Here is a 115343-nt window from a genome sequence, read left to right on the forward strand (position 1 = left end):
TTAGGTTCAGGAACTACCGCTACAGTTACAGTAGCCGAAGCATCCGGACAAGGAGCTGTTCCGGTTACGGTATACGTATAAGTTCCAGGCGCATCCACATTAGGATCAAAAAGGCCAGTTCCAGAAGCTAGGGCAGGACTCCAAGTTCCACCTGTATCAGGCGAACCGCCAAGGACATCAAAAAGATCTTGAGTAGCATCATTATTACAGATATTAATAGAGCCATTTGTACCAGCATTAGGTTCAGGAACTACCGCTACAGTTACAGTAGCCGAAGCATCCGGACAAGGAGCTGTTCCGGTTACGGTATACGTATAAGTTCCAGGCGCATCCACATTAGGATCAAAAAGGCCAGTTCCAGAAGCTAGGGCAGGACTCCAAGTTCCACCTGTATCAGGCGAACCGCCAAGGACATCAAAAAGATCTTGAGTAGCATCATTATTACAGATATCAATAGAGCCATTTGTACCAGCGTTAGGTTCAGGAACTACCGCTACAGTTACAGTAGCCGAAGCATCCGGACAAGGAGCTGTTCCGGTTACGGTATACGTATAAGTTCCAGGCGCATCCACATTAGGATCAAAAAGGCCAGTTCCAGAAGCTAGGGCAGGACTCCAAGTTCCACCTGTATCAGGCGAACCGCCAAGGACATCAAAAAGATCTTGAGTAGCATCATTATTACAGATATCAATAGAACCATTTGTACCAGCGTTAGGTTCAGGTGAGATAGTTATAGTTACTGTTGAACTTGTTGGTGAACAACTATTTCCAGGATCAACAGTGTAAGTAAACGTATAGGGACTACCTGACACAGTCATAGAGGTAATATCTAAAGTTCCAGTACTACCATTTGTAGTTGGTAATGGACCGCTCCATGAACCATTTGTGTCTGGTGTTCCTGACAGTTCGTCAAATAAATCAATTGAAATGATAGTTGAAATTTCTGATTCGCAAATATCTAGTGAACCGCTAGTTCCAGGGTCTGCAGGGTCATCAATAATTACTGTTACCTCAAATCTATCATTACTCTCACAAGGCGGATCAACCGAGGTGGCAAAGTAGTTTTCTCCATCAATGAGTAACGTTGAAGGATCTAAAGGGATTACTGAAGTGTTTGTAGCATACCAACTATCTGCATTTGTTGCTGTTAAATCGCCAACCGTTGGTGGTGTTTCTGAACAAAAAATTTGAACTGGGTTTCCGGTTGGGACAGGAACGACGCCTATAACGACTAAAACGGATAGTCTAGAGGTTCTGCAGCCTGTATCAGGGTTTTCCTGATCAGCATAATAAATAGTGTTGTCGTTTAAAACCGTGGAAGACAAAAGCGGTATTCCACCTGAAGCAACATTATACCATTGAACATTATTTCCAATAGCTGTTAAATCAGCAATGGTAGCATCATTTGGGTCATCAACACATACTCCCTGAAAATTTAATCCAAAAGGTGCTCCATAAATAGTAACATCAACGCGTTCTCTCACACCACAACTTCCAGAATTGTCATCGGCATAGTAATCTTCTCCATCAAGTAGCCCAATTGTACTAGAAATTGGCGTTGTTGAACTTGGTGTATCATACCACTGAATACCATTTCCACTATCGGTTGCAATCAAATCTGCAATTGTAGGGTCGTCTAAATCACAAAATGATTGATTAGTATTAGAGATAGTTGGACATTGCGCCGCAATATTAGCTGGAATAATTAGAACTATCAGCATAAAGAATGTTGATAGGTATATATAAAAGTCTTTATTTTTTGCTGTCATAAAGAGTAATGTTCTCAATAATGTTTAATCAGTTTGTATTGTAATGTTATCGTTGTTAAATTCTGTAATTGAAATAATATTATTGACGTATCTGCCAGAAGCATCCTTGGTATAATCAAATTTTAAACATAAATAGGTTGTTATAATACTATCTAAATTATTATTATATCCGCTTTTTTGAGCTATTCTTAAAAGCGTGTCAAAAGTTATATCATAACCATATAGCACATGTTTAGTTGGTGCAATTCCATAAACTAAATAGTAGCTTTCATTGAATTGGGTTATTTTCCTGTCTTCGGAAATACAACTGATACTAGGGTAAAGCAATTTTAAAATTTTAAACCTCTTGGATGAAATATCATCTTCATTTGGAATTAATTCAGAATCTAAAACAGCTAATTGAATATTAAAGCTGGACAGCTCTCTCAATAATGTGTTGGTAGTATTTAAAAACACGCCATTACGATCGCTATCAATAATGACAAAATTCTTCATCGAACTGTCTAAAAGAGACGTGAGTTCTCTAGTTGAAAAGTTACCATTTCTTTTTGTTTCAATAATTGAAATGTCAGGATTATTGTTTACAACAAATTGCCTACTATTTTCTCTTTCATAATCACTAATCATGACGATGTTTCCATTTTGACTTTTAAGATAGTCTAGCATTTTCAATTGTTGCTGTTCGGGTGCTGGATAGGCTTCAATAATATTAGAAAGGTTTTTATTATTTGATGAATTATAAGCACTTACAATTGGGATGTCATTGTTTTTAGCTTGTGAGGCTATCCAATCGATGTTATTTGAATAAGATGGTGAAATAATAGCTTGGTAGTTATCCAAAGAGCTATTCTTTAATTTTGTATTTGATGGTGTAATACTTGTTTCTGTATCGATTTTGATAATATCAGATTTTATTAGTAAACCTAATTTTCTCAAAGAGTCCATAGCCATTTTTGCACCACTATAAAATTCTAAATTACGCTTAATGATAACATCAGACGTATTCTTGAAACCTGCTGATGTGTTTTTGTGTTCATTGAATTCATCATCATTAAAAGGCATTATGAAAAGGACTTCTTTATATGATGTTTTGTCAATAGTTTCAATTAGACTTATGTATTCTTGTTTGTCAACATTAGTTTTTGAAATAGCGGTTGGAGGGTCATTATCAAGTTTAGGCATTTTAATAACAGTGCCTACTTGCACTGATTTTTCTAATTGTGGATTTAGTTTCAAAAAATCCGTAGTACTCATATTCGCTTTTTTAGATAAACCGTAAAGTGTTTCTTTAGGTCTTATGGTATAATTTTCAAATTGATTAGTATTATTATTCACTTCAGGCTCATCCTCAAATGGCGTGCCTTTATCTTCTGTTTGAGCTTCATCTGTAACTTCATTTGTTATTTTAGCAACATCAATTACGTCTTCAGTTTCTGCTTTATTTGGATAGGTTTCTTCACTATATTCAGTCAAATTATCGTTTGAAGGAATGGAAATGGTTGTGCCATATTTTAAAATCCCCATTTGTGGATTGGCAGACTGAATTGCTTGAATGGTCACAGCATATTTTTTAGAAAGGCCATAAAGGGTTTCCCCTTTTTGAACAAAATGAGAGCGGTAAATTATATTTTTATTCGTTTGTACTTGTTGTGAATAGGATTCTGATGTGCGTATAGATAAATAATGGCCTGCTTGTAAACCATTTTTAATATGTGGATTTTGCTGCTCCAAATTGGCTATGGTAACACCATATTTTTTTGATAGACCATATTTGGTTTCACCCCTTAAAACATGATGCGTAATTGTTTGGTTTTGTGTAACTGCGCTATCTTGGTTATTGTTTCTGCTGTTATCACTATTGGAAGGAATGATCAAAACATCGCCAACATATATAACATCTTTAGCATTGGGATTTAACTTAAGAATTTCTTTAGGAGAAACGTTATATACTCTTGATAATTGATAAACGGTTTCTCCCTTCTTTACCTGATGTTTTTTAGTTGGTTGTTGTGCATTCCCAAACTGGAAACAAAAAATAAAAGCCAATAAAAAAGAATAAATAATCCTCATATATGTTCTGTTCTTTGGCATATTGGTTGATTAATAGATAAAATTAGTAAAAAAAGCTTCTCGATATTAGGAATCATAGGTTGTTGTCAACATTTTATTAACAATTTTAAAGCTCACTTTTCTTAAACTTTTGTAGTAGTTTTGTTGTTTGAATAATTATTTAAAAAATGAAAAGTTTTAGGCTTGAAGTCTCCGGATTTGCTACCATTGTCATGTTGCTCTTACTATCTTGTAAGCAGGACACTAGGCAACAGTTTAAAAACACGAAACTATCTGGAGCTGTTTTTGGCACATCGTACTCTATAATTTATGATTCAGATAGTGATTACACCAAACAGTTTGACAGTTTATTTCAGGTTGTTAACCAGTCCTTATCTACATATATTCCGAGTTCAGATATTTCTAAACTCAATAGAAATGGAATGGTTATAGTTGATGAACATTTTATTACTGTATTTCAAGCTTCTAGAGATATTTACAATCAAACGCAAGGTGTTTTCGATCCAACTATTGGCGCAGTAGTTAACGCTTGGGATTTCGGTCCAGAAGGGAAAATAAATAATATAGATAGTTTAAAAATTGATAGTTTAATGCTCGGTGTTGGTCTCAATAAAGTTCGTCTAGAAAATAATCGTGTAATAAAACCAGCAATTACCTTTTTAGACTTTAATGCCATTGCAAAAGGTTATGGCGTAGATGTTATTGCCAACTTTTTAGAAGAAAAAGGCATACATAATTATTTGGTTGAAATAGGAGGCGAGATTCATGCAGGTGGTAAAAATGCTGAAAAGCAAAAACCATGGAAAGTAGGTGTGGAGATGCCACGTTTTGACGGATCGCAATCTATTTTAAAAACCATAAGCATTACAGATGAAGCAATGGCAACATCTGGAACATACAGGAAATTTAAAGTTGACGAAAACGGGAATCGTTATTCACATATTATCGATACTAAAACGGGTTATCCAAGCAAGACAAATTTATTGAGTATTTCTGTTTTAGCTGAAAATTGTATGATTGCAGATGCTTATGCTACTGCTTTCAAATCCATGGGAGTTAATGCTGTGAAAGACTTTTTAAAAACACATCCTGAATTAAAAGCATTTTTAATTTTTGAAAATGAAGAAGGTGAGCTGGAAACATTGGCATTAAATGGATTTCCGGAATCCTAAATGTGACTTTTTAGAATGATAGTGTCATAAATAGGATGCTATTAATCAAAACTAAAAGTTGGATTGAACGAAAGTTTAGTTCAGCTTTTTTTTTTACCTTTAAGCAAACGCTTCTAAATGAAACAGTTATTACTTCTATTTTTTTTATTACCTTTTTTTGCTTTTTCTCAATGCCCTCCTGATGGTACATTTTCGTCACAAGCTGAAATTGATGCTTTTGCAACCGAGTATCCAGATTGTGCTGTTCTAGAAAGTAGCTTGGTTATTTCAGGAGATGATATTACTAGTTTGAATGGATTAGAGCAAATAGGTCAGGTTAGCCGTTTGATTATTCAAGACAATCCGTTATTATTGAATCTTGATGGTTTAAATCAAAACTTAATCATAAATTCTTTTTTTGGAGAGTTAACCATACAAAACAATCCAGTTTTAACGAATATTAATGCTTTAGAATTTGTTACAGATGGAGAGGATATTGTCGAAGGTGAAGTTGATATTTCTGATAATCCCATGCTAAATGATCTATATGGTTTCCCATTAAATCTTGATGCTATCAATCAATTAATTATTGATAACAATGATTCATTAACAAATCTGGAAGGACTTGGCGGTATTTCTGGTATTCAAAGTTTGTTTATTCAAAACAATGATAGTCTTTTAAATCTTATAGGTTTAGAAGAAGGTTTTCATGCTGTAAATTTAATTATCAATAATAATTTGTCTTTACAAAGTTTAGATGGTTTAATTTATCCAACATACATAACTCAAATAGCGATAGAAAATAATCAAAGTTTAACCAATGTGAGTGCATTAAATGCTATTTTGGCTAATTATTCGATTGATCACCATATCAGTATATTGAATAATCCCAATTTAGCTATTTGTGACAATGATTGGATTTGTAGTTTTATTGAATACAACCAATTTGATAAATGGTTACCAGGAAATTTTCATAACAACGCTTCTGGATGTGAAAATGATTATGAAGTAGAATATAATTGTGGATTTGTTACCAATGATGATTGCACGATTTATCAATACCCTGATGTCGATAATAATCTTACTTTGGGAGAAACCATAACAGCGACTAATCAATTGGCAACAACATCGGAACAAGTGCCAAGCTGTAACGAAGTGGCAGATAGACAAGATGTTTGGTTTATTTTTAATTCCGGAGATAGTTCAACAGTTGATATCCTGTTGCAATCAGGGTTTAATTTGCAACTATGGAACGCTAATAGTGGTTGTGGGTATCAAACTCAAGTTTCTGAAGCTTGCGGTAGTGAACAATTGTTGGATATTCCTGTAACCCAAGACACGAACTATTTTATTCAAGTTTGGAGTGATAACAACAAACGTCCAGCAGGCTGGTTTGATTTAACCGTTCAAGATGGTTTGTTGTCAAATACAGAGTATGCTTTTAATGAATTGAGGATATACCCCAATCCTGTAAACACTTCATTAAATATCAAGGCATATAAACCCATAGACGGTATAACCATTCACAATTTATTGGGGCAAGAAGTTATGAAATCACTTCCAAACTCAATCAATGCAAAGCTAAATTTGGAAAGCCTAAATTCGGGCATCTATATCGTTCAAATTACCATTGAAGAACAGCAAAAGACCTATAAAATAATCAAGGAGTAATTACTTTCTAACCAAAGGAATAATTTCGCCTTTGGCTAAACAATAGCGGTCTATTTTTTCAATCGTTAATTTAGAGGTGTAGTCCACTTCTTCAACGTTAAAGCCGTTTTCGCGTAACCGATCAAAGTAATCTCTACCATATACACGAACATGGTCGTACTGACCAAAAATTTTAGCCCGCTCTTTTTTATCGGTAATGCTATTGTCTTCAAACGTTTTATTACGTGTTAAATCTTGTGGAATTTGGAAAATGCCCCAGCCCCCTGGTTTCAAAACACGATATAATTCTTGCATGGCTTTAGTGTCATCTGGGATGTGTTCCAAAACGTGGTTGCATAAAATCACATCAAAACTATTATCATCAAATGGGAGATTGCAAATATCAGCTTTCACATCGGCTAATGGTGAATTAAGATCTGTTGTTGTATAATCTAAATTCTTGAGATTTCTAAACCGTTTATAAAAAGCCTGTTCTGGCGCAAAGTGAAGTACCTTGAAATTCTTTGTAAAGAAGTTTGTTTCGTTTTTTAGGTATAACCATAACAATCTATGACGTTCTAAACTTAATGTAGAAGGCGAAAGCACATTATTACGTTGATTACCATAACCATAAGGTAAAAAGGTTTTAAAACTTTTACCGTCAATAGGGTCAGTATAAGTATTTCCTTTTAAAAAAAAAGCCAAAACAGGTCGTGCCATATAACTCAATCGAATTAAAATGGGTCTTGGAATAGTATTTAAAATGGTTTTAAAAAGCTTTTTCATTTAGAATTAAAGCACTAATGCGTTCTGACGGAATTCATTCTCCTCATCACTTTCAATCCCTAAAGCCTCATAGATATAGGCAAAAGTAGAAAGTAATTCCGGTTTTCCGTCAACAATAGCTACATCATGTTCAAAATGTGCAGATGGTTTATTGTCTAAAGTTGTGATAGTCCAACCATCTCTATGTTGTTTTATGCGATGGGTTCCCATATTTATCATGGGTTCAATAGCAACCACCATACCTTCAATGAACTTTTTACCACGACCACGTTTACCATAATTAGGCATTTCAGGGTCTTCATGCATTTTGCGTCCAATACCATGACCAACCAACTCACGAACCACTCCATAGCCATGAGCTTCGCAATGCTTTTGAATAGCAAAGCCAACATCACCCACACGATTACCTAGTTTAAATTCGCGAATACCCACGTATAATGATTCTTTGGTGACATCCAATAATTTTTGTGTTTCAGAATCAATTTCACCTACTGAAAACGTGTAGGCGTGATCACCATAAAAACCATTTTTTATAGCACCACAATCTATTGAAATAATATCACCTTCCTTTAATGGTTCATTGGTAGGAAAACCATGAACTACTTGCGAGTTAGGACTCATGCAGAGTGTGTTAGGAAAATTATATAATCCCAAAAAACCTGGAATGGCATCTTGCTCTCTTATATATTCTTCGGCCATTTTATCCAGCTGTAATGTTGAAACGCCAGGTTTCACTTCTTTAGCAAGCATGCCCAATGTTTTAGATACCACCAAAGCACTTGTGCGCATCAATTCAATCTCTTCTCTAGTCTTTACAATAATCATGATAAAAAAAATATGGGCAAAGATACTCAAAATTAACAAGGTATTTAAAGAACCAAAAACATGACTTTTGACAGCTTTTGGTTCTTTCTTTTTTGTGACCTTTGTAACCTAAAAAAAATAATATCATGTATCAATCTGTTAGTGCTGAAGAAGCTGTAAAAATTATTAAATCAAATGATAAAGTCTATTTGCAGGCAGCTGCTGCGGCTCCTCAAGTTTTAATACGAGCTCTAACTGCTCGACATGAAGAATTGTGTAATGTTGAAATTTGCCAACTTCATACGGAAGGCGATGCACCCTATGCTAATCCTGAATTACGTGATAGTTTTCATGTAAACTCATTTTTTATTGGTAGAAATGTCAGGCATACATTAAAAGCAGGAAATGGTTCATACACACCTGTATTTTTAAGTGAGTTGCCGTTATTATTTAAACGCAATATTATAGATTTACAAGTAGCCTTAATACATGTTTCTATTCCAGATCATCATGGTTATTGCTCATTAGGTGTATCTGTAGAGGCTACTTTGGCTGCAATTGATAATGCCGATTATGTTATTGCTCAAGTTAATAAGCAAATGCCTAGAACTCATGGCGCAGGTATCATTCATGTGTCAGAAATTAATGCCTTTGTAGAGTGTGATGAACCACTACCTGTTCACAATATGGGCGAACCTTCTGAAATTGAAAATAAAATAGGTGCCCACGTTGCAGGATTGATAGAAGACAGAAGTACTTTGCAAATGGGAATTGGTAACATCCCTAATGCAGTCTTATCAAAGTTGACCAATCACAAAGATATGGGATTACATACCGAAATGTTCTCTGATGGTGTGATAGACCTAATTTTGAGTGATGTTATTAACGGAAATTATAAAGAAATAAATCGCGGACGAGCGCTAACAACTTTTTTAATGGGTTCTAAACGATTGTACGATTATGTTGATGATAACCCGTTTATAGAGATGCGAGCATCTAATTATACAAATGATGTGTCTATCATAAAGCAAAACCCTAGAATGGTTGCAATAAATTCGGCTATAGAAGTAGATGTAACGGGTCAGGTATGCGCAGACTCCATAGGAGCTAATATGTATTCTGGTGTTGGTGGTCAAATGGACTTTATAAGAGGTGCTTCGTTGAGTGAAGGCGGTAAGGCTATTATTGCACTGCCATCAACTACAAAAAAGGGAATTAGCAGAATTGTAGCCACACTAAAACCTGGAGCTGGCGTTGTTACTACAAGATCACATGTGCATTATGTTGTTACGGAGTATGGAATTGCCAATTTATATGGTAAAACTATAAAGGAGCGTGTTAAAGCTTTAGTCAACATTGCGCATCCCGATCATCAGGAAGTTGTTGATAAATCTTATTTCGAATTAACTAAAGGATAAGAGATTATTTAAAGAATGAAAATAACCCTTTCTTTTTAGGCATTTTCAAAGGTTGGTATTTCGGGTTAGTAAGCATTTGATAAACTTCACCCCAACCAATAAAACCTCCTATATTTCTGTCGTCAATAAATAAGTCTGCGTGAATTTTACGACTCTTGCTATAGTCAAACTGTTCTTCAGGGAAACTTCTATTGACCGCATAAAACTCGATGCCATTTTCTTTACAAAAAGTAACAGCTTCATCAAGTCTCAAACCGCTTCGGTAAGTCCATAAAATTAAACGGTGCCCATCTTTTTGCAAACGCTCAAGCGTTTCAAAAGCAAAAAGCATAGGCTTACCAATTTTAGGATAAGCATCCTCAACAATAGTTCCATCAAAATCTACTGCTATGATCAGTTTGTTGTTAAAATTCATATTTTCAAGATTCAATGCAAATTACAAAGAAATATTAAACCAAACTTTGTTGTGTCATACTCGATGGTTTCTCAATGCCCATCAGTTTCAAAATTGTTGGAGCTATGTCTCCTAAAATTCCATCCTTTATGTGTTTTAATTCTTTATCAATTAAAATTATGGGTACAGGATTGGTTGTGTGAGCTGTATTAGGTGAACCATCAGGATTGATCATGGTTTCACAATTACCGTGATCAGCTATTAAAAGCGTTGTGTAATTGTTTTTCAAGGCAGTGCTAATGACGTCTTCCACACAGCTGTCAACAGCTTCGCAAGCTTTTATGGCAGCATCCATGACACCTGTATGTCCAACCATGTCGCCATTTGCGAAATTCAAACAAACAAAATCAACATCGCCTTTTTCAAGCTCGGGAACTAAAGCATCCTTTAATTCATAGGCACTCATCTCTGGTTTTAGATCGTAAGTTGCAACTTTTGGTGAATTTCTCAAAATACGTGTTTCGCCCTCAAAAGGTAATTCCCGACCACCTGAAAAGAAAAACGTAACGTGTGGATATTTTTCTGTTTCGGCAATACGAATCTGTTTTTTATGATGTTTAGCTAAAACCTCACCTAAAGTATCTTGTAAGTTGTCTTTTTTGAAAACGACATTAACGTTTTTATAGGATTCATCATAATTAGTCATCGTTACGTAATATAGATTTAGCTTATGCATGTTTTGCTCATGAAAATCTTTTTGTGATAGTGCCTCGGTGAGTTCTCTACCGCGATCAGTCCTAAAATTGAAAAAGATAACAACATCACCATCTTTTATGGTTGCAGTGGGAAGAGAATTGTCTTTTGAACAAATAATAGGTTTTAGGAATTCATCTGTAATATGTTCATCATAACTACTTTGAATCGCTTTTAATGGATTTGTCGTTCTATCACCATTACCATTGACCATTGCATTATAGGCTAATTTAATTCGTTCCCATCTGTTATCTCTGTCCATAGCATAATACCTACCAGTAATTGTTGCTAATTCTGTGGGCTTGTCTTTAATGTGTTCAAGTAGCTCTGTAATAAAACCATATCCGGATTTAGGATCTACATCACGCCCATCAGTGAATGCATGAATAAATGATTCTTTCACACCATATTCATTAGCTACGTCTATTAATCCTAGAAGATGATTAATATGCGAATGGACACCACCATCACTAACCAAACCGAGAAAATGAATAGGCTTGTTATTGCTTTTAGCATATGTAAAGGCATCAACAAGAACAGTTTCATTTTGAAGTGTTTTGTTTTCTGCTGCTAAATTTATCTTTACCAGATCTTGATAGACTATGCGACCAGCTCCCAAATTCATGTGCCCAACTTCGCTATTTCCCATTTGGCCTTCAGGTAAGCCCACATGCAAGCCATCTGTTCTTAAACTAGCATTGGGATACATTTCATATAGCGAATCAATAAATGGTGTTTTGGCATTTTCAATGGCAGATACTTTAGGGTCAGGGGATTTTCCCCAACCATCTAAAATCATCAAAATGACTTTTTTATTCATGTTTTTGGCTTTAAAAACCAAAGATATAGGTTTCTAATTTTTTATTAAAGATTGACAGTTAAAAACTATGAATAAATAGGGATGTGATAAAATATTGTGTGAAGTTGATTGATTTAATATGAAATTAACAGATTTGCACTCATATAGTTAAATAAATGTTATTTATAATTTTTATGTGTAACAGTTTCAATTTTATATCGTCTCTTTAGTATATCAAAAATTATTTCATTAATCAAAAATCATTCATCATGAAAAAAACAATCGTATTATCAGCAATGGCATTATGCTTTTCAGCAACAGCCATTCATGCAGAAACAAATTTAGAAACAGCTCAAAATAGTATCGCTATTGTTGAGACTAGTCCTTTTCACATGTCAATTGTGAAAGGTGACACTGAAACCGTTCAAAAACTTATTGATTTAGGTGCTGATGTTAACAAAAAATGGAATGGATTAACGCCAGCAATGTATGCGGCTAAATTCAACCGTGCAGAAATTTTAGAGGTGTTAATTGCCAACGGTGCAAATTTAAAATCAAAATGTGATAAAGGACATACAGCTGCTGAATATGCTGAAATGTCTAACGCAGCAGATGCGCAATCCGTTATCAAAGCAGAATTGAAGAAAAAGAAGTAATGTGAATTACTTTTTTATGGTTGGTTAGTAAGGAAAAGTGCTGCATTTGCAGCACTTTTTTTATTGGTTTTTATATTTTTCAATAGACTCTTGAATTTTCTCAATTCGGTTTTCAGGGTCAGGGTGTGTGCTTTGAAATTCAGGAACACGGTTAGGACCAGCCGCCTGTTTTAAAATTTCCATAACCCCTATCATTTCTTCAGGGTTATAACCGGCTTTAATCATAAACTTTACTCCTAAATCATCACTTTCTAATTCATCATCTCTGCCATTTGAGAGTAGAGTAGTTTGACCAATTCCATTTACAAACTCGCCCATATCGGCACCTACAGAAGCTCCCATAGTTACTGTTTTCCAAAAATTAGCCTCACTTATTCTCTCATTCGAATGTTTTCCTAAAACATGACCTATTTCATGGCCCAAAACACCAGCCAATTGATCTTCATTTTCTAATTTAGAAAACAAGGCATACGTAATAAATACTTGACCACCTGGAAGGGCGAATGCATTAATTGTTTTGTCATCAGCTAACAAATGAAAATCGTATTTATATGGTGTTTGATTAGCAATACTATTATTTACTAATTTATTTCCTACTTGATCTACAAAAGCTTGGTAATTATTATTAGGATGTAAACCGCCATGCTGCTGGGCCATTTGTGGTGCACTCTGTAAACCAATAGCAATTTCTTGTTCAGGAGATAATGTTATGGTTTGGGTTCTACCTGTATAAGGGTTTTTTTCTTGTTGACTACATTTTCTTAAATAAGCAAAAGCAACTATAGCAATTCCTAGAAATATTCTGATTTTAAAATTTCTACTTCTCATAGGATTCAATTTAAAAATTCAATTTACAAAAGTTTCACGCAACATTTAAATAATTTTTTTGGTCATAACGTAATGTACGCCAACATTTGCGATTTCAAAAGGTTCACCTGTTTTCTTATAGCCATTTTTTTCGTAGAAGTTGACAGCAATCTTTCTAGCATTAAACCATATACGATGACATTTGTTTGTTAGTAGTCTTTCGGCTTCATCTAAAATGATTTTACCAAGACCTTTATTTTGGAATCTTTGTAATATAGCCATGCCACGCAATTGATATTGTACCTTTTCTGAAAAACATGGATTAGATTTTTTTAAAAAGGTTGCAACTCCAATCAATTTTTCTTTAGAGTATAAACCTAAATGTATAGTAGTTGGGTCTTCATCACCTTCAAACTCACATTCTGAAAGAGGTCTCCCTTCACGTAAAATAGGATGTCTTACAGGATAAGTTTCTTGTGCCGAAATAGTCTTTAAGCTTAGCTCAAGTTGTTTCATTGTTTTACTTTAATTTATTTATACTAGTTTCAGGTTCTAGTTCATAAGGTGCTTTACAATATTCAAAAACACGAGTAAGCTCTTTCCCTTTTAGTATAACCTCGTTACCATTCACCTCAATCCAATTCCCTTCTCTTAAGCCAATCACAGGCTGCGTATTAAAATTGTGAAACTCTTTAATTCGTGTTTCACGAGTTTCACCCATATGTTTATTATTTGGATAGGGATCTAAATAATGAGGATTAATATTAAAAGGAACAACTGATAAAGCCTTGAAGCTTGGTGGATAAACAATGGGCATATCATTAGTAGTATTTATAGTCAGTCCGCAAATATTACTCCCAGCACTTGTGCCTAAATAAGGTGTGCCATTTTCAATGACGTTTCTCAAAGGATCAATTAAATTATTTTTGTAGAGTTGATTGAGTAAAACAAACGTGTTGCCACCTCCAGTAAAAATAGCTTCAGCTTTCTTAATGGCTTCAGCAGGTGAATCATATTCATGCAATCCTATGACTGATTTATTGATTTTTTGAAATACTTGTCTAGCCTTTTCAGTATATTCATTATGTGAAATTCCGCTTGGTCTGGCATAAGGTATAAATGTAATGGTTTTACAGTCTTTAAAAAAACAGGCTAAATGTTCTAAAATATATTCCAAATATCCAGAACCATGAATAGTCGAGGTGCTGGCAATAATTAATTTTTTCATGAATAAACTTTTTCGTAAATTTAAGTAATCATTGGTTTTAACAAAAGTTTATGTTGCTTTTGGAACATTATTAAGAATTGATGTCTTTACTTTAACCTAACAAACTAATCACCTTGAAAAATAAACTCTTTTTAACCGTTTTATTCCTTTCACTCTCAACTGTTTTATTTGCTCAAGAAGTAGAACGGGTTGAGGTTAATGGCAAAATTATAGCCAAAAATGATGTTGAAGGCGTAACAATTTATAATGCATCCGCTAATAAAGGTACAGTAGCTGATGAAAATGGTGATTTTAAATTAGAAGTAGCGTTAAACGATGTTGTTGAGGTTTCAGCACTACAATATGTTTCGGTTGAAGTTAGTGTAACGCAAGATGTTGTGGATTCAAGAATTCTTCGCTTATTTTTGGTTGAAGAACTTAATAGGTTGAGTGAAGTAATTCTGTTGCCATCGCTTTTAACAGGAGAAATACATGTTGATATTGATAACGCAGATTCTCAAAGATATATTGAAATGCATTTTGGTGATTTGAGTGATATGGAATTTGGAGAAGACCAATATTCTGAAGTTCGTAATATTATTACTAGTGAGGGTAAATACTATAATGGCGTTGACTTTGCGCGCATATTTGGGCTTAACAAGTTGTTCAAGCGAAAAGATAAGACACCCACACACAAAGAAATGGATTCTAAATATACTGATGTACTGGCAGCAAAATACTCACAGGCATTCATCAGTGGTAATTTTAATATTCCTAATGACCGCGTTACTGAATTTATAGCTTACGTTAATTCAAAGGACTTTGATCAGAACCTTCTTCAAGATGGAAACGAAATGAAGCTTATAGAATATTTAAATACGCAAAGTAAGCAGTTTCTAAAGTCTAATAATGGGAAAGAATAACCTTCTATTTATTGGATTGTTTTTGTTTGTATGCTTTTATAGTTATACTCAAAATATCGAATTATTAGGAAGAGTTCAAAGTGACTCTGATGTAGAAAATATTCATGTAATTAATAAAAGAGCTCAACGTTTTACCACTACCAACAGTTATGGTGAATTCAGGATTTCAGTTTCTTTAAATGATACCTTGATTTTTAGTTCAGTACAGCATAAGTTACTTACTATTTTAATTGATAAGGAGATTTTTGATGATAAAACTTTAGTGGTTTATTTAGAAGAGCAAATTAATGCGTTAGATCAGGTAGTAGTTGGTAAAGTGCTTACAGGCGATATTCTTTCTGATGTAGGAAATGTTGAAGGAGAGCCCATGACATCAAAAAAAGCAGGAATACCAAGTTATCAAGGTAAGCCTAAAACTCAAAGTGAAAGAAGGTTAAACGAAGCAACAACTGGAGGTGGGATTGTACCATTAAATCCTATTATTAATGCCATAACTGGTAGGACAAAGGAACTGAAAAGGCGTATTTTACTTGAAGAGAAAGAAACCTTAATGTATAACATAAAAGCTCGCTTGTCAGATGATTTATTTACACTTGAACCTTTGGAAGAAGACTATATTATGGAATACTTTTATTTTGTGTCAGAATCCGAAGATTTTTTGGAACGCTGTAAGAACAAAAGCGATATTCTAATACTTGAGTATTTATTACAGAAAATCAGAGTTTACAAAGGAAATAAATTTCAAAGTAGAGATTAATAGTTGTTTGGAATGCTTTTTGGAATAAGTATAAATATTACTTTTATACAAAATTATGTTTTATGAATTTTTTAAAGAAGTTGTTTATTGTTCTGGTTATTCCGTTGTGCGCGTTTACTGCTGGTCATAAGTATTATGTGAGCGTTACACAGATAGAGTATGTAAAAGAAAAAGCATCAGTCCAAATAATTTCTAGGATATTTATTGATGATTTTGAAAAACTGCTGCGCGAACGTTACAATCCGGATATCACCTTGTCAAAAGATGGAGAACCAGCCGAAGTTGATTTTTATGTGGAAAAATATTTAAGAGAAAAAATCAAAATTAAAATAAATGGCAAGGATACAGATGTAGTTTTTATTGGTAAGGAATATGAAGCTGATATTATGTACTGTTATATGGAGATTGAAAATGTGAAGAGCATCTCATCTTTTGAAATTACCAATCAAGTTTTATTTGATTTATATGGTGAACAACAAAATATAGTTCGCACAGAGATTAACAACAAAAACAAAAGTTTTATACTTATAAGAGAAAATGATAAAGGTTTGTTAAACTTTTAAGTTTGTATTAATATACCTCAAAAAATCGTTAATTTTCGCTTCAATTTTTTTGTAATTAAATCAACTCATGAAAACATTTAAGTATCTTATCTTATCTGCTTTGTTTATTTCAGTTGGAGCATTTGCCCAAGAAGATGAACAAAAGCCAGAGCGTAAACCAGGTCATACAAACAACAACAAATTTAAACAGTTGTATGATGAATTTTCAACACCAAATATGTTTAGAACAGCATCAGGAGCTCCTGGACCAGCTTATTATCAGCAACAGGCGGATTATAAAATGGATTTAGAGTTGAACGATGATATTGCCAGAATTACGGGTTATGAAACTATTACATATCACAATAATTCACCAGATGAATTAAAGTATTTATGGGTTCAGTTAGATCAAAACATGCGTGCTCCAGATTCACAAACACCATTAATTCAGAGTGATGGTGTAGCACCAGCTCAAAGAGCTGGGACTTTCGTTAATTCTTATATGAAAGAAAAATTAGAGCGTGGTTTTAATATAGAAGAAGTGACGGATGTGAATGGTAAAGCATTGCCGCATATGATTAACCGTACTATGATGAGAATTGATATGCCAAAGCCATTAAAAACAGGCGAGAAATTTTCGTTTAACATTAGATGGTGGTATAATATTAATGATCATGTTAATGAAGGTGGACGTTCAGGATATGAGTATTTTGAAGAAAACGATAATAGAATTTATGTGATTTCTCAATTTTATCCAAGAATGGCTGTTTATAATGATGTTGAGGGTTGGCAAAATTCACAGTTTTGGGGACGTGACGAGTTCGCATTGCCATTCGGGAATTTTGAAGTAAATATTACAGTACCGGCTGATCATATTTTAGATGGTACTGGAAGACTTATGAATAGAAAAGAGGTCTTTTCAAAAGAGATGATGAATCGTTATGAGCTTGCCAAAAAAACATATGATAAGCCAGTAATGATTGTTACACAGGCTGAAGCAGAAAAAACTGAAAAAACAAAATCAAAAGATAAAAAAACATGGAAGCTTTATGCTGAAAATGTTCGTGATTTTGGTTTTGCAACTTCAAGAAAATTTATTTGGGATATGATGGCCGTTAAGATTGGAGGCAAAGATGTTATGGCAGTTTCCATGTACTCCAAAGAAGGAAATCCTTTGTGGGAACAATGGTCAACATATGCAGTTGCAGCAACTTTAAAGTCCTATTCACGTATGACATTTGATTATCCATACCACAAAGCCATCTCTGTACATGCACCAATGGGAATGGAATATCCAATGATTTGTTACAACTTTGGTCGTCCAGATAAGGATGGTAATTATAGTGATAGAACCAAATTTGGAATGATCAGTGTTATTATTCACGAAGTTGGTCATAACTTTTTCCCTATGATTGTTAATAGTGATGAACGTCAATGGACGTGGATGGATGAAGGTTTAAATACATTTGTGCAATATGTCGCTGAACAGGATTTTGGTGAATGGCATCCAGATGCGTTATCGGAAGGTCAAGATAAGTATCCATCACGTCGTGGTCCTGCAGCCAATATTGTTCCTTATATGGGTGGTGATCAGGATTTCATCGCACCAATAATGACTAAAGGACTCAACACCTATCAATTTGGTAACAATGCCTACGGTAAGCCAGGTACGGCTTTAAATATTTTACGCGAAACAGTAATGGGACGTGAATTGTTTGATTACGCGTTTAAAGAGTATGCAAATCGTTGGATGTTTAAGCACCCAACACCTGAAGATTTCTTTAGAACCATGGAAGATGCTTCTGCATTTGATTTAGATTGGTTCTGGAGAGGTTGGTTCTATACTACAGATTATGTTGATATGGGAGTGAAAGAAGTGAAAAAATTCTATGTTTCTAGTGAGCCTAATGAGTATGTGAAAAACATTGTTAAAGAACGTGGTATGAAGTTAAGTGATTTGCCACCGTTGGTTTACATGGTTGAAGAGGGTAGTGATGAATATAAAGAAAGTATGAAAAATGGTACTCTTTTAGAAAACTCACCAACGCTTAATGAATATGTAATGGATAACTTTACTGAAGAGGAACGTAAAAATATCAAACAGCCAAAATATTTTTACAATGTTACTTTTGAAAAGCCAGGAGGATTAGTAATGCCGATTATTGTTGAATATACTTATGCTGATGGAACATCCAAAACAGAAAAGTATCCAGCGCAAATATGGCGTTTAAATGATAAAGAAGTTAGTAAAGCTGTTGCATCTGATAAAGAGATCGTTAAAATCACTTTAGATCCAAATCTAGAAACAGCCGATATTGATACTTCTAACAACTCTTGGCCAAAAGAGGTTAAGCAAAGCCAGTTTGACCAATTTAAAAATGAGGTAAAAAATTAAAAAAAATAATTTTATATAAGCCGACTTATTTAAGTCGGCTTTTTTTATTCATATCAAACAACTCACTATATTTGTAGCGTGATACAACAAGCAACTTTTTTATTTATAGGTACTACCGAAATTGTATTTATACTATTTATAGTAATCATGCTATTTGGTGCTGATAAGATTCCTGACATAGCCAAAGGTTTAGGGAAAGGTATGCGTATGCTTCGCGATGCATCGAATGATATAAAGACTGAAATCACCAAAAGTGCCGAGAAAAACGGTATTGATACTAGTGTGACCAAAGATGTCCAAGATGAGCTGAACAAAGTAAAAGACGACTTGGAAGATTTTACAGGGTCAGTGAGAAGAAAGCTTTAAAATATTAATCTTTACGGTGTATTTTAACTGATTTTTCTGCTAAAGAAATTCTGTTAACGAAAAAAAATTCATTTTCATCCTGTTTTTTGAATAGATTGGAGTATTTCTTAAATATTGCAATACCCAAATAAACCATAACAGAGATGAAAAGTAACCTACTAATCAGCTTTTTATTTGTTATTTCGCTTTCATTCTCACAAAGTGATCGAGAAGTAATTAATTTTATTGATAGTTTAAATACACAAGCAATAAAGCATTATAATAATAATGAAATCATGCTTGCTTTTAATAATTTTAATGATGCAATTAAACTATCAGACTCCATAAGTGATAACTACGGTAATGCTGTTGCAAACTTTAATTTAGGAAATATTTATGCTTACATGCATGAGTATGTTGATTCTAAAGCATGTTATGAAAGAATGCTGGCTTCTTCGCTAAAAATAGATGATAATTATTTGATAGCAAATTCTTATAAAAGTTTAGCAAAATTATCTGAAATACAACATCCAAATGAAGTTATTCCTAATTTAGAAAAAGCATTAGAATATGCTCAAAAAACTGATGTTAGGGATCTGGACAACATTGACAAACAAAAAAGTGTTTTGTTTGATATTAGAATGTATTTAAGTTCAATCTACTTAAATAAGAATAATTATGATTCTGCATTAATTTATCTATTACGAGCAGAAAACAATTTAAATGACTTGTCATACAACGCCTATAACAGTGCTTTTTTTAATTATTCATATGGACTTTATTTTATTCAAAAAGAGTTATATAACAAGGCTAATGATAAGTTTATTCAAGCCATAGAACACCTTCAGGGAAATACTCATGATTTAAACAGCAACCTGCTTTTTAGTAAAATTTATAAAGATTTATCTTTGTCGTATGCCCAACTTGAAGATACTGACATGGCCTATTATGCATTAAAAGAACATAATAGCTTTAGAGATGAATTTATTAATGAAGAAAAGGTAAGACAGGAAAATATATCAAAATCTAAATTTTATTTAGCAGAATACAAACAAATAGCAGAGAGCGCAAATAATGAGCGGTTGATTCAGGAACAAATCACTCAAAAAGTAAAAAACATCAATATCATTATTATAATAACAAGTATCGTATTAGTTATTTCTTTAATAATGATTTACAGAAATTACAGATCAAAACGTAAATTAAGTCAGATTCTTGAAGCACAAAATAAACAGTTAGAAATAGCAAAAGATCAAGCTGAAAAATCATCCCAACTTAAAACTAAATTTATTTCGAATGTTACACATGAATTAAGAACACCACTTTACGGTGTTGTTGGGCTAACGTCATTACTATTAAAGCGTAATGATTTAAGTGAACGTGATGGGAAATTTTTAAAATCTCTTAAGTATTCTGGCGATTATCTTTTGAATTTAATTAATGATATTTTACAAATTGGTAAAATTGAATCTCAAAAAATGGAATTGAAACCAACTTCTGTTAATATCAGAGAGTTAGTAGATAACATTATAGATTCGTTTGAGTATAAATTACAAGAGACAAACAACAAAATAAAAGTTGAAATAGATGACAAAGTCCCAACATTTTTGAAGTGTGATGGTGTTAGGCTTTCTCAAGTACTTATCAATTTAGTGGGAAACAGTGTTAAATTCACCGAAAATGATACAACTTTTGTAGAAATTAAAGTTCTGAATATAAAGCCAGAAAATGTGTGCCTTCACTTTTCAGTGAAAGACAATGGACCTGGTATTCCAAAAGAAAAACAAGACAGTATTTTCGAAAACTTTTTACAGTTAGATGAGAATAATAATATCAATTATAAGGGTACTGGATTAGGTTTGTCGATAACTAAAAATTTGGTTGAACTATTTGGAAGTACAATTAAATTGGAAAGTGAAGTTGGCCAGGGTTCAACTTTTAGTTTTGATGTTACTTTTGAAATTGACAATGAAACTATGCAGAAAGCCAATAGCAATAAACCAAAAACGCTTAGACTAAATAATAATTATAAGATTTTAGTAGCAGAGGATAATAAAATAAACCAAATAGTTACCAAAAACATACTTGAAAAAGGAAACTTTCATTGTGATATTGCAAAGAATGGATTAGAAGCTGTTAAAGCTATGGAAATTGGTAGTTATGATTTAATATTGATGGATATTAATATGCCATTAATGAATGGTAATGAAGCGACAAAAGCTATTAGGCAAACCAATAATCAAATTCCAATAATAGCCTTAACAGCAGCTGATATAGAAGAAGTTAAGAAAGATTACAAGGCTATTGGTTATAATGATATCATTACAAAACCATTTGACAATTCTCATTTTTATCAAACAATTCTAGCTAACATTCACAAGAGTAAAAATGAGTTGAGTGAAAATCCAGTTTTAGTAAAAGTTTCCTAAAAAAATTATTTCTTTCTACTGATGGTCAAACCATCACGAATGGGTAATATAACAGTTTCAACTCTTGAATCCTGTTTTAAGAGTTTATTGTATTCAATTAATGCAGGAGTAGAGGTGTCTTCCTTTTTGAATTTAGTGTCTAAAACTTTACCACTCCATAAAACGTTATCAGACAGAATGATTCCTCCTGGTACAAGTTTGTCAATAATTAGCTCAAAGTAATTAGCATAATTTTCTTTGTCAGCATCAATAAAAACAATATCAAAATCTTTGTTTATAAGAGGAATAATCTCAATGGCATCACCAACATATTGATGAATTTGTTTACCATAAGCTGATTTATCAAAGTATTGACGCTGAAAGTCTTGTAATTCTTCGTTAATGTCTATCGTATGAAGCTCACCTTCCTTTTGTAGCCCTTCTGCCATACATAATGCTGAATAACCTGTATAAGTACCAACTTCTAAAATGCATTTAGGGTTAACCAATTTAGAAATCATACTCAATATTCTGCCCTGATAATGCCCACTCAACATGCGTGGCTGTAAAATCTTCTGATAGGTTTCACGTGTTAATTGTTGCAATAATTCTGGCTCATTTTCAGAATGGTTTACGATGTAAGTATCTAGGTCTTCGGAAAGGAATTGCATGTTATGTAGTTTGTTTTGTTATTTTTTTATTGATAAACAAGACAATTGAAACTTGTCAGGTCGAGCGCAGTCGAGACCTATTTTATTCATTTGGACTGTAATTTGAATGGGTAGCATTTCTGCATTCCGATAAAATTTGTAACATGTTAAAATCACCATTGGCTAAAGCAAATTTTTTCTTCGCGCTCCAATTTTTTATATTTTTTTCAAAATAGATTGCCTGTTCAATATTATTAAATTCTTGTTGAAATATTAATTTTAGAGGTCTTCTTTTGTAAGTAAAACAATTTTTATTTAATCGTTGTTGATGTTCGTCTAGTCTTCTTGCAATATTATTTGTAACTCCAGTGTAAGTGAAATTGTCTGAACATTTTAATATGTAAACATGATATGATTTCATTTAAAAAACCTCTCGACTGCGCTCGAGGAGACAACTCTTTGTATTTAACCTAATATTCGATTTACTAATTTTTCTTTTGCTGTTTTATCTTCGCCACAAAGCCATTGTATTACATTATCTTCCCACATGGCATCACGCTCATCTTCATTTATAATATTTCGTTCAATAGCTAAATCTAAAATTTTCCCTGGATAAGAAGACTGCTTGGCACTTTCCATTTCACCTAATGGATAAGGGTCATCCAACCCTACCAATACTTGTTTTGATGTTTGATTTTTAATCAATAATTCCAAACCACCAGTATCATGTACCAGTGTGTCAAAGAAGATGTTTTTATGTCCTACGGCCTTTCTTGGGTGACTTTTACCCTCAAACAAATCAGGACGACCGTCAAAGCCTTGAATGCGTCTTCCTAAATTAATTTGCGCTAACTGACCTCCATGTGCAAAGCATGTTCGCATATTAGGATATTTATCCTGATAACCATTAAGGGTTAAAAAGTGATAGGCATCTGCGCATTGCGCTAACATCCAGATAAGATGAAAACGCCAAGATGTATTTTCAAGTTTAATAAACTTTTCTCCATCATATGGATGAATCTCTACTGCCAAATTATATTTGTTGGCTAATTCAAAAATTGGTTCGTTTTCTTCATCAAAAATACAACGCCAAGTACCAATGGTGTCCATATAATGGGTTGGAAGACATAATAATTGTAACCCTAACTCTTCAACACAACGCTCAATTTCCCAACAGGCACCTCTTACAAAGCCAGGGTGTACTACAAAACCACAGGTAAATTTACTTGGGTTTTCGTGTTGAATTTTGGCATTAAAATCATTTTGAAAACGTAAGGCTTGTTTCATTTCCTCAACACGCAAACCATTACCATAAAGTTGCGAGAGGTTCAGAACAACAGCGTGGTCAATATTAAAACGCTGCATCCAAGCCAGTTTTTCGTTTAGGAAAAAGCTGGAATCCGTAATAGGTCTATTCCAATCTTTTTGAAGCATAAATTTCCGATCCTTATCAACCCAAAAAATCCCCTTGTCTTTCATGAATTGCGGGATTTCCTCTGGGTAGGGCAGAAGATGTGAATGACCGTTTATTCTTAATTTGCGTTTTTCCATGTTTACTTCCTACAAAAGAGGGAATCTTTTAATTTATATTCAATCTTAAACTAATAGTTAATCTTCAATTTTTACTTTTTTAGGAGGCTGCATCACGTCGCCACAATTTGGGCAGGTACGTTTCATATCATCACCATAATACGCATCAAATATTTTAGGCATGTCGGTTTCAATATTATCTAAAGTAAAATCTTCTTCGTATAATTTTGTCGTACAATTTTCACAAAACCACAATAAAGCATCTTGAACACCCTCTTCTCTAGGATATTCTATAACTAAACCCACTGTGTTTGCTCCACGTTGTGGCGAATGAGGCACTTTTGGTGGTAGTAGAAAAATCTCACCTTCTCGTATGTGAATGTCTTTTGGTGTTCCTTCATCGATAACTTTTAAGACAATGTCCCCTTCTACTTGATAGAAAAATTCAGGTGTTTCGTTATAGTGATAGTCTTTTCGGCTATTAGGACCTCCAACAACCATGACAATAAAATCACCATCCTTCCAAACAACTTTATTGCCTACAGGTGGTTTTAACAGATGTCTGTTTTCCTCTATCCAAGCTTTAAAATTTATAGGTGGAAATAATTTACTCATGATGCTATGCTTTTTTCATTAATCTATGACCTAAAGTTACAAAGTTTGCAATCAATTTTGGTTATATTGACTAGTGTTTATTTTTTTATTCTTTCCAAATTTGATATCCAGAATGCTGTAAGCGCCATTGGAATAATCTACGGTTATATATATCTGATATCTCGGTTTCAGCTTGTTGCCACTTACTTTATAGATATTGCGTTCATACCAAAATATTTCTCGGTCATCTTTTACTTCAATGTGCTCATTGGAATCCACTTTAGCTCGGGAATATTCTTTTGAAAGATAAGAAGATTCAATTTTCAAATACACCGTATCCACTAATGTCGTTTCTGTAAGAAAAGGATAAATATTTTCTGATTCATCAAACTGTATCCAATCTGCTATTTGTTTAATTGTTGAAATTTGGTCAACAGGCGCATTGGAATAGTTTTTAACTGCAAATTGTGCATTTGCAGTGATGGAAAGTAAAAAGAATATTATTGAAATCTTTGTTTTCATCACTGTTTATAAACTTTTTGTGCGCCCACCATCTACAGGAAGATTAATGCCATTGATATAACTAGCACATTCACTAGCAAGAAAAGTAATGGCATAAGCCAACTCTTCTGGTTTCGCAAATCGTTTTGCAGGTACTGCTTGCTTCATGATATTTGCTGCTTCATCTTCAGAATTACCAGTTTTAGCCGATTTGTTTTTAATAATTTCAGTAAGTCGTTCGGTTCCTGTGGCACCAGGTAAAACATTGTTTACCGTAATACCAAATTGACCCAATTCATTGGCCAGAGTTTTACTCCAATTGGCTACTGCACCTCGAATGGTGTTGCTTACACCTAGTCCATCGAGCGGTTGCTTTACAGACGTTGAAATAACGTTTATTATTCTACCATACCCTTCACTTTTCATAAAAGGAACAATGGTTTGAGCTAAAACGTGATTACATTTTAAATGCTGGGTAAAGGCACTTTCAAATTCAGAAATATCAGCAGAAAAAACGGGTCCACCTTTAGGGCCTCCAGTATTATTGACTAAAATATGAAAGCCGTGATTTTCACGAATATATCTTGAGACTCTTGTTTTTAATTCTTCAGGGTTTGAAAAATCTGCCACGATATAATCATGAGATCTTTGTTGTGGTAACTCTGAAATTGTAGCTTTTAATTTTTCTTCGTTTCTAGCAATTAATGTGACTTGAACACCTTCTTGTGCCAAAGCTATCGCTGTTGCTTTACCAATTCCAGCTGTACTCCCACAAACAAGAGCGTATTTATTGTTTAAGTTTAAGTTCATTTTATTTTTAATATTTTATACAAACATTTTTTGGTTCTGTAAAAAAGCGTAAAGCTTCAAACCCACCTTCACGACCAACACCAGAAGCTTTTACGCCTCCAAAAGGTGTTCTTAAATCGCGCATCATCCATGTGTTTACCCAAACTATTCCTGCTTGCAATTGGTTACTCATGCGCATAGTACGTTTTAAATTGTTTGTCCACAGTGTAGCCGACAAACCATATTTTACTTTGTTAGCCATTTTCAAGACTTCATCTTCAGTATTAAATGGCATAATGGTAACTACAGGGCCAAAAATTTCTTCTTGATTGACCCGGCATTCATCATTTGGAACTTCAATAACGGTTGGTTCTAAATAATAACCGTTTTCATGACCTTCGACAATAACTTTATTGCCACCACAGAGAATTTTGCCGTTTTCACTTTTTGCAATGTTAATATAATCCATCACTTTTTCTAAATGTGGTTGAGATACTAATGCACCTATATTGGTTGATTCTTCTGATGGATGACCAACTTTTAAATTCTTAATTTTATTTACAAAATCGGTTTTAAATTTTTCGTAGATGGATTGCTCAACAAAAATGCGACTACCACAAAGGCAAATCTGACCTTGATTAGCAAATGATGAGCGGACTGTGGTATCTAACATATCATCATAATCACAATCTGCAAAAATGATGTTTGGGTTTTTACCACCTAATTCCAAGGATAATTTTTTAAACATTGGTGCTGCTACTTTTGCTATATGAGCTCCTGTTGCTGTGCCTCCAGTGAACGAAATGGCTTTAATATCTGGATGCTCAATAATAGCTTGACCTGTTGTAGTTCCTAATCCGTGAACAATATTTAAAACGCCTTTTGGGAGTCCAGCTTTATTACATATTTCACCTAACAAATAGGCTGTCATTGGTGTTACTTCACTAGGTTTGGCCACAACACAATTACCTGCTGCTAAAGCTGGTGCAATTTTCCAGGTAAAGAGATAGAGTGGAAGATTCCAAGGTGAGATACAACCTACAACACCAATAGGTTGACGTAAGGTGTAATTAATAGCTTGTTGTCCCGTGCTTTCATGACTTTCGCTAGAAAATTGTGTAATAGCATTTCCGAAGAATCTGAAATTACTAGCTGCTCTTGGAATATCTACAGCTTTTGCCAAACTAACAGGTTTGCCATTATCTTTACTTTCAGCTTCTGCAAAGCGTTGTAAATTGCCTTCTAGTAACTCCGATATTTTTATAAGAATGCGACTGCGTTCTTCCAATGTGGTTTGTGACCAGCTAGGGAAAGCCGATTTAGCTGCTGTATAGGCGTTTTCAACATCTTCTGATGATGAGTTTGGAATTTGCCCATAAACCTCACCATTAGATGGGTTGTAGTTATCTATCCAATTATCTTGTATCGGATTATAAAATGTTCCGTTTATATAGTTTTGTATGTTCATGTCATTCACAAATGAAGAACCAAGAAAATGGAGTCAAGACTAATTTTCTTGTCACTTGGCTCTTGTGTCTTTAATCTTTTTCCTATAAGCCATCACTTTTATCTCCACAACCAAATCAGGATGCGGTAATTGGTGAACGGCAACAGTAGTACGTGTTGGACCATTTTCTTTTTCAAAAAACTCGGCATAGGCTTTATTATAACCTGCAAAATCGTTCATATTTACTAAAAAGGAGGTCACATCAACAACATCTTTTAAAGAGGCTCCAACAGTTTGTAAGTTTTTATCAATGTTTTTTAAAACTTCTCGAGTTTGCACTTCAGCATTCAAGCGTTTGGTTCCCATTTCGTCTATTATATCAACACCAGCAATCGTATTATCCGATCGACGTGAACTGGTACCTGAAACGAATATGAAATCGCCTACTACTTTTACATGTGGATAGGCTCCTCTTGGTGTTACTTTTGTTCCTTCGCTCATAATTATGATTTTAAACCGGCAATTCTATTATCCTCCAGTATGTTTTCGGTTTTGGTTTTTACTTTTTCTAAAATTGTTTTTAAAACTGCTTTATCTGTCAGGTCAAGCGCAGTCGAGACCTCACCATCAGCCAGCATATTTAATATGGCTTTGTCTTGAGCACGACCTCTTAACATAGCTTCACGATATCCTATATCTTCATTAAAAGTCACCAACGAATATTTTGACGAATACTCATCTGGAAACGTTTTCTCAAAAGCCATTTCCAAAGTGCGTTTTTCTCTGAAATTAGGATGGTTTACATGACCTTTCATTTCGTAGAAATTGTCAATTGCCAAATCGGCAATAGCATCGGTATCTTTTTTGCGATTCTTCTCGTAAACCTTAAAAATGGTTTCCCAATCATCAAATCCTTGATCAAGAACCTTGTCAAATTCTACAACATCTTCAAACGACGCATTCATGCCTTGTCCATAAAAAGGCACGATGGCATGTGCTGCATCTCCCATTAATAAGGTGTTGCCTTTGTAATGCCATGGTGAACACTTTACAGTACCTAATGGTGCTGTTGGGTTTTCGAAATAATCATCAACTAGGTTTGGCATTAAATCCAGCGCGTCCTTGAAATATTTAGTAAAGAATTCTAATACACGTTCTTTAGTTGTAAGGTTATTGAAATTGTACTCACCCTCATCAAAACTTAAGAACAAGGTAACCGTAAAACTGCCATCTAAATTAGGAAGTGCAATAAGCATAAAGGCTTCGCGACCCCAAATGTGTAAGGCATTTTTATAGGTTTTAAAACTGCCATTTTCACCCGGAAGAATACTTAATTCTTTATAACCATGTGTCAGGTAATCTTGCGAAAAACTAAACAGGAATTTACGTTCTAAATAATAGCTTTTTCGTAATGCAGAACCTGCACCATCTGTTCCAATAATAATATCGGCATCTTCAATAAACTGTGTTTTGGTATCGTAATCTTTGAATGTGGCAGTGGTTTTTACAAAATCAACTGCTTTACATTTTTTATTAAAGTGAATTTTTACATTGTCGTGTTTTTCAGCTTCATCCAGTAGTAATGCATTTAATCCGCCTCGAGAAATGGAATTGATATACTCATGGTCACGACCACTATAAGGCGCTAAAGTGGTGTTGCCTTCAATATCATGAAGCATTCTACCGTTCATAGGAATACAAAGTGGCATAACTTTATCTTTAATGCCAACTAAATTCATAGCCTTTATTCCACGATCTGAAAATGCCAAATTTATGGATCGTCCTGCTGAAATATCAACTTTACGCAAATCTGGACGCATTTCGTAAACCGTTACATTGTAACCACGTTGACCCATACGCAGAGCAAGGAGTGAACCACAAAGGCCAGCTCCTATTATTAATACGTTTTGTTTATTACTCATTCAAAATATGCTTTAATTTTTCAACCATTTGATAGACATCCTCAAATGAATTATATAATGGAACTGGTGCACAACGAATAACATCAGGTTCACGCCAATCACTTATCACACCAGCTTCTGTTAATTTATTATGCAATATTTTATCAGCATTCTTGACTTGAATTGAAAGCTGACAACCGCGTTCTTCAGGATTTTCCGGAGTAATAATTCGTATAGTATCCTCACCTAATCGTTTCAATAAAAATTCAAAATAAGCGGTTAGTTTTCTAGATTTTTCATTCAATTTATCAATGCCTACTTCATTAAAAATATCTAATGATGCACGAATAGCCGCTAACGATAGAATAGGTGGATTGCTTAATTGCCAGCCTTCAGCTCCTGGTAATTGGTCAAATTCATGACGCATATTAAATCGAGTTTGCTTGTTATGACTCCACCAACCTGTAAATCGGTTTAAATCTTTGTTATGAGCATGACGTTCATGAACAAAAGCACCAGCTAAACTTCCTGGGCCAGAATTTAAATATTTATACGTGCACCAAACGGCAAAATCGGCTCCTGATTCGTGTAAATTGAGTTCTACATTTCCTGCACCATGTGCACAATCAAACCCAACCATGCAACCGTAATTATGACCTAATTTGGTTATGCGTTTTAAATCAAAATATTGTCCTGTGTAATAATTTACACCTCCAATCATGATTAGAGCCACTTCGTTACCGTGAGCTTTCATAATGGCTTCTAAATCTTCATAACGAACCAATTCTTCACCTTCGCGAGCTTTCCAAAGAATTAAACCGTCTTTATCATCAAAACCATGATGGCGTAACTGTGATTCAACAGCATATTTATCTGAAGGGAAGGCATCAGCCTCAATAATAATTTTATAGCGTTCTGTAGTGGGTTTATAAAACGATACCATCATGAAATGCAAGTTAGCAGTAAGCGTATTCATGGTAACCACTTCAATCGGTTTGGCACCGACTACTTTTGCCATGCTTTCTGTTAGAAATTCATGATAGGGTAACCACGGATTTTTGGCTTCAGTATGACCTTCAACACCGAGATTAGCCCAATCTTCAAGTTCCTGATTAATATAAGATTTAGTAGTTTTTGGTTGTAAGCCTAAAGAATTTCCGCAGAGATAAATAAGTTCGTTTCCATCTTCATCTTTTGGAATATGAAACTGTTTTCTGTACTTTGATAAAGTATCTAATTGATCTTGTTGTTTAGCGTATTCTAGACCTAATTTATAAGTGGACAATGTGCGTGATTTTTCGGTTTCCAACAAAAATAAGAATTATAAGTTTAGAAATGAAGATGGGATAGCGAGATAATTTAAAGCTAGCTTTTTTGTATCTTTAAGAAAAGTAAACACAATGGGAAAAACAAAAGAATATAGTAATGGTGAAACCACCATTGTTTGGGAGCCAGAAAAATGTATTCACTCTGGAATATGTGTAAAAGGCTTACCAAACGTTTTTCAGCCTAAAGATAAACCGTGGATTAAAGTTGAGGCAGCAACAACTGATGAGCTAGTGAAACAGGTAAAGCAATGTCCATCTGGTGCTTTAAGCTATTACATGAATGATGATGCCGATAAAAGTTCAGAATCATTGGAAACTAAAGTTGAAGTACTTGAAGATGGTCCACTTTTGGTTTATGGCACGTTGAAAGTAACCCATAAAAACGGTGATCAGGAAACCAAAAATAAGACAACGGCTTTCTGCAGGTGTGGCGCTTCACACAATAAACCGTATTGTGATGGCACTCACGTAAAAAATGAATTTAAAGGTTAAAAAAAACAGGCTTCAATTAAAAAAAATGGAAGCCTGTTTCTGAATATATATAGACGCTTACTGCGGGATATTTATTATATATACGGATGAAAAATAATTTTGGATTATTTCTTATTCAATTTTTACATCAGTAAAATATAATTCCCAATTGTCTGACGTTTTTTTATAACTCATTGGAATAACGATACCATTTAATTCCTTATTGTCCTCCCAAGTTGTCATCATGGTAGGTTCTTGAGCATTAGCCTTTCTGTAAATCCATTCCTCAATCACAAAATCATCATTGAAATAAAAATCATAAGCATCTCCAGGTGTATAGCCGCCCTCGCTGGAATAGGTTAAGGTAATTTTATTCAATTCTTTATTAGCTAATGGAGAATTTTCTTTTGAAGGTTCTGAAATAGTTGTACCAGAATCCCAAACCAAATTAAAAGGTGTTAACAACCAATATTTGTCATTGATAAAAGCTTTGTCTGCATTAATAAATGTACTGTCTATTTTACTTCTGTTATAGCGCAGCGTATCGTTTTTGGATTTTAAAACAACATCATTTGTTTTTGGGTACCATGCCCATGAACGCTCAAAATGACTGCTATCACGATCTACATTAAAAGTAAATTTCACAGTTTCAATAGTTTCCCAATTCTCAATACCGTAACGCTTTGCAATTTTTTCGGCAATGGTAAGCTCCATCACATTGGTTGTTTCAGGTTCTTTTTTATCGGATTTACAAGCCAGAATAGTTATACTGATTGCAATAAGTGTCATTATTTTTTTCATACGAGGTTTTCTGATTTTGTGCGAAGTTATACTATTTTAGTATCAAATTCTAGTTTATTATGAATACCGAAAACAACTATTTCGAAATTAATAAGGCCACATGGAATGAAAAAGTAAAGATACATTCTAAAAGCAAAATGTATGATTTACAAGCGTTTAAAAATGGCAAAAATTCTTTGATGCCTTATGAGTTGAACGCTCTTGGTGATATTAATGGGAAGTCATTATTACACTTGCAATGTCATTTTGGGCAGGATACCTTGAGTTGGAGTCGGTTGGGAGCACAATGTGTAGGTGTAGATTTAAGCGACGAAGGTATAAAACTAGCTCAAACCCTTAATAACGAATTGCAATTAGATGCCGAATTTGTGTGTTGTAATGTTTTAGATACTTCTAAACATGTAAACGAAACATTTGATATAGTGTTTACCAGTTATGGTGTGATTGGTTGGTTGCCCGATTTAAAACCTTGGGGACAAATGATTGCCGAACGCTTAAAGCCAGGTGGCACATTTTATATGGTAGAATTTCATCCCATAGTTTGGATGTTTGATTATTTGGAAGGGAAACCGGTTATGAAATATGGTTACATGCAAGATGAAGCTATTTATGAAGAATATGAAGGCACTTATGCTGACACCAACTCTAAAATGGTAAGTAAAGAATACGGTTGGAACCATGGATTAAGCGAAGTTATCAATGCTTTAACAGAAGCAGGTTTGCAGATTGATTATTTAAATGAGTACGATGAAAGTCCGTATAATGTCTTGCCTGATTTGGTTAAAACCGATTCTGGTATGTTTGTCACTCAAGATAAATTGTATCCCTTAATTTTTGAGGTGAAGGCTAGGAAAAATTAGAGGGTTTTATATTGTTGTACACCGTTATTTTTTATACAGTCTTTCAATCATTGAGTGATTTCCATTCACAAAATGTTCCAAATAAGTCAATGATTTTTCTAAACTAAATCCCCAAACATCATCAACTACCATTTTTTCTTTTTCTCCTAATAACCCAAATAAAACTTTTACTTTTTTTGGTCTATTGTACCAAAGAGAAAATTCAAGATTTTGGTTTTTATCATAATTAGCGGTCAAACAAAAACTTTTTCCGTTTTCAATACAAGTAAAGTCAAGAGAAGGACTGTAATGAATACTTTCAGGTTTTAATGAATCCGAAAATTTCAACTTTTCAATCCAAGGATAATTTTCAGCTATTTTCCGTACTTCATTTCCAGATATAGGTTTATTGAGATATTCAATATTTTCTTTTTCAGGGTGGCATATAGAATATTTATAGGTCATTTTTTCGTTCAGTTTAATTGTGTACAACGATTTGATATGGATAGTTTTAATACTGAAGTAAATTCAGCACAAGTTATTTATATCAACTGTAAACGAAGTTCAGCTTTTAAACTTAAAAAGTCAAGTTATTGTTTGTCATTCCAGCATTTCGACAAGCTCAATGTGACAGCCATGAATGACAGCTAAAATGGATTCCTGCCTTCGCAGGAATGACAGAATGCTCAGGAATTGATTTAATGATTCTCTTTTAATACCTCTGGCATTTTTCGTTTAAAACGATTTAAACGTGGAATAGAAACATTTTGAACGTAAGGATTATCTCGATTATAGCGTTCGTAGTCTTGGTGATAATCCTCTGCTACCCAGAATTTCTGAAACGGATACACTTCTGCAGCAACAGGTTCATCTAATTGTTTTTGGAGAGCGGCTTTCTTTTTTAAGATAATATCTTTTTGCTCTTGGTTTTGATAAAAAATTATGGAGCGATATTGTGAGCCTCTATCTGGACCTTGACCATTAACCTGTGTTGGGTTTTGTGATGCGAAATAAACATCCACCAAGGTTGAGAAACTCACCACATTGGGGTCATAAATAACTTCTACGGCTTCAGCATGTCCAGTGCGTCCTGTATTGCTGGCCTCGTAGGTTGGATTCTTTGTGTGTCCGCCAGCATAACCTGAAATGGCTTCATCAACACCTATTACACTTTCGTAAACAGCTTCAACACACCAAAAACAGCCACTGGCAAAATAGGCTTTGGCTTTTCCGTTTTGCACTGGGACTTCAATAGGATCGGCATTTATGACAGCTAGTTGTTCTGGGTTTGTTTGAGCCGTGTTACTACAACTCCAAAAAAGTGCTAATAAAAAGAATGGAAATATTGATTTCATAAATAAGTTTTTCTTTTAATAGACGAAATAAAGCAGAAAACCTTAATCAAGCAACTGTGAAAGTTTTATTAAATAAAAAACCCCAGACCGTAAAGTCTGGGGTTTTAAGTATTCGTGTGAATGGATTATAGTTTAGCAAACATTTTTTCCATTTTTGTTTTTTCTTCTTCAGCTAAAGCTGCATCTACCAAAATACGGCCACTATGTTCGTCAGTAATTATTTTTTTACGCGAAGCAATTTCCATTTGAACTTGTGGTGGAATTGTAAAGAATGATCCACCAGAAGCACCTCTTTCAATTGGCACAACAGCTAATCCATTTTTTACATTGTTTCTTATGCGAGAATACGCAGCAACTAAACGCTCTTCAATAGAGTTTTTGTAGTCGTCTGATTTCTTAATTAAAGCTTCTTCCTCTTTTTCAGTTTCGGCTAAAATGGCATCTAACTCACTTTTCTTATGCTTAAGATGTGTTTGGCGCTCTTTTAAACGGTCTTTAGTTTCAGCAATAACCTCTTTCTTTTGCTCAATTTGAGCTTTATATTCTTTGATGTTTTTTTCAGCTAATTGAATTTCCAATTCCTGATATTCAATCTCTTTTGAAATAGAGTTAAACTCACGGTTATTACGAACATTTTTTTGTTGCTCGTTATATTTTTTGATTAAGGCTTTAGCCTCTTCAATAAGATTCTTTTTAGAGCTAATATCGTTATTGATGACCTCTAAACTTGCTTCCAGTTTTTCAAATCTGGTGTTTAATCCAGCAACTTCATCTTCTAAATCACGAACTTCTAAAGGAAGTTCTCCACGAACGTTTCTAATTTCATCGATACGAGAATCGATAAGTTGTAAATCGTATAATGCTCTTAAGCGCTCTTCTACAGTTACTTCTTTCTTTTTTGCCATACTTTAAAAATACTTAACAGGATTGGTATTGGTCTTTGATAAAACGACTGCAAAATTAGTAATTTTTTTTGTAAGATACGTCACTAAAAAGTTTTTTGTGAACTGCTCACTTTCATAATGACCAATATCGGCCAATACGATGTTATTTTCAGCTTGAAAAAAGTCGTGATATTTTAAGTCGGCTGTCACAAACATGTCAGCACCAGCACGTTTAGCGGCAGAAATAGCAAAACTGCCTGACCCTCCCAAGACAGCAACTTTACTGATGGGTTTTTCCAATAATTTGGTATGTCTGACGCTTTCAGTATTCATTTTAGCTTTCAACAAGCGCAAAAAATCATTTTCTGATAGCGGTTTTTCTAACTCACCAATCATACCCATACCAATATTTTGATTGGTATTTTCGAGTGTTACAACCTCATAAGCGACTTCTTCATAAGAGTGATTTTCAAATAGGGCCTTTAAAACTTTGGACTCGGCATGTTTTGCAAATGTTACTGAAATTTGCGATTCAGGTTCTTGATGCTGTTCCAGTTTCTTGCCTTTTGTAGGATTGGAATCTTCGTTGCCCTTGTAGGTGCCAGTTCCTTCAACATTGAAACTACACTCGCTGTAGTTGCCAATATTTCCAGCTCCAGCATTAAAAAGTACTTGACGCAATGCTTCAGCTTCTGAAATGGGTGCATAGGTCGTCAACTTCTTAATGGTTTGCAATTGCGGAATTAAGGTTTTACGATTATGTAAACCCAATTGTTCACAAATGATATTATTTACACCTAATTTGGCATTGTCCAAAGCTGTGTGAATGGCATAAATACTTATGTTGTTTTGAATGGCTTTTAAAACAGTGCGTTCAACATATGTTTTCCCAGTCAGTTTTTTTAAACCTTTGAAAATTATAGGGTGAAAACTAACAATTAAGTTGCAGTTGTTTTCTGTAGCTTCATCTACAACAGTTTCTAAAGTGTCTAAAGTTACCAATATACCTGTTAGTTTTGCTTGTGAATTACCAACCAAAAGTCCTGTATTGTCAAAATCTTCGGCATAAGCTTGTGGAGCCAATGTTTCCAAATGATTAATTACATCTTGTATAATCATAAATAGTGTATTTCAAACAAAGATAAAATTTTTACAAGCATGAATCTCATATTTTATAATTGATGAAAAAGGTGTTGTAAAAAAATAATCTTTACTTTGTTTTAAATTATGTGTTATTGTCACAACAATGAGATTTTTAAGAGCCTTACTATTTCCTGTTGTTCCCATTTACTTTATGGTTACCTGGTTGCGGAATAAATTATATGACTTGGGTTTGAAAAAATCAAAAGCCTATAGTTTCCCTGTTATATGTGTTGGTAATTTAAGTACAGGAGGCACTGGTAAAACACCCATGGTTGAATATTTGATACGCTTGCTTAAAGAAGACTTTACGCTAGCGACGTTAAGTAGGGGTTATGGTAGAGCAACCAAGGGTTTTTTAATGGCTACTGAAAATACTACGGCTCAAACATTGGGTGATGAGCCTTATCAATTTTATCATAAGTTTAAAGAAGATGTAGTGGTGGCTGTTGATGAGCAACGGCAACATGGAATATCTCAATTACGAGAATTGCAAAATAAGCCAGATTTAATCATATTGGATGATGCTTTTCAGCACAGAAAAGTGAAAGCAGGCATTAATATTTTATTGACCAGTTATCATAATTTATATACAAATGATATTGTTTTGCCAACTGGTAATTTACGAGAGCCAAGAAAAGGGGCCAAGCGTGCTGATATTATTGTAGTGACTAAATGCCCTTTAGGTGTTTCGGAACATGATAAAGAACGAATCACCAAAGCAATTAATCCTGAAGAATATCAAATGGTTTTTTTTAGTACCATAGACTATTCAGAAGCGGTTTTTAGTGATTCTGAAACCTTAATGATAAATAGTTTAAAACCATTTACATTGGTTACAGGAATTGCAAATCCAAAGCCTTTGCTTGAGCAATTAGATAAAAACGGGACAGAGTATGAGCATTTGAATTATAAAGACCATCATAATTTTTCTAGTGCTGAAATAAAAGTGCTGGAACAAAAAGATGTTATTGTAACCACAGAGAAAGATTACATGCGGTTAAAAACATATAATACTTTGAAAGATAAGTTGTTTTATCTACCTATTACAACTCGAATTGAAGATTCAGACGTATTTGATAGTAAAGTAATGGAGTTAGTAAAGGGTTGTCATTAATCAATTAAGCCGATTCCGTTTTGCCTCCAATAAGTGCTTCGTATAATTTTTTCTCGAAATCTTCTTGCTTGAATGGTTTTGAAATAATATCAGTAAATCCGGCTTCGTCAAACTCATGCATTTTGTCTTCTAGGGTGACAGCAGTAAGTGCGAAAATGGTTATATTCTTATCAAACCCACGAATAAGTTTAGTAGCTTCGAGTCCGCTAATGCCTGGCATATGAATGTCCATTAATATTACATCATAAGTGGTTTCTTTAGCTTTGCTAACAGCATCTTCACCATTATCAACAACCTCACAATTAAGCTTCATTTTATTCAAAATCTTTTTAGTAATCATTTGATTGATTTTGTTGTCTTCAACGACTAATATTTTAATGTTGCTTAATTCCAATTCGTCAATATTATTAAAATATTCAACTTTTTTAGGCTTGGCTACTGCTTCAGCATATTTAACTGGTATCTCAAAAGTAAAAGTTGAGCCTTTGCCAAGTTCACTCTTTAAATAAATTTTACCTTTTAGTATTTCAATAAGTCCTTTAACAATGGATAAACCTAAACCAGTACCACCATATTTTCGGTTAATTTGAATAGAACCTTGGGCGAAGCTTTCAAAAAGCATTTCTTGTTTTTCCTTACTAATACCTATACCATTATCTTCAATTTCAAAACGTACCAGATAATTATCACCATCCTGCTTTAACTTATAAGCTCTAACCCAGATATCGCCATCTTTTGTAAATTTAATAGAATTACCTATTAAATTAATTAATATCTGCGATATTTTAAGCTGATCTGCATTAAAAGTTTCAGGTAAGTCACTATCATACTCAAAATGCATTTGGATGTTGTTGTCCAATGCAGAATTGTTTAGGGCAGCAATAACATTGGTTATTTTTTTCTTCAGGTTGAAGTTTTCAGGTTCAATATCAACTTTGTTGGCTTCTATTTTATTTATCTGTAAAATATCATTGATAAAGGTTAATAAATATTCTCCAGAAAATTTTAATGATTTTAAATGCTGAAGTTGATTAGGTTTTGGATCTTCATCCAATAGCATATTGGTCAAGCCTGTCACAGCGTAAAGTGGTGTGCGTAACTCGTGAGTTACAGTTGAAAGGAAATTGGCTTTTGTTTTAGAGGCTAATTCAGCTTTTTCTTTTGCAATTATAAGCTCGCCATTTTTTTTATGGAGCATATTGTTGGTCTTGAGCCTAATATTGTTGTTCTTATATAAAGAAAGTGTCAAAAGTGATAGAATGGTAATTAAAGCAATACTCAAAATAGTTGTCAGTTTACTCAAGCTATTGGCTTCTTTTTGTTCTTCTAAATCGGCAGCTTGCTGTTTTTGAAATTCCGTTTGGTTATTAAGCAATACCTGAATGCGCTTTTCAGGAGATAAACTTTCTCGCTTCAACTCTAGCAGTGAATCAGAAAGTGTCATGTGTTGTTTTAAGAAAGCATTTGATTCCTTATAGTTGCCAATTATTTGATTGATGTCAGATAATACCAGAAAACCGTTAGATAGAACTGTATTAAACCCATATTCTTTGGCTATTTTTAAGCCATCATTTGCTGTTTGTAAACCAACATCTGTTTGACCCAGTTTTACCAATGCATAACCATTGTAAATCATGGCACTACTTTTAATTTTGTTAAGTTCGTAGCGAGTTGCCAGTGATATGGATTTTTCTAATTGTTTTTTTGCATTATTAAAATCCTCTAACTTGATAAGCGTTTTTCCTTCATAGAGTAGTACTTCGGACACAAAATCATTGAGTCCTTCTTGTTCAAATAAAGATTTTGAAGAGATAAAATAATCTAAAGCTTGGCGGTAATCTTTTTTACTGCTGTAAACATTACCCAAAACCTTGTAAGTTTCGGCTAAATTCACATCGTCTTTGGCTAATCTTTGAATCTCATTAGCTTTAAAAAGGCTTACTAAAGCATCATCAGGCTCTTCAATAATATATTGAAGCTTGCCCATTTTAGAGTAAATAATACCTATACTTTTTTTACTACTAATCTGTTCAGCGAGAACAAGCGCATCTTCAAGCTTTTTTTGAGCCTCAAAATAATCGCTGTTTTCAATGTCTTTTTGTGCCTGATCAATCTTATAATCAATACTAATTTGTATAGTTTCAGGATCCTCACTTATTTCATTTTGTGATGAAATACTGATGCTAAACAAGCATATAATAGCACATATATATTTTGTAATCTGGGACATTTTATTATTACTATATATCGACAAATATAAATATTTATTCGATAAAAGTCACTTTTTTATCGATAAATTGCAAATTAAATCAATAATTCTTTGAGAATAGGCAGTTTCATTATCATACCATCCAATGATTTTTACCATGTTTCCGATAACAGAAGTCATTTGAGAATCAAATATACAAGAATGGGTATTTCCAACAATATCAATGGAAACGATTGGATCTTCGGTGTAGGCAAGAATATTTTTTAAATAGCCTTCAGAAGCTGATTTAAAGGCTTTGTTGATATTTTCAATCGATGTTTCTTCTTTAACGTTAAAAGTAATATCGGTTAGAGAACCATTGGCTACAGGAACACGAATACCGCATCCGCCAATAACATCAGATAGTTCTGGGAATATTTTTGTTAGTGCTTTCGCTGCACCTGTTGTAGTTGGAACAATAGATTGACCGGCTGCCCTTGCACGCCTTAAGTCTTTGTGTGGTTGATCGTGCAGACTTTGATCGGTTGTGTAGGAGTGAACTGTAGTAATGTAGGCTTGCTTAACACCACATAATTTATTTACAACATCAATCATTGGCGCAGCGTTGTTGGTAGTACAGGAGGCATTTGAAATAATTTTTTCAGTACCATCCAGACTATCATCATTTATTCCAAGTACAATCGTTTTTATGTCATCTTCTAACGGTGGAACGCTTAAAATAACCTGTTTGGCTCCATTGGTTAAATGCTTATTGAGGGCTTTAGAAGTTTTAAATTTCCCGGTAGCTTCTATAACGATATCAACTTTATTGGATTTCCAATCTATATCTTTCGGATGTTTGTGATTTGACAGCCGAATTTTTTGGCTATTGACTATAATATGATTTTCGTCGTAAGATAGGTTTTGATTGAAAATACGGTGAATGCTGTCATATTTTAATAAATGACTTAAGGTTTTACTGTCAGTCAGGTCATTAATGGCAACAACCTTAAGTTCCGTATGGTCTTGTAAAAGTCGAAATACTCTTCGGCCAATACGCCCAAAACCATTTATTCCTATGCGAATCATTAATTAATATGTTTTTGAGCTTTGTAGGAAGATCTCACTAGTGCGCTACTTTCTACATGTCTGAAACCCAAGTCTAGACCAATTTTCTTGTATTCTTCAAATTGGTCTGGCATGATAAACCGTTTTACGGGTAAATGTTTTTTACTAGGTTGCAAATATTGCCCAATGGTGACAACATCAACATCATTTGCTTTTAAGTCGTGAAGGGTTTCAATGACTTCTTCTCTGGTTTCTCCTAAACCGAGCATAATACCAGATTTGGTTCGTCTTTGTCCTTGTTCTTTTAAATATTTTAAAACACCTAAACTTCTATCGTATTTTGCTTGAATACGCACTTCACGTGTTAACCTACGAACGGTTTCAATATTATGTGATACAACTTCTGGAGCAACTTCAATAATTCTATCAATATGTCTCTCTATGCCTTGAAAATCAGGAATTAAAGTTTCTAAAGTGGTTTCAGGATTCATCCGCCTGACTGCTTTTACAGTTTCAGCCCACATAATGCTACCCATATCTTTTAGGTCATCACGATCCACACTGGTTAAAACAGCATGTTTTATTTTCATGATTTTTATGGAGCGGGCTACTTTTTCTGGTTCATCCCAATCAACTGTTTCAGGTCTTCCAGTTTTTACACCACAAAAACCACATGATCTGGTACAAATATTTCCCAAAATCATAAAAGTAGCTGTGCCTTCTCCCCAACATTCACCCATGTTTGGACAACTACCCGATGTGCAGATGGTATTAAGATTGTATTTATCTACCAACCCTCTTAATTCGGTGTATTTCTTACCAGTTGGTAATTTTACACGTAACCATTTTGGTTTGGGTTCACGGCCAGGTAATATATTTGATTTTGTTTCAGTCTTCATATACTATTAATTGCGCGGCAAAGATACAAAACTAATATCTTAAATGTTGTTTTTGAGTATTAAGACCTTTGTGTTTAAGAAGTCTTAATCTGACTTTTTTTGAATGATTTCAGCCAATAATTTTTTGGCACGTAGCAGCTTGACCTTTATATTATTCATAGGTTCATCAAGCTGATGAGAGATTTCTTTATAGCTTAATTCCTGAAAGTATCTTAAATTAATAACTTCCTGGTAATGCGGTTTTAATTTTTTTATATCGCGAAGTAATTTTGCTAGATTCTGATCTGTAATGAGTTTGTCCTCGGGTGAAGGTGATTCGTCTAAAACATCATAATACTCCTCATCATGGGTATTTGTAATACTTTGAGAAATGGAGTTTTTTTCTTTTCTGACTAAATCAATGTGTATGTTTTTGGAAATGGTAATAAGCCAAGTTTTAAATTTATAGTCACTATTGTAAGTTTCTATCTTATCAAAGGCTTTAGAAAAAGCCTGAATTGTGATGTCCTCTGCATCATTTTCATTTTGGGTGCGTTTCAATTGAAAACCGTAAACATCATCCCAAAAGGTGTCTAGTAAAAAATTAAAAGCCTTTTGATTGTTCTGTTTGGCTTTTAGGATTGCTTCTTTTATTTCCAATGTCTAGGTTTTGAGATAAGGTTTGATATAAATATAGTCAATTGAAAAGCAACTAAAAAGAAATCGAACAAAGGAAGGAAAAAGATGATGTCCTTTTCATCCAATTTTTTTGATGCTCCAAAAAAAACAATGTATTGAATTAAGATACGTAGTAAGAAAAGTGTTAAGACAATTTCCCATTTAAACAGTAAAATCAACAGTAGAATGCCCAATAGCCAAAACCCTAATTGTGATAAGTAATAAAAAGCAAGAATAAATTTGTGATTGGTTTTATAATGATTTGCTGTAGTGATATGTCTCTTTTTTTGGTTTATCCAGTCTTTAAAAGATGTTTTTGGTGTTGATATAGTGAAACTATCAGGTGAAAGACTAATGGCAGTATTTTCTGAATTAGCGATTTGATTTATAAAAAGGTCGTCATCTCCAGATTTTATATGCATATGAGACATAAAACCACTCGCTTCAAAAAAAGCATTTTTTGTATAAGCTAAATTTCTACCAACACCCATATATGGGATTCCTATTTTTGCCCAAGAAAAATATTGCATTGCAGTGAGCATTGTCTCGAACCTTATAAGTTTATTTAATAAGGAATTTTTAATTTTAGCATAAGCACCATAACCTAAAACAATATTTTTGCCAGATTGGAATTGTGAACTCATTTCTCGAATCCAATTGTTCGATCTAGGTTTACAGTCAGCATCAATAAATAATAAGTAGGGATGTTTTGAAGCTTTAATCCCTAGTGTTAATGCATATTTTTTATTTGCCCAAAAAGCCTCGTTATTTTTAACGTTTACAATTTTTATGTTTTTATACTTATTGGCAAAATCTTCCATAACAAGTAGGCTATCATCATGGGAAGCATCATTAATTAAAACCACTTCAAAGTTGGCGTAGTTTTGTTCCAATATGGATGGTAGGAAATTTTTTAGGTTTTCTTCCTCATTTTTTGCACAAACAATGACTGAAATAGATAACTCTTTTATTGGAGTGCTAAAAGCTTTATGAAAGCTAATTTTGGTAAAAACAATTAAGAAATATAATATTTGAAAGCATACTAATACAATAAATACATAGAAAAGTAAGCTTAAAACCATAAGCGTATAAACTAGGAATGTTGCGGTTCGTTACAACTATCAAATTGATCAGGTGTTTTTCCGCAAAAGCCACAAGCCTCACCTTCTTTATTTAGCATAGGGTTTTGGCTGGCACATGTTCCAGCAAATTCTCCATTTTTTTTTGCCCATAGCTTAATAGCAATTCCTGCTATAGCAATCCCAAGCAAAACTAATGTTATTAAAAGAAGTTTCATTATTTATGATTTTTTGCAAAGATAATATATAAAAAAAAACAAGCCTTGCTTTTCACTGAAAAACAAGGCTTGTTTGATGAAATTATAAAATTACTTTATTTTATTGAGTGGAATTTCAGCTACTGCATTTTCAAGAGTTGCACTAGAGTTACCACCTTTAGGCTCAATAGTTATGCTTAAAGCTAGTGCATCTTCAGCATAAGGAATTTCCCTTAATTGTCTGTCTGTTTCACTTAAAATACCCAAACTAACCATTTTATCTTCAACTTCAGCCCAGATTTGATAACATTGCTCTTCTGGCAATTGTGGTAAAGAAACAACATCAATCATTGAGGTTTTTTCTTTTGGGTTAATGTAGGCAACAGTTTTTAAGTTTTTAGCTCTGTGGTTACCATTTATGATATACTTTTCGGTTTCAGGATTATTGAGTTGTTTAAACTGCTTCATAATCTCATCCAAACGTTTGTTATTTTTTGAAATATCATCTCGTAAATCAAAAATCTCGTCAACAACTACTTGATTTTCGTGTGATAATTTTTGATTCATGTCGTAAAACTTGTAGGCAGTACCTGCAAATATTAATGCCGCAATACTAGCTGCAATACTATATTTATACCATTTTTTTCTTGAACTGGTAATTGCAATTACAGGTTTTTCATCAAGTTCTTCCAAAATATTGTTTAAAAAGCCTTTTGGAGCTTCAATCGCATTACTTTTTGCAACAATTTCTAGATTGTCTTGCAAGTCATTGTAAGCTTTTTGTATTTCGGGATACTTCGAAATGTAAGATTCTACCAATACAGTTTCAGATGTATTGGTTTCACCTAGTAGATATTTTTCTAAAAGGTCAGAATTTAATATTGTAGTTATTTTATCATTCATGACTGTTTTAATTCTGGGTCGTAAATCTTTTTAAGTTCACGAAGCCCAATTTTTAATCTCGATTTTATAGTGCCCAACGGAATTTCTAGTTCATCACTGGCTTCTTGCTGGGTCATGCCCTCAAAAAAGAGAGCATTGATAACAATCTGATATTTTTCATCCAAGGTGTTTAAATGCTTTTTTATGTCAAGCACATCTTGGTTTAAACTATCCGCTGTTAATTTATATACGTTTGAACTTTCTATTTGGATTTCTTTACTTGACTTATTATTGTATGATCGAACTTTATCAATTGCCGTGTTATAAGCAATCCGGTAAAGCCAAGTAAATAGTTTAGCTTTTGAGGCATCATAAGATTTTGCTTTTTTCCATACTTTAATAAAGGTTTCTTGCAAAGCATCCTGTGCCAAATCTTCATCAGTTAAAACCTTGGAAATAACACCATAAAGTGAATCGGCATAGTTTTCATACAGTAATGAAATAGCCCTTTTGTCACTTTTTTCTAGTAAGCTAACTATCTGTTTTTCAATTAGTGTGCTCAAGTATATATAAGGTATAGGTTAGTTTAATTGTTTAATAACGCCAAAGTTATTAATTTCTTATTATTTAAATAATATTAACTTCAGCTTCAATTTCAATACCAAAAATACGTAAAATGGTATTTTGAATTAATTTTGAGAGATTTAAAATGTCATCACCCGTGGCACCTCCATAATTTACTAAAACAAGAGCTTGTTTTTTATGAACACCATAATTGTCAAATCGCTTTCCTTTAAAACCAGCTTTTTCAATTAGCCAACCAGCTGGCACTTTTATTTCATTTTCTGAAACAATGTAAATTGGAATATCTTCAAATTTTTCAGCTAATTTTTGAAATGTCAATTTATCAATTACAGGATTTTTAAAAAAACTACCGCTGTTACCAATATCTTTTGGATCAGGTAGTTTGCTTTTTCTGATAGCTACAACGGCTTTTGAAATATCCTGAATAGTGGGATTTGTTATTTCCATATGGTCCAATTCGTTTTGAATTGTACCATATGATGTGTGCAATACATGTGCTCTTTTTGTGAGTTTAAAAGTGACACTGCAAATAATATAGGTTCCTTTTAGTTCTTGTTTAAATATTGAATTTCTGTAATCAAAATGGCATTCTGATTTAGTAAATGTTTTTATTTCTCTTGAAAATACGTTGAGTGCTTCGCAGGAAACAAAGTGGTCTTTGAGTTCAACACCATAGGCACCGATATTTTGTATTGGTGCAGTTCCTGCATTACCTGGAATGAGCGATAAGTTCTCTAAACCACCAAAATCATGCTCAAGGCACCAACAAACAAAATCGTGCCAATTCTCACCAGCTTTTACATTGATTATTACGTGATCTTCATCGTCAGAGACAATGGATATCCCTTTGAGATTAACGTGAACGACCAGCGCATTAATGTCTTGTGTAAGCAACATATTGCTGCCGCCACCTAGAATAAATATATCTGAATTCTCTTCAAGTTTTAAAACCTCCAATAATTCATTGATACTCGTTACAGATATAAAATGCTTGGCTTTTACATCTATGCCAAATGTGTTATAAGATTTTAAAGATATGTCGTGTTGTATTTTCACTAATCCTTATAAACTTTTAGAGCTTCTTTTAAAATATTAACGGCTTTAATTAAACTATCTTTTTGCAATACATAAGCTATACGAATTTGATTTAGCCCTACATTAGGAGATGAATAGAAGCCTGCAGCTGGAGCAACCATAACCGTTTCACCATCAACATCAAAACTTTCTAAAAGCCATTGCGCAAAATTATCTGAATTTTTTACCGGTAATTCAACAATACAATAAAAAGCACCTTTAGGTTTGGCAACTTTGACACCTTCAATTTTTTCCAATTCAGAAATTAATATATTTCTTCTTTCAACATATTCTGAAATGACATTATCAAAATAGCTTTGAGGTGTTTGCAATGCTGCTTCACTAGCAATTTGAGCCAATGTTGGCGGACTTAATCGCGCTTGGGCAAATTTCAACGCGGTAGAAATTACAGTCTTATTTTTGGAAACCAAACAACCAATTCTAGCACCACACATACTATAACGTTTTGATACAGAGTCAATCATGATAGCATGTTCATCCAAACCTTCCTCTTGCATAATAGAGTAGTGGAATACGCCATCATAAGCAAACTCTCTATAGACTTCATCAGCAATTAAAAATAAGTCATGCTTTTTTACAATTTGAGCTAATTTTTTGATTTCTTCTTTTGAATATAAATATCCTGTCGGGTTTCCTGGATTACAGATTAAAATAGCCTTTGTTTTTGGTGTGATAAGTTTTTCAAACTCTTCAATAGGAGGTAAAGCAAAATTATCTTCAATTTTTGATATAACAGGCACTATGTTAACGCCTGAGGCAGTTGAAAAACCATTGTAATTGGCATAGAATGGTTCAGGTATAATAATTTCATCATCTGTGTCCATAACACTACCAAAGGCAAATAGTAGCGCTTCGCTACCACCTGTAGTAACTATTATATCTTCTTTGTTAACCTGAATTTGATGCTTATTGTAATAATCAGCAATTTTTTGACGATACTCATCTGAACCTTCAGATCTCGTGTAAGCTAAAATATCAAGAGAATTTATTTTAACAGCATCCAAAGCTACTTCTGGAGTTTTAATATCTGGTTGTCCAATATTTAAATGGTAAACAGTTTTTCCTTGTTTATATGCCATTTCAGCATAAGGTACTAACTTTCTGATTGGAGATTGCGGCATGGATTCTCCTTTTCTTGATATTCTAGGCATGTCTTTTAATTTGGCGGTAAAGTTCTTAAAAATAATCTTAATTTAATTGTTAAAACAGCCCTATTTGGCAATTGTATCAACTTTTTTTCGTATTTTAATTAATCGTTAGCTTCTAAAAGAATGAACCGTTGGGTATCTATATTGTTTTTTTTATTAATGATTACAGGTCATTTTACCTATTCTCAAGGTAACCGTTTTGCTTTACCGAGCAATATGGATTCTGATAAAATACCGTTTCAACTAATCAATAATTTAATTATTATTCCTGTTGAAGTCAATAATGTTGAACTATCTTTTATTCTTGATAGCGGTGTTAATAAGCCGATTTTATTTAATATTCTTGATGGTTTTGATATTATAGATGAGCAGACTAAGGAAACTATTTATTTAAAAGGATTGGGAGAAGGTGAAGTTGTTGAAGCTGTAAAGTCTAAAAACAATATCTTTAAAATTGGTGATGCTGTAAAGTTCAATCAAACTATTTATGCCGTTTATAATACAGGTTTGGATTATGCACCTAAATTGGGTATGCCCATTCACGGAATAATAGGATACGACTTGTTCAAGGATTTTGTTGTTGAAATTAATTATGCCAAGAAACATTTAAAAATCATCAAGCATGCTGATTATAAAGAAAGGCTTTGCAATAAATGTGAAAAACATTCTTTGCGATTTTTTAACAACAAACCTTATTTAAAAGCTGAAGTTACTCTTGAAGATAAGAATATTCCAATAAATGTATTGATTGATACTGGCGCAAGTGATGCCTTATGGCTGTTTGAGGATGAGTCTAAAGACATTGTTTCTACCGATAATTACTTTGAAGATTTTTTGGGTTATGGATTGAGCGGAAGTCTTTATGGTAAACGATCAAAAGTTGAAAGTTTGTCTATAGGCGCATTTCAATTCAATGAATCATTGGTTGCTTTTCCAGAAGGTTCATCGATTGAGACCTTAAGACGAATAAAGGATAGAAATGGAACTGTAGGAGCTGAAATACTAAAACGATTCAATATCACTTTTAATTATAAAGAAGAAAGTGTCATTTTAAAGAAAAATAACTTTTTTAGAAAGGAATTTAAGTACAATAAAAGTGGAATAGATTTAGAACACAATGGCTTTAGGGTAGTTAAAGATTATTACTATACTTTAGACAATGGTAGATTACATTTTAATATCGATGTTTCTGAATATATAACTAATATTCCTTCGTCCGAAAACTATAGGTTGGATGTAAAACCAGCATTTCAAGTTGTAAAGTTGAGAGAGAATAGCCCAGCAAAAAATATTGGAATAGAGCTAGGTGATATTATATTGGAGGTTAATGGTAAAGATGTTAAGGATTATACACTCCAACATGTGATTGATATTTTGAGTGGAAAAGATGGCAAGAAAATAAGGCTATTAATTGAAAGGCAAAATAAGATTTTTGAATATAAATTTCAGCTTAAAGATATGCTCAAATAAAAAACCCTTGAATTTTCAAGGGTTTTTTATTTTATATTAGGAGCTAGAATTATTTGCTCATCACGCTCTTATCTTTTTTCTCAAGAACACTCGTTTTGCTTGGGTCAATTACTTCACCCTTAATCTTTAGAGCAATCGTTGGTGTATCTGCATTAGACATTACAGTGATAGTTTTTCTAATTGGCATAACACGATTTGTGTCATATTTCACTTGAATTTCACCTGTTTCACCTGGTGCAATTGGGCCATCTGGTTTTTTAGGAACTGTACAACCACAGCTAGATTTCACATTAGAAATAATTAGTGGTGCATTCCCAGTATTTGTAAATTCAAAAACTCTTACGCCATCAGCTCCTTTTTCAATGGTACCGTAATCAATAGTGGTGTCCTTAAATTCAATCTTTGCAACTTTTTCTTGCGCATTTACTGAAAAGCCTATCAATCCGATAAACAATATGGTAATTAAATGTTTCATAATATATTAATTTAATTCAGTGGTAAACATAGTCACTTTTTATACATTCTACAAAATTTTTAGACGTAATGCACACCCATAAATATATTTTACTTAAACAAATGTACATATAACATTCATATAATTTTATATAAAAAAGAAATATAAGTACTTTTGCCTGTTGTATTTCAAAAACTATTCCAAAGTATGCAAATTCCATCAAAATATGATGCCAATCAAGTAGAAGGTAAGTGGTATGATTACTGGATGAAACATAATTATTTTCATTCAAAACCTGATAACAGAGAACCTTACACAATTGTTATTCCGCCTCCTAATGTCACAGGAGTCTTGCATATGGGACATATGTTGAATAATACTATTCAAGATGTTTTAATTCGTCGTGCACGCCTACAAGGCAAAAATGCTTGTTGGGTTCCAGGTACCGATCATGCATCTATTGCTACAGAAGCTAAAGTAGTTGCTAAATTAAAAGAGCAAGGAATTGATAAAAACGACTTATCACGTGAAGAGTTTTTAAAACATGCTTGGGATTGGACACATGAATATGGAGGAGTTATATTAGAACAACTTAAAAAACTAGGTTGTTCGTGTGATTGGGATAGAACCAAATTTACAATGGATGACGATATGTCAGAAGCAGTCATTCAGGTTTTTGTTGACTTATACAATAAAGGTATGATTTATCGTGGTTATCGTATGGTGAATTGGGATCCTGAAGCCAAAACAACACTTTCTGACGAAGAAGTTGAATATATTGAGAAGCAAGGTAAACTTTACTACATAAATTATCAAGTTGAAGGAAGTGATCAATCATTAACAATAGCTACAACAAGACCTGAAACCATTTTGGGTGATACAGCAATTTGTATTAATCCTAATGATGAAAGACATTTCAGTTTAAAAGGTAAAAGGGCGATTGTGCCCATTAATGGTCGAATTATTCCAATTATTGAAGATGAATATGTAGATGTTGAATTCGGAACAGGATGCTTAAAAGTGACTCCAGCTCACGATGAAAACGATAAAGTTCTTGGCGATAAGCACAATTTAGAAGTCATAGACATCTTTAATGAAGATGCAACACTAAATAGTTATGGCTTGCATTACGAAGGAAAAGACCGTTTTGTAGTGCGTAAGGAAATTGTAAAGGAGTTAGAAGAAAACGGTCATATTCTTAAAATTGAAGATTATACTAATCGCGTTGGTATTTCAGAACGTACCAAAGCCATAATAGAACCGAGACTATCTGATCAATGGTTCTTAAAAATGGAAGAATTGGTGAAACCAGCCATTGAAGCTGTTTTAGGTGATGATCCGGATATTAAATTATTTCCTAAAAAATTTGAAAACACGTATAGACATTGGATGGAAAATATCCGTGATTGGAATATTTCCCGTCAATTACTTTGGGGCCAACAAATTCCAGCATACTACTATGGTGATGGTAAGGAAGATTTTGTAGTAGCAGAAACTAAAGAAGAAGCATTAAAATTAGCACAAGAAAAAGTAAATGTCACCTCGAGCGGAGTCGAGAGGTCTTTGACACAAGATGATTTAAAACAAGATTCAGATGCTCTTGACACGTGGTTTTCGTCATGGTTATGGCCAATGAGTGTGTTTGATGGTATTCGTAATCCTGAAAACGAAGAAATAAAATACTACTATCCAACAAACGATTTAGTAACTGGTCCAGATATCTTATTCTTTTGGGTTGCCAGAATGATAATAGCTGGATATGAATATAAAGGTGAAAAACCTTTTGAAAATGTTTATTTAACAGGATTGGTTCGTGATAAGCAACGTCGTAAAATGAGTAAGTCATTAGGGAATTCTCCTGATGCCTTAAAACTTATTGAAGATTACGGCGCAGATGGTGTTCGTGTTGGATTGTTATTAAGCTCTGCTGCCGGAAATGACCTTATGTTCGATGAAGCACTTTGTAATCAAGGAAAAGGTTTTGCTAATAAAATTTGGAATGCATTCCGTTTAGTGAAAGGTTGGGAGGTAAGTGAAAACATAAAACAGCCTGAATCCAGTAAAGTAGCTTTAGAATGGTTTGACGCTAAATTTCAAGAGACTTTAGCAGAAATTGAGGACCATTATAGTAAATATCGGCTGTCAGATGCTTTAATGGCAACTTACAAATTAATTTGGGATGATTTTGCATCGTGGTTATTGGAAATAGTCAAGCCAGAATACCAAAAACCAATAGATGCTAAAACATTACAAGGTGTTATCAATCACTTTGAGAATATCTTAAAAATATTGCACCCGTTTATGCCTTTCTTAACCGAAGAAATTTGGCAATTTATGGAAGAAAGGCAGCCAGAAGAAGCGCTTATAGTTGCTACTTGGCCAAAGAAAAAATCTGTAAATAAGGAGTTGATTTCTGGATTTAGTTTCACACAAGAAGTGGTTTCGGGTATTCGAAATATTAGAAAGGAAAAGAACATTTCGTTTAAGGATAGCATCGATTTTTCAGTTATAAACAATGAAAATAAATCATCAGATTTCGATGAGGTCATTAAGAAACTTGGAAACATAAAAGTTTTAGAATATGTTTCTGAAACCGTAGATGGCGCATTGACTTTCAGAGTGAAGTCCAATGAGTATTTTATTCCTATCTCTGGAGCTATAAATCTTGAAGAAGAAATCAAAAAGCTTACGGAAGAATTAAATTATACCGAAGGATTCCTGAAATCAGTTCAGAAAAAATTATCAAATGAACGTTTTGTTTCTGGGGCACCAGAGCAAGTTGTAGCAAGTGAGAAGAAAAAAGAAGCCGATGCTTTAGCTAAAATTGAAACGTTAAAAGCGAGTTTGGCTAGCCTGCAATAATGAGTAAGCGGACTATATATTCTATCGTAGCTATTGTTTTAGTAATTGGTATATATAGTTTCGAGTATTTTCTAGATAAAAACGAAAAAGATACTATTGTAGAGCAAGGCAAATTGCCAAAGAATCCTACAATTACATTTTTTCTACCAACAAGTACTACAGGTCAAATAGTGCATCATAAAGGGTATTCGTTGAGTTATAGCGAACCTCATGAACAAGCAGAGTGGGTCGCTTATGAATTAAAAAAAGAACACCTTTCCAATTCGAATTTTAAGAGACCTTATTTTGAAATAGATAAAGCAGTAAAAACGGGTGCAGCTAGTTGGCGAAACTACAAGAATTCAGGTTTTGATAGAGGTCATTTGTGTCCTGCAGGCGACAGAAAATATAGTAAACAAGCTCATGATGAAACGTTTTTAACTAGTAATATTAGCCCTCAAAAACATGAATTCAATTCAGGGGTTTGGAATACTTTAGAACAAAAAGTACGCTATTGGGCTAATCGATATGATGGTGTTTTTGTGGTTACAGGTGGTGTTTTAAAAGGAAATTTGAAAACAATTGGTAATGAAGATGTATCTGTGCCCAATCAGTTTTATAAAGTTGTACTGGATTATAATTCAGGCAATCCAAAGGTGTTAGCCTTTATAATGCCGCATAAAAATTCAGATAAGCCCTTATATGAATTTGTAGTTTCGGTTGATGAGGTTGAAGCGCTTACAGAAATTGATTTTTTTCCAGAAATGGATGATGAAATAGAAAATATAGTTGAATCTACAATAAATTATAAGAATTGGGTTTTCTAGTTTAATAAAAACAAATTTGTCAAAATGTTAGCTAGCTAACATTTTGACAATGTTTTCAAGTTTAATTTAGCTTTTCAATAATAAAAATCTACAAAAATGAAAAGTAAATTACAAAACCGAAACCCCAAATTTCATGTAATCTTAACCTCATTATTAACATTTGTATTTGCTATTTTTATAAGTCAATCTAATGTTTTAGCTCAAAATCAGAATAGTAACGTAGATGGTGGTGTTATTTCGACAAATGACAGCACTTCAATTTGTATTGATTCTGAAGCAGATCCCATTAATGTTACTGTTGAAGGTGATTCAGGTCGCTTGAGACAATGGATTATTACCGATGATAATAATAACATTTTGGCGTTGCCTGACGCACCACCTTTTGATTTAAATGGTGCTGGTCCAGGAGTTTGTAGAATATGGCATTTAGCGTACAATGGAATTCCACCATTTAGGAGAATAAGCAATTTAGATGATTTAAGAGGACGTTTTGATTTATCAAATTATATTGAAGTCACACGAACCATGTTACCTGAAGGTGGTCAATTAGCCATAGCTGGAAGTGGCGATACGGAAATTGAAATCTGTGCTGGCGATGGAGAGAGTGATGCTTTTGATGTGACGTTGGATGGTGCCATGGGAGATAATTCATTATGGGTTATTACGGATGCTAACTTGAATATATTAGGAACACCACCAAGTCCACCATTTGATTTAGAAGGCGCAGGCGAAGGTGTTTGCTTAATCTGGCATTTAAGCTATGCAGATAGTGTTGATTTAACTGGGGTTACAAATGCGGCAGATCTTATGGGATGTTATGATTTATCTAACCCAATTACGGTATCCAGAAATGGCGTTAATGGTGGCGAATTAGCCATAGCTGGAAGTGGCGATACGGAAATTGAAATCTGTGCTGGCGATGGAGAGAGTGATGCTTTTGATGTCACGTTGGAAGACGCCATGGGAGATAATTCATTATGGGTTATTACGGATGCTAACTTGAATATATTAGGAACACCACCAAGTCCACCATTTGATTTAGAAGGCGCAGGCGAAGGTGTTTGCATAATCTGGCATTTAAGCTATGCAGATAGTGTTGATTTAAATGGGGTTACAAATGCGGCAGATCTCATGGGATGTTATGATTTATCTAACCCAATTACGGTAACCAGAAATGGCGTTAATGGTGGCGAATTAGCCATAGCTGGAAGTGGCGATACGGAAATTGAAATCTGTGCTGGCGACGGAGAGAGTGATGCTTTTGATGTGACGTTGGAAGACGCCATGGGAGATAATTCACTATGGGTAATTACAGATGCTGATTTAAATATTTTAGGAACACCACCAAGCCCACCGTTTGATTTAGAAGGCGCAGGTGAAGGTGTTTGCTTGATTTGGCATTTAAGTTATGCAGATAGTGTTGATTTAACTGGAGTTACAAATGCAGGAGATTTAATGGGATGTTATGATTTATCCAATCCAATTACGGTAACAAGAAATGGCGTTAATGGTGGTGAATTAGCCATAGCTGGAAGTGGTGATACAGAAATAGAGATTTTAGCAGGTGATGGACAAAGCGATGCTTTTGATGTGACGTTGGATGGTGCCATGGGAGATAACTCGTTGTGGGTAATAACAGATACCGATTTAAATATCCTAGGAACACCGCCAAGTCCACCATTTGATTTAGAAGGCGCAGGTGAAGGTGTTTGCTTAATCTGGCATTTAAGTTATGCAGATAGTGTTGATTTAACTGGAATAACAAATGCAGGTGACCTTATGGGTTGTTACGCATTGTCTAATCCAATAACAGTAACTCGAACTGAAGCTTTAAATAGATTTAATCTATTCCCAAATCCTGCAACATCAAATACAACCTTACAATTACCTGAAAGGGGTTTAAACACCTATGATATTTTAGTTTATGATTTATACAACACAGAAGTCATTAAAAAAAGAATTAAAACAAGTGTTACAAAAACCACTGTTGAATTGAACCTAAATAGTTTGAATGTTGGCCCATATATTGTTGTAATTGTTAATCAATCAACCGGCGAAAGAACTGTGAAAAAGCTATTGAAAAAGAATTAAATACTTTTTATCATTGTAGCTTAAAAGAGTGGTGTTTACATCACTCTTTTTTTTATGCCTTGCCATCTTGTTTTACGAATAAATTGCCCTTGTTCTTCAGTAACCAGAAATGATTGATTTTCTTTTTTTGCTTTTAAATAGCCTTGCATATAGTCTTTTAAAAGTATAAAACTCCGTTTTTTAAAGGCTAATTTCAACGCTGAAATTAGCGTAATAATAAAACCATATCGTAATTTATACATGGCTTCTCCCTGAAGGTGCTTGGCTGATTTATTATAACTTTTCCCTGTTGGTTTTAAGTGTTTTACATGAAGCGAGTCATCTGTCAATATTTTCCAATTGTAAAATTTCGCTAATAATTCATCAACCGTGTCCCAACCCATTGAGGGTTTTAATTTGCCTATTTGTAAAAAGCAATCTTTTCTATAAGCTTTCAACGCACCGCGAATGTGATCTTTGCGTGTAAGATTTTCAAGAATCCAATTTTTGTTTTTTTCTATGTAACAAAATCCTGAAACCATCCCCAATCGAGAATCACGCTTAAAATGTGCGGCTAGGACTTCTAAATAATTTTTCGGAAAAATAAGGTCAGCATCAAACTTGCATATCACGTCATAGTTCTCATCCAAAGTTTCAAATCCTTTATAAAATGCAGTTACTATTTTCGTGCCAGGTAAGTGTTGGTCAGTCGATTCAATATCAAGAAGTGATATCCAATCATATTTATCAACATAAGATTGAACTATTTCAGCAGTTTTGTCTTTAGAGTGATCATTTACTACAACCAGTTTTTTTGGAAGTAAGGTTTGATTTACCAAAGACTCTAATGTTGAGCCTATATAGGCTTCTTCATTATGGGCTGGTATGACAATGTAAAAATTCAATATTTTAAATCTTTTCTGCGTAGACTATATAATATCTAGGTGTAAACCATCTCAAAATTGGCCTGATTCCAATTTTTTTAGTTGGATTGGTCCATTTGTCTCTTGCTATAATTTTCCAGCCTGCTTTTTCCAATAACCAATCAAACTGCCAATCTTCAAATTCATGATAATGTCTATCTCGCATATCTATTTTGCTCCTATATGCCGTGGAAAACCATAATCGCAAAGGCACGCTAGCAACTAATTTATCCGATTTAATAGCTTGTAAAACAGTAAAAGGAGAAAGAAGATGTTCAAATATTTCAAAAGCCGTAACAACATCAGCATTAGAATTTTCAATGGTAGCTTTGTCTAAATCTAAATCTTCACCAAAGGTATTTTCAACTGAATATCCCATGTCCTTCATAATATCAGAAAATGGATTTGAAACCCCTAAATCTAAAATTTTAGAATCTTTAGATATATGTTTTTGCAAAAAATTAGCAGTGTGCTTAAAACGTTTGTTAGGGAATGTTTTTTCGTACATGTTTATTTTCCGCAAAAGCGGTAAACTTATTATTTATTGCTGATATACAACGGCATTAATATTCATGCCTGCGCCAACACTAGCAAATATAATAATATCTCCTTTACTAATCCTTTGATTTTCTAGTTTGCCATTTAAAATCATATCGTACAATGTGGGAACTGTGGCTACGCTTGAGTTGCCTAACATGTTTATGGTCATGGGCATAATGCCATCTGGCATTGGCATGTCATATAATTCATAAAAACGTTTTACGATAGCCTCATCCATTTTTTCATTAGCTTGATGAATGAGTATTTTTTTGACATCTTTTATGTCAATTCCACTATTATCCAAACAGGTTTTTAAAGCCTTTGGCACATTGGTTATAGCAAATTCATAAATTTTACGACCATACATTTTAATGTAACGTCTTTGGTCAGTAATTTCGGGATGATTCGTTTCACCAAAATAAATGAAATGGGCTTCATCATAAGTGAATGTAGCGGTTTCATGGGCAATGATACCACCCACTTCTTCTGTTCGCTCAACAATAACAGCACCAGCACCATCACTATAAATCATAGAATCGCGATCGTGTTTGTCAACAACTCGCGATAAGGTTTCGGTGCCAATCACCAGACAACGCTTCGCAATACCCGAAGCAATAAAAGCTTTTGCCTGAATAACACCTTCTAGCCATCCAGGGCAACCAAAAAGTATATCGTACCCAACACACTTGGGATTTCTAATCTTTAACAAATGCTTTATTCTTGAGGCAATACTAGGAACTGTATCGCTTTGTTGACTTTCATGCTTTACATCACCATAATTATGAGCAACAATGATATAGTCAATAGTTTCTTTATCAATATTAGCATTTTCAATGGCTTTTTCTGCTGCAAAAAAACCAATGTCAGAATTTAAGAGATCTTCCTTAATGTAACGTCTTTCTTGAATGCCAGTTATGGCTTTAAATTTTTCAACAATGACTTCATTTGTACTGTTAATTGAAGAGCCATCTGCATTCAAAAATTCATGATTATAAAAATTTTCGTTTTTTTCAACGGTACTGGGAATATAGCTTCCAGTTCCTGTGATTTTTATGGCCATAATTAATGCTATTAATAATCCTTATTACGAAACTAGTCATAAAATTATGAAGTTAAGCATGATTTTGTATTTATGCATTTATTTTTGTTGTTTTAATAAAAAAGACTGTTTTAATTTAAATATTATTCAACAAAAAAGCCTTCAAATTTTGAAGGCTTGAAGATAGTTCTTTTTAGCTTTTAGGCTTCCATGTACTCTTCAATTGGAGCACAAGTACATATCAGGTTTCTATCACCATAGGCATCATCTACACGCCTTACAGATGGCCAAAACTTATTTTCTCTTACATACTCTAATGGGAAAGCGGCTTGTTCTCGGGTGTAAGGCATTAACCATTCATCAGCCGTTATCATATCTAAAGTATGTGGAGCATTCCTTAATATATTATTATCTTCATCTTTTGATGTTGCGTCAATTTCCTTTTTAATGGCAATCATGGCATCACAAAAACGATCCATTTCGGCTTTACTTTCGCTTTCAGTAGGTTCAATCATGAGTGTTCCTGCTACAGGGAATGATACCGTTGGAGCATGAAAACCATAATCCATCAAACGTTTTGCAATATCAGTAACTTCAATACCATTGGCTTTAAACGCTCTACAGTCCACAATCATTTCGTGGGCTGCTCTGCCGCGTTCTCCAGAGTACAAGGTATCAAACTGTCCTTCTAAACGTTTTTTGATATAGTTGGCGTTTAAAATAGCAATTTTTGTAGATTGAGCTAAACCTTTAACTCCCAGCATCTTAATGTAAGCGTAAGAAATTAGGCATACTAAAGAGGAACCAAAAGGCGCTGCAGAAATTGCAGAGATTGCTTGATCTCCTCCAGTTTTAATTATTGGATTACTCGGTAAAAAAGGTGCTAACTGTTTTGCAACACAAATTGGTCCAACACCTGGTCCACCACCACCATGGGGAATAGCAAAGGTTTTGTGTAAATTTAAATGACATACATCAGCACCAATATTTCCTGGATTGGTTAAGCCAACTTGGGCATTCATGTTGGCACCATCCATATAAACCTGACCACCATTATCATGTATAATTTGTGTAATTTCTTTTATAGCAGATTCGTATACGCCGTGCGTTGATGGATATGTCACCATCAAGCATGATAAATTATCTTTGTGTAATTCTGCTTTCTCTCTTAAATCCTCAACATCAATATTTCCTTTGTCAGTAGATTTGGTAACAACTACTTTCATTCCAGCCATTACAGCACTCGCAGGATTTGTGCCATGAGCTGAAGAAGGAATCAAACAAATATTTCTATGATGGTCACCTCGTGATTCATGATATGCTTTTATAACCATTAATCCAGCAAACTCACCTTGCGCACCAGAATTAGGTTGCAAAGAAGTCGCAGCAAAGCCTGTGATTTCAGTTAGTTGCTCTTCTAATTCTTTTAGAATTATTTGGTAGCCTTGTGCTTGCTCAACGGGTACAAAAGGATGTATTGTTCCCCAGTTTGGAGAACTTAATGGCAACATTTCTGCAGCAGCATTCAATTTCATGGTACACGAACCCAACGAAATCATCGAATGGTTTAAAGACAAATCCTTACGCTCCAATTTCTTGATGTATCGCATTAATTCCGTTTCCGAATGATGCGAATTAAAAACGTCAAGTGTTAAGAAATCAGATTTACGTTGTAATGCGCCAGCAATATTGTTTTTATTAGATAATGACTGAATTTGATTAACGTCTTTTTGAGTAGCTTTGGCAAAAACAGCAACTATTGCGTTGGCGTCTATCAAGTTAGTAGTTTCGTTAATAGCGATAACTACAGAGCCCGAATCTGGATAGTAAAAGTTTATACCGTTTTCCTCCGCAATGGTTTTGATCTTAGTTGCATCTGCTTTAAAATGTAATGTGTCAAAATAGGACGTATTCAGTTGCTCGAAACCCAATTGCTTAAGAGAATCAGAAATTGAAGTAGCTGTATTATGAACTCTATTGGCTATAAACTCTAAACCTTTTGGTCCATGATAAACAGCATACATACCTGCCATAACGGCCAATAATACTTGCGCAGTACAAATATTTGAAGTTGCTCTGTCTCGTTTTATATGCTGTTCTCTCGTTTGTAGTGCCATGCGCAATGCACGATTACCATTCATATCTTTTGTAACACCAATAATACGACCTGGGATATCTCGTTTATAAGCTTCTTTGGTTGCAAAGTAGGCAGCATGTGGCCCACCATAACCCATAGGTATTCCAAAACGTTGTGTAGTACCAACAACAACATCTGCACCAAATTTTCCAGGTGCTTCAAGCATGACTAAACTTAAAATATCAGCTGCAACGGCAACTTTTATATTATTTTCATTTGCTTTTGAAATAAATGATTTTATATCAGTTATCTGACCGTGTTTTCCAGGATATTGAAGAATGGCTCCAAAATATTCTGTAGAAAAGTCAAAATCATTTTCACTGCCAACAACCAGTTCAATTCCGATAGGGTTTGAGCGTGTTTCTAAAAGTGATAAGGTTTGTGGTAGTATGTTTTCAGAAACAAAAAATTTGTTTACACCAGCTTTCTTTTGGTCTCTATCACGAACAGCGAACAATAAACTCATGGCTTCAGCAGCCGCTGTACTTTCATCTAATAATGATGCATTTGCCAATTCCATACCAGTTAAATCGGTAATCATGGTTTGGAAATTCAATAAAGCTTCTAAACGACCTTGAGCAATTTCAGCTTGATAAGGTGTGTAAGCTGTGTACCAACCTGGGTTTTCAAGAATGTTTCGCTGAATAACTGCAGGTAAAATAGTCGGGTGATACCCTAAACCAATATAAGTTTTATAAGTTTTGTTAAGTTTAGATAATTCATGAATATGCGTAAGGTATTCTTGCTCACTCATGGCAGAATCTAAATTAAGCTCATTTTTCAAGCGAATATCATCTGGAATGGTTTCGTAAATGAGTTGCTCTAATGAGTCTATACCAATTGTTTTTAACATTTGGTCTTGGTCCTCTTTTCTAGGTCCAATATGACGTTGTGCAAAAGCAGTTGTATTCATTAAAATGTTGTGTTGAATTTAAGGCGCAAAATTACGGAATAATTCACGTTATTATGTTAATGAAAATGAAAGTTTTTAACCAATTAAATGGTTTATTAACACTTTCCGTATTTTTGTGTTATGGGACTCTTTAAGAACGTTTTTGATTTTTATCTTAATAGCAGTATTCATGTGGCACTATCTGTTTATGCATTGACATGGATTACCTTGACAGTGTTTCAAATAAATTACGATGAAAACATCTTATATTTTAATTTTTTTGCCACAATTACGGGTTATAATTTTGTGAAGTTTTTTGGTCTCGCCAAGTTTCATCACAGAAGTTTAGCCAACTGGCTAAAAGTAATACAAGTTTTTTCACTTATTTGTTTTGTAGCACTTTGCTATTATGCGTTGAGATTAGAAACCAAAACTCTTTTATGGATTGGTGGATTTGCAGCCGTAACTTTTTTGTATGCTATTCCATTTTTACCAAGACATATTTTTGTAGATCAACAGCAAAATTTAAGAAGTGTTAGTGGTTTGAAAATTTATGTTATTGCATTAGTTTGGTCTGGTGTTACTGTGTTTTTACCACTAATGAATAATGACTTTACTATTAATTTTGACGTTGTAATAACAGCGGTTCAGCGGTTTTTGTTTGTTATTGTCTTGATGTTGCCTTTTGAAATTAGAGATATGAGATATGATAGTATAAAACTGGCTACAATTCCTCAAAAAATAGGTATTAAGAAAACAAAAATCATGGGAGCTATATTTTTGTTAGCATTTTTTTTAATGGAATATTTAAAAGATGAATTAAATTTTGAAAGTACAATAATACTCTTTGTAATAAGCTTATTGACTTTTTTGTTTGTCTTCTTTTCAAAGGAGAATCAAGGAAAATACTATAGTGCCTTTTGGGTAGAAGGGATACCTATATTTTGGCTAATTATATTAAAGTTGTTTAGTTAGCTCTTTTTCGAATTCATTTTTTAATACCTCACGTTCATTATTCTGAAGACAATCTATTCTTGATTTTTGAATTACTGTAGTTAATTGTTTGTTCTTCTTAACGTAAGCGCGCGTAAATCTGCACCATGTGTATCTAATATTTAATTCAATTTTTTCCCAAAGTGAAGCTTCGTGGTATTGTGCTTTATCACAAATATGTTTTGCCTGCTCACAAGAAATAAATAAAAACCCTTTTTTCATGCTCTAATTAAACCAGTTTTTTTCCATACACTCGGCCATTGCTGTCCGAGCTCTATGAATTATTACCCACAAGTTAGACGCAGTGATGTTTAATTCATTACAAATTGTTTCTGTTTCTAACCCTTGAATGGTTTTCATTTTAAAAACTTGGGCTTGTTTGTTTGGTAATTTGTCCAAACAAGCATAAATAGCATCACCCAATTCATCATTAACTAGTGTGTCTTCTGCAGTTTTATCAAACGGATCTGCTACACGTTCTTCAAGCCAGCTACCTTCCTCTTCATCACTATTATAGTCCATTCGAACTTCGGCTTTTCCTTTTTTGGAATTAATTTTCCGATAATAATCGATAATTTTTCTTTTTAAAATGGAAATAAGCCATGTGCGCTCACTAGCTTCACCTTTAAAGTTTTTCATAGACTTTAAACTGGCTACAAACGTATCTTGAACCAAGTCTTTAGCCATTTCCCTATCATTTACACGCGAAATGGTGTAATTGAACAGGTAATCGGAATAGCGGTCAATCCATTTTTCAGGTTCAATTGTGTGCTTTGACATTCTTGTTTGCTAGCAATTTTTATCAAAAATAAGCTAAAAATTCTATTTCTCAACCAACCCTGCACGTTTTAATAAGGCATCTGGGCGTGGCTCTTTTCCTCTAAATTGTTTATATAATGTCATCGGGTCATCTGTACCACCTTGCGAAAGGATATTGTTTTTAAATTTATTGGCAACGTCACGACTGAAAATACCAGATTCTTTAAAAAACTCAAATGCGTCCGCATCCAAGACTTCAGCCCATTTGTAACTATAATATCCAGCACTATAACCACCTTGAAAAATATGTGAAAACGACGTACTCATACAGTTTTGGGTAACATCAGGATACAGGCGTGTGTTTTTAAAAGTTTCTAGTTCATGATTTTTCACATCTTTGATGTTAGAAGGATCACCTCCATGCCAACTCATATCCAATAAACCAAAACTCAACTGTCGTAGTGTTTGCATGCCTTCATGAAATGTAGCAGAAGCTTTTATTTTTTCAATTAGCTCCATTGGAATAAGGTCACCAGTTTCGTAGTGTGTCGCAAAAAGTTCTAACGCTTCTTTTTCATAACACCAATTTTCTAAAACTTGACTTGGTAATTCAACAAAATCCCAAAATACGCTAGTCCCAGATAGGCTAGGGTACGTTGTATTTGCAAGCATGCCGTGTAAAGCGTGGCCAAATTCATGGAATAATGTTGTTACTTCGTTAAAAGTAAGTAATGAAGGTTTTGTTCTAGTAGGCTTTGTGAAATTACAAACTATGGAAATATGTGGTCTACTGTTTTCACCATTCTTAACAAATTGCGGTTTGTAAACCGTCATCCAAGCACCATTTCTTTTGCCTGGCCTAGGGAAAAAGTCAGCATAGAAAATTGAAACCAAATCGCCAGTTTCGTTGGTAACTTTATAGGTTAAAACATCTTCATGGTATTTATCAATTATCGAGACTTCTTCAAACTTTAGGCCGTATAATTTTTCAGCAATAGTAAAAACGCCACTAATAACGTTTTCAAGTTTAAAATAAGGTTTTAGCTTTTCGTCATCCAGATCAAATAGCTTTTGTTTAAGTTTTTCAGAATAATAAGCACCATCCCATTTTTGTAATTGGTCAATATTATCTAGTTCTTTTGCAAATTTTTCCAAGTCCTTAAATTCACTTTCGGCAGCTGGTTTAGCTTTTTCCAGAAGGTCATTAAGGAATGTTTCAACAGTTTGAGGATTTTTTGCCATGCGCTCTTCCAAAACAAAATGAGCATGGGTTTTATAGCCCAATAAGTTGGCGCGCTCATGTCTTAATTTTGCAATTTGTAAAACGTTATTTTGATTATCATGTTTGTTATTTTGAAAGGCTTTTGCTCCAAATGCTATTGCTAGTTTTTTACGTAGTTCACGATTATCTGCATAAGTCATAAATGGTATATAACTAGGATAGTCCAAAGTAATAATCCAGCCTTTTTTGTCTTTGCTTTCAGCCATTTGCGCTGCAGCTTCTTTAGCGCCTTCCGGTAATCCTGAAAGATCATCTTCGTTTGTAAGGTGAAGTTCATAGTTGTTTGTTTCGGCTAATACATTTTCTCCAAATGTTAACTTCAGCTTACTCAATTGCTTATCAATGTCACGAAGTTGTTGCTTTTTGCTTTCAGATAAATTAGCACCATTTCTTGAAAAGCTTTTATACTTTTTATCTAATAGTGTTTGTTGTTCTTTAGTAAGATTTAGTTCGTTTTTTTGGTCATAAACAGCCTTTACGCGTTTGAATAAATCGGCATTTAACGTAATGTCATTACTAAATTCAGATAATAACGGTGAAACCTCTTGCGCTATTTTTTGAATCTCATCATTTGTTTCGGCTGAATTTAAATTGAAAAAAATACTTGAAATTCTATCTAATTGTTCACCAGCAAAATCTAGAGCTTCAAGCGTGTTTTCAAAAGTTGGTTCATCAGGATTTGAAGTGATGGTTTTAATTTCTGCTTTAGCATTTTCAATCCCTTTTTTAAAAGCAGGAAGAAAATGCTCATTCTTTATTTTTGAAAATGGTGCTGTATTAAATTGAGTATCAAAGGGTTTATTCAGGATGTTCATATATTGTTTTCATTCAATTGAAAATCAGCGTGTTATTTTTCTTACTAAATAATTGATTTTCTGTTTATTAACTTAATTTTAAGACCTTTTGGTCTTGCGAATATGATATTTAATATTACTTTTGTGGCAGATTTTTCATGAGAGTTTAAAACTCTTTAAAAATTTATTGATTAATAGCGTTAAAAACCTCGGCAATTGCCGAGGTTTTTTTGTTATAAATCTTTTGAAGATTCTATGACTTTAGCCTTTAAACCTTCCTTATATTCAATAATTTTATTCAAGACAGCCTGATCATAACTTCCAATTATTTGAGCGGCTAAAATACCTGCGTTTTTAGCGCCATTAAGAGCAACAGTTGCCACTGGGACACCTCCAGGCATTTGTAAAATTGATAATACAGAATCCCAACCATCAATGGAATTGCTACTTTTTACGGGAACACCAATTACTGGGAGTGGAGACAACGAAGCGATCATTCCAGGCAAGTGTGCTGCACCACCCGCTCCAGCGATAATGACCGAAAAACCTCTTGTGTGAGCATGTTTACCATAATCGAATAATTTTTCAGGTGTTCTATGTGCCGAAACAATATCGACTTCTACTTCAATATTCAATTCTTTTAAGATGTTTATAGCGTCTTGCATAATAGGCAAATCGCTTTTACTTCCCATAATAACTCCAACTTTACTCATAATTATTCGCTTATAACTTTAATAGTATTTTTAACATGTTCGGCAATTTGTCTAGCTTCATCAATATTTTCATGCACTATCGTAACATGTCCCATTTTTCTGAATGGTCGTGTTTGTTTTTTGCCATAAATATGCGGTGTAACACCATCCATTTTCATAATGGCTTCAATGTTTTCATATTTTACATTACCTGTATATCCTTCAGCACCAACTAAATTAACCATGATACCACCAACTTTACTGTTGGTTTTCCCTAACGGTAAATTAAGGATGGCTCTAATATGTTGTTCAAACTGCGAGGTATAACTAGCCTCAATAGATTGATGGCCAGAATTATGTGGTCTTGGAGCTACTTCGTTAACTAGAATATCATTGTTTTGTGTTTGGAACATTTCAACAGCTAGTAATCCAACATGATTAAAAGCTTCAGAAACTTGTAAAGCTACTTGTTGAGCTTTTTCAGCAACAGGCTTCTCAATTCGCGCTGGACAAATAACATATTCAACTTGATTAGCCTCTGGATGAAACTCCATTTCTACAACTGGGTAGGTTTTTACATCACCAGCTACATTTCTAGCTACAATTACAGATAACTCATTTTTAAAAGGAATCATGTCTTCAGCAATACATTCCACATTCGGTAGATTGTCCAAATCTTTTAGAGAGCGCACCACTTTAACGCCATTACCATCGTATCCAAATTGAGCACTCTTCCATACAAAAGGAAACTCTAAACCACCATTGCTAACTGCATCTTCAATTTCTGACGTATATGCAAAACGCGTGAATTCTGCAGTTGGAATGTCATGGTCACGGTAAAATAATTTTTGCGTCGCTTTATTTTGAATAGTGCGTAGTGTTTTGGAACTCGGATAAACTTTTATGCCCTGCTTTTCAAGAGTTTCAAGCGCATCTGTATTGACGTTTTCAATTTCAAAAGTTAAGATGTCAACATCTTTCCCAAACGTAACAACGGTGTCATAATCCATTAAATCACCAACATGAAAATCATTTGAAGCTATCTTACAAGGAGCCTCTGGACTTGGATCCAAAACTTTGGTAAAAATATCAAACTTACGGGTTTCGGTAAGCATCATTTTTCCTAGTTGACCGCCACCTAGAATGCCAAGCTTAAATTCAGAAGAGAAAAAATTCATTGTCTTGATTTTGCACAAAAGTACAAATCAAAATCCTCTGAAAAAACTAAATGCCAAACAATCTAAATGAGAATTCGTAAAACGTTAATCAAATGATTATCTTTGCGTTTCTAAAATAATTAGTAAGTGATTAAACTCCACGATTTATACTTCAAGCCTTTTATCTCTGAACAGGACATTCAAGATGCTGTTTCTAGAATGGTTAACACCATTGCAAATGATTTAGCTGATGAAGTTCCAGTGTTTATTGGAATTTTGAATGGGTCGTTTATGTTTGTGAGTGACTTTGTAAAGAAATATCCAAAGCCATGTGAGGTTACATTTATAAAGTTAGCATCTTACGAAGGCGTTAAATCAAGTGAAGATATTCAACGCTTAATTGGATTAACCCAAGATTTAACTGGTAGAACAGTTGTTATTTTAGAAGACATTATTGATTCTGGTAATACCTTGAATGAAGTGCATCGTATTTTTAAAAATGAAAATGTTAAGCAATTGCTTATTGCAACATTGTTTTACAAACCGGAAGCATACAAGAAAGACTTTAAATTACATTATGTAGGTATTGAAATTCCAAATAAGTTTATAGTTGGTTACGGACTTGACTATGATGGTTTGGGTAGGGATTTGCCTGAAATATATCAACAAAAAACAACACAGCACATGACAAATATCGTACTATTTGGCCCTCCAGGAGCTGGAAAAGGAACGCAAGCCAATTTTTTAAAAGAGAAGTATAATTTGGTACACATTTCAACAGGAGATGTGTTTCGATTTAACATAAAGAATGAAACGGCTTTAGGAATGTTGGCAAAATCGTTTATGGATAAAGGCGAATTAGTTCCTGATCAAGTAACTATTGATATGTTAAATGCTGAAGTAGAAAAAAATGCGGATGCTAAAGGTTTTATTTTTGATGGATTCCCAAGAACCAATGCTCAAGCAGAAGCTTTAGATAAACTCATGGATAGCAAGGATTCGCAAATTAATGCCATGATTGCTCTTGAGGTTGATGATGAAATCTTGGTTGAACGCCTTTTAGAACGTGGAAAGAGTAGTGGTCGTGCCGATGATGCTGATGAATCCATTATAAGAAACCGAATTACAGAATACTATAAAAAAACAGCTATTTTGAAGGACTATTATGCTGAACAAAATAAATATTTTGGTGTAGATGGTGTTGGCAGTATTGAAGATATTACTGAACGCTTGAGTGACGTAATTGATAAATTATAGTTGTCATTCCTGCGAAGGCAGGAATCTCATAAACCTTTTTTAAGAATTAATTCAAAAAATCCCTTGTTCGAGGGAAGTTAAACATGACTGAAGGAAACTTTGTTGATTATGTAAAGCTTTATGTAGCCTCCGGAAATGGAGGTAAAGGTTCAGCGCATTTACATCGTGAAAAATATATTGAAAAAGGTGGTCCTGATGGTGGCGATGGTGGTCGTGGTGGTCACGTAATTATAAGAGGTAACGAGAATCTTTGGACACTTTACACTTATAAATTTAAACGTCATTTTAAAGCTGGTCATGGTGAACATGGTAGTAAACAGCGCAGTACTGGTGCAGATGGTGAAGATGTTTACATGGACGTGCCGTTAGGAACTGTTGTTCGCGACAAGGAAACCAATAATATCTTATTTGAAATCACAGACCATGGTGAAGAGAAAATAATAGCCGAAGGAGGCATGGGAGGACGTGGAAACTGGCATTTTAAAAGTTCTACAAATCAAACACCTCGCTATGCCCAACCAGGAATTCCAGGGCAAGAATGTGAAATAATCCTAGAGTTAAAAGTACTAGCGGATGTCGGGTTGGTTGGATTTCCAAATGCTGGAAAGTCCACGTTATTATCAGTTATCACTTCGGCTAAACCAAAAATAGCAGATTACGAATTCACCACACTAAAACCCAATTTAGGTATTGTTGAATATCGGGATCATCAAACATTTGTAATGGCTGATATTCCTGGAATTATTGAAGGCGCTGCTGAAGGACGTGGTTTAGGACATTATTTTTTGAGACATATTGAACGTAATTCGGTTTTATTGTTTTTGATACCAGCAGATGCCGATGATATTAAAAAGCAATACGATATACTTTTAGATGAATTGAAACGCTATAATCCTGAAATGCTTGATAAGGAACGATTAATAGCTATTTCAAAAAGTGATATGCTTGATGAAGAATTGAAGGCTGAATTAAAGGAAGAACTGGATAACAATTTACCAATAGATTATTTATTTATATCTTCCGTTGCTCAAAAAGGTCTTCAGGAGTTAAAAGATAAACTGTGGGCTATGTTACAATTATAAACTATTTTCAGTGTGAGGCAGTATATTAAAAATATTGTTGAGTTCAACGATAATAGAGCCAGTAAAGTATTTGCTATTTTCATTCAATGTTTGATTTTATTATCAATCATTACGTTTTCAATTGAAACTATTCCCAATTTAATGCCCGAAACCAAAACCGTTTTATATGGTATTGAAGTATTTTGTGTTGTAGTTTTCACTATTGAGTATCTGTTAAGAATTTATGTAGCAGATAGTAAACCGAAGTTTATATTTAGTTTTTTTGGAATAATAGACTTTCTGGCCATTCTACCATTTTATTTATCCTTTGGAGTTGATTTACGCTCATTAAGGGCCTTACGGTTTTTGAGGCTTTTCAGAATATTGAAGCTCGTTAGATATAATCGTGCCATGATTCAGTTTACAACAGCCATAAAATCGGCAAAAGAGGAGATATTATTATTTCTATTTATCACGCTTATTTTAATTTATTTCTCCTCGGTTGGAATTTATTATTTTGAAAACGAAGCGCAACCGGAACACTTTTCATCAATTTTTGATAGTCTTTGGTGGGCTATTGTAACCCTTACTACTGTTGGCTATGGTGATGTATATCCAATAACTGTGGGCGGAAAAGTCTTTACGTTTTTTATTCTACTCATAGGATTGGGAATTGTTGCTATACCAACTGGAATTATTTCTTCGGCACTAACTAAATCGGTTGATAAGAAAGACGCTTAATTTTTATTATCTTTAAAAGAAAAATGAAAAGATTTTTCACACTCATTTTCTGCATAGTTCTTTTTTCATGTGGTGTTACAGTAAACTACGATTATGAAAAAGGCACTGATTTTAGTCAGTATAAAACGTATCATTATTTTGATGACATGAAAACAGGATTAAGTGAATTAGATTCCAAACGTTTTTTTGGCGTTTTAGACAAAGCCATGACAGCCAAGGGATTTACATTATCTGAAACACCTGATTTCATAATTGATATTAAAAGTGAAACCTATCAATCTGCTCAAAGTTCAACAGTTGGTTTTGGAGTTGGTACTGGAGGTGGAGGTGTATCAGTTGGTATGCCAGTTGGTGAAGGCAATATGAGCAGACAAATTATTTTTGATTTTGTTGATGGTAAAACCCAACAACTTATTTGGCAAGCCATCAGTTCTGAACCCAATTTACCTGAAAATACACCTGATGCACGAGAAGCTCAATTTAGAGCTGTTGTAATGAAAGTTTTGGACGGATTTCCTCCCAAAAAATAGTATTATAAATATTGAATCGCATTAACAAATTTGTTTCTGCTGTACTTAAATAATTTAATTCAAAACAATAATAAAATGAAAACACTTGTAAAAATTTTACTCGCACTTTTGATTTCTGTTTCCGTAAAAGCTCAAAATACAGTTGGACCTTTGGACGGTTATACACCTCAAGTTGGAACTCTAGTGTCCATGCTTAATGACATGAAAAATCGTGTGGAGCGTACTGTAGGTAATTTGTCAGTAGAAGAATTGGATTATTTGATGGATGACAAATCGAATAGAATAGGTTCTCTAATTATGCACTTGGCAGCTACTGAAAAATTTTATCAAGTCTATACCTTTGAAGGTCGGGAATTCAATAAAGAAGAGGAAGAACAATGGGGAACAGCCATGAGTTTAGGTGAAGAAGCGCGTGACAAATATCAAGGCCATGATGTTCAATATTATTTAGACGCCTATACCGAAGTGCGAAATAAAACTATGGAACTGATGAAGCAAAAAGACGATGCTTGGCTAGCTGAATTAAATGCTGCAGGAAACATGAATTACCATTGGGCTTGGTACCACGTTATGGAACATCAATCTAGTCATTTGGGACAAATATTATTACTCAAAAAACGATTACCAAATAAATAGATAATGAATTTAAAAAATAAAGTAGCATTAGTAACAGGAGGAAGTAAGGGTATTGGTTTTGGTGTCGCTCAAAGTTTGCTTAACCAAGGTATACATGTTGCTATTACAAGTAGAAGTAGTTCGGCTGCAAGTGAAGCTGCAAGCTTATTAAACGCAAAAAAGAATACTGATGCAAAAGCGATTGGTTTGCAAGCAGATGTTCGCAATTTAGAAAGTCAAAAAGGTGCAGTGAACCAAGTTTTAGAAAGTTTTGGATCTTTAGATGTTGTGGTTGCCAATGCTGGAATAGGGCATTTTGCTAGCATTGAAGACTTAACTAGCGAACAATGGCAGGAAACCATAGACACCAATTTAACAGGTGCTTTTTATACCATAAAAGCGAGTGTAGATGCTTTAAAGGCTTCAAAAGGTTATTATATTACTATTTCAAGTTTGGCAGGCACAAATTTCTTTGCAAATGGGTCTGCTTACAATGCGAGTAAGTTTGGAGTTACCGGATTTACGCAAGCAGTCATGCTAGATTTAAGGAAATATGGTATTAAAGTGAGTACCATTATGCCTGGTTCTGTGTCTACACATTTTAATGGTAATGAACCAAGCGATAGTGATGCTTGGAAAATACAGAGTGAAGATATTGGCCAACTGGTTGTTCATTTATTAAAAATGCATCCACGAACACTACCAAGTAAAATTGAAGTGCGTCCAACAACACCGCCAAGTAAATAAAAAAAGGCTTCAAAATTTGAAGCCTTTGTGTTTAATTGATAACCGATATTCTAACACCTTCACTATGGCTACTAAATTCTGGTGCGTACATGCTTTGAATCGTTGTAATACCATTACTCATGTTTCCAGCATTGTTGACGCGTAAGTCGTATTCAAAAACGTAAACACCTTTTGGTAAATAGTCAAAAAAGAAGTTAGTCGCTGCATCTTTGGTACTTTCATAATAGCCTAAACCATCCTGCCATTTGTATTGAGACAATACATTTACAGGTTCTAAACCAGAGGCACGCATATCTTTCATATGAATGAATTCCATATCCCGATCACTTCGTAATTCAATACGAACGCGAACCAAATCACCTACTTTTAGATTGGTATCTTGGGTAATTTCTGTGATTTCTTCACCAGTATCGGTATTGGTTTTTTTGAAGAGCTTTTTCTTTAATTGCAATGGTGTTTCAGCTGAAGTAATATTGTCCAAATCTTCAAAGTACTGCCAATACAATCCGCCCCAAGCAATACCATCGCCTTTTTTGGTTAAGGTCACCTCTGCCATTTTAGGCTGAATTTCTTGAGTATTCCATGACGTTTTGTAATAGCCTGCTCCAGCTTCTACTTTAACATTTTCCAATTTAGACGGTTCAAGTTTTTCACCACCAACCAATACATCAACGACTTCCGTAACACTTAACCAATCACTACCTTGCAGTAGTAAAGCATAAACAGCTTCGGTAGTGGCCTTGGTTGTTTCCCATTTATTAGTTTGTTTATTTTTTAATAACCAAATTTTAAGGTTGTCAATAGTCTTAACATCGTTTTCTATTTCAGAAAAGGCTTCAATCAGTAAGGCTTGGGTTTCAATGGGTGCTTGATACCAATACCATGAAGCGGTATTCTCTTTCCAGTACATACCCAATTCCTCATTGGTAATACTATTTTCTTTAAGTGATTTTAATATTTTACTGGCCGTTGCATTATCACTCATCCTGTGAGTAATCAATGCCATTAGACCTTTGGAATATAGTGAACGACTTAACCAATACTTTTGAATTTGCGATAAGTAGTAAGCCGAAACCTCTTGAACCTTTTTAGATTGCTTAACCTCTGGAAAAAAGCTTCGCATGTATAAATAATGCAATTGCGTATGGCTTAAATGATCTTTACTTAAATCAACGTCCTTATTGTATTTGGTAAGGTCGTTATATTCTTCAATAAATTCTGAATCGAGATAGTGTATGGCTTTGTTAATGATTGATGCTTCTCTATAATTCTGAATGACATTTAAGTGCTTCAAATGACCAAAGCCAGTGATGATGTGTTGTGTGATAAATCGGTTTAGTTGGCCACCATGGAACCAAGGCCAAGCACCATTGCTCATTTGGTTTTGTTCCAGTTTTCTTAAAGCGTTTTGTAATTCGCTGTTCATTTTATTGAGATCAAACAACAAGGCAATACGCTTTTTTTGTTCGGTTTCACTTTGGGCATCACGTAACCAAGGCGTTTCTTGAATAAGTATGCTTTTTAATTCTTCGTTCTTTTCCAAATTGGATAACAGCGCATCGGTATTTCGCCATTGGTTGAAGACCTCTTGAATACGCGGATTGCTATTGGCAATATGACTCGCCAAAGCATTGGCATAATAACGACTAAAGGTTTGCTCATTACACTCGTAAGGATACTCCATAAGGTAAGGCAACGCCTGAACAGCATACCAAGCCGGATTAGATGTCATTTCCAACGTCAGTTTATGGTGCTTGAGTGTTGTTGAGGTATTAGTTTTTAGTTTATCCAACGTAAAGGTTCTGGTTTCATTGCTCTTTATCCACATAGGTAAGGTTTCAGTCACTAACATTCTGTTGGATAAAACAGGTATGGCATTTTGTTCACCATCACTAAAATCACCTGCTTTAGCAACCACTTTATATTGCACAGCATCCACCGAATCTGGAATGGATAAACTCCAGGATACTTGTGTATTACCATCTTTTTCTACATTAAAATCATAAGTTTTGCTAGGCATCATATCATCATAGGGTAATGATGTGATAAGTTTATTTGTGATTTCTTTACCTGAAACTGCATCAAACAATTGCAGCTGTGCTTGACCGGAAAGATTACTATCTGAAAGGTTTGCAATTTTAGTACTGATAACAATTTTGTCACCATGACGTAAAAATCGTGGTGCGTTTGGGATGACCATCAATTCCTTTTGGGTAACGGTTTCCAGTTTGGTTACCGCACTTTCCAACGTTTTGGTATGTGCCAGTAATTGCAATTTCCATTGGGTTAAGGCTTCTGGCGTAGCAAAACTAAAACTCACGTTACCTTCCGAATCCGTTTGCAACTGTGGAAAGAAAAAGGCGGTTTCCTGTAAGTTTTTACGGATGGAAATGTCCTCGAAATTTGAATTAAAATTTAATCCTTTTTCAGAGCTTAGTAAATAAGCAGTAGAGTCTTTAATAGCTAATCCAGAAACTTTTCCAGCTAAACTTTGAACCACATTTGCATTTTCAGAATCTTCTAAAGCATCTGCATTTACTATTTGATAAGCAGTAGTAATTTCATCTTTTTTTCTTTTCATTCCAAGTGCCGTTATAACTACTTCTTCTAACGCATTGGAATCAGGCTCTAGAGCAATATTTAATGAATTATCTTTAGATATTATATATTCTTTGGTAGTATAACCAATATAGCTAAAAACTAATACATCTCCTCTATTAGCTTTAATTGAAAAATTTCCATCAAAATCTGTTTGTGTTCCATCAGTAGCACCTTTAATCATAATATTTACACCGGGTAATGGAAGCCCATTTTCATCACTGATAGTTCCTGCTATGATCCCTTCTTGAATGGTTGATTTATAAGAGGAATTATCTTTTAATCTTATCTTGTTTAAATACTGTTGTCTGACGTATCTATTAAACAGATTAAAACCAAACCAATTGAGTTGGTCATAAGCTTGATGTGGATAATTGATATAGGCTCTGTTTAAATTTTGAACTCTAAAGTTTCGGGTGCCAAAACTATAGCCTGCATTTCTACTATTACTACTGTTATATTGTTGGTTGTATATAGGATTAAAGTTCCAATCATGCGTTTTAAACTGGTCTAAAGACGCATCATACATACTCGCCAAGAGTTCGGCAGAGACTTGCTCGCCTTTGGGTCCTTTGATTTTAAAGTTCCAAGTTTCATCGGTTCCCGGCTGGAGCTTGTCTCTAAACGTTGTTGTTTCAATCTCTAAATCGGTTTTTGGATAAGGCACATTAATGTATTCCATGCCGGATTGAAAGTCATTGGCAAACGCAAAACTATAATGTATAGCGAAACCACCTAAATCATCTTTGGTTACTGGAATTTCAATGTTTTTTTTGCTGTTGTTAAGCTCAAGCACATAAGTGTTTATGGTTTTATGGTCTTTTTCTACATCTAGCGTTACGGTTACATTTTGTGCTGCAGAACCTATAGTAAGCAATACCGTTTCATTAGCCTGATAACTTGATTTTTGAGTTGTAATGCTAAATAATTGCTTATCGGCAAGGGTTTTATCTTGGTCACTATAGAGTGTGGTTTTGGCTTCAGCTTTCACATCTTGACCAAAAGCATCTTGGCTTTCCAGAACAATCACATACTGACCAGATTGCCATTTTTTGATGTTGCCTAACGCAACGGTTTTGGCTGTTTCCGAATCAAAACGCTTCTCAAAAACCAGTTCACCTTTTTTCCAGTTGTTTGGGTTGTGTTCGTCTTGATAGGCATCATGAGGAAATTTAGATTTAAATTCTGCTTCTGGAAGCATAGGGTAGTCTGGTGCTTGCCAAGGTCTTGTTCGCAGCACATAGTCAGGTGCTTTTAACTTATAAATTTTGATGGTTCCTTTGGCAGGCACAATTTCACCGTTCAGATTTTGGGTCATGATATCCAGTTTATGCTCCTTATTGGTTTTATCCAAAAGATTATCAACCGAAATTGCAGCTGTCATAGCATGATAACCCACATTCACGATGGTTGTGGCACTTCGGGTTTCGCCATTAATATCGGTTACATCAGCAGTAATCTCATAATTGAAAATAGGTTGCGAGTCTAGGTCAACACTCAAATCAGGAATCGCTTTAAAGATTATCTTAAATTCCCCTTTATCATTGGTTATGGTTTCGCCATGCGTGATTTCCTGTGGTTCACTACCAAAAGCTGGACGATACCAATAATACCAGCTGGGATAACGCACTTTACGATGAACACGATACACCACTTTAGCATTGGTGATGTTACTGCCTGCATAGGCTAGGGCATTTCCAGTTACTGTAATGGAATCGTTTATTTTAAAGGTTTCGGTTATGGGTTTAAACGTAGTTTTAAACTTGGGACGTTTGTATTCTTCAACTGAAAAATAATATTCCATATCAAAATCACTATCGTCACCATAAAAATTGATGTAATACTCACCATTTAATCCAGAATTCGGTAAAATAAATTCTCCAGAAACAGAACCAAATTCATTTGACTTTAATTCTATCTCTGCAATTTCATTATCGTTGGTATCAAAAACATCAATATAAAATAATTCATTTGGAATAACCTCTGATTTACCATCTTCGGTTTTCATGGCAATACCCTTAAAATAGACTGTTTGACCAGGTCTGTATATACTTCTATCAGTAAATACAAAGCCTTTGTAACTAATCCTATCTTTTTGCGGATTGTGAGTTTGGTTGATATAAAAATCACCAAAATAGGCCTTGTCTTCTTTGGTAAGCGCTTCAATTTTCACCTGTGTCCAACGCTCACCCGTTTTTTCTATTTCTATAGCTCCTCGGGCATTGGTAGTCAATTTTTTTTGTTTGACACTACCATTGTAGTTCTTTTTGTATGAAATGTTAACGACGATATTCTCAATAGGTTTGCCATTATTCCGGTCAATAAACTGATAACTTTGTTTGTGGTTTTCAGTTTTATCAACCAAAGCGATATTGGTCACCTGAATGGTTTGTGCCGCAAAAATATCACTGTTAGGAACTTTGGCAACCATCAAGTAACGACCGTTTGCCAATTGTGGAATAAGGACTTCAGTACTATGTTGCTGATAGTCTTTGACATCGCGCAAATTGGCATCCCATGATTGGGTTAGATTTAACGTTCTAAAAAACTGAATTTGATCTTCTGTTCGGTAGGTTTTGTTAAAGATTTCAAACTGTTTATTGGTGAGCTTATAAGCTTTGAAATCTAAAGCATTAATGTTTTTATAGCGAACCAACAGACGAGACTCCTGTTGTATAGGTATGTAGTTTTCTATTTGTAATTGCAAGCTAGGTTGCAGAATCCGTTGTTTGAGTGCCACGCATTTTTCAGCACCAATACTTTTTGGAAATGCCGAAATTACCGATTGACAAAGGTCAAACGATTCCTTTATTTTCCATTGATGGGTTTCGTCGGTTTTAGGTTGATATTGACTACCTTGTTGATACCATAATTGGGCTATTTCAAAATTATATAATACTGAAATGGGATGGTTACTGTAATAATTACGGGAGGCTTTAAGGGCTTGTAATAACACATCTTCCTTATTGCTAAATGTGGCATGTTGTGTTACAAATTGCAGTCGATTGATATCCACATCAGCTAATGCTTCTGGTGATGCGTCTTTTAAATGAAATTGAATAAGATCTTGATAGATTTTTAAAGCTTGTAATTGTAAAGAAGTAGAATCTTTTGAAGACATCTTCAATCGTGAAAAAGCTATTGCATCGCTCAAATAATCAGGATTGTCTATTTCAAATTTATATGCAGGTTTAGTAATACTATTTTCATCGGTTTTATAAAATTCTAAAGCGTTATGAGCGAGTAAATCATATAAGGTTGGACGAAATAGTTTTGAATTTTTTTGTTCGCTAATTATAACGGCATAATCTTCAAGCTTGGTTTGTTGTAGGATGAGTCCGTTTTGTAATGAATTTTGATAATGTAGTTGGATTTCAGCAAAAAGCGTTTCTAAATCCCAGGTTCTAAAATCGGTTTTATCTACTTTTTCAGAAGTATTGGTTCGGTTATAGAATTTCCATCTATTCTGTTGAAAATATTGCCAATACATGGTTGCCAGCATGTTTTCCAAAACGTTTCTTGTAGGTGCTTGACTGTTTTTTATTTCGGCTTTAAAGTCATTTATAATGGTTAACTGCGCATCTTCTTCCAAGATTAAGGCATACTTGCTTTTAAATAGTAATGCTTTGATGAATTGTGGTTCGTTTTGTTCCTCTTTGGCTAACTCAGATATTTGCTGTACTATTTCAAGAGCCGATTTGGGCAAGCCTTCGGATTCTAATTGATCAACATTATTCCAAAGTTTGTCATAATCAGAATTTTGGGCATGTAATATATTAATAGCCAATACGATCATTATAAAAAAAGTAAGCTGTTTCATAGTTATTGTTTTGTACAAGGGTACATTCAAAAGTTGTTCCAAAAAAACACCAATTCGGTATTGTTGGTTTTTGATGAGTGAAGTTAGTTATTTTTAGAGTGAATGAGAAAGGTTATCTTTGTAAAATCGACACTTATGTTATGAAAAAGTTTTGTTTGCTTTTATTAATTCCTTTTGCATTGCATTCACAAAATGTAGTTCAGGAAACAGAATTTCTATTGGATAAAAAAAAGTATGAACAAGCTGAAGTTGTTATTGAAAATTACGTTTTAGATAATCCAAATGATCCAAAAAGTATTGAGTTGTTAGGTGATGCTTATGCCTATCAAGAAAAATGGGACAAAGCTGTTGAGCAATATAAAAAACTGGTAGATTTAAATCCGCGTGTAGCTGAATATCAATACAAATATGGTGGTGCAATGGGTATGAAAGCACTGGAAGTCAATAAAGTGACAGCCTTGTTTATGATTGATGATGTTGAAGAGGCTTTTTTGAAAGCCATAGCATTGGATAAAAATCATATTAATGCACGTTGGGCTTTGGTTGAATATTACGTCCAATTACCAGGAATTATTGGAGGAAGTGTTTCTAAATCGTTGCAGTATGCCAATGAGTTAGAATCTATTTCAAAAGTTGATGGCTATTTGGCTAAAGGTTATATTTATGAATATGATGATGAGCCAGAACTGGCTGAAAAATATTATAAAATGGCCATTAAAACAGGTGGCTCACTAAATTGTTATGAAAAGTTAACAGCTTTTTATGAAAAACAACAACAACCTGATTATGCTATTCAAAATATAGAAGCATCCCAAAAAAAACATAATCGAAACGCTTTACATTATCAAATTGGTAAAGTAGCTGCAGAATATAACATACAATTGGAAAAAGGAGAAGCGTGTTTACAAATTTATCTGGAGAATTACTCCGCTGAAGACGGAGTGCCCAAAGCTTGGGCCCATTACCGTTTAGCACAAATATATAGGATTCAGAATAAAAAGGACTTGGCACTTAATCACATTCAACGGGCTATTAGCGAACTTCCAAAAGTTAAAGTTTTTGGCGAAGAGAAAAGCCAAATTTTAAAACTGTAATTAGCAGAAAAACTTCGGGCTACCCACTTCTCACTTCCAACAGCAATTCTTATATTTGAATTCTACAAAATCATTCTATGAACGTACATTTTATAGCTATTGGAGGTGCTGCCATGCACAATTTAGCCATAGCACTGCATAACAAAGGATATCAAGTTACGGGGAGTGACGATACTATTTTTGATCCCTCTAAATCTAGATTGGAAGCCAAAGGATTATTTCCCAAACAATTTGGATGGTACCCAGAAAAAATTAATGATAAGCTAGACGCTATTGTTTTGGGTATGCATGCTAAAGCCGATAATCCGGAGTTGTTGAAAGCTCAAGAGTTAGGCTTGAAAATTTATAGCTATCCTGAATTTTTGTACGAGCAATCAAAAGACAAAACCCGTGTGGTTATAGGTGGTAGCCATGGAAAAACGACAATAACTTCCATGATTTTACACGTCATGCACTATCATGATCGTGATGTGGATTATATGGTAGGTGCGCAATTAGAAGGCTTTGATGTGATGGTGAAACTTACTGAACAGAATGATTTTATTGTTCTGGAAGGCGATGAGTATTTAAGCTCACCTATTGATAGACGACCAAAATTTCATTTGTATAAACCCAATATTGCGTTGTTGAGTGGAATTGCCTGGGATCATATCAATGTGTTTCCAACTTATGAAAATTATGTAGAGCAGTTTAGCATTTTTGTGGATAGTATTGTAAAAGGGGGAAGTATCACTTACAATGCTGAAGATAAGGAAGTATCACGAGTAGTAGAAACTTCTGAAAATACCATTAGAAAATTACCATATCACACACCGGAATACACCGTTGAAAATGGCGAAACATTATTAGAAACTCCTGAAGGGCCTATACCCATTGAAGTTTTTGGTGAGCACAACCTAAACAATTTGGCTGGTGCTAAATGGATTTGCCAGCACATGGGTATTGACGAGGATGACTTTTATGAGGCTATAGCTACATTTAAAGGGGCTAGCAAACGTTTGGAAAAAATAGCTGAAGGTAAAAACAGTATAGCTTATAAAGACTTTGCACATTCGCCGAGTAAGGTAGCTGCTACAACCAAAGCCCTAAAAGAACAATACCCAGATAGAACCTTGGTAGCCTGCTTGGAATTACATACTTACAGTAGTTTGAATGCCGAGTTTTTAAAAGAATATAAAGGCGCATTAGATGCAGCAGATGTGGCTGTGGTATTTTATTCGCCACATGCTGTAGAAATTAAAAAACTGGAGGAAGTCACCCACGAGCAAATTGCCACAGCTTTTGAACGTGACGACCTGATTATTTATACCAATCCAGACGATTTTAAAAACTATTTATTCTCGCAAGATTTTAAAAATAAAGCTCTGCTGCTTATGAGTTCCGGTAATTATGGTGGCTTGGATTTTGATGAGGTAAAAAAATTGTTTTAATATATTTACTAAAACCTTTAATATGAAGAATATCTTATTCATTTTCCTTGTTATACTATTTTCATGTAGTTCAAGTGATGACAAAATTGGAAACAGAATTCCTGAAGCTTCAAGTTTTTACGGATTAAAAATTGGAAATTCTTGGGTTTATAAAACAGATAGATTTAGTTTTTCTGACAATCAATATTATGATTCAGGAATTATTGATTCAGTTTCAGTAATTGGAATAGAGAACATTTTTGATAATGATTACTTTGTAATAGAAACTATTACATCAGGTAACAGTATAGGTAGTGCCTATGGAAACTTAAATGGGGTAAAGTATGAATATTTAAGAGAATCGGAAGGAGCTTTATTGAATGAAAATAATGAAGTAATTTTTGACAATGATGACTTTACAGAAAAAATAATAAATCAAGGAAATTGGGGTGCTTTATACGAAAGACTTGTGGAGGAGATGGCCAATGTTACAGTTCCAGCTGGGGAATTTGTTTGTTATGATAGACATCGTTATGGTAGAACACCAGATGGACATTTAATGCCTTCATTGGATCATGAATATTATGCGGAGGGTATTGGTTTAATTTATGATTCGACCTCATGGTTAGTAGAAGAGAATCCATTTGTAATTAAAAAATTAGATTCGTATTCAGTTCGATAAAATCAAAACACTTTATCCAAAAACGCCTTAATACTATCTTGATTCCTTTTTATCAGTTCTGCTTTAGCATTTTGGGTATCAGCCGTTTTCTTGTCTTGTGAGAGTTTAAATTTACCTTCCCAGTCTGTGATGGTAATTTCAAACATCTTGATATAATCTAAATTAGCTTCCATTCTTGGGTTATTGGCATCCAAAACGTACTTATGCTCTGGTGCTTCTAAAAACTCGGTCATAGTAATTAAAGATTGCTTTAATGCTTCTTTACTTTCAATAGCCTTTACAGTGCCTTTTAAATGTACCTTAATGTAATTCCAAGTAGGTAATTGGGTGGTGGTATAAACAGATGGTGATATATAACATTGTGGTCCGGAGAAAATTATGGTAACTATATTGTTGCCTTTAAGTAATGGCGTCTGCGGATTGTAAATATCAATATGCCCAATTAATTTACCATCAGATTCGCGATAAATCAAAGGTAAATGTGTTACTAATGGCTCATGGTTGTTTACAGAAATAACTGTTGCAAGCGGATAGGTTTTAATCACTTCAATGAGATGCTCTTGATTATCATCCTGATGATGCGGTGGTGGATATTTCATTAGGCTCCAAATTGTGTTAAATGATGGTCTAAATGTTTGTACTGCATTTGTCCCCATTGCTCTCTTGTAAAACACCCAAACATAGGGTGAGGTGGCCATTCGGTTTGGTCTTTTTTAGCATGAAACTTTTCAATTTCCTCTAATAAATCTGTTCTTTCTTTATTGAAATTTTTGTCACTTGATACCAGAAATTCCTTTGTTGTAGGTAAGTTTTGTTTCCAAGGTTTATCATTGTATAATGACGATTTAAACATTGAAAACAAGATACGTTTAAACACATTTGGTTTTTCCAAAGCCAATTCACCTAAAGCAACTTGTAATGGGAATTTACAATGCGCCAGCATTTGAGAGACATTCATTTTACCCCATTTTGGGTTTTGGGTTTCTTGAAGTAATTCTATTCTGGTTCTTATTTCGGAAACAGCATCATCAGAAAATAACGATTTCATTTTTTAATTTATAAGGTTAAGTAATCTAAAAATTGCTTCTGAAAGTTACAATATTTATATTTACTAAATGGCTGAAAAACCCACATCATTTTCAATAAAAAACTGGTCTCAAGATGACCAGCCTCGTGAGAAACTTCGGGATAAAGGAAAAGCGGCTTTAAGTGATGCTGAACTAGTAGCTATATTAATTGGCTCTGGAAATCGTAACGAAAGTGCTGTTGATTTATGCAAACGTATTTTGGGTAGCGTAAACAACAACCTCAATGAGTTGGGAAAATTGTCATTAAAACAACTCATGGATTTTAAAGGTATTGGAGAGGCAAAGGCTATTACTATAGCTGCGGCTATGGAGTTGGGTAGAAGACGTAGAGGTGAGGAGGCCCTTCATAAAATGAAGATTACTTCCAGTATTTCTGTATTTGAACTTATGCAACCCGTTTTAGGTGAATTACCACATGAAGAATTTTGGATTATTTACTTAAATAATTCTAATAAAGTAATTCAAAAACAACAATTGAGTAAAGGTGGTATTACTGGAACATTAGTAGATGTTAGGCTCGTTTTAAAAATGGCTTTAGAGTTAGGGGCAACTGGAATTATATTAGCACATAATCACCCGTCAGGGACTTTAAAACCTAGTGAGGCTGATAAACAAATAACTCAAAAATTAAAGCATGCTGGAGAAAGTTTAGATATTAAAGTTTTGGACCATCTTATCATAACTGAAAAAGCGTACTTTAGCTTTGCCGATGAAAATATGCTTTAAATGATTTTAGTTTATACCCACAAAATCTCACCTAGATTAAAATACGCTTTTAAGCATATATTTACCCGAATTTTAGGCATTCCTGTTTCATTTACTACAGTTATTGAAGATTTTATTGCGCATGATAGCCTTAAAATGTCTTACACCAAACAGGCATTAAGTAATGAAATTTTTGTTAGAAACCATGAACTTATTTATGAGCAAGGACTATCTGATGTTGATGTTCAAGTTTATGATTGGGATCATACAAAATGTTTTTTTTTAACTAATGAGAAAAGCTCGATTCCTTTTGATATTTTTTCCGCAACATTTTATCTTTTAAGTAGGTATGAAGAATACCTGCCACATGTAAAAGATGAATATGGTAGGTTTACTGCTGAAGAAAGCTTAGCATTGAAAAACAATTTTCTAAAACAACCTGTCATTGATATTTGGGCTTATAAAATTAAAGAGGTTTTTGAAGAACGTTTTCCAAACTTTATTTTCCCTGACAAAAAGTATAGTATAAAACCTATAATTGATGTACCCTCACCTTATTTTTATAAGCACAAAGGTGTGTTAAGAACTTTGGGAGGAACCGTTAAAGATTTTTTTTCGTTTAAATTTAGAAGCTTGTATAACAGGTACATGGTGCTTTTTGGTTTAAAGCATGATCCTGATGATACGTTTAGATATATTTTAAACAGACAGAAAACCTCAAGGTTTAAATTTATTTTTTTCTTTTTAATTGGTGATTATTCAACGTTTGATAAGGGTGTAAATGCCCAAAAAAAACAGTATGTTTCCTTGATAAAGCATGTAGCCGATTATTGCAGTGTAGGTCTTAAAGCTTCTTTTTTTGCTTTGGATGATATTCAGGTTTTGAAAAAAGAAAAAAATAGAATGGAAGGTATTCTAAATACTAATTTATCGGCTTCTAGGCAATCATTTTCTAAATTGAACCTACCTAAATCTTACAGAAATCTAGTAGATTTGGAAATCATGGAAGACTACACGATGGGTTATGTCAATCATGTTGGGTTTAGGGCAGGAACTTGTACACCGTTTTTCTTTTATGATCTGGATTTTGAAATACAAACACCTTTAAAAATCAATGCTTATCATGTTTTGGATTATACCCTTTTAAAGCATAATTCACAGTTAGATAAAAAAGAAACCATTGGCCGAATTATTAATGAAATAAAAGCCGTTGATGGGCAATTTATTCCTGTTTTTCACAATTATACTTTTAGTGATATTGATCGTTGGAAGGGATTTAAAGAATTGTTTAATTTTATTTTGGAATCAATTGATGAAGATTAAGGGGATTACAGATGTTTTTTTTGATTTAGATCATACACTATGGGATTTTGATAAAAATTCAGCACTAACATTTGAAAAAATTTTTAAGAAGCATGAAGTACATGTTAGTTTAAATGATTTTTTACATGTGTATGAACCCATAAACCTTAATTATTGGAAATTGTATAGAGAAGAACGCATAGATAAAGCATCCTTACGATATGGAAGGCTTAAAAATACTTTTGATGAAATTTCTGTACCAATAACTGATGAACTTATCAATCTGCTTTCGGTTGATTATATAGCGCATTTATCTGACAACAATCACCTATTTGAAGGGACGTTTGAAATTTTAGACTATTTAAAGTTTAAATATAATCTACATATTATAACAAATGGTTTTCATGAAGTGCAACATAATAAATTAAGAAATTCAAACATTGAAAACTATTTTAAAACCGTAACAAATTCAGAAATGGTTGGCGTTAAAAAACCAAATCCTAAAATTTTTAAACATGCTTTGACATTAGCACAAGTTAAACCAGAAAATAGTATCATGATTGGTGACAATTGGGAAGCAGATATTCTAGGTGCTATTAATTTAGGAATTGATGCCATTTGTTTCAACGTACATGGCACAGAGCTTGATAATGATATTAAACAGATTTCAAATTTGTTAGAATTAAAAACATATTTGTGATTCTAAACGTATCTTTGTAATAATTTAAATTGTAATCATGTTAAAAAGAAGTATTCTAATTTTATCACTTTTTTTATTGAGTGTAACGGTATTTGGTCAAGATATAAATAACTACAAGTATGTTATTGTTCCAAAGACTTTTGATTTTTTAAAGGAGCCTGATCAATATCAACTTAATTCTTTAGCAAAATTTTTATTTGAAAAGTATGGTTTTGTGGCAATTTTTGATGATGAACCATTACCCGAAGATCTAATAAAAAACGGCTGTTTGGCATTAAATGCAGATGTAGTAAAAGATCCAGGGATTTTTAAAACTAAATTAATTATTGAGTTAACCAATTGTAGAAAAGAATTGGTGTATGAATCTAAAATGGGTGAGTCTGACCATAAAAAATCTGAAGTAGCTTATAAAATGGCTATTAGAGAAGCCTTTGAATCATTCAAAACGTTGAATTATAAATACAAACCAGCCAAGAATAATGATAAATTGGCTGAAGTACCAAAAACAGTCGTTCCTACAACTTCAGTTAACAATAAGACAGAACAAAATATTCCGGCAGTAAAAGGTGATTCCCAGCTGCTTTATGCACAACCAATAGATAGTGGCTATCAATTAGTAGATAGTACGCCTAAAGTAGTTTATACATTGATTTTTTCTGGTAAGAAAGATTTTTATATGGTAAAAGGTAAGCAAGCAACGGTTTATAAATTGGATGGTAATTGGGTTATCGCTGAAACGGTTGGAGAAGAATTACAGGTTCAAACATTGAATATTAAGTTTTAGTAACCATATTTTTCCTTCCAACGTTTTTTTAAAAACTCACGTTGTGCCTGTTCACGTGAATTGTTCCCAGGATTGTAAAGTTTTGTGTTTTTAATTTCCTCTGGAAGAAATTCCAATTCAGCAAAATTTCCCTCATAGTTATGAGCATATTTGTAGTTATCACCATAACCTATTTCTTTCATCAATTTTGTAGGTGCATTTCTTATTTCCAATGGTACACTTAAGTCACCTGTCTCCTTGACTAATTGTTGCGCTTGGTTTATAGCTTGATAGGCTGCATTGCTTTTGGGAGAACAAGCCAAATATGTAGCACATTGGCTTAAAATAATTCGAGATTCAGGATTCCCTATGGTTGAGACTGCCTGAAACGTATTATTGGCAATGACCAAAGCCGTTGGATTAGCGTTACCAATATCTTCGCTTGCTAATATTAATAAACGTCTTGCAATAAACTTAACATCTTCTCCACCTTCAATCATTCGGGCTAAATAGTAAACAGCTGCATTGGGATCACTCCCTCTTATTGATTTAATTAAAGCTGAAATAATATCGTAATGTTGTTCACCAGTTTTGTCATACCTGACGGTATTGTTTTGTACGTGCTTTAAAACTAGCTCATTTGTAATTGTGATTTTGTAACTAGTTTCAGAATTCACAACGAGTTCAAAAATATTCAACAATTTTCTAGCGTCACCACCAGAAAGCCTTAATAAAACATCTGTTTCTTTTAGTTTTATGTTTTTTTGGGATATGAGTTCATCTTTTTCAATTGCACGCTTTAAAAGACTCTCTAAATCATTTTTATTAAAGGCGTTTAAAATATATACTTGGCAGCGAGATAATAAAGCTGAAATAACTTCAAAACTTGGATTTTCTGTCGTGGCACCAATTAGTGTCACCCAACCTTTTTCTACAGCTTGCAAAAGTGAGTCTTGTTGCGACTTACTAAAGCGATGTATTTCATCAATAAACAGAATGGGATTTTTGGTAGTAAAAAGTCCACCAGATTTTTTGGCTTTGTCTATAACTTCGCGTACGTCTTTTACACCAGAATTTATAGCACTCAATGTATAAAATGGTCTTTCAGAATGATTAGCAATAATATTAGCCAAAGTCGTTTTCCCAATTCCTGGAGGACCCCAAAATATCATTGAAGGAATGACACCTTGTTGAATATGTTTAGTGAGACTTCCTTCAGGACCTACTAAATGATTTTGACTAATGTAGTCATCAAGTGTTTGAGGTCTTAATCGTTCGGCTAATGGTGTATTCATGAAGTAAAATTACATTAATTAAAATTAAAAAAGGTATGCCATTATTCAAAATAGGAATTGTTTTATCACCTGCTTATCTGATATTATGTCAGCCAATTAATTTTTGGACAGTAATTTGCTATCTTGTTAATAATTATGGATAATCAAGATCATTTTAAATTCTCAAACGGTGTCATTATTTACCCAATGCTTTTTGTACTCTTGCTATGGGCTATATTTTGGTTTGAAATTAGATTTGGTTTTGATTTCACAAACTTTGGCGTATATCCACAGCGATTTAGTGGTTTAAGAGGGATAATTTTTAGTCCGTTTATTCATTCAGGAATTGAACATTTATATCACAACTCCATTCCATTATTTGTGCTATCTGCTGCATTGTTCTATTTCTATAAATCAATTGCATGGCGAGTTTTAGTTTTTGGAATTTTGCTTTCTGGTTTATTAACCTGGATTATTGGTCGCCCAGCTTATCACATTGGTGCTAGTGGATTGATTTATGTGCTGGTAAGTTTTCTTTTTTTTAAAGGTATTATAGCAAAACATTACAGATTAATTGCGCTATCATTACTAGTGGTCTTTCTATATGGAAGTATGGTTTGGTATGTCATGCCTATTAAGGAAGGTATGTCTTGGGAAGGCCATTTTTCTGGTATGATAGTAGGGATTGTATTTGCATTGTATTTTAGAAAGAATTTGCCACAGCCCAAAAAATATTACTGGGAGCAGGAAGACTATAAAGAAGAGGAAGACGAATTTCTAAAACACTTTGATGAGAATGGGAATTTCATTGAAAATACTACTTTGGATGAAGAATCAGAAGAGCCCGTTACCAAGATAAATTATATATTCAAAAAAAATACTGATTAAATACGTTGTCTAACCACTTCGTATAAAAAGGCACCACATGCAACAGAAACATTAAGTGATTCTATTTCTCCAAGAATGGGTAACTTGGCTTTATGGTCTGCAAGATTTAAAACAGAAGGATTGATACCTCTACCTTCAGAACCCATTATTATAGCGCAAGGTTCAGTAAAATCTATATCATACAAAGTATTGTTGGTCTTTTCAGTAGCGGCTACAACTTTTATACCAGAGGCTTGAAGATGAAACATAGCATCTTTTATATGATCAACTCTACAAATAGGCATCTTAAAAACAGCTCCAGCACTGGTTTTTATAGTGTCTCCATTAATAGGTGCATTTCCTTTTTTTTGAATAATAATACCGTCAACTCCAGTACATTCTGCCGTACGAATTATAGCACCAAAATTGCGAACATCACTTAATTGGTCAAGTAACAGAAAAAGCGGTGTTTTGCCAGATTCTATAACATTTAATACTAAATCTTCAATATCAAAATAGGAGATAGGTGAAATTTGAGCCACAACTCCTTGATGGTTTTTATTAGTTAAACGATTTAATTTTTCTACAGGAACGTAAGATTGATTGATACTTTTTTGTTTTAATAAAGATTCTAATTCCTGTGAAATATCTCCCTTAAGACCTTTTTGAATAAAAACTTTTTCAATGGTTTCACCAGAATTTATAGCTTCAATAACAGCCCTTAAACCAAATATTTGTGTGTTTTGTTCCATCTAAATTTTTGAATGTTTTATTCTTTAATTATTTTTTTAGATACGATGCCTTTTTCATTATAAATCTTAAGAATATAAAGTCCATTATCAACGCCTTGTAAAGATATTTGTTTGGAATTTGTTATAGTTTTAATTAACTGTCCTAGAGAGTTAAAAACTTCAACTTTATTAATGGTCATTTTAGTGCTAATAGTAATTAACCCTGAACTAGGATTAGGATATAGTGAAATAGCATCTGTGAAATTATTTTCAGCAATACTCAAAAGCGTACATTCGCTCAAATCAGGATCTATTTCAATTGGGTCTCCAGGGGTTAAATCTCTACCTGTAAAAGCAGGGTAGTCGTATGAAAACTTTTTAACTCTAAAAACATTGTTTTGACTTGGGGTATCACCTTGTGATAAGATGCCATCTCTTGTATTGGGATTAATATATTCCCATACGATCTGATTTGTCGGAGTAATTTCAAAGAAATATCCTGAGTCACCATCACAAATTAATGTATTACCATTAGGAAGACGTTGAGCACTAGATAATATGGCAGAAAAGAAATCGGATGGAGTAGGGGTTGTATAAATCCATTCGGCTATCGATGGTCCATAACCATTTGAACTGTCATAATTATAAACACCAGGTGCGCTTACAGGAGGTGTTATTAAATCTATTGAAGAATAGCCTCTAGCATTTCCATTGTTAAATATGAGTATTTTTCCTGCATCTGTTAAACCATCTTGTATCCAATGAGCATGATGTTGTGAGTCTAAAGTCTGATCATCAGTTGTTCCTTTATCATAGGCTATAGGGTTGCCCCAGCGATATAAAAAATCACCACCTTTCCCATAAACACCACCACTATGAGACGCAGACTCCTCAATAGTTGTAGAGTGGTCAATTATGTAGATTTCGCTTAACCTTCTAGAACTTAAAACTATTTGGTCAAGTTCTTCATTGTATTGAATTGAATTTATGTGTAGCCAATTAGCTTCTGGGTTATTGTTATTTAAAAAATTTATATCTAATAACTCTGGGCTATCTGCTACAATACCGTAGTTGTCTTTTGTGACATCAAAATCTTGGACTAGATGATCTTTAATATTCCATTCCCATACAATATTAGCTTGATTGCTACCAACAGGTTCGAGTTCCAAAATTTGCTCGTTATATAATTTGTTTTGTGTTAATAGATTGGGGTCTCTACCAGCTTGTATAGCTTCAGCTTGTGTCATAGTGTTTACAGCCAGCATAAGTATATTTCCATTAGGTAACGGATATACATCATGATGTTGCGAGAATGTTGGTGAGGAATAGTTGTATTCCCATAATAGGTTACTATCCCAATCAAACAACTCTATCCTTCCGCCAACGCCACCAAAATTAATGTCATCATTTGAAAGTTGAGCCGTACGTAATAGATTACCATTTGCTAATAAGTATAAAGAAGCAGCTGGTGAATATGAGCCAGACCATTGATGAACAACCTCACCACAATTGTTTACTAAATATGTTTCTGTTGAATGAAGAGGAGCAAATAATGTTAAACCATTATAAGCTTGAGAATCATTAGTTATTATGCCAACAGTATTTTGAGCAAAACTAATGAAGTTAATTAATAAGAAAATAAGGGTAATTTTATACTTCATTTTATATTTTTTTCGGTGGCTGCTAAATTACTAATATGTAAGGATAAAACCATTTTATTTTTTAGTATTAAATAAAAAAACCGTCTCTTTTGAGACGGTCTTTTAACTTATATTATACTAATTAAATTAGTTACAGCTGCTTACACCAGATACAACTTCGCCTTCAGTTGGTATTGGACCATCTGAATACTCAGTTCCATCAGGAGCAGTAATGGTATAGACGTTTTCACTTTCCCAACCTGGGCCAGCTCCAGTACCACCACCAGAAACATAATTAATTGTGTAATTAGCATTTTTGGCAATTGGCACCTCAACAGTTGTAGTTTCTGGAACGTTAACTTGTCCATCTTCATCCATTGCGTAAAATGCTCTAGTTCCTTCAACATCTGAAATTACTTCTAAATAACCACCATTCCAGCCATCGCCGTAAAGATCAGTCATTGAGAAATTCCATAAGCAAAAATCATAATCAAGAACGGTTACTGTGAAATCAATAGCACCTCCAGAAACAATAGAATTACCAAATTGTCCTTGTGTTAATCTAAATTTCAAAGTTTCAGTACCTTCACCAGGATCTAAATCTCTTTCAGGTGTGATAGTAAAAGAAACAGAGTTCCCAAGAGGAGCAACAGTTACTTGCCATCCTTCAGGACCTACTTCATACTCATCTAAATGAGGAGCATCCGTAGTGAAATCATCCATTGACCCACTTGAACTTGACAATAAGTCAATTTTAAAATCACTTTGAGTTGATAATGCTTCGTCAATCATAACTGTGAAAGTTACACTTTCTCCTTCAGCTATAGTAGCAGAAGTCATATCCATCGTAGCAATAGGCTTATTAACTTCAGGGTAGTCTTGATCTAAATCCGTACAACTAGACAATGCCACAAGTCCAGACAAGACCAAAACGTATTTTAATTTTAATATATTTTTCATATTATTTAAATCGTTTAATTAATTAATTAAAGTCTTTCAAAAGACGCGTTGTACTGGCTATTTCCAGCAGAGAATGTAATCCAGTAATCCATGTAAAAATCTAAAGTTGTTTGATCAACCTCACCATCAGGGCCTGTTAAATTTACACCATAAACTTCATTTGAGTAGAAACCTTGTGCCAAGCCTTGTAATGGAACAAAAACTTCACCACAAATATCTTCAAAATTCATTGAAGAATCTGGTGCAACACCAATGGCGTTAGTGCCCCATAAACCTGTACTTTCAGTTTCAAAGTAATTTGGACCTAATAAAGTAATAGTTTCTGGTCTCACAGTTTGAGCACCATCAGCACGTGTAGTTGTTAACTCATAGTTTCCAGCTAATTGCGAATTACAACCTACAAACGTAATTTTTAATAGGTTTAACTCATTAATGGTTCCTACATTAGCTCTGCCACCTTCAACACTCTCTAATTCTAAAATTAATTGTGTTGGTGTGTTAGGATCTAGACCACCAGTATTAATCAAAAGACCAAATAGTCCATAATCTTGACCTGCAGGTATAACTAACTGACCAGTGTTTTCAACAAAATCAAACTCTTGACCTTCTGTAGCTGTTGATTCTGGACTAATACGGTAGTTAACTACAATATCAAAGTTTGCAGGATTACCATCTTGACCACCTATTAAATTTACAGGATACGTTTTTTCAACGGCACCTATATCTTCAAAGTAACTTTCATTTGCAACGTTTTGGTTAAAGCCAACTACATAAGGTGTGTTAGCTAAAGCATCTAACGTTTTGTCTTCGTCATCTACTAGACAAGAAACACTTACAAGTGAAACTGCTAGCATTAGTGTTAATAATTTAAAATTTTTCATAATTCATTTTTTTTTAATTGTTATCCCAAAATATTTTGGTAGTAAATGCATCGTCCTGAGTTTGAGAAGGAACGTTAGCAGCGTTACCAACTAATTCAGAAGAAGGATACATTAATCTGTTTGGTTTTGAAGGACGTTGAGCAGTTAATGCAAGTGGCACATCTGGATATCCAGTTCTTACATATTCTACCCAAGATTCAATACCATTTATACCGTTTGTAGCAATCCACTTTTGGGTCATGATTGCTTCAATTTTATTTGTAGAACCATCCCATCCAATTTCAGGAACAGTGTTACTTTGAGTAATGTAAGCAGAACCATCTAAACCAAAGTGCGCAAATGACGCCATGATTCCTGATTGAAATAAAGCTTTTGCATCACCACTCATATAACCTCTAAACACAGCTTCAGCCTGTAAGAAGTAACTTTCAGCAGCAAGTAAGATATATCCATCTTGTGAATCATCAACTATTAAACCAGTACCTAAACCAGAAAGATCTTCTGGGATGTCAGCACCACTATCAATACCTTGCTCAACACCAACAACTCCTGTTGGCGTAGAAGCCCCAGGTATTGGTGCATAAAGAGAGGTGATTCTTGGATCTGTTACACCTGTAAGTGTTCCATCTAAAAATTCTTGTGCATATAAAGATGCTCTAATGAAACGATTAGTTTGAGTCATGTTACCGGCAGTATCGAAACCATGCGTTGCATAGAATGGATTCTGCATACCTTCATTAGCAGAATAACCAGGTTGCACAACTGCTGATGTTGTTAAGAAATCTTGATCTAAATTTGCAAATTGCTCATTTAAGTAAGATGCTGTTTCACCATCAGTTTCAGCTAAAGTTGCCTGACGCATTAAAATACGTAACTTAAGCGTATTTGCCATTTTAATCCATTGGTTCATATCACCACCAAAAATAACATCTTCAGCACCTACAGGGAGTGTAGTAACTGTGTTATTATTGATTAGGGCGATTGCCTCATCAATTTCAGTAATTAATCGACGGTAAATAGCTTGATCATTGTCATATGCAGGTGTTGAATTTGCTGGGTCAAATGCTTCAGAATAAGGAGCATCACCATAAAGATCAACAATATATTGCATATAGAATGATTTCATAATTTTGGCTATAGCCTTGTGATTTTCATAATCTGGAAATTCACTATCTATAACTAAATCAAAATTTGTAGTTCTAATATAGGTGTTATCCCAGATAGCACTGTAAAAATTTGATGTTAAAATTAATTGATATTCTTCGTTAAAACCTCCAGTAAAGGAGTTTACGTTAGCACTCCAATTATTCATAAACACGTTTCCTAAACGGTTCATAGTAACTCCTTGTGCAGAGTATGTTCTAGTCATAGCACCAGGTAAAATTAAATCTGGTGTTACTGTACTAGAAGAAGGAGAGTTAACAGGATCATTAATGTCTAGATAATCACTACATGATGTCATACCAATAGCAATGGCTAGAACTGTTAAATGTTTAAATATATTCTTCATAGTTTTTTTTATTAAAATGTTGCATTAAGTTTAAAACCAAAAGTTCTTGTCACAGGATACTGTCCAATTGCAGCTAAACCACCACCAGCGATGTTAGTAGTTTGAGATGTTTCAGGATCGTTGTAGTTTCTGTTTTCTTTTGGTAAAATCATAAATGGGTTTCTTGCTTGTACACCAATCGTTATAGCTTTCATCAAAGTATTTTCTAACATTTTTGATGGTAACGTGTACGATAATGCTAATTCTCTACACTTGAAAGCAGTTGCGTCTAGCACAAAGTTTTCAGTTACTGTGTAGTAATCATTAGAGTAATAGTTCAAGAATGATGAGTACGAAGTACCACCAGTTAATATACCTGTGTTAGCTTCATAAACTGGGTTTTCAGCAGTTCCAACATTCACAGACGAGTTAGGATAAATAAATCCAGTTCTTCCATTTTGAGCAGACTCTACTAAATGACCTGACCATGATAACCATGACTTACCACCTGACCAGAATTGGTGACCAGTTCTGTAATCAAAAGTAGCAGCCAGACGGATGCCTTTATAAGTCATAAACGTATTTAATCCAATAATGTAATCAGGGTTAGTCTTTCCTAATACAGTTAAATCTGGATTTTGAACTGGTGTACCAGTAGTTGGGTCAATTATTACACGTCCTTGTGGGTCTCTAGCATAAGAAGCTCCTTGAATAAGTGGGAATTCTTGACCTTCTATAGCATAAATACCAACTGGGTTTGCGTTATTTGTAAAAGCATTAATTGCTACTTGTTCTGCATCACCTTCTAATTCTTCAACGATACTCTCATTAGTTGCATAAGAGAAGTTTGCTTGCCATCTGAAACCATCAGAATCTTTAGACCAGAAAGGTCTTAATCCTAAATCAACTTCAAAACCTGTTGATGATAATTCACCAATGTTATCTCTTACTTGAGTTACACCAGAAGAATATCCTACAGCCTTGTTAGAAATCAAGTTAGTTGTTTTAGTCGTATAGTAAGATGCATCAACCGTAATTCTGTCTTTCAAAAATCCTGCACTTAAGTTAAACTCAATAGATTCAATGAATTCTGGTTCAATGAAAGGATTCGTAATTGAAGTATCTTGGCTAAATGAATTGATAGTTCCATAAGGGAAACCTGCAGTTTGTTCTAAAACTGGGGTTGTATCATATGGTGAAAAAGCACCATCATTACCTACTTTTACCCAGTTACCAGCAATTTTCAAATAGTTTAAAACATCACCACCAAAGTTGTCAAACGCTTTAGTTGGTATGAACGCCACACCTACACTAGGATAGAAGAATGAATTATTAGCTTCATTTAAAATTGAAGTCCAGTCATTACGTCCTGTTAGGTTTAGTGTTAAAAAATCTTTGTAATCTAACTGTAAATTCCCATAAAAAGCATAAGATCTTCTACGCTCCCAACCGTTTAAGCGATTACCAGGACTGTAACCATTAATGTTAGCATTACCAGTAATGTTAGTAATGTTATAAAAATTGTCAATAGTCACGTTACTACCACTAATTTCAGTAGATGAGAAGTAACGATCTTGAATATTGTTACCAAGGTTAGCCGTTAATGAAATATCATCAGTCAACTCATAATTAAAGTTAACGATTAAATCACCATAATAATCAGTTTGCATAGTATTACGACGACCGTAAGAACTTTGTGTTGTATGATCACCACCACCTACGTTTAAAGTGTCAACATAACCATTTACCCAGTTTTGGATATCAAATGATCTGGTAAAAATGTTACCATTATATCTGATGTCAATGTTGTCATTGATTTCATAACCTAAATTAACAACGCCATTAAATTGGTTACTTCTGGTGTCATTTCTTTCATTATCACGAATCCAGTAAGGACTACGATAATATGAAGTCCAGTGCGTTGCGTTATTAGGATCATCAAATTCTTCAACAGGAATGTTGGTAGCTGTTTGAAGTAATTCAGTAAACAATCCACCATTAGTTTGTTCAGTTCTACTATTTATATAACTAACGTTTCCTTCTAAACTCCACTTACCAACTTTTTTACCAGCTTTAAAGTTAAAGGCGTTTCTTCTTAATCTGTCGTTTTCAACCACGAATTCAGAATCTAATCGGTTGGCAGAGAAAAATACATAACCTGTATCTAAGTTACCAGCAGATAACGAAACTGTGTTTTGAGTAGTTACTCCGTCTTTAAAGAATTCTTTAATATTGTCTTTAATAGGACTATAAGGGAAATAGCGGTAAGTTCCATCCTCAAGAGGCAAACCTACAGGTACTATTTGACCATCAAATTCAGGTCCCCATCCACCATTTTCATAAGATGTGTGAACACCATTCCATCCTTGACCATAACGTAATTGTCTGTCTGGTACAAACGCAACAGACTCAATATCAATAGCTGAATTGAAGTTAATGGTAAACTTATCGCCACCACCAACAGATTTTTTAGTAGTAACGATTACCGCACCACCAGAAGCTTGAGAACCATAAAGTGCCGCACCATTCGCACCCTTTAATACGTTCACAGTTTCAATGATGTTTGGATCAATATCAGATAAATCTAAATCAGTAATCACACCATCAATAACAACTAATGCACTGTTGTTACCACTTACTGTAACTAAACTACGAAGTCTAATGTTAGTGTTTTTGTTAACACCACTGTTAGTTGTGTTAATCTGTAAACCAGAAACTTTACCAGCAAGACCCTGAACAACGTTCGGGTTTTGTGCTTGAACCAACTCTTCTGATTGAACTTCTTGGTAAGCAGTTGTGATTTCATCTTTCTTTCTGGCAATACCAAAGGCCGTAATTACAACTTCTTCAAGAGCTTCACTATCAACTTCCATTGCAAAGCTAATGTTGTTAGCTGTACCAACAGTCATTTCTTTGGTAGTATAGCCTAAAAAGGAATAAGATAATACGTCACCAGTATTAGCAGTAATGGAGTAATTTCCATCAAAATCTGTCTGTGTACCAGTTGTTGTACCTTTTACAATAATATTAACTCCAGGGAGCGGTAATCCGTTTTCATCAGATATCGTTCCTGAAATTGTTTTTTCTTGCGCAAACGTAAGTTGCACAACAAACGCTAGGAATAGCGTTAAAATTCCACTAAACTTTGTTTTCATTTTATATTTTATTTGAATTAGTCTACGCCAAAAATCATAATAAAAAGTTAATTAAACAATAATTAAGGGTTAAAATTTTAATTTTTTTTTAAAATTTTGGCTTTTAACATACCATAATACCTAAAAAATTGCCGATAAGCTTATGTGAATTTGAGAGTTTGAAAACTTAAAACTTTGGTTTTCATTTTTGCCATTCGCATAGTTTAATCGTAATAGGCCTGCTTTTGTTAATAATCCAAAGCCAATGCCAAAACCATATAATTTATCTTTTTGAGATGTGATGTCATTTTCAAAATAAGCCAAATCTATTATGGAATGAATATATACACTGTTGCTTAACAAATAGCGATATTCTGTATTTAGAAGTGAATAAAAGGAAGCGCTTAAGCTGTTTTCTTCAAAACCACGGATAGAATTTATACCACCAAATCGTACTAACTCATTTTCTAGATAGTTTTCAGAAAATAAACTAAAACCTTGGGTACGTAGAAAAATACTATTCCTATCGTTAAGATTTAAAATTTTGAAGGCGTCTAATTGAGCTATTACTTGAGAGGTCTTGGTTGATTCTATATCTCGATTACCAAGCCCAAGCTCAAAATCAATTGAAGCGTTTCTACGAAAAAGTCTACTATAGTTTTGTCGAAGTAAAAACTCATACCTTACATTATAAATGTTGCTTTTGTAATCTTTTACAAATGGATCTGGATTTTCATCATCAAGAAGATTGGTTGATTGCGTGGATTTTATGCCTAAAGAAAATTTGTTTTTTGGATTTAACTGGTAAAATATGCGTGCGTTTTGATTGACTGTTGTGAATGATGAATCTTTCTTAAAAATGTTTAATTCTAATTCAGTGCCTAAAGGAGTGGCAAATAAATATGGTAAGGCTATTTTAACATTAAATGTTTTTTGCTCATTTTCATCGCTCTTATAAATCAAAGAAAATGATTCGCCAAAGTTTAGATTATTAATAAGGTCTAGATTGAGGTAGCCGTTGAATTCCAGGTTGTTTGTTTCTTCGTTTGTGCCAAACCCTAAAAAACCATCAAAACTATTGCTTTTGTTTTTTTCTATATAAACATATAATATTGTAGAGTCTTTGCTAAATAAAATTTCTGGTTCTTTAATCTGACTTGCAAATTGTAAGTCTTGCAGCAAATTTGTTTTGCTTTTTATTTTAGTTGGGTTTAATGTGTTTCCTTTTTTTAGCTTTAAATAATGTTTCAAGTATGATTTGGGAAACTTCTCATAACCTTTCACTATTATTTTGTCAATCTGTCTTTTTTGATCTATCTTTTTTAAAGTCAAACGGGCTTTTAATTGATTGTTGCCAATTTTCTCAAAATCAGAAAGCTTTATTTCATTAAAAGGAAAACCAGTTTCGGATATTTTCAAGTTAATAAACTCTAATGACGATTCAATGCTTTTAAAAGGCATGGTGAAATACGAGTCGGTAACATCATCAGAGATTAGTTCTATTATTTCTCTTGAAACTAATTCAGGTTGATAGTCAATTTTTATAAGCGTGTATTTGTTTCCTAGTAAAAGTGATGCTGTAAATAAGGTGTCGTTAGTCCTCGTTAGCGGTTGAGTTTTACATTCAATATATCCCAATGATTGGAGTTTGTGTTTTAAGGTGTCAACTTCTATTTCAATGGATTGAACGTCTTTGTGGAATTTAACATAGCTAACGGAATCTATTATTCTGGTTTCTATGTTGTTTGAACCATTAATTTTCAATTGTAAATTTTGGCCAATTAATTCGGAAGAAAAACCTGCATATATAATAAGGAGTAAAACAAGTGATTTGTGCACGTTATCATTTTAGGTTTGGAATGTAAAATTAACGTAAAAACTACAGTTTTTGTATTGAAGGCTAAATGAATTTTGTTTTCGGCTTAAAATTAATCTATTAACATTTGAAAAATTGAAATTAATTTCTACCTTTGCAGCCCTCAAATGAGAGGTTAAATAAAATTTATATAGAAATATATGCCAACAATTTCACAATTAGTACGAAAAGGAAGAGCCAAAATAACCAAGAAGAGTAAATCGGCTGCTTTAGATTCGTGTCCACAAAGACGTGGGGTTTGTACGCGTGTTTACACTACTACACCAAAGAAACCTAACTCGGCAATGCGTAAAGTTGCAAGGGTAAGGCTTACTAATGGTAAGGAAGTAAACGCATACATCCCAGGTGAAGGTCACAACCTACAAGAGCACTCGATAGTATTGGTTAGAGGTGGAAGGGTAAAAGATTTGCCAGGAGTTAGATATCACATTGTTCGTGGTGCTTTAGACACAGCAGGTGTTGCAGGTAGAACACAACGTAGATCTAAGTATGGTGCAAAACGCCCTAAAAAGTAATTAAAAACTTTAAGAAGAAGACATGAGAAAAAGACAAGCGAAAAAAAGACCGCTTTTACCAGATCCACGTTTTAACGATCAGTTAGTAACACGTTTTGTTAACATGATGATGTGGGACGGTAAAAAGTCAGTAGCTTTTAAAGTGTTTTACGATGCAATTGATATCGTAGAAGAAAAGAAAACTGATGACGAGAAAACAGCCTTGGAAATTTGGAAAGATGCCTTATCAAATGTGATGCCTCACGTAGAAGTGCGTAGTCGTCGTGTTGGAGGTGCTACATTTCAAATCCCAATGCAAATTCGTCCAGACCGTAAAGTTTCAACGGCTATGAAATGGCTGATTGGTTATTCAAGAAAGAGAAACGAGAAGTCTATGGCGCAGCGTTTAGCTTCAGAAGTTTTAGCAGCGGCTAAAGAAGAAGGAGCAGCAGTTAAGAAACGTGTTGATACACACAAGATGGCTGAAGCAAACAAAGCATTCTCACACTTTAGATTTTAATTTAAGATGGCACAAAGAGATTTAAAATATACAAGAAATATAGGTATTGCTGCACATATTGATGCAGGTAAGACAACAACTACAGAACGAATCCTTTTCTACACAGGCGTTTCTCACAAAATAGGAGAAGTACATGATGGTGCTGCAACTATGGACTGGATGGAGCAAGAGCAAGAAAGAGGTATTACTATTACTTCTGCTGCAACGACTTGTACTTGGCAGTTTCCTTTGGAAAATGCTGAACCGACTCCTGAAACAAAAGGGTATCACTTTAATATTATAGATACTCCTGGTCACGTTGATTTTACGGTTGAAGTAAACCGTTCATTACGTGTATTAGATGGTTTAGTGTTTTTATTTAGTGCAGTTGATGGTGTTGAGCCGCAATCTGAAACTAACTGGAGATTAGCTGATAACTATAAAGTTCCAAGAATTGGTTTTGTTAATAAAATGGACCGTCAAGGATCTAACTTTTTAGCAGTTTGTCAGCAGGTTAAAGATATGTTGAAGTCTAACGCTGTTCCAATTGTTTTGAATATTGGAGATGAGGGAGACTTTAAAGGTATCGTTGATTTAGTAAAAAACAGAGCTATTGTTTGGCATGACGAAACACAAGGGGCAACTTTTGATGTTATTGACATTCCAGAAGAGTTAAAAGAGGAAGCTAGAAAGTATAGAGCGTTACTTATAGAAGAAGTAGCTACTTACGATGAGAACTTATTAGAAAAATTCATGGAAGATGAAGATTCTATCACGGAAGATGAAGTGCATGCTGCGCTTCGTGCTGCTGTAATGGATATGGCTATCATTCCAATGATATGTGGTTCTTCATTTAAAAATAAAGGTGTACAGTTCTTGTTAGATGCTGTATGTCGTTACTTGCCTTCTCCAGTAGATAAAGAAGGTATTGTTGGTGTTAATCCTGATACCGATAAAGAAGAGATTCGTAAGCCAGATGTAACTGCTCCTTTTGCGGCATTAGCATTTAAGATTGCTACTGACCCTTTTGTAGGTCGTTTAGCATTCTTCCGTGCCTATTCAGGTCGTTTAGATGCAGGTTCTTATGTGTTGAACAACCGTTCAGGTAAGAAAGAACGTATATCTCGTATTTATCAAATGCATTCTAATAAGCAAAATGCTATCGATTATATCGAAGCAGGAGATATTGGAGCGGCAGTAGGATTTAAAGATATCAAAACAGGTGATACATTATCTGATGAGAAGCATCCAATTGTTTTAGAATCTATGGATTTCCCTGATCCAGTAATTGGTATTGCTGTAGAGCCAAAAACAAAAGCCGATGTTGATAAACTAGGTATGGCTTTGGGTAAATTAGCAGAAGAAGATCCAACATTTACTGTAAGAACAGATGAAGCTTCAGGACAGACTATTATATCTGGAATGGGTGAGCTTCACTTAGATATTATTGTTGACCGTCTTAAACGTGAGTTTAAGGTTGAAGTAAACCAAGGTCAACCACAAGTAGAATACAAAGAAGCAATTACTAGAAGAGCAGAACACAGAGAGGTTTACAAAAAACAATCTGGTGGTCGTGGTAAATTTGCTGATATTGTATTTACTCTTGAACCAGCCGAAGAAGGTAAAGAAGGTTTAGAATTTGTGTCTGAAATTAAAGGTGGTAACGTTCCTAAAGAATTTATCCCTTCAATTGAGAAAGGATTCAAAATGGCTATGATTAATGGTCCTTTAGCAGGTTATGAAGTTGATGCTATGAAAGTAACATTAACTGATGGTTCATACCATGACGTGGATTCGGATCAATTATCATTCGAATTGGCAGCAAAACTTGGATTTAAGAATGCTGCAAAAGCTGCAAAAGCTGTGATTATGGAACCTATTATGAAACTTGAGGTTATTACACCTGAAGAGAATATGGGTGATATAGTAGGAGATTTAAACCGTCGTAGAGGACAGGTGAGTAATATGGGAGACAGAGCAGGAGCAAAAACTGTTAAAGCAACTGTACCATTATCTGAAATGTTTGGTTATGTAACTACATTAAGAACATTGTCTTCAGGACGTGCAACATCAACAATGGAATTTTCACACTATGCTGAAACTCCTTCAAATATATCTGAAGAAGTAATTAAAGCAGCTAAAGGCGTTGAAGCTTAAATCTAAAGAAAAATGAGTCAGAAAATAAGAATAAAATTAAAGTCTTACGATCACAATTTAGTAGACAAGTCTGCTGACAAGATTGTAAAAACAGTAAAAAGTACTGGTGCTGTTGTTACAGGTCCAATTCCTTTACCAACACACAAGAAGATTTTCACTGTTTTACGTTCACCACACGTAAATAAGAAGTCAAGAGAACAATTTCAATTAAGCTCATATAAGCGTTTATTGGATATTTACTCGTCGTCTTCAAAGACAATCGATGCTTTAATGAAACTTGAATTACCAAGTGGCGTTGAAGTTGAAATCAAAGTGTAAGTAAGACACGAACATGTCCCACCGATGCGGTCGCGGGAAAAACGGTAAAAAATACAATTCAGGGCTGAAACGTATTTTCAGCCTTGAATTTTAATAAATATAATAGTAACAATTAATAATTAATAAATATGTCTGGGTTAATAGGAAAAAAAATCGGTATGACCAGCATTTTCGATGAAAACGGGAAAAATATTCCTTGTACTGTAATCGAAGCTGGACCATGTATCGTTACCCAAGTCAGAACCGAAGAAGTTGATGGCTACAGTGCTGTGCAACTTGGTTTCGATGACGCGACAGAAAAAAGTGCTACTAAAGCTGATCTAGGTCACGCTAAAAAAGCAGGAACTTCTGTAAAACGCAAAATCGTTGAGTTTAAAGGTTTTGATGAGGAGTACAAATTAGGAGATGCTATAACAGTTGAGCACTTTAATGAAGGTGAGTTTGTTGATATAGCAGGAACTTCTAAAGGAAAAGGATTTCAAGGCGTTGTAAAACGTCACGGTTTTGGTGGTGTAGGTCAAGCTACTCACGGTCAACATAACCGTTTAAGAGCGCCAGGATCAATTGGTGCTGCTTCTTATCCTGCAAGAGTCTTCAAGGGTATGAAGATGGCCGGAAGAATGGGAGGCGAAACAGTAAAAGTTCAAAATTTAAGAGTTTTAAAAGTAGTTGCTGAAAAGAATCTACTTGTTGTTAAAGGATGTGTTCCTGGACATAAAAACGCTTATGTAATTATTAGAAAGTAATGAAAGTAGCAGTTGTAGATATTAACGGAAAAGACACAGGTAGAAAGGTTGAACTTTCTAAAGATGTGTTTGCTATTGAGCCTAATAATCATGCGGTTTATTTGGATGTTAAACAATATTTAGCAAACCAAAGACAAGGGACTCATAAAGCAAAAGAGCGTGCAGAAATTACTGGAAGTACGCGTAAGATCAAAAAACAAAAAGGTACTGGTACTGCAAGAGCAGGTAGTATCAAATCAGGTGTTTTTAAAGGTGGTGGACGTATGTTTGGTCCAAGACCTAGAAACTACGGTTTTAAGTTAAATAAGAACGTGAAGCGTTTAGCTCGTAAATCAGCTTTAACAATGAAAGCTAACGAGAAGTCAATTGTAGTATTAGAAGACTTTAATTTTGATGCTCCAAAGACAAAAAACTTCACAGCAGTTTTAAAGGCTTTAGATCTAGAAAACAAAAAATCTCTCTTTGTGTTGGGTGCATCAAATAATAATGTATATTTGTCGTCACGCAATTTGAAAGGCTCTGAAGTTATAACTAATTCAGAATTAAGTACTTACAAAATATTAAATGCAAATCAAGTTGTGCTTTTAGAGAGTTCTTTAGAAGGAATTGAAACGAATTTAAGTAAATAAGAAACAGATGAATATCTTAATTAAACCCATAATCACGGAAAAAGCGACTGCTGATAGCGAGTTAAGAAACTGCTATACTTTCGCTGTGAATACAAAGGCGAACAAGGTAGAAATCAAGAAAGCGGTGGAAGCTGCTTATGGCGTTTCTGTTGAAAAAGTTCGTACTATAAATGTCCGTCCAGAAAGGAGTACCAAATACACAAAAACTGGTATTCAACATGGTAAAACAAATGCTGTTAAAAAAGCAATTGTACAACTGGCGGAAGGTGAAATGATTGATTTATACAGTAACATGTAATTAGAGACAAATGTCAGTAAGAAAATTAAAACCAATCACACCAGGGCAGCGTTTTAGAGTAGTAAATGGGTATGACGCCATTACTACTGATAAGCCGGAGAAAAGTTTATTAGCTCCGAAAAAAAGGTCTGGTGGTAGAAACAGTCGCGGAAAAATGACCATGCGCTACATAGGTGGTGGTCATAAGAAAAGGTATCGTATTATCGATTTTAAACGTAACAAAACTGGAATTCCAGCTGAAGTTAAGTCTATAGAATACGATCCAAACAGAACAGCGTTTATTGCGTTGTTAAACTATCAAGATGGTGAGAAAGCATACATCATTGCTCAAAATGGTTTGCAAGTAGGCCAAACTATTGTTTCTGGAAAAGAGAATATCGCTCCAGAAATTGGTAATGCAATGCCATTGTCTCAAATTCCTTTAGGAACTATTATTTCTTGTGTTGAATTGCGTCCTGGTCAAGGAGCTGTTATGGCGCGTAGTGCTGGAACATTTGCGCAATTAATGGCACGTGAAGGAAAATTTGCTACAATCAAATTGCCATCAGGTGAAACACGTTTAATATTAGCGGATTGTATGGCTACTATAGGTGTTGTATCTAATTCAGATCATCAATTGTTAGTATCAGGTAAAGCTGGTAGAACAAGATGGTTAGGAAGAAGACCACGTACAAGACCAGTTGTTATGAACCCGGTTGATCACCCAATGGGTGGTGGTGAAGGTAAGTCTTCTGGTGGACACCCACGTTCTAGAAATGGTATACCTGCTAAAGGTTATAGAACCCGTTCTAAAACAAAAGCGAGTAATAAATATATTGTAGAACGTAGAAAGAAATAATAAGTCATGTCAAGATCATTAAAAAAAGGACCTTACGTTCATTATAAATTAGAAAGAAAAGTAGCTGCTAATGTAGAAGCTAACAAGAAAACTGTTATCAAAACATGGTCTAGAGCCTCTATGATAACGCCTGATTTTGTTGGTCAAACAATCGCAGTACATAACGGTCGTCAATTTGTTCCAGTTTACGTAACTGAAAACATGGTAGGACACAAGTTAGGAGAATTTTCACCTACAAGATCTTTTAGAGGTCATGCAGGTGCTAAAAATAAAGGTAAAAAGTAGTAAGCTATGGGAAGTCGTAAAAAACAAATGGCAGACGCTATTAAGGAAGAAAAGAAGCAAGTTGCTTTTGCTAAACTTAATAATTGTCCTACGTCACCGAGAAAAATGCGTTTAGTAGCCGATTTAGTAAGAGGTGAACGCGTAGAGAAAGCGCTTAATATTTTAAAATTTAGCCAAAAAGAAGCGTCTAATCGTTTAGAGAAATTGTTATTGTCTGCAATTGCAAACTGGCAAGCTAAAAACGAAGATGCAAGTATTGAAGATGCTGAATTATTTGTTAAGGAGATTAGAGTAGATGGTGGAACAATGTTAAAAAGATTGCGTCCAGCACCTCAAGGTCGTGCACACAGAATTAGAAAACGTTCAAACCATGTAACATTAGTGGTTGGAGCTAACAATAACACACAAGCTTAAGTAGAGATATGGGACAAAAAACAAATCCAATCGGAAATCGTTTAGGAATTATCAGAGGATGGGAATCTAACTGGTACGGAGGAAATGATTATGGCGATAAACTTGCCGAAGACGATAAGATCAGAAAGTACGTTCACGCACGTCTATCTAAAGCTAGTGTTTCAAGAGTAATTATCGAAAGAACTCTTAAACTTGTAACCGTTACTATCACAACGGCTCGTCCTGGTATCATTATTGGTAAAGGCGGTCAAGAGGTAGACAAGTTAAAAGAAGAGCTTAAGAAAATTACTGGTAAAGAAGTTCAAATAAACATATTTGAAATTAAAAGACCAGAGCTTGATGCATTTTTAGTTGCTTCGAGTATTGCTCGTCAAATTGAAAATAGAATTTCATATAGACGTGCAATCAAAATGGCAATCGCAGCAACAATGCGTATGAATGCTGAAGGAATAAAAATTCAAATTAGTGGTCGTTTAAATGGTGCTGAAATGGCACGTAGCGAACATTACAAAGAAGGACGTATTCCTTTATCAACGTTTAGAGCCGATATTGACTATGCTTTAGTTGAGGCACACACTACTTATGGTAGATTAGGTGTTAAAGTATGGATCATGAAAGGTGAAGTATATGGTAAAAGAGAACTTTCTCCGCTTGTTGGTTTATCTAAAAAGCAAGGAAAAGGTGGACGTGGTGGAAGAGATAACAAATCACGTCGTAGAAAGTAATTTTTTAAAGAAAAGAAAGCATGTTACAGCCTAAAAGAACAAAATTTCGTAAGCAACAAAAGGGTCGCATGAAAGGTAATGCCGGAAGAGGTTTTAGACTTTCAAGTGGTACCTTTGGTATAAAGTCATTAGACTCAAGTTTTATTACAGCACGTCAGATTGAAGCTGCGCGTATTGCTGCTACTCGTTACATGAAGAGAGAAGGATCAATCTGGATTAAAATATTTCCAGACAAGCCTATCACAAAGAAACCTCTTGAAGTACGTATGGGTAAAGGTAAAGGTGCCGTTGAATATTGGGCAGCTGTTGTTAAGCCAGGCCGTATACTTTTTGAAGTAGGTGGTGTGCCATTAGATGTTGCTAAAGAAGCATTACGTTTAGCTGCACAAAAGTTGCCAGTTAAAACTAAATTTATAATTGCTAGAGATTACGAAGCATAATTTATTTATACGATGAAACAATCAGAAGTAAAAGAATTATCAGTAGCTGAGTTACAAGAGAAACTTGGTGAGACAAAAAAGAGTTATACTGAAATGAAGTTGGCTCATGCAATTTCTCCTCTAGAGAATCCAATTCAATTGCGTTCAGTAAGAAGAACAATAGCTAGAATTGCAACAGAATTAACAAAAAGAGAATTACAATAATTCTGCAGAAAGATGGAAACAAGAAATTTAAGAAAAGAACGTATAGGAATTGTTACTAGTAATAAAATGCAGAAATCTATTGTAGTTTCTGAAGTTAAGAAAGTAAAACACCCTATGTATGGAAAGTTCGTGTTAAAAACAAAAAAATATGTTGCGCACGATGAAACAAACGATTGTAACATTGGAGGTACTGTAAAGATCATGGAAACAAGACCTATGAGTAAATCTAAATGTTGGAGATTAGTTGAAATAATTGAAAGAGCGAAGTAATTATGGTACAGACTGAATCAAGATTAAAAGTAGCTGATAACACCGGAGCGAAAGAGGTTTTAACTATTCGTGTATTAGGTGGTACTAAAAGAAGATACGCTTCTGTAGGAGACAAAATAGTTGTTTCTGTTAAAGATGCGACTCCTAATGGAAACATTAAAAAAGGAGCTGTTTCAACAGCAGTTGTTGTACGTACTAGAAAAGAAGTAAGAAGACCAGATGGATCTTATATCCGTTTTGACGATAATGCTTGTGTGTTATTGAACCCAACGGGTGAAATGAGAGGTACACGTGTGTTTGGTCCTGTTGCTAGAGAACTTCGTGATAAACAATTCATGAAAATTGTATCATTAGCACCTGAAGTGCTTTAATGAAAAATAAAATGACAAAGCTTAAAATTAAATCAGGAGATACTGTAAAAGTAATAGCTGGAGATCACAAAGGATCAGAAGGTAAAGTACTTCAAGTATTAATAGATAAGAACAAGGCGATTGTTGAGGGTGTAAACTTGGTGAAAAAACACATGAAACCAAGTGCACAAAGTCCTCAAGGTGGAATCGTAGAAAAAGAAGCAGCTATTCATATTTCAAACTTGTCTTTATTAACCTCTAAAGGTGAAGAGACACGTGTTGGATATAGAATGGAAGGCGATAATAAAGTGAGATTTTCTAAAAAATCAAATGAAGTAATATAGTTATGGCATATTCACCGAGACTTAAAGAAGAGTACAAAAGCAGAGTAATTGCTGCTCTTACAGACGAATTTGGTTATAGTAATGTAATGCAAGTGCCAAAACTTCAAAAGATAGTATTATCTAAAGGAGTTGGTGCAGCAGTAGCTGATAAAAAATTAATTGATCATGCTGTTGAAGAATTATCAACTATAACTGGACAAAAAGCTATAGCAACGATGTCTAAAAAAGACGTTGCATCTTTCAAACTACGTAAAGGTATGCCAATTGGAGCAAAAGTTACGTTAAGAGGTGAAAGAATGTATGAGTTTTTAGATCGTTTAATTACATCAGCCTTACCACGTGTAAGAGATTTTAATGGAATTAAAGCTACAGGATTTGACGGAAGAGGTAATTACAATTTAGGAATTACTGAACAAATTATCTTCCCAGAGATAGATATCGATAAGGTAAACAAAATTTCTGGTATGGATATCACATTTGTAACTTCTGCTGATACTGATAAAGAAGCAAAATCATTATTAACCGAATTAGGATTACCTTTTCAAAAGAATTAAGATATGGCTAAAGAATCAATGAAAGCCCGTGAGGTAAAAAGAGCAAAAATGGTAGCAAAGTATGCTGAAAAACGCAAAGCTTTAAAAGAAGCTGGCGATTATGAAGCATTACAAAAATTACCAAAAAATGCTTCTCCTGTGCGTCAACACAATCGTTGTAAGTTAACAGGAAGACCAAAAGGTTATATGAGAACATTTGGTATTTCTCGTGTTATGTTCAGAGAAATGGCTAACCAAGGGTTAATACCAGGTGTTAAAAAAGCAAGTTGGTAATATTATTAATTGGTTTCAGGTTTAACAAATGTTAAAAACCGTTACCGCAAATTTATAACTATGTATACAGATCCAATAGCGGATTATTTAACAAGAATTAGAAACGCAGTGCGTGCCAATCACAGAGTGGTTGAGATTCCTGCATCTAATTTAAAGAAAGAAATCACTAAAATATTATTCGATCAAGGATATATTTTAAGTTACAAATTCGAAGATTCAGCTGTACAAGGGACTATCAAGATAGCGCTTAAGTACAACAAAGAAACAAAAGAACCTGTAATTAAGAAGATTCAAAGAATAAGTAAACCAGGTTTACGTAAGTACGCAAGTTCAAAAGAACTTCCGAGAATTCTTAATGGTCTTGGTATTGCAATCGTTTCTACCTCACACGGTGTAATGACTGGAAAACAAGCTCAAAGAGAAAATGTTGGAGGTGAAGTACTTTGTTACGTTTACTAATTTAAAAAGACTATAAGACATGTCAAGAATAGGTAATAACCCAGTAGCAATTCCAGAAGGAGTTACAGTTGAAATCAACGACAACATAGTTACCGTAAAAGGAAAATTAGGAGAATTAACTCAAGAATTTTCTAACGTATCTATTAAAGTTGAAGAAGGAAATGTTTTAGTTGAGCGTTCTTCAGATAAAAAAGAAGAGAAAGCTAAACATGGTCTTTATAGATCACTTATCTACAATATGATTGAAGGTGTATCTAGAGGATGGACAAAAGAATTAGAGTTAGTTGGTGTTGGATATAGAGCAAGTAATCAAGGTCAAAAGCTTGATTTAGCTTTAGGTTTTTCTCACAATATCGTTTTAGATTTAGCTCCTGAAGTTAAAGTTGAAACGGTAACAGAAAAAGGAAAGAATCCAGTAGTAAAATTAACCTCTCACGATAAGCAATTGGTAGGACAAGTAGCGGCAAAAATCCGTGGCTTTAGAAAACCAGAACCTTACAAAGGAAAAGGTGTTAAGTTTGTTGGTGAACAAATAAGAAGAAAAGCAGGTAAATCAGCTTAATAATTAAGTTATGGCATTAACAAAGAACGAAAGAAGAATAAGAATTAAGAACAGAGTTCGTAAAATAGTTTCTGGAACTGAAGCTAGACCTAGATTATCTGTTTTTAGAAGTAATAAAGAAATTTATGCTCAAATAGTTGATGACGTTACTGGTAAAACTATCAGTGCTGCATCTTCAAGAGATAAAGACATTAGTTCTGCAAAAGGTACAAAAACAGAAGTTGCCGCATTGGTAGGAAAAGCTGTTGCTGAAAAAGCCCTTAAAGCAGGTGTAGAAACAATCTCTTTTGATAGAGGCGGTTATTTATATCACGGAAGAGTAAAATCATTAGCAGAAGGTGCTAGAGAAGCAGGACTTAAATTCTAAGAAATTATGTATCAGAAATACAAAAGCGCAGAACTAGTAAAACCAAGTGGATTAGATCTTAAGGATCGTTTAGTTGGAGTACAAAGAGTTACAAAAGTAACTAAAGGTGGTAGAGCATTCGGATTTTCAGCAATAGTTGTTGTTGGTGACGAAGCAGGTGTAGTTGGTCACGGATTAGGAAAATCTAAAGATGTGGCTAGTGCAATTGCTAAAGCCGTTGAAGACGCTAAGAAAAATTTAGTACGCATACCAATCGTTAAAGGAACTTTACCACACGAACAAAAAGGTAAATATGGTGGAGCAAGAGTAAACATCATTCCTGCAGCTCCTGGAACAGGAGTAATTGCTGGTGGTGCTGTAAGAACAGTATTAGAAGCAGTTGGAGTTCATGATGTATTATCAAAATCTCAAGGTTCATCAAACCCACATAATGTTGTAAAAGCAACTTTCGATGCTTTATTACAGTTAAGAGATGCAAGAACAATAGCTCGTGACAGAGGAATTTCTCTTGAAAAAGTTTTTAAAGGATAATAACGGAAAACGATGGCAAAAATTAAAGTTAAAAAAGTAAGAAGTGCAATCAATCGTACTAAAAGACAAAAGTTAACATTAGAAGCTTTAGGTCTTAAAAAGATTGGTCAAGTAGTAGAGCACGATGCCACACCAAATATCCTTGGTATGGTTGCTAAAGTTTCACATTTAGTTTCTGTTGAAGAAACAAAATAATATAAAACTGAAATGGATTTAAGTAATTTAAAACCTGCAGAAGGTTCAGTAAAAAGTCAAGGTAAACGAATAGGTAGAGGACAAGGTTCTGGAAAAGGTGGTACCGCAACACGTGGTCACAAAGGAGCAAAGTCACGTTCTGGTTATTCAAAGAAAATTGGATTTGAAGGTGGTCAAATGCCACTTCAAAGACGTGTGCCTAAATTTGGCTTTACAAATATCAACCGTGTAGAATATCAAGGTGTAAATCTTGATACTTTGCAACAATTGGTTGATGATAAGAAAATAAAAGACACTGTAGATTTCGAGACATTAATGACTTTAAACCTAGTTGGCAAGAATGATCTTGTTAAAATTTTAGGTAGAGGTGAGTTAAAATCTAAATTGACAGTAACAGCACATAAGTTTACTGCTTCGGCAAAAGCTGCTATTGAAGCTGCTGGAGGAGAAGCTGTAACTTTATAATCCCAATATAAGCGCATGAAATTTATAGAGACATTAAAGAATGTTTGGAAAATAGAAGAGCTAAGAAACAGAATCATAGTTACATTGGGTCTGTTATTAGTTTACCGTTTTGGTGCACAAGTAGTTTTACCTGGTATTGATGCTGCGCAATTAGAAGGATTACAAGGTAATACAGAGTCTGGTTTATTAGGTTTATTAAATGCTTTCACAGGAGGTGCTTTTGCTAACGCTTCTGTTTTTGCATTAGGTATTATGCCTTATATATCAGCTTCTATTGTTGTGCAATTAATGGGAATCGCTATTCCTTACCTACAAAAATTACAAAAAGAAGGAGCCAGTGGTCAAAAGAAAATCACACAAATAACCAGATGGTTAACCATTGCTATTTGTTTGGTTCAGGCACCTGGTTATTTGGCAAGTTTACCAACATTAGGAATTCCTGCTTCTGCTTTCTTATTAGGTCAAGGAACATTATTTTATTTTTCATCAGTAATCATTTTAGTCACAGGGTGTATTTTTGCTATGTGGTTAGGTGAAAAAATTACTGACAAAGGAATTGGTAATGGTATCTCCTTATTAATTATGGTTGGTATTATTGCAACCTTACCTAAAAACTTTTTGTTAAACGCGTCATCTCGATTAGAGGGTAACAACGTCATGTTAATTCTTTTTGAATTGGTGATCTGGTTGCTGATAATTTTAGCTTCAGTTATGCTTGTAATGGCAGTGAGAAAGATTGCTGTACAATATGCTAGAAGAACAGCGTCTGGAGGTTTTGAAAAAAACGTATTTGGATCAAGACAATATATTCCTTTAAAGTTGAATGCCTCTGGTGTAATGCCAATCATTTTTGCACAAGCTATTATGTTTGTTCCAACTTTGATTGGAGGTTCATCCTTCTTGAAAGAGACAGCCACAGGGCAATGGATGCAAACAAATTTCTCTGATATTTTTGGTTTTTGGTATAATTTAGTTTTTGCTTTGTTAATTATAGTATTTACATACTTCTATACAGCAATTACTGTACCTACCAATAAAATGGCAGATGACTTAAAACGAAGCGGTGGTTTTATTCCAGGAATTCGTCCAGGAACTGAAACTTCTGAATATTTAGACAAAATCATGTCTCAAATAACATTACCGGGTTCTATATTTTTAGCATTAATAGCTGTGTTCCCAGCATTTATTGTAAAGCTAATGAATGTACAATCTGGATGGGCCTTATTTTTTGGTGGAACATCACTATTAATTATGGTTGGAGTTGCAATTGACACTATGCAACAAGTAAATTCTTACTTGTTAAATAGACACTATGACGGCTTGATGAAAACAGGTAAAAATAGAAAAGCAGTAGCTTAATATATATACTATGGCAAAACAAGCAGCAATAGAACAAGACGGAACAATTATAGAAGCATTATCAAATGCTATGTTTCGTGTTGAATTAGAAAATGGTCACATTGTGACAGCACATATTTCTGGTAAAATGCGTATGCACTACATTAAGTTGTTACCAGGAGATAAAGTAAAATTAGAAATGAGCCCTTACGATTTAACGAAGGCTCGAATAACTTATAGATACTAATACGATGAAAGTAAGAGCATCAGTTAAAAAAAGAAGCGCAGACTGTAAAATCGTCCGCAGAAAAGGTAGACTTTACGTCATTAACAAAAAGAATCCTAGATTCAAACAAAGACAAGGATAATTATGGCAAGAATTGCAGGTGTAGACATACCAAAAAACAAGAGAGGAGTAATTTCCCTTACTTATATCTATGGAATAGGTAAAAGTAGAGCAAAAGAAATTTTAGCAAACGCTAAAGTTGATGAAAGTACAAAAGTTCAAGATTGGACAGATGACGAAATTGGAAACATTCGTGAGGCTGTTGGAGCGTTTACTATTGAAGGTGAACTACGTTCTGAAACACAAATAAACATTAAGCGATTAATGGATATTGGATGTTACAGAGGTATCCGTCATAGAGCTGGTCTTCCATTAAGAGGACAACGTACAAAAAACAACTCTAGAACAAGAAAAGGTAGAAGAAAAACTGTTGCTAACAAAAAAATGGCAACTAAATAAAAATAGACAATAGTCATTAGAGTTTAGAGGTTAGATGAATCTGTTTGAAATAGCAATGTTTAGGATTCTAACAACTAAAAACTAACAACTAGAAACTTAAATAATATGGCAAAGTCAAGTACTAAAAAGCGTAAAGTAATTGTAGATGCAGTAGGTGAAGCACACGTAACAGCTTCATTTAACAACATCATCATATCACTTACAAACAAAAAAGGCGATGTAATTTCATGGTCTTCAGCTGGTAAAATGGGATTCCGCGGTTCTAAAAAGAACACACCTTATGCTGCTCAATTAGCTGCAGAAGATGCTGCTGGAGTTGCACAAGAAGCTGGATTAAAGAAAGTAAAAGTTTACGTAAAAGGACCAGGGAATGGTAGAGAATCTGCTATTCGTTCAATTCACAATGCAGGTATTGAAGTAACTGAAATTATCGATGTTACGCCATTACCACATAATGGATGTCGTCCTCCAAAACGTAGAAGAGTATAATTTATAATTAAAGAGATTAATATCAACTGTTTATACAGTTGATATTAATTTTTTTATATGTAAATTTGCAAACCGAAAAAAATAATTAATTAACAAGTATCAACGGGAGATCAACGATTATCGAAGGATAAGATTAAGACCTTAATTCATAATCACTCTCAAAACAACAATTTAAAATGGCAAGATATACTGGTCCTAAAACTAAAATAGCTCGTAAATTTGGTGAAGCTATTTACGGAGAAGATAAATCTTTTGAAAAAAGAAATTACCCTCCAGGTCAACATGGTGCAAACAAGCGTCGTGGAAAGAAATCTGAATATGCAATCCAATTAATGGAAAAGCAAAAAGCTAAATATACTTATGGTATTTTAGAAAAACAATTCAGAAATATGTTCAAAAGAGCAACAGCTGCTCCTGGAATTACAGGTGAGGTGTTGTTACAATTATGTGAGTCTCGTTTAGATAACGTAGTCTTCAGAATGGGATTATCACCTTCAAGAAGTGGTGCTAGACAATTAGTATCTCACAGACACATCACAGTAAATGGTAATTTGGTAAATATTCCATCATACCAATTAAAAGCTGGTGATGTTGTTGCAGTAAGAGAAAAATCAAAATCACTTGAGTCAATTAATAATTCATTAGCTAACTCAAGCAACGTGTACGAATGGATTACATGGAATAATGATAAGAAGGAAGGAACGTACGTTTCTGTTCCTGCTAGAATTCAAATTCCAGAAAACATCAACGAGCAATTCATCGTCGAATTATATTCTAAATAATCATTTAAAAATATTGGTATTTAGCCAAAGGGTTTATTGGTACTTCTTCAAACTTATAAACCGCGCAACTAAATAACAATTAAAACGAAGAAACAATATGGCAGTATTTAATTTTCAAAAGCCCGACAAAGTAATCATGATTGATTCAACTGACTTTGAAGGGAAGTTCGAATTTAGACCTTTAGAGCCAGGTTATGGTTTAACAGTAGGAAATGCTTTAAGAAGAGTTTTATTATCTTCTTTAGAAGGATTTGCAATTACATCCGTTAGAATTGAAGGTGTAGATCACGAATTCTCTACAATAGCAGGTGTTGTTGAAGACGTTACTGAAATCATTTTAAATTTAAAACAAATTCGTTTTAAAAGACAAATCGAAGACGTAGATAACGAATCTGTTTCTATTTCTATTTCAGGTCAAGAGCAAATTACAGCGGGCGATTTCCAAAAATTTATTTCAGGATTTCAAGTATTAAATTCAGAATTAGTAATCTGTAATTTAGATCCTAAAGTGAATGTTAATATGGAAATCACTATTGAAAAAGGTAGAGGATATGTTCCTGCTGAAGAAAACAAAAAAGCTTCAGCGCCAATAGGAACAATCTTTACAGATTCAATCTACACACCAATAAAAAATGTGAAGTATAGCATTGAAAATTACCGTGTAGAGCAAAAAACAGATTACGAAAAATTAGTTTTCGAAATCATTACTGATGGTTCTATCAACCCTCAAGATGCTTTAACTGAAGCAGCAAAAACTTTAATTCACCACTTCATGTTATTCTCTGATGAGCGTATTACATTAGAAGCTGATGAAATTGCACAGACTGAAACTTATGATGAAGAATCTCTTCACATGAGACAACTATTGAAAACTAAATTAGTTGATATGGATCTTTCTGTACGTGCATTAAACTGTTTAAAAGCGGCTGAAGTTGATACATTAGGTGATTTAGTATCATTCAATAAAAATGACTTAATGAAGTTCCGTAACTTTGGTAAGAAATCTTTAACGGAACTAGAGGAACTAGTAAATGTTAAAGGATTAAACTTCGGAATGGATTTATCAAAATATAAATTAGATAAAGACTAATAATAATTAATACTAATCATATTTTGCTCCCACGCTAATAGTGTGGTCTGGTAGCAAGATGATAAAACAAATGTCATGAGACACGGAAAAAAAACAAACCATTTAGGTAGAAAAACAGCTCACAGAAAGTCCATGTTGGCTAATATGGCTTGTTCATTAATTGAACACAAGCGTATTAACACAACTGTTGCAAAAGCAAAAGCATTAAAGCAATTTGTTGAACCTTTAGTAACTAAATCTAAAGAAGATACTACACATAACAGACGTATTGTTATGTCACGTCTAAGACAAAAAGATGCTGTTGTTGAGTTATTCAGAGAGGTTGCTCCTAAAGTAGGTGATAGACCAGGAGGTTATACTAGAATTATTAAACTAGGAAATCGTTTGGGAGATAATGCTGATATGGCAATGATAGAATTAGTTGATTACAACGAAATCTACAATGCTGGTAAAGCGAAGAAGAAAACAACACGAAGAAGTAGAAGAGGTGGTTCTAAACCGGCTGCTGCTGCTCCAGTTGAAACGAAAGCAACAAACGAAGAAGAATAAATGTTAATAAGCATTTAATATATAAAGGATAATCTATTTTAGGTTATCCTTTTTTTTATGCAATTTTGCAAAACCTTTTTTTAAAAATGAAATACAATAAACGAGACAAAGCTATAGTTCTACTCGCGGATGGAACTATATTTCACGGCAAATCAATTGGCAAAAAAGGAACTGCTTTTGGCGAAGTATGTTTCAATACTGGAACAACAGGTTATCAGGAAATTTTTACAGATCCTTCTTATTTTGGACAACTTATGGTAACAACCAATGCCCACATTGGTAATTATGGAACCCATGAGGATGAAATAGAATCTGATTCA

At 34.1% G+C, this 115343-nt stretch carries 119 protein-coding genes and 1 pseudogene (1 of these 120 running past the window's edge); 65 read left to right on the forward strand and 55 right to left on the reverse strand.

All coding sequences use genetic code 11. The annotated features are described in order from the left end of the window. Both HGK31_RS12595 and HGK31_RS12600 read right to left on the reverse strand, forming a co-directional pair. Positions 1-1769: pseudogene (locus HGK31_RS12595) on the reverse strand (hypothetical protein); the annotation flags it as partial. A 24-nt stretch (positions 1770-1793) separates the two neighbouring features. After that, positions 1794-3839: a lytic transglycosylase gene (locus HGK31_RS12600; RefSeq protein WP_191860449.1), complete on the reverse strand. Its 2046-nt coding sequence runs from the start codon at positions 3837-3839 to the stop codon at positions 1794-1796. A 167-nt stretch (positions 3840-4006) separates the two neighbouring features. On the opposite strand from HGK31_RS12600, the gene HGK31_RS12605 reads away from it, so the two are divergent. Together HGK31_RS12605 and HGK31_RS12610 are read left to right on the forward strand one after the other, a co-directional pair. Beyond that, a complete protein-coding gene (locus HGK31_RS12605; RefSeq protein WP_233451126.1) occupies positions 4007-5011 on the forward strand; it encodes an FAD:protein FMN transferase in 1005 nt (334 codons plus the stop codon). Positions 5012-5128: 117 nt separating this feature from the next. Next, entirely contained in the window at positions 5129-6661 is a 1533-nt protein-coding gene (locus HGK31_RS12610; protein WP_191860451.1) for a T9SS type A sorting domain-containing protein, read from the forward strand. Here HGK31_RS12610 and HGK31_RS12615 read toward each other — a convergent pair whose 3' ends face one another. Together HGK31_RS12615 and map are read right to left on the reverse strand one after the other, a co-directional pair. Then, the gene (locus HGK31_RS12615; protein WP_191860453.1) at positions 6662-7426 is read right to left on the reverse strand and encodes a class I SAM-dependent methyltransferase; all 765 of its coding nucleotides are present in this window, start codon (positions 7424-7426) and stop codon (positions 6662-6664) included. A 6-nt stretch (positions 7427-7432) separates the two neighbouring features. Beyond that, positions 7433-8251, reverse strand: a complete 819-nt coding sequence (map, locus tag HGK31_RS12620; RefSeq protein ID WP_191860454.1) for a type I methionyl aminopeptidase — start codon at positions 8249-8251, stop codon at positions 7433-7435. A gap of 125 nt (positions 8252-8376) precedes the next feature. On the opposite strand from map, the gene HGK31_RS12625 reads away from it, so the two are divergent. Beyond that, positions 8377-9648, forward strand: coding sequence for an acetyl-CoA hydrolase/transferase family protein (locus HGK31_RS12625; RefSeq protein WP_191860456.1), 1272 nt, complete (start codon positions 8377-8379; stop codon positions 9646-9648). A 4-nt stretch (positions 9649-9652) separates the two neighbouring features. Here the strand turns inward: HGK31_RS12625 and HGK31_RS12630 are convergent, their stop codons facing one another. Continuing rightward, on the reverse strand, positions 9653-10063 hold the full coding sequence (locus HGK31_RS12630; RefSeq protein ID WP_191860458.1) for a BT0820 family HAD-type phosphatase: 411 nt from the start codon (positions 10061-10063) through the stop codon (positions 9653-9655). Positions 10064-10097: 34 nt separating this feature from the next. Beyond that, on the reverse strand, positions 10098-11615 hold the full coding sequence (gpmI, locus tag HGK31_RS12635) for a 2,3-bisphosphoglycerate-independent phosphoglycerate mutase (RefSeq protein WP_191860460.1): 1518 nt from the start codon (positions 11613-11615) through the stop codon (positions 10098-10100). A 248-nt stretch (positions 11616-11863) separates the two neighbouring features. Here gpmI and HGK31_RS12640 point away from each other — a divergent pair, with 248 nt between their 5' ends. After that, positions 11864-12250, forward strand: coding sequence for an ankyrin repeat domain-containing protein (locus HGK31_RS12640; protein WP_104735601.1), 387 nt, complete (start codon positions 11864-11866; stop codon positions 12248-12250). 60 nt (positions 12251-12310) lie between these two features. Here HGK31_RS12640 and HGK31_RS12645 read toward each other — a convergent pair whose 3' ends face one another. From HGK31_RS12645 to pepE, 3 genes are read right to left on the reverse strand one after another with little or no spacing between them, the layout of a single operon-like run. After that, positions 12311-13078, reverse strand: a complete 768-nt coding sequence (locus tag HGK31_RS12645) for a M48 family metalloprotease (protein WP_191860461.1) — start codon at positions 13076-13078, stop codon at positions 12311-12313. A 45-nt stretch (positions 13079-13123) separates the two neighbouring features. After that, positions 13124-13573: a GNAT family N-acetyltransferase gene (locus HGK31_RS12650; protein WP_191860463.1), complete on the reverse strand. Its 450-nt coding sequence runs from the start codon at positions 13571-13573 to the stop codon at positions 13124-13126. Between the two features lie 4 nt (positions 13574-13577). Continuing rightward, positions 13578-14285 carry a dipeptidase PepE gene (gene pepE, locus HGK31_RS12655; RefSeq protein ID WP_191860465.1) on the reverse strand — a complete coding sequence of 236 codons (708 nt, stop codon included), beginning with the start codon at positions 14283-14285 and terminating at the stop codon, positions 13578-13580. 113 nt (positions 14286-14398) lie between these two features. Here pepE and HGK31_RS12660 point away from each other — a divergent pair, with 113 nt between their 5' ends. From HGK31_RS12660 to HGK31_RS12685, 6 genes are all read left to right on the forward strand, one after another. Beyond that, entirely contained in the window at positions 14399-15187 is a 789-nt protein-coding gene (locus HGK31_RS12660) for a carboxypeptidase-like regulatory domain-containing protein (RefSeq protein WP_191860467.1), read from the forward strand. Further along, positions 15174-15944 carry a peptidase associated/transthyretin-like domain-containing protein gene (locus HGK31_RS12665; protein ID WP_191860468.1) on the forward strand — a complete coding sequence of 257 codons (771 nt, stop codon included), beginning with the start codon at positions 15174-15176 and terminating at the stop codon, positions 15942-15944. The genes HGK31_RS12660 and HGK31_RS12665 overlap by 14 nt, the downstream gene beginning before the upstream one ends. Before the next feature lie 62 nt (positions 15945-16006). Then, entirely contained in the window at positions 16007-16507 is a 501-nt protein-coding gene (locus tag HGK31_RS12670) for a DUF6702 family protein (protein ID WP_191860470.1), read from the forward strand. A gap of 67 nt (positions 16508-16574) precedes the next feature. Then, the gene (locus tag HGK31_RS12675) at positions 16575-18881 is read left to right on the forward strand and encodes a M1 family metallopeptidase (RefSeq protein WP_191860472.1); all 2307 of its coding nucleotides are present in this window, start codon (positions 16575-16577) and stop codon (positions 18879-18881) included. Positions 18882-18959: 78 nt separating this feature from the next. After that, positions 18960-19247 (forward strand): Sec-independent protein translocase subunit TatA/TatB, encoded by a 288-nt coding sequence (locus HGK31_RS12680; RefSeq protein ID WP_104735609.1) that lies wholly within the window; start codon positions 18960-18962, stop codon positions 19245-19247. Positions 19248-19390: 143 nt separating this feature from the next. Further along, entirely contained in the window at positions 19391-21655 is a 2265-nt protein-coding gene (locus HGK31_RS12685; protein WP_191860474.1) for an ATP-binding response regulator, read from the forward strand. 5 nt (positions 21656-21660) lie between these two features. On the opposite strand, the gene HGK31_RS12690 is transcribed toward HGK31_RS12685, so the two are convergent. From HGK31_RS12690 to kynU, 10 genes are all read right to left on the reverse strand, one after another. Then, positions 21661-22305: an O-methyltransferase gene (locus tag HGK31_RS12690; protein WP_191860475.1), complete on the reverse strand. Its 645-nt coding sequence runs from the start codon at positions 22303-22305 to the stop codon at positions 21661-21663. An 82-nt stretch (positions 22306-22387) separates the two neighbouring features. Beyond that, positions 22388-22705, reverse strand: coding sequence for a GIY-YIG nuclease family protein (locus tag HGK31_RS12695; protein ID WP_191860477.1), 318 nt, complete (start codon positions 22703-22705; stop codon positions 22388-22390). A gap of 44 nt (positions 22706-22749) precedes the next feature. Next, complete coding sequence (locus HGK31_RS12700; protein ID WP_104735613.1) at positions 22750-23835, reverse strand: amidohydrolase family protein; 1086 nt, start codon at positions 23833-23835, stop codon at positions 22750-22752. A 57-nt stretch (positions 23836-23892) separates the two neighbouring features. Beyond that, complete coding sequence (locus HGK31_RS12705) at positions 23893-24429, reverse strand: 3-hydroxyanthranilate 3,4-dioxygenase (RefSeq protein ID WP_191860479.1); 537 nt, start codon at positions 24427-24429, stop codon at positions 23893-23895. Positions 24430-24480: 51 nt separating this feature from the next. Beyond that, positions 24481-24930, reverse strand: a complete 450-nt coding sequence (locus HGK31_RS12710; protein ID WP_191860481.1) for a hypothetical protein — start codon at positions 24928-24930, stop codon at positions 24481-24483. 6 nt (positions 24931-24936) lie between these two features. Continuing rightward, complete coding sequence (locus HGK31_RS12715) at positions 24937-25719, reverse strand: SDR family oxidoreductase (RefSeq protein WP_191860483.1); 783 nt, start codon at positions 25717-25719, stop codon at positions 24937-24939. 7 nt (positions 25720-25726) lie between these two features. Continuing rightward, positions 25727-27166, reverse strand: coding sequence for an aldehyde dehydrogenase (locus tag HGK31_RS12720; RefSeq protein ID WP_191860485.1), 1440 nt, complete (start codon positions 27164-27166; stop codon positions 25727-25729). Between the two features lie 51 nt (positions 27167-27217). Then, positions 27218-27646, reverse strand: coding sequence for a RidA family protein (locus tag HGK31_RS12725; protein ID WP_191860487.1), 429 nt, complete (start codon positions 27644-27646; stop codon positions 27218-27220). A 2-nt stretch (positions 27647-27648) separates the two neighbouring features. Beyond that, entirely contained in the window at positions 27649-29067 is a 1419-nt protein-coding gene (locus HGK31_RS12730) for an FAD-dependent oxidoreductase (RefSeq protein WP_191860489.1), read from the reverse strand. Then, positions 29060-30331, reverse strand: coding sequence for a kynureninase (gene kynU / locus HGK31_RS12735; protein ID WP_191860491.1), 1272 nt, complete (start codon positions 30329-30331; stop codon positions 29060-29062). Before kynU ends, HGK31_RS12730 begins: the two co-directional genes overlap by 8 nt. Before the next feature lie 115 nt (positions 30332-30446). On the opposite strand from kynU, the gene HGK31_RS12740 reads away from it, so the two are divergent. Beyond that, complete coding sequence (locus HGK31_RS12740; protein WP_104735620.1) at positions 30447-30866, forward strand: (4Fe-4S)-binding protein; 420 nt, start codon at positions 30447-30449, stop codon at positions 30864-30866. A 111-nt stretch (positions 30867-30977) separates the two neighbouring features. On the opposite strand, the gene HGK31_RS12745 is transcribed toward HGK31_RS12740, so the two are convergent. Further along, positions 30978-31646: a hypothetical protein gene (locus tag HGK31_RS12745; RefSeq protein ID WP_191860493.1), complete on the reverse strand. Its 669-nt coding sequence runs from the start codon at positions 31644-31646 to the stop codon at positions 30978-30980. 59 nt (positions 31647-31705) lie between these two features. Between HGK31_RS12745 and HGK31_RS12750 the strand changes: the two genes are divergently transcribed. Next, entirely contained in the window at positions 31706-32506 is an 801-nt protein-coding gene (locus tag HGK31_RS12750; protein ID WP_191860495.1) for a class I SAM-dependent methyltransferase, read from the forward strand. A 24-nt stretch (positions 32507-32530) separates the two neighbouring features. Here the strand turns inward: HGK31_RS12750 and HGK31_RS12755 are convergent, their stop codons facing one another. From HGK31_RS12755 to HGK31_RS12770, 4 genes are all read right to left on the reverse strand, one after another. After that, entirely contained in the window at positions 32531-32950 is a 420-nt protein-coding gene (locus HGK31_RS12755) for a hypothetical protein (RefSeq protein ID WP_191860496.1), read from the reverse strand. 233 nt (positions 32951-33183) lie between these two features. Further along, positions 33184-33840, reverse strand: a complete 657-nt coding sequence (gene msrA, locus HGK31_RS12760; protein ID WP_191860498.1) for a peptide-methionine (S)-S-oxide reductase MsrA — start codon at positions 33838-33840, stop codon at positions 33184-33186. Between the two features lie 125 nt (positions 33841-33965). After that, entirely contained in the window at positions 33966-34745 is a 780-nt protein-coding gene (locus HGK31_RS12765; RefSeq protein WP_104735628.1) for a zinc ribbon domain-containing protein, read from the reverse strand. A gap of 3 nt (positions 34746-34748) precedes the next feature. Continuing rightward, a complete protein-coding gene (locus HGK31_RS12770) occupies positions 34749-35843 on the reverse strand; it encodes a Nif3-like dinuclear metal center hexameric protein (protein WP_191860506.1) in 1095 nt (364 codons plus the stop codon). A 127-nt stretch (positions 35844-35970) separates the two neighbouring features. On the opposite strand from HGK31_RS12770, the gene lpxK reads away from it, so the two are divergent. Beyond that, positions 35971-36981 carry a tetraacyldisaccharide 4'-kinase gene (gene lpxK / locus HGK31_RS12775; protein WP_191860508.1) on the forward strand — a complete coding sequence of 337 codons (1011 nt, stop codon included), beginning with the start codon at positions 35971-35973 and terminating at the stop codon, positions 36979-36981. A gap of 4 nt (positions 36982-36985) precedes the next feature. Here the strand turns inward: lpxK and HGK31_RS12780 are convergent, their stop codons facing one another. The 10 genes from HGK31_RS12780 to HGK31_RS12825 form a co-directional block, all read right to left on the reverse strand. Further along, positions 36986-39211, reverse strand: coding sequence for a tetratricopeptide repeat-containing hybrid sensor histidine kinase/response regulator (locus HGK31_RS12780; RefSeq protein ID WP_191860510.1), 2226 nt, complete (start codon positions 39209-39211; stop codon positions 36986-36988). A 48-nt stretch (positions 39212-39259) separates the two neighbouring features. Beyond that, on the reverse strand, positions 39260-40258 hold the full coding sequence (gene gap, locus HGK31_RS12785) for a type I glyceraldehyde-3-phosphate dehydrogenase (RefSeq protein WP_191860518.1): 999 nt from the start codon (positions 40256-40258) through the stop codon (positions 39260-39262). Next, positions 40258-41136 (reverse strand): lipoyl synthase, encoded by an 879-nt coding sequence (lipA, locus tag HGK31_RS12790; RefSeq protein ID WP_191860520.1) that lies wholly within the window; start codon positions 41134-41136, stop codon positions 40258-40260. The genes gap and lipA overlap by 1 nt, the downstream gene beginning before the upstream one ends. 84 nt (positions 41137-41220) lie before the next feature. Continuing rightward, positions 41221-41775, reverse strand: a complete 555-nt coding sequence (locus tag HGK31_RS12795; RefSeq protein WP_104735634.1) for an RNA polymerase sigma factor — start codon at positions 41773-41775, stop codon at positions 41221-41223. Continuing rightward, positions 41766-42875 carry a glycosyltransferase gene (locus HGK31_RS12800; RefSeq protein WP_191860522.1) on the reverse strand — a complete coding sequence of 370 codons (1110 nt, stop codon included), beginning with the start codon at positions 42873-42875 and terminating at the stop codon, positions 41766-41768. The genes HGK31_RS12795 and HGK31_RS12800 overlap by 10 nt, the downstream gene beginning before the upstream one ends. An 11-nt stretch (positions 42876-42886) precedes the next feature. After that, entirely contained in the window at positions 42887-43090 is a 204-nt protein-coding gene (locus HGK31_RS12805; protein ID WP_104735636.1) for a membrane or secreted protein, read from the reverse strand. A 90-nt stretch (positions 43091-43180) separates the two neighbouring features. Further along, the gene (locus tag HGK31_RS12810) at positions 43181-43972 is read right to left on the reverse strand and encodes an anti-sigma factor (protein ID WP_191860523.1); all 792 of its coding nucleotides are present in this window, start codon (positions 43970-43972) and stop codon (positions 43181-43183) included. Beyond that, positions 43969-44514: an RNA polymerase sigma factor gene (locus HGK31_RS12815; protein WP_104735638.1), complete on the reverse strand. Its 546-nt coding sequence runs from the start codon at positions 44512-44514 to the stop codon at positions 43969-43971. The genes HGK31_RS12810 and HGK31_RS12815 overlap by 4 nt, the downstream gene beginning before the upstream one ends. 64 nt (positions 44515-44578) lie before the next feature. Then, the gene (murB, locus tag HGK31_RS12820) at positions 44579-45592 is read right to left on the reverse strand and encodes a UDP-N-acetylmuramate dehydrogenase (RefSeq protein ID WP_191860525.1); all 1014 of its coding nucleotides are present in this window, start codon (positions 45590-45592) and stop codon (positions 44579-44581) included. Then, a complete protein-coding gene (locus HGK31_RS12825; RefSeq protein WP_191860527.1) occupies positions 45592-46782 on the reverse strand; it encodes a pyridoxal phosphate-dependent aminotransferase in 1191 nt (396 codons plus the stop codon). Before HGK31_RS12825 ends, murB begins: the two co-directional genes overlap by 1 nt. Positions 46783-46902: 120 nt before the next feature. Here HGK31_RS12825 and HGK31_RS12830 point away from each other — a divergent pair, with 120 nt between their 5' ends. Beyond that, a complete protein-coding gene (locus HGK31_RS12830) occupies positions 46903-48249 on the forward strand; it encodes a PDZ domain-containing protein (protein WP_191860529.1) in 1347 nt (448 codons plus the stop codon). A gap of 49 nt (positions 48250-48298) precedes the next feature. Here the strand turns inward: HGK31_RS12830 and HGK31_RS12835 are convergent, their stop codons facing one another. Then, positions 48299-48724 (reverse strand): DUF1573 domain-containing protein, encoded by a 426-nt coding sequence (locus tag HGK31_RS12835; RefSeq protein WP_104735642.1) that lies wholly within the window; start codon positions 48722-48724, stop codon positions 48299-48301. A gap of 186 nt (positions 48725-48910) precedes the next feature. Here HGK31_RS12835 and HGK31_RS12840 point away from each other — a divergent pair, with 186 nt between their 5' ends. From HGK31_RS12840 to HGK31_RS12850, 3 genes are all read left to right on the forward strand, one after another. After that, positions 48911-51565: a valine--tRNA ligase gene (locus HGK31_RS12840; RefSeq protein WP_191860537.1), complete on the forward strand. Its 2655-nt coding sequence runs from the start codon at positions 48911-48913 to the stop codon at positions 51563-51565. After that, positions 51565-52371, forward strand: coding sequence for a DNA/RNA non-specific endonuclease (locus tag HGK31_RS12845; protein ID WP_191860539.1), 807 nt, complete (start codon positions 51565-51567; stop codon positions 52369-52371). Before HGK31_RS12840 ends, HGK31_RS12845 begins: the two co-directional genes overlap by 1 nt. Before the next feature lie 96 nt (positions 52372-52467). Continuing rightward, complete coding sequence (locus HGK31_RS12850) at positions 52468-54462, forward strand: T9SS type A sorting domain-containing protein (protein WP_191860541.1); 1995 nt, start codon at positions 52468-52470, stop codon at positions 54460-54462. Positions 54463-54497: 35 nt separating this feature from the next. Here the strand turns inward: HGK31_RS12850 and HGK31_RS12855 are convergent, their stop codons facing one another. The 4 genes from HGK31_RS12855 to gcvP all read right to left on the reverse strand — a co-directional run bounded on the left by HGK31_RS12855 (position 54498) and on the right by gcvP (position 59993). Beyond that, positions 54498-55346 carry a glycosyltransferase family 2 protein gene (locus HGK31_RS12855; protein WP_191860543.1) on the reverse strand — a complete coding sequence of 283 codons (849 nt, stop codon included), beginning with the start codon at positions 55344-55346 and terminating at the stop codon, positions 54498-54500. A gap of 4 nt (positions 55347-55350) precedes the next feature. Beyond that, positions 55351-55872 carry a methyltransferase domain-containing protein gene (locus tag HGK31_RS12860; RefSeq protein ID WP_191860545.1) on the reverse strand — a complete coding sequence of 174 codons (522 nt, stop codon included), beginning with the start codon at positions 55870-55872 and terminating at the stop codon, positions 55351-55353. Positions 55873-55905: 33 nt separating this feature from the next. After that, a complete protein-coding gene (locus HGK31_RS12865; protein WP_191860547.1) occupies positions 55906-56964 on the reverse strand; it encodes a 3-oxoacyl-ACP synthase III family protein in 1059 nt (352 codons plus the stop codon). Between the two features lie 179 nt (positions 56965-57143). Then, complete coding sequence (gene gcvP / locus HGK31_RS12870; protein WP_191860549.1) at positions 57144-59993, reverse strand: aminomethyl-transferring glycine dehydrogenase; 2850 nt, start codon at positions 59991-59993, stop codon at positions 57144-57146. Positions 59994-60113: 120 nt separating this feature from the next. On the opposite strand from gcvP, the gene HGK31_RS12875 reads away from it, so the two are divergent. Next, complete coding sequence (locus tag HGK31_RS12875) at positions 60114-60947, forward strand: UbiA prenyltransferase family protein (RefSeq protein ID WP_191860551.1); 834 nt, start codon at positions 60114-60116, stop codon at positions 60945-60947. Here HGK31_RS12875 and HGK31_RS12880 read toward each other — a convergent pair. The 5 genes from HGK31_RS12880 to HGK31_RS12900 form a co-directional block, all read right to left on the reverse strand. After that, positions 60930-61187, reverse strand: a complete 258-nt coding sequence (locus HGK31_RS12880) for a hypothetical protein (protein ID WP_104735658.1) — start codon at positions 61185-61187, stop codon at positions 60930-60932. The two genes, HGK31_RS12875 and HGK31_RS12880, sit on opposite strands and share 18 nt — an antisense overlap. Before the next feature lie 3 nt (positions 61188-61190). After that, on the reverse strand, positions 61191-61745 hold the full coding sequence (locus HGK31_RS12885) for a sigma-70 family RNA polymerase sigma factor (protein ID WP_104735659.1): 555 nt from the start codon (positions 61743-61745) through the stop codon (positions 61191-61193). Positions 61746-61787: 42 nt separating this feature from the next. Then, positions 61788-63821 carry a M3 family metallopeptidase gene (locus HGK31_RS12890; protein WP_191860552.1) on the reverse strand — a complete coding sequence of 678 codons (2034 nt, stop codon included), beginning with the start codon at positions 63819-63821 and terminating at the stop codon, positions 61788-61790. Positions 63822-64033: 212 nt separating this feature from the next. Beyond that, positions 64034-64513: a 5-(carboxyamino)imidazole ribonucleotide mutase gene (gene purE / locus HGK31_RS12895; RefSeq protein ID WP_191860554.1), complete on the reverse strand. Its 480-nt coding sequence runs from the start codon at positions 64511-64513 to the stop codon at positions 64034-64036. A 2-nt stretch (positions 64514-64515) separates the two neighbouring features. Then, positions 64516-65670 carry a 5-(carboxyamino)imidazole ribonucleotide synthase gene (locus tag HGK31_RS12900; protein ID WP_191860556.1) on the reverse strand — a complete coding sequence of 385 codons (1155 nt, stop codon included), beginning with the start codon at positions 65668-65670 and terminating at the stop codon, positions 64516-64518. Positions 65671-65796: 126 nt separating this feature from the next. On the opposite strand from HGK31_RS12900, the gene HGK31_RS12905 reads away from it, so the two are divergent. The 6 genes from HGK31_RS12905 (at position 65797) to HGK31_RS12930 (ending at position 70600) form a co-directional block, all read left to right on the forward strand. After that, positions 65797-66906, forward strand: coding sequence for an adenylate kinase (locus HGK31_RS12905; RefSeq protein ID WP_191860558.1), 1110 nt, complete (start codon positions 65797-65799; stop codon positions 66904-66906). An 83-nt stretch (positions 66907-66989) separates the two neighbouring features. Then, positions 66990-67988, forward strand: a complete 999-nt coding sequence (obgE, locus tag HGK31_RS12910) for a GTPase ObgE (RefSeq protein WP_191860559.1) — start codon at positions 66990-66992, stop codon at positions 67986-67988. A 12-nt stretch (positions 67989-68000) separates the two neighbouring features. Next, positions 68001-68708 carry an ion transporter gene (locus HGK31_RS12915; RefSeq protein ID WP_104735665.1) on the forward strand — a complete coding sequence of 236 codons (708 nt, stop codon included), beginning with the start codon at positions 68001-68003 and terminating at the stop codon, positions 68706-68708. Positions 68709-68731: 23 nt separating this feature from the next. Then, complete coding sequence (locus HGK31_RS12920; protein WP_191860561.1) at positions 68732-69238, forward strand: DUF4136 domain-containing protein; 507 nt, start codon at positions 68732-68734, stop codon at positions 69236-69238. Between the two features lie 75 nt (positions 69239-69313). Continuing rightward, positions 69314-69874, forward strand: a complete 561-nt coding sequence (locus HGK31_RS12925) for a DinB family protein (RefSeq protein ID WP_191860563.1) — start codon at positions 69314-69316, stop codon at positions 69872-69874. Between the two features lie 3 nt (positions 69875-69877). Continuing rightward, complete coding sequence (locus HGK31_RS12930) at positions 69878-70600, forward strand: SDR family oxidoreductase (RefSeq protein ID WP_191860564.1); 723 nt, start codon at positions 69878-69880, stop codon at positions 70598-70600. Between the two features lie 31 nt (positions 70601-70631). On the opposite strand, the gene HGK31_RS12935 is transcribed toward HGK31_RS12930, so the two are convergent. Continuing rightward, positions 70632-77018 (reverse strand): alpha-2-macroglobulin family protein, encoded by a 6387-nt coding sequence (locus HGK31_RS12935; RefSeq protein ID WP_233451131.1) that lies wholly within the window; start codon positions 77016-77018, stop codon positions 70632-70634. Positions 77019-77158: 140 nt separating this feature from the next. Between HGK31_RS12935 and HGK31_RS12940 the strand changes: the two genes are divergently transcribed. The 3 genes from HGK31_RS12940 (at position 77159) to HGK31_RS12950 (ending at position 80203) form a co-directional block, all read left to right on the forward strand. Then, a complete protein-coding gene (locus HGK31_RS12940) occupies positions 77159-78112 on the forward strand; it encodes a tetratricopeptide repeat protein (protein ID WP_191860565.1) in 954 nt (317 codons plus the stop codon). Positions 78113-78189: 77 nt separating this feature from the next. Next, the gene (locus tag HGK31_RS12945) at positions 78190-79542 is read left to right on the forward strand and encodes a UDP-N-acetylmuramate--L-alanine ligase (RefSeq protein ID WP_191860566.1); all 1353 of its coding nucleotides are present in this window, start codon (positions 78190-78192) and stop codon (positions 79540-79542) included. 22 nt (positions 79543-79564) lie between these two features. Continuing rightward, a complete protein-coding gene (locus HGK31_RS12950; protein ID WP_191860568.1) occupies positions 79565-80203 on the forward strand; it encodes a hypothetical protein in 639 nt (212 codons plus the stop codon). Positions 80204-80205: 2 nt separating this feature from the next. On the opposite strand, the gene HGK31_RS12955 is transcribed toward HGK31_RS12950, so the two are convergent. Next, positions 80206-80802: an FMN-binding negative transcriptional regulator gene (locus HGK31_RS12955; protein WP_191860570.1), complete on the reverse strand. Its 597-nt coding sequence runs from the start codon at positions 80800-80802 to the stop codon at positions 80206-80208. After that, on the reverse strand, positions 80802-81251 hold the full coding sequence (locus HGK31_RS12960) for a DUF1569 domain-containing protein (RefSeq protein ID WP_191860572.1): 450 nt from the start codon (positions 81249-81251) through the stop codon (positions 80802-80804). The genes HGK31_RS12955 and HGK31_RS12960 overlap by 1 nt, the downstream gene beginning before the upstream one ends. Before the next feature lie 67 nt (positions 81252-81318). Here HGK31_RS12960 and radC point away from each other — a divergent pair, with 67 nt between their 5' ends. The 4 genes from radC to HGK31_RS12980 are packed head-to-tail and all read left to right on the forward strand — an operon-like array spanning position 81319 to position 84782. Then, entirely contained in the window at positions 81319-82017 is a 699-nt protein-coding gene (radC, locus tag HGK31_RS12965; protein ID WP_191860574.1) for a RadC family protein, read from the forward strand. Next, positions 82018-83319 carry a polysaccharide deacetylase family protein gene (locus HGK31_RS12970; protein WP_191860576.1) on the forward strand — a complete coding sequence of 434 codons (1302 nt, stop codon included), beginning with the start codon at positions 82018-82020 and terminating at the stop codon, positions 83317-83319. Beyond that, the gene (locus HGK31_RS12975) at positions 83309-83998 is read left to right on the forward strand and encodes a YjjG family noncanonical pyrimidine nucleotidase (protein ID WP_191860578.1); all 690 of its coding nucleotides are present in this window, start codon (positions 83309-83311) and stop codon (positions 83996-83998) included. The genes HGK31_RS12970 and HGK31_RS12975 overlap by 11 nt, the downstream gene beginning before the upstream one ends. 37 nt (positions 83999-84035) lie before the next feature. Beyond that, a complete protein-coding gene (locus HGK31_RS12980; RefSeq protein ID WP_191860580.1) occupies positions 84036-84782 on the forward strand; it encodes a hypothetical protein in 747 nt (248 codons plus the stop codon). Here the strand turns inward: HGK31_RS12980 and HGK31_RS12985 are convergent. After that, complete coding sequence (locus HGK31_RS12985; protein WP_191860582.1) at positions 84779-86056, reverse strand: replication-associated recombination protein A; 1278 nt, start codon at positions 86054-86056, stop codon at positions 84779-84781. The genes HGK31_RS12980 and HGK31_RS12985 overlap by 4 nt on opposite strands. Positions 86057-86191: 135 nt before the next feature. Here HGK31_RS12985 and HGK31_RS12990 point away from each other — a divergent pair, with 135 nt between their 5' ends. Continuing rightward, positions 86192-86923 carry a rhomboid family intramembrane serine protease gene (locus tag HGK31_RS12990; RefSeq protein ID WP_191860589.1) on the forward strand — a complete coding sequence of 244 codons (732 nt, stop codon included), beginning with the start codon at positions 86192-86194 and terminating at the stop codon, positions 86921-86923. Here the strand turns inward: HGK31_RS12990 and rlmB are convergent. The 7 genes from rlmB to HGK31_RS13025 all read right to left on the reverse strand — a co-directional run bounded on the left by rlmB (position 86920) and on the right by HGK31_RS13025 (position 97576). Next, positions 86920-87654, reverse strand: a complete 735-nt coding sequence (gene rlmB, locus HGK31_RS12995; protein WP_191860591.1) for a 23S rRNA (guanosine(2251)-2'-O)-methyltransferase RlmB — start codon at positions 87652-87654, stop codon at positions 86920-86922. The genes HGK31_RS12990 and rlmB overlap by 4 nt on opposite strands. A gap of 17 nt (positions 87655-87671) precedes the next feature. Then, positions 87672-89294, reverse strand: a complete 1623-nt coding sequence (locus HGK31_RS13000) for an aryl-sulfate sulfotransferase (RefSeq protein ID WP_191860594.1) — start codon at positions 89292-89294, stop codon at positions 87672-87674. Positions 89295-89420: 126 nt separating this feature from the next. Continuing rightward, positions 89421-90233, reverse strand: coding sequence for a hypothetical protein (locus HGK31_RS13005; protein WP_191860596.1), 813 nt, complete (start codon positions 90231-90233; stop codon positions 89421-89423). Positions 90234-90259: 26 nt separating this feature from the next. Beyond that, positions 90260-91114, reverse strand: coding sequence for a hypothetical protein (locus HGK31_RS13010; protein WP_191860598.1), 855 nt, complete (start codon positions 91112-91114; stop codon positions 90260-90262). 13 nt (positions 91115-91127) lie between these two features. Continuing rightward, positions 91128-92624: a SusD/RagB family nutrient-binding outer membrane lipoprotein gene (locus HGK31_RS13015; RefSeq protein ID WP_191860600.1), complete on the reverse strand. Its 1497-nt coding sequence runs from the start codon at positions 92622-92624 to the stop codon at positions 91128-91130. Positions 92625-92635: 11 nt separating this feature from the next. After that, positions 92636-95758 (reverse strand): SusC/RagA family TonB-linked outer membrane protein, encoded by a 3123-nt coding sequence (locus HGK31_RS13020; RefSeq protein ID WP_191860602.1) that lies wholly within the window; start codon positions 95756-95758, stop codon positions 92636-92638. 120 nt (positions 95759-95878) lie between these two features. Continuing rightward, positions 95879-97576 carry a POTRA domain-containing protein gene (locus tag HGK31_RS13025; RefSeq protein ID WP_317169741.1) on the reverse strand — a complete coding sequence of 566 codons (1698 nt, stop codon included), beginning with the start codon at positions 97574-97576 and terminating at the stop codon, positions 95879-95881. Between the two features lie 177 nt (positions 97577-97753). On the opposite strand from HGK31_RS13025, the gene rpsL reads away from it, so the two are divergent. The 33 genes from rpsL to carA form a co-directional block, all read left to right on the forward strand. Next, entirely contained in the window at positions 97754-98128 is a 375-nt protein-coding gene (gene rpsL, locus HGK31_RS13030) for a 30S ribosomal protein S12 (RefSeq protein ID WP_006795815.1), read from the forward strand. Positions 98129-98150: 22 nt separating this feature from the next. Beyond that, positions 98151-98627, forward strand: a complete 477-nt coding sequence (gene rpsG, locus HGK31_RS13035; RefSeq protein WP_104735685.1) for a 30S ribosomal protein S7 — start codon at positions 98151-98153, stop codon at positions 98625-98627. Positions 98628-98633: 6 nt separating this feature from the next. Further along, positions 98634-100763 (forward strand): elongation factor G, encoded by a 2130-nt coding sequence (gene fusA, locus HGK31_RS13040; protein ID WP_104735686.1) that lies wholly within the window; start codon positions 98634-98636, stop codon positions 100761-100763. Between the two features lie 12 nt (positions 100764-100775). Beyond that, the gene (gene rpsJ / locus HGK31_RS13045) at positions 100776-101081 is read left to right on the forward strand and encodes a 30S ribosomal protein S10 (RefSeq protein ID WP_007650482.1); all 306 of its coding nucleotides are present in this window, start codon (positions 100776-100778) and stop codon (positions 101079-101081) included. A gap of 128 nt (positions 101082-101209) precedes the next feature. Beyond that, complete coding sequence (gene rplC, locus HGK31_RS13050; protein WP_104735687.1) at positions 101210-101827, forward strand: 50S ribosomal protein L3; 618 nt, start codon at positions 101210-101212, stop codon at positions 101825-101827. Beyond that, on the forward strand, positions 101827-102456 hold the full coding sequence (gene rplD, locus HGK31_RS13055) for a 50S ribosomal protein L4 (RefSeq protein WP_191860604.1): 630 nt from the start codon (positions 101827-101829) through the stop codon (positions 102454-102456). The genes rplC and rplD overlap by 1 nt, the downstream gene beginning before the upstream one ends. Positions 102457-102463: 7 nt before the next feature. Further along, the gene (gene rplW / locus HGK31_RS13060; RefSeq protein ID WP_103051226.1) at positions 102464-102754 is read left to right on the forward strand and encodes a 50S ribosomal protein L23; all 291 of its coding nucleotides are present in this window, start codon (positions 102464-102466) and stop codon (positions 102752-102754) included. Positions 102755-102764: 10 nt separating this feature from the next. Then, positions 102765-103592 (forward strand): 50S ribosomal protein L2, encoded by an 828-nt coding sequence (gene rplB, locus HGK31_RS13065; RefSeq protein WP_104735689.1) that lies wholly within the window; start codon positions 102765-102767, stop codon positions 103590-103592. Between the two features lie 6 nt (positions 103593-103598). Beyond that, positions 103599-103877 carry a 30S ribosomal protein S19 gene (gene rpsS / locus HGK31_RS13070; protein WP_104735690.1) on the forward strand — a complete coding sequence of 93 codons (279 nt, stop codon included), beginning with the start codon at positions 103599-103601 and terminating at the stop codon, positions 103875-103877. Positions 103878-103883: 6 nt separating this feature from the next. Next, positions 103884-104291 carry a 50S ribosomal protein L22 gene (gene rplV / locus HGK31_RS13075; RefSeq protein WP_104735691.1) on the forward strand — a complete coding sequence of 136 codons (408 nt, stop codon included), beginning with the start codon at positions 103884-103886 and terminating at the stop codon, positions 104289-104291. 8 nt (positions 104292-104299) lie between these two features. Then, entirely contained in the window at positions 104300-105016 is a 717-nt protein-coding gene (gene rpsC / locus HGK31_RS13080) for a 30S ribosomal protein S3 (protein WP_104735692.1), read from the forward strand. Between the two features lie 20 nt (positions 105017-105036). Then, positions 105037-105456 carry a 50S ribosomal protein L16 gene (gene rplP / locus HGK31_RS13085; protein ID WP_104735693.1) on the forward strand — a complete coding sequence of 140 codons (420 nt, stop codon included), beginning with the start codon at positions 105037-105039 and terminating at the stop codon, positions 105454-105456. A gap of 12 nt (positions 105457-105468) precedes the next feature. Then, entirely contained in the window at positions 105469-105660 is a 192-nt protein-coding gene (gene rpmC / locus HGK31_RS13090) for a 50S ribosomal protein L29 (protein WP_104735694.1), read from the forward strand. Between the two features lie 12 nt (positions 105661-105672). After that, positions 105673-105930 carry a 30S ribosomal protein S17 gene (gene rpsQ / locus HGK31_RS13095; protein WP_191860606.1) on the forward strand — a complete coding sequence of 86 codons (258 nt, stop codon included), beginning with the start codon at positions 105673-105675 and terminating at the stop codon, positions 105928-105930. Positions 105931-105932: 2 nt separating this feature from the next. Continuing rightward, on the forward strand, positions 105933-106301 hold the full coding sequence (rplN, locus tag HGK31_RS13100) for a 50S ribosomal protein L14 (RefSeq protein WP_103051232.1): 369 nt from the start codon (positions 105933-105935) through the stop codon (positions 106299-106301). Positions 106302-106312: 11 nt separating this feature from the next. Beyond that, on the forward strand, positions 106313-106624 hold the full coding sequence (gene rplX, locus HGK31_RS13105; protein WP_104735875.1) for a 50S ribosomal protein L24: 312 nt from the start codon (positions 106313-106315) through the stop codon (positions 106622-106624). Positions 106625-106626: 2 nt separating this feature from the next. Beyond that, a complete protein-coding gene (gene rplE, locus HGK31_RS13110) occupies positions 106627-107178 on the forward strand; it encodes a 50S ribosomal protein L5 (protein WP_104735695.1) in 552 nt (183 codons plus the stop codon). Between the two features lie 3 nt (positions 107179-107181). Next, a complete protein-coding gene (gene rpsN, locus HGK31_RS13115) occupies positions 107182-107451 on the forward strand; it encodes a 30S ribosomal protein S14 (protein ID WP_104735696.1) in 270 nt (89 codons plus the stop codon). A gap of 60 nt (positions 107452-107511) precedes the next feature. Then, positions 107512-107910, forward strand: coding sequence for a 30S ribosomal protein S8 (gene rpsH, locus HGK31_RS13120; RefSeq protein ID WP_104735697.1), 399 nt, complete (start codon positions 107512-107514; stop codon positions 107908-107910). 19 nt (positions 107911-107929) lie between these two features. After that, positions 107930-108472, forward strand: a complete 543-nt coding sequence (gene rplF, locus HGK31_RS13125; protein ID WP_191860608.1) for a 50S ribosomal protein L6 — start codon at positions 107930-107932, stop codon at positions 108470-108472. A 10-nt stretch (positions 108473-108482) separates the two neighbouring features. Beyond that, the gene (gene rplR / locus HGK31_RS13130; protein ID WP_191860610.1) at positions 108483-108839 is read left to right on the forward strand and encodes a 50S ribosomal protein L18; all 357 of its coding nucleotides are present in this window, start codon (positions 108483-108485) and stop codon (positions 108837-108839) included. Between the two features lie 6 nt (positions 108840-108845). Next, a complete protein-coding gene (rpsE, locus tag HGK31_RS13135; protein WP_103051238.1) occupies positions 108846-109370 on the forward strand; it encodes a 30S ribosomal protein S5 in 525 nt (174 codons plus the stop codon). A 12-nt stretch (positions 109371-109382) separates the two neighbouring features. Further along, the gene (rpmD, locus tag HGK31_RS13140) at positions 109383-109565 is read left to right on the forward strand and encodes a 50S ribosomal protein L30 (protein WP_104735700.1); all 183 of its coding nucleotides are present in this window, start codon (positions 109383-109385) and stop codon (positions 109563-109565) included. A 12-nt stretch (positions 109566-109577) separates the two neighbouring features. After that, positions 109578-110030: a 50S ribosomal protein L15 gene (rplO, locus tag HGK31_RS13145; protein WP_191860611.1), complete on the forward strand. Its 453-nt coding sequence runs from the start codon at positions 109578-109580 to the stop codon at positions 110028-110030. A 15-nt stretch (positions 110031-110045) separates the two neighbouring features. Then, entirely contained in the window at positions 110046-111389 is a 1344-nt protein-coding gene (secY, locus tag HGK31_RS13150; protein WP_191860613.1) for a preprotein translocase subunit SecY, read from the forward strand. A 10-nt stretch (positions 111390-111399) separates the two neighbouring features. Then, on the forward strand, positions 111400-111615 hold the full coding sequence (gene infA, locus HGK31_RS13155) for a translation initiation factor IF-1 (protein ID WP_007094967.1): 216 nt from the start codon (positions 111400-111402) through the stop codon (positions 111613-111615). 4 nt (positions 111616-111619) lie between these two features. Beyond that, positions 111620-111736 carry a type B 50S ribosomal protein L36 gene (gene ykgO, locus HGK31_RS13160; protein WP_013305171.1) on the forward strand — a complete coding sequence of 39 codons (117 nt, stop codon included), beginning with the start codon at positions 111620-111622 and terminating at the stop codon, positions 111734-111736. Positions 111737-111738: 2 nt separating this feature from the next. Further along, positions 111739-112113, forward strand: coding sequence for a 30S ribosomal protein S13 (gene rpsM, locus HGK31_RS13165; protein ID WP_104735703.1), 375 nt, complete (start codon positions 111739-111741; stop codon positions 112111-112113). Positions 112114-112218: 105 nt separating this feature from the next. Beyond that, a complete protein-coding gene (gene rpsK, locus HGK31_RS13170; RefSeq protein WP_104735704.1) occupies positions 112219-112602 on the forward strand; it encodes a 30S ribosomal protein S11 in 384 nt (127 codons plus the stop codon). Positions 112603-112778: 176 nt separating this feature from the next. Beyond that, complete coding sequence (rpsD, locus tag HGK31_RS13175) at positions 112779-113384, forward strand: 30S ribosomal protein S4 (protein WP_104735705.1); 606 nt, start codon at positions 112779-112781, stop codon at positions 113382-113384. A gap of 97 nt (positions 113385-113481) precedes the next feature. Then, a complete protein-coding gene (locus HGK31_RS13180) occupies positions 113482-114474 on the forward strand; it encodes a DNA-directed RNA polymerase subunit alpha (protein ID WP_104735706.1) in 993 nt (330 codons plus the stop codon). Between the two features lie 75 nt (positions 114475-114549). Continuing rightward, on the forward strand, positions 114550-115023 hold the full coding sequence (gene rplQ, locus HGK31_RS13185; protein WP_104735707.1) for a 50S ribosomal protein L17: 474 nt from the start codon (positions 114550-114552) through the stop codon (positions 115021-115023). A gap of 86 nt (positions 115024-115109) precedes the next feature. Continuing rightward, positions 115110-115343, forward strand: the beginning of a protein-coding gene (gene carA, locus HGK31_RS13190) for a glutamine-hydrolyzing carbamoyl-phosphate synthase small subunit (RefSeq protein ID WP_191860621.1). 870 nt of this gene lie beyond the right edge of the window; only the first 234 of its 1104 coding nucleotides appear in the window; the start codon lies at positions 115110-115112; its stop codon lies off the right edge, out of view.

The organism is Hanstruepera ponticola (assembly GCF_012931685.1).
Classification (GTDB): Bacteria; Bacteroidota; Bacteroidia; order Flavobacteriales; family Flavobacteriaceae; genus Hanstruepera; species Hanstruepera ponticola.

Coding starts and splice junctions, on each gene's coding strand:
- HGK31_RS12600 (WP_191860449.1), bottom strand. CDS start 3,839: ATGAGGATTATTTATTCTTTTTTATTGGCTTTTATTTTTTGTTTCCAG.
- HGK31_RS12605 (WP_233451126.1), top strand. CDS start 4,007: ATGAAAAGTTTTAGGCTTGAAGTCTCCGGATTTGCTACCATTGTCATG.
- HGK31_RS12610 (WP_191860451.1), top strand. CDS start 5,129: ATGAAACAGTTATTACTTCTATTTTTTTTATTACCTTTTTTTGCTTTT.
- HGK31_RS12615 (WP_191860453.1), bottom strand. CDS start 7,426: ATGAAAAAGCTTTTTAAAACCATTTTAAATACTATTCCAAGACCCATT.
- map (WP_191860454.1), bottom strand. CDS start 8,251: ATGATTATTGTAAAGACTAGAGAAGAGATTGAATTGATGCGCACAAGT.
- HGK31_RS12625 (WP_191860456.1), top strand. CDS start 8,377: ATGTATCAATCTGTTAGTGCTGAAGAAGCTGTAAAAATTATTAAATCA.
- HGK31_RS12630 (WP_191860458.1), bottom strand. CDS start 10,063: ATGAATTTTAACAACAAACTGATCATAGCAGTAGATTTTGATGGAACT.
- gpmI (WP_191860460.1), bottom strand. CDS start 11,615: ATGAATAAAAAAGTCATTTTGATGATTTTAGATGGTTGGGGAAAATCC.
- HGK31_RS12640 (WP_104735601.1), top strand. CDS start 11,864: ATGAAAAAAACAATCGTATTATCAGCAATGGCATTATGCTTTTCAGCA.
- HGK31_RS12645 (WP_191860461.1), bottom strand. CDS start 13,078: ATGAGAAGTAGAAATTTTAAAATCAGAATATTTCTAGGAATTGCTATA.
- HGK31_RS12650 (WP_191860463.1), bottom strand. CDS start 13,573: ATGAAACAACTTGAGCTAAGCTTAAAGACTATTTCGGCACAAGAAACT.
- pepE (WP_191860465.1), bottom strand. CDS start 14,285: ATGAAAAAATTAATTATTGCCAGCACCTCGACTATTCATGGTTCTGGA.
- HGK31_RS12665 (WP_191860468.1), top strand. CDS start 15,174: ATGGGAAAGAATAACCTTCTATTTATTGGATTGTTTTTGTTTGTATGC.
- HGK31_RS12670 (WP_191860470.1), top strand. CDS start 16,007: ATGAATTTTTTAAAGAAGTTGTTTATTGTTCTGGTTATTCCGTTGTGC.
- HGK31_RS12675 (WP_191860472.1), top strand. CDS start 16,575: ATGAAAACATTTAAGTATCTTATCTTATCTGCTTTGTTTATTTCAGTT.
- HGK31_RS12685 (WP_191860474.1), top strand. CDS start 19,391: ATGAAAAGTAACCTACTAATCAGCTTTTTATTTGTTATTTCGCTTTCA.
- HGK31_RS12690 (WP_191860475.1), bottom strand. CDS start 22,305: ATGCAATTCCTTTCCGAAGACCTAGATACTTACATCGTAAACCATTCT.
- HGK31_RS12695 (WP_191860477.1), bottom strand. CDS start 22,705: ATGAAATCATATCATGTTTACATATTAAAATGTTCAGACAATTTCACT.
- HGK31_RS12700 (WP_104735613.1), bottom strand. CDS start 23,835: ATGGAAAAACGCAAATTAAGAATAAACGGTCATTCACATCTTCTGCCC.
- HGK31_RS12705 (WP_191860479.1), bottom strand. CDS start 24,429: ATGAGTAAATTATTTCCACCTATAAATTTTAAAGCTTGGATAGAGGAA.
- HGK31_RS12710 (WP_191860481.1), bottom strand. CDS start 24,930: ATGAAAACAAAGATTTCAATAATATTCTTTTTACTTTCCATCACTGCA.
- HGK31_RS12715 (WP_191860483.1), bottom strand. CDS start 25,719: ATGAACTTAAACTTAAACAATAAATACGCTCTTGTTTGTGGGAGTACA.
- HGK31_RS12720 (WP_191860485.1), bottom strand. CDS start 27,166: ATGAACATACAAAACTATATAAACGGAACATTTTATAATCCGATACAA.
- HGK31_RS12725 (WP_191860487.1), bottom strand. CDS start 27,646: ATGAGCGAAGGAACAAAAGTAACACCAAGAGGAGCCTATCCACATGTA.
- HGK31_RS12730 (WP_191860489.1), bottom strand. CDS start 29,067: ATGAGTAATAAACAAAACGTATTAATAATAGGAGCTGGCCTTTGTGGT.
- HGK31_RS12740 (WP_104735620.1), top strand. CDS start 30,447: ATGGGAAAAACAAAAGAATATAGTAATGGTGAAACCACCATTGTTTGG.
- HGK31_RS12745 (WP_191860493.1), bottom strand. CDS start 31,646: ATGAAAAAAATAATGACACTTATTGCAATCAGTATAACTATTCTGGCT.
- HGK31_RS12750 (WP_191860495.1), top strand. CDS start 31,706: ATGAATACCGAAAACAACTATTTCGAAATTAATAAGGCCACATGGAAT.
- HGK31_RS12755 (WP_191860496.1), bottom strand. CDS start 32,950: ATGACCTATAAATATTCTATATGCCACCCTGAAAAAGAAAATATTGAA.
- msrA (WP_191860498.1), bottom strand. CDS start 33,840: ATGAAATCAATATTTCCATTCTTTTTATTAGCACTTTTTTGGAGTTGT.
- HGK31_RS12765 (WP_104735628.1), bottom strand. CDS start 34,745: ATGGCAAAAAAGAAAGAAGTAACTGTAGAAGAGCGCTTAAGAGCATTA.
- HGK31_RS12770 (WP_191860506.1), bottom strand. CDS start 35,843: ATGATTATACAAGATGTAATTAATCATTTGGAAACATTGGCTCCACAA.
- lpxK (WP_191860508.1), top strand. CDS start 35,971: ATGAGATTTTTAAGAGCCTTACTATTTCCTGTTGTTCCCATTTACTTT.
- HGK31_RS12780 (WP_191860510.1), bottom strand. CDS start 39,211: ATGTCCCAGATTACAAAATATATATGTGCTATTATATGCTTGTTTAGC.
- gap (WP_191860518.1), bottom strand. CDS start 40,258: ATGATTCGCATAGGAATAAATGGTTTTGGGCGTATTGGCCGAAGAGTA.
- lipA (WP_191860520.1), bottom strand. CDS start 41,136: ATGAAGACTGAAACAAAATCAAATATATTACCTGGCCGTGAACCCAAA.
- HGK31_RS12800 (WP_191860522.1), bottom strand. CDS start 42,875: ATGGTTTTAAGCTTACTTTTCTATGTATTTATTGTATTAGTATGCTTT.
- HGK31_RS12805 (WP_104735636.1), bottom strand. CDS start 43,090: ATGAAACTTCTTTTAATAACATTAGTTTTGCTTGGGATTGCTATAGCA.
- HGK31_RS12810 (WP_191860523.1), bottom strand. CDS start 43,972: ATGAATGATAAAATAACTACAATATTAAATTCTGACCTTTTAGAAAAA.
- HGK31_RS12825 (WP_191860527.1), bottom strand. CDS start 46,782: ATGCCTAGAATATCAAGAAAAGGAGAATCCATGCCGCAATCTCCAATC.
- HGK31_RS12830 (WP_191860529.1), top strand. CDS start 46,903: ATGAACCGTTGGGTATCTATATTGTTTTTTTTATTAATGATTACAGGT.
- HGK31_RS12835 (WP_104735642.1), bottom strand. CDS start 48,724: ATGAAACATTTAATTACCATATTGTTTATCGGATTGATAGGCTTTTCA.
- HGK31_RS12840 (WP_191860537.1), top strand. CDS start 48,911: ATGCAAATTCCATCAAAATATGATGCCAATCAAGTAGAAGGTAAGTGG.
- HGK31_RS12845 (WP_191860539.1), top strand. CDS start 51,565: ATGAGTAAGCGGACTATATATTCTATCGTAGCTATTGTTTTAGTAATT.
- HGK31_RS12850 (WP_191860541.1), top strand. CDS start 52,468: ATGAAAAGTAAATTACAAAACCGAAACCCCAAATTTCATGTAATCTTA.
- HGK31_RS12860 (WP_191860545.1), bottom strand. CDS start 55,872: ATGTACGAAAAAACATTCCCTAACAAACGTTTTAAGCACACTGCTAAT.
- HGK31_RS12865 (WP_191860547.1), bottom strand. CDS start 56,964: ATGGCCATAAAAATCACAGGAACTGGAAGCTATATTCCCAGTACCGTT.
- gcvP (WP_191860549.1), bottom strand. CDS start 59,993: ATGAATACAACTGCTTTTGCACAACGTCATATTGGACCTAGAAAAGAG.
- HGK31_RS12875 (WP_191860551.1), top strand. CDS start 60,114: ATGGGACTCTTTAAGAACGTTTTTGATTTTTATCTTAATAGCAGTATT.
- HGK31_RS12880 (WP_104735658.1), bottom strand. CDS start 61,187: ATGAAAAAAGGGTTTTTATTTATTTCTTGTGAGCAGGCAAAACATATT.
- HGK31_RS12885 (WP_104735659.1), bottom strand. CDS start 61,745: ATGTCAAAGCACACAATTGAACCTGAAAAATGGATTGACCGCTATTCC.
- HGK31_RS12890 (WP_191860552.1), bottom strand. CDS start 63,821: ATGAACATCCTGAATAAACCCTTTGATACTCAATTTAATACAGCACCA.
- purE (WP_191860554.1), bottom strand. CDS start 64,513: ATGAGTAAAGTTGGAGTTATTATGGGAAGTAAAAGCGATTTGCCTATT.
- HGK31_RS12900 (WP_191860556.1), bottom strand. CDS start 65,670: ATGAATTTTTTCTCTTCTGAATTTAAGCTTGGCATTCTAGGTGGCGGT.
- obgE (WP_191860559.1), top strand. CDS start 66,990: ATGACTGAAGGAAACTTTGTTGATTATGTAAAGCTTTATGTAGCCTCC.
- HGK31_RS12920 (WP_191860561.1), top strand. CDS start 68,732: ATGAAAAGATTTTTCACACTCATTTTCTGCATAGTTCTTTTTTCATGT.
- HGK31_RS12925 (WP_191860563.1), top strand. CDS start 69,314: ATGAAAACACTTGTAAAAATTTTACTCGCACTTTTGATTTCTGTTTCC.
- HGK31_RS12930 (WP_191860564.1), top strand. CDS start 69,878: ATGAATTTAAAAAATAAAGTAGCATTAGTAACAGGAGGAAGTAAGGGT.
- HGK31_RS12935 (WP_233451131.1), bottom strand. CDS start 77,018: ATGAAACAGCTTACTTTTTTTATAATGATCGTATTGGCTATTAATATA.
- HGK31_RS12940 (WP_191860565.1), top strand. CDS start 77,159: ATGAAAAAGTTTTGTTTGCTTTTATTAATTCCTTTTGCATTGCATTCA.
- HGK31_RS12945 (WP_191860566.1), top strand. CDS start 78,190: ATGAACGTACATTTTATAGCTATTGGAGGTGCTGCCATGCACAATTTA.
- HGK31_RS12950 (WP_191860568.1), top strand. CDS start 79,565: ATGAAGAATATCTTATTCATTTTCCTTGTTATACTATTTTCATGTAGT.
- HGK31_RS12955 (WP_191860570.1), bottom strand. CDS start 80,802: ATGAAATATCCACCACCGCATCATCAGGATGATAATCAAGAGCATCTC.
- HGK31_RS12960 (WP_191860572.1), bottom strand. CDS start 81,251: ATGAAATCGTTATTTTCTGATGATGCTGTTTCCGAAATAAGAACCAGA.
- radC (WP_191860574.1), top strand. CDS start 81,319: ATGGCTGAAAAACCCACATCATTTTCAATAAAAAACTGGTCTCAAGAT.
- HGK31_RS12970 (WP_191860576.1), top strand. CDS start 82,018: ATGATTTTAGTTTATACCCACAAAATCTCACCTAGATTAAAATACGCT.
- HGK31_RS12975 (WP_191860578.1), top strand. CDS start 83,309: ATGAAGATTAAGGGGATTACAGATGTTTTTTTTGATTTAGATCATACA.
- HGK31_RS12980 (WP_191860580.1), top strand. CDS start 84,036: ATGTTAAAAAGAAGTATTCTAATTTTATCACTTTTTTTATTGAGTGTA.
- HGK31_RS12985 (WP_191860582.1), bottom strand. CDS start 86,056: ATGAATACACCATTAGCCGAACGATTAAGACCTCAAACACTTGATGAC.
- HGK31_RS12990 (WP_191860589.1), top strand. CDS start 86,192: ATGGATAATCAAGATCATTTTAAATTCTCAAACGGTGTCATTATTTAC.
- rlmB (WP_191860591.1), bottom strand. CDS start 87,654: ATGGAACAAAACACACAAATATTTGGTTTAAGGGCTGTTATTGAAGCT.
- HGK31_RS13000 (WP_191860594.1), bottom strand. CDS start 89,294: ATGAAGTATAAAATTACCCTTATTTTCTTATTAATTAACTTCATTAGT.
- HGK31_RS13005 (WP_191860596.1), bottom strand. CDS start 90,233: ATGAAAAATATATTAAAATTAAAATACGTTTTGGTCTTGTCTGGACTT.
- HGK31_RS13010 (WP_191860598.1), bottom strand. CDS start 91,114: ATGAAAAATTTTAAATTATTAACACTAATGCTAGCAGTTTCACTTGTA.
- HGK31_RS13015 (WP_191860600.1), bottom strand. CDS start 92,624: ATGAAGAATATATTTAAACATTTAACAGTTCTAGCCATTGCTATTGGT.
- HGK31_RS13020 (WP_191860602.1), bottom strand. CDS start 95,758: ATGAAAACAAAGTTTAGTGGAATTTTAACGCTATTCCTAGCGTTTGTT.
- rpsL (WP_006795815.1), top strand. CDS start 97,754: ATGCCAACAATTTCACAATTAGTACGAAAAGGAAGAGCCAAAATAACC.
- rpsG (WP_104735685.1), top strand. CDS start 98,151: ATGAGAAAAAGACAAGCGAAAAAAAGACCGCTTTTACCAGATCCACGT.
- fusA (WP_104735686.1), top strand. CDS start 98,634: ATGGCACAAAGAGATTTAAAATATACAAGAAATATAGGTATTGCTGCA.
- rpsJ (WP_007650482.1), top strand. CDS start 100,776: ATGAGTCAGAAAATAAGAATAAAATTAAAGTCTTACGATCACAATTTA.
- rplC (WP_104735687.1), top strand. CDS start 101,210: ATGTCTGGGTTAATAGGAAAAAAAATCGGTATGACCAGCATTTTCGAT.
- rplD (WP_191860604.1), top strand. CDS start 101,827: ATGAAAGTAGCAGTTGTAGATATTAACGGAAAAGACACAGGTAGAAAG.
- rplW (WP_103051226.1), top strand. CDS start 102,464: ATGAATATCTTAATTAAACCCATAATCACGGAAAAAGCGACTGCTGAT.
- rplB (WP_104735689.1), top strand. CDS start 102,765: ATGTCAGTAAGAAAATTAAAACCAATCACACCAGGGCAGCGTTTTAGA.
- rpsS (WP_104735690.1), top strand. CDS start 103,599: ATGTCAAGATCATTAAAAAAAGGACCTTACGTTCATTATAAATTAGAA.
- rplV (WP_104735691.1), top strand. CDS start 103,884: ATGGGAAGTCGTAAAAAACAAATGGCAGACGCTATTAAGGAAGAAAAG.
- rpsC (WP_104735692.1), top strand. CDS start 104,300: ATGGGACAAAAAACAAATCCAATCGGAAATCGTTTAGGAATTATCAGA.
- rplP (WP_104735693.1), top strand. CDS start 105,037: ATGTTACAGCCTAAAAGAACAAAATTTCGTAAGCAACAAAAGGGTCGC.
- rpmC (WP_104735694.1), top strand. CDS start 105,469: ATGAAACAATCAGAAGTAAAAGAATTATCAGTAGCTGAGTTACAAGAG.
- rpsQ (WP_191860606.1), top strand. CDS start 105,673: ATGGAAACAAGAAATTTAAGAAAAGAACGTATAGGAATTGTTACTAGT.
- rplN (WP_103051232.1), top strand. CDS start 105,933: ATGGTACAGACTGAATCAAGATTAAAAGTAGCTGATAACACCGGAGCG.
- rplX (WP_104735875.1), top strand. CDS start 106,313: ATGACAAAGCTTAAAATTAAATCAGGAGATACTGTAAAAGTAATAGCT.
- rplE (WP_104735695.1), top strand. CDS start 106,627: ATGGCATATTCACCGAGACTTAAAGAAGAGTACAAAAGCAGAGTAATT.
- rpsN (WP_104735696.1), top strand. CDS start 107,182: ATGGCTAAAGAATCAATGAAAGCCCGTGAGGTAAAAAGAGCAAAAATG.
- rpsH (WP_104735697.1), top strand. CDS start 107,512: ATGTATACAGATCCAATAGCGGATTATTTAACAAGAATTAGAAACGCA.
- rplF (WP_191860608.1), top strand. CDS start 107,930: ATGTCAAGAATAGGTAATAACCCAGTAGCAATTCCAGAAGGAGTTACA.
- rplR (WP_191860610.1), top strand. CDS start 108,483: ATGGCATTAACAAAGAACGAAAGAAGAATAAGAATTAAGAACAGAGTT.
- rpsE (WP_103051238.1), top strand. CDS start 108,846: ATGTATCAGAAATACAAAAGCGCAGAACTAGTAAAACCAAGTGGATTA.
- rpmD (WP_104735700.1), top strand. CDS start 109,383: ATGGCAAAAATTAAAGTTAAAAAAGTAAGAAGTGCAATCAATCGTACT.
- rplO (WP_191860611.1), top strand. CDS start 109,578: ATGGATTTAAGTAATTTAAAACCTGCAGAAGGTTCAGTAAAAAGTCAA.
- secY (WP_191860613.1), top strand. CDS start 110,046: ATGAAATTTATAGAGACATTAAAGAATGTTTGGAAAATAGAAGAGCTA.
- infA (WP_007094967.1), top strand. CDS start 111,400: ATGGCAAAACAAGCAGCAATAGAACAAGACGGAACAATTATAGAAGCA.
- ykgO (WP_013305171.1), top strand. CDS start 111,620: ATGAAAGTAAGAGCATCAGTTAAAAAAAGAAGCGCAGACTGTAAAATC.
- rpsM (WP_104735703.1), top strand. CDS start 111,739: ATGGCAAGAATTGCAGGTGTAGACATACCAAAAAACAAGAGAGGAGTA.
- rpsK (WP_104735704.1), top strand. CDS start 112,219: ATGGCAAAGTCAAGTACTAAAAAGCGTAAAGTAATTGTAGATGCAGTA.
- rpsD (WP_104735705.1), top strand. CDS start 112,779: ATGGCAAGATATACTGGTCCTAAAACTAAAATAGCTCGTAAATTTGGT.
- HGK31_RS13180 (WP_104735706.1), top strand. CDS start 113,482: ATGGCAGTATTTAATTTTCAAAAGCCCGACAAAGTAATCATGATTGAT.
- rplQ (WP_104735707.1), top strand. CDS start 114,550: ATGAGACACGGAAAAAAAACAAACCATTTAGGTAGAAAAACAGCTCAC.